101 protein-coding genes, 3 rRNA genes and 2 pseudogenes (2 of these 106 only partly in view) are annotated in these 111,918 nt (G+C 73.5%); 40 read left to right on the top strand and 66 right to left on the bottom strand.

What is annotated here, in order from left to right; genetic code table 11:
- On the top strand, window positions 1-600 hold the end of the coding sequence (locus NRO40_RS17080; RefSeq protein WP_058944272.1) for a DUF5667 domain-containing protein. It extends 606 nt beyond the left edge of the window; the window shows 600 of its 1,206 coding nt (coding positions 607-1,206); its start codon lies beyond the left edge, outside the window; it ends in the stop codon at window positions 598-600.
- A gap of 107 nt (window positions 601-707) precedes the next feature.
- On the opposite strand, the gene NRO40_RS17075 is transcribed toward NRO40_RS17080, so the two are convergent.
- The 11 genes from NRO40_RS17075 to NRO40_RS17025 form a co-directional block, all read right to left on the bottom strand.
- Window positions 708-1,724, bottom strand: a complete 1,017-nt coding sequence (locus NRO40_RS17075) for a lysophospholipid acyltransferase family protein (RefSeq protein WP_257375441.1) — start codon at window positions 1,722-1,724, stop codon at window positions 708-710.
- A gap of 205 nt (window positions 1,725-1,929) precedes the next feature.
- Window positions 1,930-2,988: an NAD-dependent epimerase/dehydratase family protein gene (locus NRO40_RS17070; RefSeq protein ID WP_058944275.1), complete on the bottom strand. Its 1,059-nt coding sequence runs from the start codon at window positions 2,986-2,988 to the stop codon at window positions 1,930-1,932.
- A 183-nt stretch (window positions 2,989-3,171) separates the two neighbouring features.
- The gene (locus NRO40_RS17065) at window positions 3,172-3,270 is read right to left on the bottom strand and encodes a 30S ribosomal protein bS22 (protein WP_003948845.1); all 99 of its coding nucleotides are present in this window, start codon (window positions 3,268-3,270) and stop codon (window positions 3,172-3,174) included.
- Window positions 3,271-3,411: 141 nt separating this feature from the next.
- Entirely contained in the window at window positions 3,412-3,624 is a 213-nt protein-coding gene (locus NRO40_RS17060) for a helix-turn-helix domain-containing protein (protein WP_058944276.1), read from the bottom strand.
- A 127-nt stretch (window positions 3,625-3,751) separates the two neighbouring features.
- Window positions 3,752-4,567 carry a phosphatase gene (locus tag NRO40_RS17055; RefSeq protein ID WP_058944277.1) on the bottom strand — a complete coding sequence of 272 codons (816 nt, stop codon included), beginning with the start codon at window positions 4,565-4,567 and terminating at the stop codon, window positions 3,752-3,754.
- 110 nt (window positions 4,568-4,677) lie between these two features.
- Entirely contained in the window at window positions 4,678-5,856 is a 1,179-nt protein-coding gene (locus tag NRO40_RS17050; protein WP_079047366.1) for an acetoin utilization protein AcuC, read from the bottom strand.
- Window positions 5,825-7,081, bottom strand: coding sequence for an MFS transporter (locus NRO40_RS17045; RefSeq protein ID WP_058944279.1), 1,257 nt, complete (start codon window positions 7,079-7,081; stop codon window positions 5,825-5,827). Before NRO40_RS17045 ends, NRO40_RS17050 begins: the two co-directional genes overlap by 32 nt.
- Window positions 7,082-7,124: 43 nt before the next feature.
- On the bottom strand, window positions 7,125-7,769 hold the full coding sequence (locus NRO40_RS17040) for an HAD family hydrolase (RefSeq protein WP_058944280.1): 645 nt from the start codon (window positions 7,767-7,769) through the stop codon (window positions 7,125-7,127).
- A 69-nt stretch (window positions 7,770-7,838) separates the two neighbouring features.
- Window positions 7,839-7,955, bottom strand: a 5S ribosomal RNA gene (gene rrf / locus NRO40_RS17035).
- An 83-nt stretch (window positions 7,956-8,038) separates the two neighbouring features.
- A 23S ribosomal RNA gene (locus tag NRO40_RS17030) occupies window positions 8,039-11,159 on the bottom strand.
- Window positions 11,160-11,458: 299 nt separating this feature from the next.
- Window positions 11,459-12,985: ribosomal RNA gene (locus NRO40_RS17025) — 16S ribosomal RNA — on the bottom strand.
- Together the 16S, 23S and 5S rRNA genes form the textbook arrangement of a ribosomal RNA operon.
- 827 nt (window positions 12,986-13,812) lie before the next feature.
- Here NRO40_RS17025 and trpS point away from each other — a divergent pair.
- Window positions 13,813-14,814 (top strand): tryptophan--tRNA ligase, encoded by a 1,002-nt coding sequence (gene trpS, locus NRO40_RS17020; protein WP_058942864.1) that lies wholly within the window; start codon window positions 13,813-13,815, stop codon window positions 14,812-14,814.
- A gap of 72 nt (window positions 14,815-14,886) precedes the next feature.
- On the opposite strand, the gene proC is transcribed toward trpS, so the two are convergent.
- The 3 genes from proC to NRO40_RS17005 form a co-directional block, all read right to left on the bottom strand.
- Window positions 14,887-15,696 (bottom strand): pyrroline-5-carboxylate reductase, encoded by an 810-nt coding sequence (gene proC / locus NRO40_RS17015; RefSeq protein ID WP_058942863.1) that lies wholly within the window; start codon window positions 15,694-15,696, stop codon window positions 14,887-14,889.
- Between the two features lie 141 nt (window positions 15,697-15,837).
- A complete protein-coding gene (locus NRO40_RS17010; protein WP_058942862.1) occupies window positions 15,838-16,350 on the bottom strand; it encodes a hypothetical protein in 513 nt (170 codons plus the stop codon).
- Between the two features lie 193 nt (window positions 16,351-16,543).
- Window positions 16,544-16,807 (bottom strand): peptidase, encoded by a 264-nt coding sequence (locus NRO40_RS17005; RefSeq protein WP_058942861.1) that lies wholly within the window; start codon window positions 16,805-16,807, stop codon window positions 16,544-16,546.
- Window positions 16,808-16,983: 176 nt separating this feature from the next.
- Between NRO40_RS17005 and NRO40_RS17000 the strand changes: the two genes are divergently transcribed.
- Window positions 16,984-19,332, top strand: coding sequence for a serine/threonine-protein kinase (locus NRO40_RS17000; RefSeq protein WP_058942870.1), 2,349 nt, complete (start codon window positions 16,984-16,986; stop codon window positions 19,330-19,332).
- A gap of 426 nt (window positions 19,333-19,758) precedes the next feature.
- Here the strand turns inward: NRO40_RS17000 and ilvD are convergent, their stop codons facing one another.
- The 3 genes from ilvD to NRO40_RS16985 all read right to left on the bottom strand — a co-directional run bounded on the left by ilvD (window position 19,759) and on the right by NRO40_RS16985 (window position 23,740).
- A complete protein-coding gene (gene ilvD / locus NRO40_RS16995; protein ID WP_058942860.1) occupies window positions 19,759-21,612 on the bottom strand; it encodes a dihydroxy-acid dehydratase in 1,854 nt (617 codons plus the stop codon).
- Window positions 21,613-21,935: 323 nt separating this feature from the next.
- Window positions 21,936-22,742 carry a sugar phosphate isomerase/epimerase family protein gene (locus NRO40_RS16990; protein WP_058942869.1) on the bottom strand — a complete coding sequence of 269 codons (807 nt, stop codon included), beginning with the start codon at window positions 22,740-22,742 and terminating at the stop codon, window positions 21,936-21,938.
- Between the two features lie 68 nt (window positions 22,743-22,810).
- The gene (locus tag NRO40_RS16985; RefSeq protein ID WP_058942859.1) at window positions 22,811-23,740 is read right to left on the bottom strand and encodes a Ppx/GppA phosphatase family protein; all 930 of its coding nucleotides are present in this window, start codon (window positions 23,738-23,740) and stop codon (window positions 22,811-22,813) included.
- A gap of 49 nt (window positions 23,741-23,789) precedes the next feature.
- Between NRO40_RS16985 and NRO40_RS16980 the strand changes: the two genes are divergently transcribed.
- On the top strand, window positions 23,790-24,704 hold the full coding sequence (locus tag NRO40_RS16980) for a hypothetical protein (protein WP_058942858.1): 915 nt from the start codon (window positions 23,790-23,792) through the stop codon (window positions 24,702-24,704).
- Window positions 24,705-24,741: 37 nt separating this feature from the next.
- On the opposite strand, the gene NRO40_RS16975 is transcribed toward NRO40_RS16980, so the two are convergent.
- The gene (locus tag NRO40_RS16975; RefSeq protein ID WP_058942857.1) at window positions 24,742-26,481 is read right to left on the bottom strand and encodes a BACON domain-containing protein; all 1,740 of its coding nucleotides are present in this window, start codon (window positions 26,479-26,481) and stop codon (window positions 24,742-24,744) included.
- 191 nt (window positions 26,482-26,672) lie between these two features.
- Between NRO40_RS16975 and radA the strand changes: the two genes are divergently transcribed.
- Together radA and disA are read left to right on the top strand one after the other, a co-directional pair.
- Entirely contained in the window at window positions 26,673-28,091 is a 1,419-nt protein-coding gene (radA, locus tag NRO40_RS16970; RefSeq protein WP_058942856.1) for a DNA repair protein RadA, read from the top strand.
- 351 nt (window positions 28,092-28,442) lie between these two features.
- On the top strand, window positions 28,443-29,564 hold the full coding sequence (gene disA / locus NRO40_RS16965) for a DNA integrity scanning diadenylate cyclase DisA (protein ID WP_058942855.1): 1,122 nt from the start codon (window positions 28,443-28,445) through the stop codon (window positions 29,562-29,564).
- Window positions 29,565-29,607: 43 nt separating this feature from the next.
- Here disA and NRO40_RS16960 read toward each other — a convergent pair whose 3' ends face one another.
- Complete coding sequence (locus tag NRO40_RS16960; RefSeq protein WP_079047157.1) at window positions 29,608-30,474, bottom strand: hypothetical protein; 867 nt, start codon at window positions 30,472-30,474, stop codon at window positions 29,608-29,610.
- Window positions 30,475-30,643: 169 nt separating this feature from the next.
- On the opposite strand from NRO40_RS16960, the gene NRO40_RS16955 reads away from it, so the two are divergent.
- The 6 genes from NRO40_RS16955 (at window position 30,644) to cseC (ending at window position 36,708) form a co-directional block, all read left to right on the top strand.
- Window positions 30,644-31,429, top strand: coding sequence for a phosphatase PAP2 family protein (locus NRO40_RS16955; protein WP_079047156.1), 786 nt, complete (start codon window positions 30,644-30,646; stop codon window positions 31,427-31,429).
- Between the two features lie 352 nt (window positions 31,430-31,781).
- The gene (locus NRO40_RS16950) at window positions 31,782-32,696 is read left to right on the top strand and encodes an HhH-GPD family protein (RefSeq protein ID WP_058942853.1); all 915 of its coding nucleotides are present in this window, start codon (window positions 31,782-31,784) and stop codon (window positions 32,694-32,696) included.
- A 358-nt stretch (window positions 32,697-33,054) separates the two neighbouring features.
- Window positions 33,055-33,636 (top strand): SigE family RNA polymerase sigma factor, encoded by a 582-nt coding sequence (locus tag NRO40_RS16945; RefSeq protein WP_058942852.1) that lies wholly within the window; start codon window positions 33,055-33,057, stop codon window positions 33,634-33,636.
- Between the two features lie 74 nt (window positions 33,637-33,710).
- Complete coding sequence (locus NRO40_RS16940) at window positions 33,711-34,442, top strand: hypothetical protein (RefSeq protein ID WP_058942868.1); 732 nt, start codon at window positions 33,711-33,713, stop codon at window positions 34,440-34,442.
- Between the two features lie 19 nt (window positions 34,443-34,461).
- Window positions 34,462-35,166: a two-component system response regulator CseB gene (gene cseB, locus NRO40_RS16935; protein ID WP_058942851.1), complete on the top strand. Its 705-nt coding sequence runs from the start codon at window positions 34,462-34,464 to the stop codon at window positions 35,164-35,166.
- Window positions 35,167-35,385: 219 nt separating this feature from the next.
- Window positions 35,386-36,708, top strand: a complete 1,323-nt coding sequence (gene cseC / locus NRO40_RS16930) for a two-component system sensor histidine kinase CseC (protein ID WP_257375440.1) — start codon at window positions 35,386-35,388, stop codon at window positions 36,706-36,708.
- 136 nt (window positions 36,709-36,844) lie between these two features.
- Here cseC and NRO40_RS16925 read toward each other — a convergent pair whose 3' ends face one another.
- Window positions 36,845-37,588 (bottom strand): M23 family metallopeptidase, encoded by a 744-nt coding sequence (locus tag NRO40_RS16925; RefSeq protein WP_058942850.1) that lies wholly within the window; start codon window positions 37,586-37,588, stop codon window positions 36,845-36,847.
- 452 nt (window positions 37,589-38,040) lie between these two features.
- Between NRO40_RS16925 and dacB (NRO40_RS16920) the strand changes: the two genes are divergently transcribed.
- On the top strand, window positions 38,041-39,657 hold the full coding sequence (gene dacB / locus NRO40_RS16920) for a D-alanyl-D-alanine carboxypeptidase/D-alanyl-D-alanine endopeptidase (protein ID WP_232791110.1): 1,617 nt from the start codon (window positions 38,041-38,043) through the stop codon (window positions 39,655-39,657).
- A gap of 185 nt (window positions 39,658-39,842) precedes the next feature.
- Here the strand turns inward: dacB (NRO40_RS16920) and NRO40_RS16915 are convergent, their stop codons facing one another.
- Complete coding sequence (locus NRO40_RS16915; RefSeq protein WP_058942848.1) at window positions 39,843-42,368, bottom strand: ATP-dependent Clp protease ATP-binding subunit; 2,526 nt, start codon at window positions 42,366-42,368, stop codon at window positions 39,843-39,845.
- Window positions 42,369-42,797: 429 nt separating this feature from the next.
- On the opposite strand from NRO40_RS16915, the pseudogene NRO40_RS16910 reads away from it, so the two are divergent.
- Window positions 42,798-43,351: pseudogene (locus NRO40_RS16910) on the top strand (SCO3374 family protein); the annotation flags it as partial.
- 97 nt (window positions 43,352-43,448) lie between these two features.
- Here NRO40_RS16910 and NRO40_RS16905 read toward each other — a convergent pair.
- The 10 genes and pseudogenes from NRO40_RS16905 to NRO40_RS16860 form a co-directional block, all read right to left on the bottom strand.
- Window positions 43,449-43,784, bottom strand: coding sequence for a histone-like nucleoid-structuring protein Lsr2 (locus NRO40_RS16905; protein ID WP_058942847.1), 336 nt, complete (start codon window positions 43,782-43,784; stop codon window positions 43,449-43,451).
- 143 nt (window positions 43,785-43,927) lie between these two features.
- Window positions 43,928-44,500 (bottom strand): amino-acid N-acetyltransferase, encoded by a 573-nt coding sequence (locus NRO40_RS16900; RefSeq protein WP_058942846.1) that lies wholly within the window; start codon window positions 44,498-44,500, stop codon window positions 43,928-43,930.
- A gap of 578 nt (window positions 44,501-45,078) precedes the next feature.
- Window positions 45,079-45,525 (bottom strand): annotated as a pseudogene (locus NRO40_RS16895) (BlaI/MecI/CopY family transcriptional regulator); the annotation flags it as partial.
- Between the two features lie 118 nt (window positions 45,526-45,643).
- Window positions 45,644-45,832 (bottom strand): hypothetical protein, encoded by a 189-nt coding sequence (locus tag NRO40_RS16890; RefSeq protein WP_058942845.1) that lies wholly within the window; start codon window positions 45,830-45,832, stop codon window positions 45,644-45,646.
- Window positions 45,833-45,846: 14 nt separating this feature from the next.
- Window positions 45,847-46,479 (bottom strand): hypothetical protein, encoded by a 633-nt coding sequence (locus NRO40_RS16885; RefSeq protein WP_058942844.1) that lies wholly within the window; start codon window positions 46,477-46,479, stop codon window positions 45,847-45,849.
- A 207-nt stretch (window positions 46,480-46,686) separates the two neighbouring features.
- A complete protein-coding gene (locus NRO40_RS16880) occupies window positions 46,687-47,493 on the bottom strand; it encodes a type III pantothenate kinase (RefSeq protein WP_058942843.1) in 807 nt (268 codons plus the stop codon).
- A 3-nt stretch (window positions 47,494-47,496) separates the two neighbouring features.
- Window positions 47,497-48,537, bottom strand: a complete 1,041-nt coding sequence (gene nadC / locus NRO40_RS16875) for a carboxylating nicotinate-nucleotide diphosphorylase (RefSeq protein ID WP_058942842.1) — start codon at window positions 48,535-48,537, stop codon at window positions 47,497-47,499.
- Window positions 48,534-50,414: an L-aspartate oxidase gene (locus NRO40_RS16870; protein ID WP_079047153.1), complete on the bottom strand. Its 1,881-nt coding sequence runs from the start codon at window positions 50,412-50,414 to the stop codon at window positions 48,534-48,536. The genes nadC and NRO40_RS16870 overlap by 4 nt, the downstream gene beginning before the upstream one ends.
- Window positions 50,411-51,382 (bottom strand): pantoate--beta-alanine ligase, encoded by a 972-nt coding sequence (panC, locus tag NRO40_RS16865; protein ID WP_058942867.1) that lies wholly within the window; start codon window positions 51,380-51,382, stop codon window positions 50,411-50,413. The genes NRO40_RS16870 and panC overlap by 4 nt, the downstream gene beginning before the upstream one ends.
- A gap of 455 nt (window positions 51,383-51,837) precedes the next feature.
- The gene (locus NRO40_RS16860) at window positions 51,838-52,785 is read right to left on the bottom strand and encodes a Rossmann-like and DUF2520 domain-containing protein (RefSeq protein WP_058942841.1); all 948 of its coding nucleotides are present in this window, start codon (window positions 52,783-52,785) and stop codon (window positions 51,838-51,840) included.
- A 157-nt stretch (window positions 52,786-52,942) separates the two neighbouring features.
- Here NRO40_RS16860 and NRO40_RS16855 point away from each other — a divergent pair, with 157 nt between their 5' ends.
- A complete protein-coding gene (locus NRO40_RS16855; RefSeq protein WP_058942840.1) occupies window positions 52,943-54,160 on the top strand; it encodes a threonine aldolase family protein in 1,218 nt (405 codons plus the stop codon).
- A gap of 274 nt (window positions 54,161-54,434) precedes the next feature.
- Complete coding sequence (locus NRO40_RS16850) at window positions 54,435-55,535, top strand: DUF5937 family protein (protein ID WP_058942839.1); 1,101 nt, start codon at window positions 54,435-54,437, stop codon at window positions 55,533-55,535.
- A gap of 67 nt (window positions 55,536-55,602) precedes the next feature.
- Here the strand turns inward: NRO40_RS16850 and NRO40_RS16845 are convergent, their stop codons facing one another.
- From NRO40_RS16845 to NRO40_RS16835, 3 genes are all read right to left on the bottom strand, one after another.
- Window positions 55,603-56,208: an AAA family ATPase gene (locus NRO40_RS16845; protein WP_058942838.1), complete on the bottom strand. Its 606-nt coding sequence runs from the start codon at window positions 56,206-56,208 to the stop codon at window positions 55,603-55,605.
- A complete protein-coding gene (locus NRO40_RS16840) occupies window positions 56,208-56,888 on the bottom strand; it encodes a response regulator (protein ID WP_058942837.1) in 681 nt (226 codons plus the stop codon). Before NRO40_RS16840 ends, NRO40_RS16845 begins: the two co-directional genes overlap by 1 nt.
- Before the next feature lie 147 nt (window positions 56,889-57,035).
- Window positions 57,036-58,232: a sensor histidine kinase gene (locus NRO40_RS16835; RefSeq protein ID WP_058942836.1), complete on the bottom strand. Its 1,197-nt coding sequence runs from the start codon at window positions 58,230-58,232 to the stop codon at window positions 57,036-57,038.
- Window positions 58,233-58,326: 94 nt separating this feature from the next.
- Here NRO40_RS16835 and NRO40_RS16830 point away from each other — a divergent pair, with 94 nt between their 5' ends.
- Together NRO40_RS16830 and NRO40_RS16825 are read left to right on the top strand one after the other, a co-directional pair.
- Window positions 58,327-59,595 carry an SAM-dependent methyltransferase gene (locus tag NRO40_RS16830; protein WP_232791108.1) on the top strand — a complete coding sequence of 423 codons (1,269 nt, stop codon included), beginning with the start codon at window positions 58,327-58,329 and terminating at the stop codon, window positions 59,593-59,595.
- Window positions 59,592-60,752, top strand: coding sequence for an NADH-quinone oxidoreductase subunit D (locus NRO40_RS16825; protein WP_058942835.1), 1,161 nt, complete (start codon window positions 59,592-59,594; stop codon window positions 60,750-60,752). Before NRO40_RS16830 ends, NRO40_RS16825 begins: the two co-directional genes overlap by 4 nt.
- A 125-nt stretch (window positions 60,753-60,877) precedes the next feature.
- Here the strand turns inward: NRO40_RS16825 and NRO40_RS16820 are convergent, their stop codons facing one another.
- From NRO40_RS16820 to NRO40_RS16805, 4 genes are all read right to left on the bottom strand, one after another.
- Entirely contained in the window at window positions 60,878-62,044 is a 1,167-nt protein-coding gene (locus tag NRO40_RS16820; protein WP_198549365.1) for a hypothetical protein, read from the bottom strand.
- A 118-nt stretch (window positions 62,045-62,162) separates the two neighbouring features.
- Entirely contained in the window at window positions 62,163-63,098 is a 936-nt protein-coding gene (locus NRO40_RS16815; RefSeq protein ID WP_058942865.1) for an ABC transporter substrate-binding protein, read from the bottom strand.
- Window positions 63,099-63,152: 54 nt separating this feature from the next.
- Entirely contained in the window at window positions 63,153-63,830 is a 678-nt protein-coding gene (locus NRO40_RS16810; RefSeq protein ID WP_058942834.1) for an ABC transporter permease, read from the bottom strand.
- A gap of 3 nt (window positions 63,831-63,833) precedes the next feature.
- Window positions 63,834-64,619 carry an ABC transporter permease gene (locus tag NRO40_RS16805; protein WP_079047151.1) on the bottom strand — a complete coding sequence of 262 codons (786 nt, stop codon included), beginning with the start codon at window positions 64,617-64,619 and terminating at the stop codon, window positions 63,834-63,836.
- A gap of 186 nt (window positions 64,620-64,805) precedes the next feature.
- Between NRO40_RS16805 and NRO40_RS16800 the strand changes: the two genes are divergently transcribed.
- Window positions 64,806-65,918, top strand: a complete 1,113-nt coding sequence (locus tag NRO40_RS16800; protein ID WP_058942833.1) for an ABC transporter ATP-binding protein — start codon at window positions 64,806-64,808, stop codon at window positions 65,916-65,918.
- A gap of 33 nt (window positions 65,919-65,951) precedes the next feature.
- On the opposite strand, the gene NRO40_RS16795 is transcribed toward NRO40_RS16800, so the two are convergent.
- Window positions 65,952-67,064 (bottom strand): alpha/beta hydrolase, encoded by a 1,113-nt coding sequence (locus tag NRO40_RS16795; RefSeq protein WP_058942832.1) that lies wholly within the window; start codon window positions 67,062-67,064, stop codon window positions 65,952-65,954.
- 168 nt (window positions 67,065-67,232) lie between these two features.
- Here NRO40_RS16795 and NRO40_RS16790 point away from each other — a divergent pair, with 168 nt between their 5' ends.
- The 6 genes from NRO40_RS16790 (at window position 67,233) to NRO40_RS16765 (ending at window position 72,482) form a co-directional block, all read left to right on the top strand.
- Window positions 67,233-69,071, top strand: a complete 1,839-nt coding sequence (locus NRO40_RS16790) for a phosphatidylglycerol lysyltransferase domain-containing protein (RefSeq protein ID WP_058942831.1) — start codon at window positions 67,233-67,235, stop codon at window positions 69,069-69,071.
- Between the two features lie 341 nt (window positions 69,072-69,412).
- Window positions 69,413-70,276 carry a dihydropteroate synthase gene (gene folP / locus NRO40_RS16785; RefSeq protein WP_058942830.1) on the top strand — a complete coding sequence of 288 codons (864 nt, stop codon included), beginning with the start codon at window positions 69,413-69,415 and terminating at the stop codon, window positions 70,274-70,276.
- Window positions 70,277-70,338: 62 nt separating this feature from the next.
- Window positions 70,339-70,737, top strand: a complete 399-nt coding sequence (locus NRO40_RS16780; RefSeq protein ID WP_232791111.1) for a nuclear transport factor 2 family protein — start codon at window positions 70,339-70,341, stop codon at window positions 70,735-70,737.
- A gap of 154 nt (window positions 70,738-70,891) precedes the next feature.
- The gene (gene folB / locus NRO40_RS16775; RefSeq protein ID WP_058942828.1) at window positions 70,892-71,251 is read left to right on the top strand and encodes a dihydroneopterin aldolase; all 360 of its coding nucleotides are present in this window, start codon (window positions 70,892-70,894) and stop codon (window positions 71,249-71,251) included.
- Window positions 71,248-71,847, top strand: coding sequence for a 2-amino-4-hydroxy-6-hydroxymethyldihydropteridine diphosphokinase (gene folK, locus NRO40_RS16770; RefSeq protein ID WP_058942827.1), 600 nt, complete (start codon window positions 71,248-71,250; stop codon window positions 71,845-71,847). The genes folB and folK overlap by 4 nt, the downstream gene beginning before the upstream one ends.
- Window positions 71,848-71,996: 149 nt before the next feature.
- Window positions 71,997-72,482 carry a DUF3180 domain-containing protein gene (locus NRO40_RS16765; protein WP_058942826.1) on the top strand — a complete coding sequence of 162 codons (486 nt, stop codon included), beginning with the start codon at window positions 71,997-71,999 and terminating at the stop codon, window positions 72,480-72,482.
- Between the two features lie 87 nt (window positions 72,483-72,569).
- Here the strand turns inward: NRO40_RS16765 and folE are convergent, their stop codons facing one another.
- The 6 genes from folE to dacB (NRO40_RS16735) form a co-directional block, all read right to left on the bottom strand.
- The gene (folE, locus tag NRO40_RS16760) at window positions 72,570-73,175 is read right to left on the bottom strand and encodes a GTP cyclohydrolase I FolE (RefSeq protein ID WP_058942825.1); all 606 of its coding nucleotides are present in this window, start codon (window positions 73,173-73,175) and stop codon (window positions 72,570-72,572) included.
- Between the two features lie 125 nt (window positions 73,176-73,300).
- Window positions 73,301-75,322: an ATP-dependent zinc metalloprotease FtsH gene (gene ftsH / locus NRO40_RS16755; RefSeq protein WP_257375439.1), complete on the bottom strand. Its 2,022-nt coding sequence runs from the start codon at window positions 75,320-75,322 to the stop codon at window positions 73,301-73,303.
- 211 nt (window positions 75,323-75,533) lie between these two features.
- Entirely contained in the window at window positions 75,534-76,073 is a 540-nt protein-coding gene (gene hpt, locus NRO40_RS16750; protein WP_058945511.1) for a hypoxanthine phosphoribosyltransferase, read from the bottom strand.
- A gap of 95 nt (window positions 76,074-76,168) precedes the next feature.
- Window positions 76,169-77,215, bottom strand: a complete 1,047-nt coding sequence (gene tilS / locus NRO40_RS16745) for a tRNA lysidine(34) synthetase TilS (protein WP_058945508.1) — start codon at window positions 77,213-77,215, stop codon at window positions 76,169-76,171.
- 207 nt (window positions 77,216-77,422) lie between these two features.
- Entirely contained in the window at window positions 77,423-78,559 is a 1,137-nt protein-coding gene (locus tag NRO40_RS16740) for a zinc-dependent metalloprotease (RefSeq protein ID WP_058945509.1), read from the bottom strand.
- A gap of 783 nt (window positions 78,560-79,342) precedes the next feature.
- On the bottom strand, window positions 79,343-80,818 hold the full coding sequence (gene dacB, locus NRO40_RS16735) for a D-alanyl-D-alanine carboxypeptidase/D-alanyl-D-alanine endopeptidase (RefSeq protein ID WP_058940913.1): 1,476 nt from the start codon (window positions 80,816-80,818) through the stop codon (window positions 79,343-79,345).
- A gap of 135 nt (window positions 80,819-80,953) precedes the next feature.
- On the opposite strand from dacB (NRO40_RS16735), the gene NRO40_RS16730 reads away from it, so the two are divergent.
- Together NRO40_RS16730 and NRO40_RS16725 are read left to right on the top strand one after the other, a co-directional pair.
- Window positions 80,954-81,448 (top strand): inorganic diphosphatase, encoded by a 495-nt coding sequence (locus tag NRO40_RS16730; RefSeq protein WP_058940912.1) that lies wholly within the window; start codon window positions 80,954-80,956, stop codon window positions 81,446-81,448.
- A gap of 244 nt (window positions 81,449-81,692) precedes the next feature.
- Complete coding sequence (locus tag NRO40_RS16725; protein WP_058940911.1) at window positions 81,693-83,342, top strand: threonine/serine exporter family protein; 1,650 nt, start codon at window positions 81,693-81,695, stop codon at window positions 83,340-83,342.
- A 159-nt stretch (window positions 83,343-83,501) separates the two neighbouring features.
- Here the strand turns inward: NRO40_RS16725 and NRO40_RS16720 are convergent, their stop codons facing one another.
- Window positions 83,502-84,206 (bottom strand): VTT domain-containing protein, encoded by a 705-nt coding sequence (locus tag NRO40_RS16720; protein WP_058940910.1) that lies wholly within the window; start codon window positions 84,204-84,206, stop codon window positions 83,502-83,504.
- A gap of 130 nt (window positions 84,207-84,336) precedes the next feature.
- Here NRO40_RS16720 and NRO40_RS16715 point away from each other — a divergent pair, with 130 nt between their 5' ends.
- Window positions 84,337-84,702: a YbjQ family protein gene (locus NRO40_RS16715; RefSeq protein WP_058940909.1), complete on the top strand. Its 366-nt coding sequence runs from the start codon at window positions 84,337-84,339 to the stop codon at window positions 84,700-84,702.
- A 283-nt stretch (window positions 84,703-84,985) separates the two neighbouring features.
- Here the strand turns inward: NRO40_RS16715 and NRO40_RS16710 are convergent, their stop codons facing one another.
- From NRO40_RS16710 to NRO40_RS16690, 5 genes are all read right to left on the bottom strand, one after another.
- Complete coding sequence (locus tag NRO40_RS16710; protein WP_058940908.1) at window positions 84,986-85,744, bottom strand: MerR family transcriptional regulator; 759 nt, start codon at window positions 85,742-85,744, stop codon at window positions 84,986-84,988.
- A gap of 106 nt (window positions 85,745-85,850) precedes the next feature.
- Window positions 85,851-86,492: a PadR family transcriptional regulator gene (locus tag NRO40_RS16705; protein ID WP_058940907.1), complete on the bottom strand. Its 642-nt coding sequence runs from the start codon at window positions 86,490-86,492 to the stop codon at window positions 85,851-85,853.
- Window positions 86,493-86,574: 82 nt separating this feature from the next.
- Window positions 86,575-87,126 carry a DinB family protein gene (locus NRO40_RS16700; RefSeq protein WP_058940906.1) on the bottom strand — a complete coding sequence of 184 codons (552 nt, stop codon included), beginning with the start codon at window positions 87,124-87,126 and terminating at the stop codon, window positions 86,575-86,577.
- A gap of 196 nt (window positions 87,127-87,322) precedes the next feature.
- A complete protein-coding gene (locus tag NRO40_RS16695; RefSeq protein WP_058940905.1) occupies window positions 87,323-88,780 on the bottom strand; it encodes an aldehyde dehydrogenase family protein in 1,458 nt (485 codons plus the stop codon).
- 78 nt (window positions 88,781-88,858) lie between these two features.
- Window positions 88,859-89,740 carry a helix-turn-helix domain-containing protein gene (locus NRO40_RS16690; protein ID WP_058940904.1) on the bottom strand — a complete coding sequence of 294 codons (882 nt, stop codon included), beginning with the start codon at window positions 89,738-89,740 and terminating at the stop codon, window positions 88,859-88,861.
- A 289-nt stretch (window positions 89,741-90,029) separates the two neighbouring features.
- Between NRO40_RS16690 and NRO40_RS16685 the strand changes: the two genes are divergently transcribed.
- The gene (locus NRO40_RS16685) at window positions 90,030-90,530 is read left to right on the top strand and encodes an ATP-binding protein (RefSeq protein WP_058940903.1); all 501 of its coding nucleotides are present in this window, start codon (window positions 90,030-90,032) and stop codon (window positions 90,528-90,530) included.
- 133 nt (window positions 90,531-90,663) lie between these two features.
- Here NRO40_RS16685 and NRO40_RS16680 read toward each other — a convergent pair whose 3' ends face one another.
- The 5 genes from NRO40_RS16680 to rpmG all read right to left on the bottom strand — a co-directional run bounded on the left by NRO40_RS16680 (window position 90,664) and on the right by rpmG (window position 93,101).
- Window positions 90,664-90,912, bottom strand: a complete 249-nt coding sequence (locus tag NRO40_RS16680; protein WP_058940902.1) for a DUF397 domain-containing protein — start codon at window positions 90,910-90,912, stop codon at window positions 90,664-90,666.
- A 379-nt stretch (window positions 90,913-91,291) separates the two neighbouring features.
- The gene (gene rpsR / locus NRO40_RS16675; RefSeq protein WP_058940901.1) at window positions 91,292-91,537 is read right to left on the bottom strand and encodes a 30S ribosomal protein S18; all 246 of its coding nucleotides are present in this window, start codon (window positions 91,535-91,537) and stop codon (window positions 91,292-91,294) included.
- A gap of 3 nt (window positions 91,538-91,540) precedes the next feature.
- Window positions 91,541-92,668 (bottom strand): CobW family GTP-binding protein, encoded by a 1,128-nt coding sequence (locus NRO40_RS16670; RefSeq protein ID WP_058940900.1) that lies wholly within the window; start codon window positions 92,666-92,668, stop codon window positions 91,541-91,543.
- The gene (locus tag NRO40_RS16665) at window positions 92,668-92,931 is read right to left on the bottom strand and encodes a type B 50S ribosomal protein L31 (protein WP_058940899.1); all 264 of its coding nucleotides are present in this window, start codon (window positions 92,929-92,931) and stop codon (window positions 92,668-92,670) included. Before NRO40_RS16665 ends, NRO40_RS16670 begins: the two co-directional genes overlap by 1 nt.
- A 5-nt stretch (window positions 92,932-92,936) precedes the next feature.
- The gene (gene rpmG, locus NRO40_RS16660; protein ID WP_009192555.1) at window positions 92,937-93,101 is read right to left on the bottom strand and encodes a 50S ribosomal protein L33; all 165 of its coding nucleotides are present in this window, start codon (window positions 93,099-93,101) and stop codon (window positions 92,937-92,939) included.
- A 63-nt stretch (window positions 93,102-93,164) separates the two neighbouring features.
- Between rpmG and rpmB the strand changes: the two genes are divergently transcribed.
- Genes rpmB through NRO40_RS16645 form a run of 3 tightly spaced genes read left to right on the top strand, consistent with a single transcriptional unit; the run spans window position 93,165 to window position 94,253 of the window.
- Window positions 93,165-93,401, top strand: coding sequence for a 50S ribosomal protein L28 (gene rpmB, locus NRO40_RS16655; RefSeq protein ID WP_058940898.1), 237 nt, complete (start codon window positions 93,165-93,167; stop codon window positions 93,399-93,401).
- Window positions 93,401-93,706, top strand: coding sequence for a 30S ribosomal protein S14 (gene rpsN, locus NRO40_RS16650; protein ID WP_058940897.1), 306 nt, complete (start codon window positions 93,401-93,403; stop codon window positions 93,704-93,706). The genes rpmB and rpsN overlap by 1 nt, the downstream gene beginning before the upstream one ends.
- 25 nt (window positions 93,707-93,731) lie before the next feature.
- Window positions 93,732-94,253 (top strand): hypothetical protein, encoded by a 522-nt coding sequence (locus NRO40_RS16645; protein WP_232790972.1) that lies wholly within the window; start codon window positions 93,732-93,734, stop codon window positions 94,251-94,253.
- A gap of 249 nt (window positions 94,254-94,502) precedes the next feature.
- Here NRO40_RS16645 and NRO40_RS16640 read toward each other — a convergent pair whose 3' ends face one another.
- Both NRO40_RS16640 and NRO40_RS16635 read right to left on the bottom strand, forming a co-directional pair.
- The gene (locus NRO40_RS16640) at window positions 94,503-95,627 is read right to left on the bottom strand and encodes a DUF2786 domain-containing protein (RefSeq protein WP_058940895.1); all 1,125 of its coding nucleotides are present in this window, start codon (window positions 95,625-95,627) and stop codon (window positions 94,503-94,505) included.
- Window positions 95,624-96,091 (bottom strand): winged helix-turn-helix transcriptional regulator, encoded by a 468-nt coding sequence (locus NRO40_RS16635; protein ID WP_079046853.1) that lies wholly within the window; start codon window positions 96,089-96,091, stop codon window positions 95,624-95,626. The genes NRO40_RS16640 and NRO40_RS16635 overlap by 4 nt, the downstream gene beginning before the upstream one ends.
- An 82-nt stretch (window positions 96,092-96,173) precedes the next feature.
- Between NRO40_RS16635 and NRO40_RS16630 the strand changes: the two genes are divergently transcribed.
- Both NRO40_RS16630 and NRO40_RS16625 read left to right on the top strand, forming a co-directional pair.
- On the top strand, window positions 96,174-97,004 hold the full coding sequence (locus tag NRO40_RS16630) for an NAD(P)H-binding protein (RefSeq protein WP_058940894.1): 831 nt from the start codon (window positions 96,174-96,176) through the stop codon (window positions 97,002-97,004).
- A 73-nt stretch (window positions 97,005-97,077) separates the two neighbouring features.
- Window positions 97,078-97,638 carry a sugar O-acetyltransferase gene (locus tag NRO40_RS16625; protein ID WP_058940893.1) on the top strand — a complete coding sequence of 187 codons (561 nt, stop codon included), beginning with the start codon at window positions 97,078-97,080 and terminating at the stop codon, window positions 97,636-97,638.
- A gap of 227 nt (window positions 97,639-97,865) precedes the next feature.
- On the opposite strand, the gene NRO40_RS16620 is transcribed toward NRO40_RS16625, so the two are convergent.
- On the bottom strand, window positions 97,866-98,780 hold the full coding sequence (locus NRO40_RS16620) for an NADP-dependent oxidoreductase (RefSeq protein ID WP_058940925.1): 915 nt from the start codon (window positions 98,778-98,780) through the stop codon (window positions 97,866-97,868).
- 160 nt (window positions 98,781-98,940) lie between these two features.
- Between NRO40_RS16620 and NRO40_RS16615 the strand changes: the two genes are divergently transcribed.
- Both NRO40_RS16615 and NRO40_RS16610 read left to right on the top strand, forming a co-directional pair.
- Complete coding sequence (locus NRO40_RS16615) at window positions 98,941-100,197, top strand: helix-turn-helix transcriptional regulator (protein ID WP_058940892.1); 1,257 nt, start codon at window positions 98,941-98,943, stop codon at window positions 100,195-100,197.
- A 261-nt stretch (window positions 100,198-100,458) separates the two neighbouring features.
- A complete protein-coding gene (locus tag NRO40_RS16610; protein WP_058940891.1) occupies window positions 100,459-102,126 on the top strand; it encodes a bifunctional 3'-5' exonuclease/DNA polymerase in 1,668 nt (555 codons plus the stop codon).
- A gap of 614 nt (window positions 102,127-102,740) precedes the next feature.
- Here the strand turns inward: NRO40_RS16610 and NRO40_RS16605 are convergent.
- The 4 genes from NRO40_RS16605 to NRO40_RS16590 form a co-directional block, all read right to left on the bottom strand.
- The gene (locus tag NRO40_RS16605; RefSeq protein ID WP_058940890.1) at window positions 102,741-104,054 is read right to left on the bottom strand and encodes a hypothetical protein; all 1,314 of its coding nucleotides are present in this window, start codon (window positions 104,052-104,054) and stop codon (window positions 102,741-102,743) included.
- Window positions 104,055-104,109: 55 nt separating this feature from the next.
- Complete coding sequence (locus NRO40_RS16600; RefSeq protein WP_058940889.1) at window positions 104,110-104,643, bottom strand: SigE family RNA polymerase sigma factor; 534 nt, start codon at window positions 104,641-104,643, stop codon at window positions 104,110-104,112.
- A 187-nt stretch (window positions 104,644-104,830) separates the two neighbouring features.
- Entirely contained in the window at window positions 104,831-105,220 is a 390-nt protein-coding gene (locus tag NRO40_RS16595; protein WP_058940888.1) for a rodlin, read from the bottom strand.
- A 154-nt stretch (window positions 105,221-105,374) separates the two neighbouring features.
- A complete protein-coding gene (locus tag NRO40_RS16590) occupies window positions 105,375-105,764 on the bottom strand; it encodes a rodlin (RefSeq protein ID WP_058940887.1) in 390 nt (129 codons plus the stop codon).
- Between the two features lie 207 nt (window positions 105,765-105,971).
- On the opposite strand from NRO40_RS16590, the gene NRO40_RS16585 reads away from it, so the two are divergent.
- The 3 genes from NRO40_RS16585 to NRO40_RS16575 all read left to right on the top strand — a co-directional run bounded on the left by NRO40_RS16585 (window position 105,972) and on the right by NRO40_RS16575 (window position 107,471).
- Window positions 105,972-106,352 (top strand): DUF6479 family protein, encoded by a 381-nt coding sequence (locus tag NRO40_RS16585; RefSeq protein WP_058940886.1) that lies wholly within the window; start codon window positions 105,972-105,974, stop codon window positions 106,350-106,352.
- A gap of 435 nt (window positions 106,353-106,787) precedes the next feature.
- A complete protein-coding gene (locus NRO40_RS16580; protein ID WP_058940885.1) occupies window positions 106,788-107,009 on the top strand; it encodes a hypothetical protein in 222 nt (73 codons plus the stop codon).
- 228 nt (window positions 107,010-107,237) lie between these two features.
- Window positions 107,238-107,471 carry a chaplin gene (locus NRO40_RS16575; RefSeq protein WP_058940884.1) on the top strand — a complete coding sequence of 78 codons (234 nt, stop codon included), beginning with the start codon at window positions 107,238-107,240 and terminating at the stop codon, window positions 107,469-107,471.
- A gap of 78 nt (window positions 107,472-107,549) precedes the next feature.
- On the opposite strand, the gene NRO40_RS16570 is transcribed toward NRO40_RS16575, so the two are convergent.
- The gene (locus NRO40_RS16570; protein WP_198549271.1) at window positions 107,550-108,845 is read right to left on the bottom strand and encodes an FAD-dependent oxidoreductase; all 1,296 of its coding nucleotides are present in this window, start codon (window positions 108,843-108,845) and stop codon (window positions 107,550-107,552) included.
- 17 nt (window positions 108,846-108,862) lie between these two features.
- Window positions 108,863-110,254 (bottom strand): carboxylate--amine ligase, encoded by a 1,392-nt coding sequence (locus tag NRO40_RS16565; RefSeq protein WP_058940883.1) that lies wholly within the window; start codon window positions 110,252-110,254, stop codon window positions 108,863-108,865.
- Window positions 110,255-110,434: 180 nt separating this feature from the next.
- Between NRO40_RS16565 and NRO40_RS16560 the strand changes: the two genes are divergently transcribed.
- On the top strand, window positions 110,435-111,841 hold the full coding sequence (locus NRO40_RS16560) for a glycoside hydrolase family 26 protein (RefSeq protein ID WP_107115015.1): 1,407 nt from the start codon (window positions 110,435-110,437) through the stop codon (window positions 111,839-111,841).
- On the opposite strand, the gene NRO40_RS16555 is transcribed toward NRO40_RS16560, so the two are convergent.
- A protein-coding gene (locus NRO40_RS16555) for a GNAT family N-acetyltransferase (protein ID WP_058940882.1) crosses the window boundary here: on the bottom strand, window positions 111,804-111,918 show its 3' portion. The gene runs 1,145 nt beyond the window's last position; 115 of the gene's 1,260 nt are visible here — the last part of the coding sequence; the start codon falls outside the window, past its right edge — the gene reads right to left on this strand; the stop codon is at window positions 111,804-111,806. The two genes, NRO40_RS16560 and NRO40_RS16555, sit on opposite strands and share 38 nt — an antisense overlap.

The raw sequence follows: 111,918 nt of genomic DNA, 5'->3' as shown, positions 1-111,918 counted from the left end.
GAGATCCGCCGCGTGCTCACCGGCATGCAGCACGACGTCTCCGAGGGGCACCGACTGCTCCGCCTCGCCTACGAGCGGGACGGCCGCATCGGCCCGATGGCGACGCTCGACTCGTTCGCCCGCAACCACCGCGGCACGTGGAACGGGCTGCGCGACAAGCTGCCGCCCCAGCTGACCGACGTCCGCGACCAGGTGACGTCCGTGTTCGACGCCATAGACGAACAGGTCGGCCCGCTCCAGGCGCGGCTGCCCAGCGCCCCGGAGAAGGGCGGCGGCCGAGGCTCCGCCAAGCCGGGGACGCCGGAGGGTTCGACGGGTCCCGCCCCGTCCCGCCAGTCGCCGTCCGACCCGCACGCGCAGCCGTCCGGCGGCGACACCGCGGACAGCCCGGGACCGTCCGACTCCGGCCCCTCCGCGGACCAGGGCCTCATCGGCGGCGACACCGGCGGCCTCCTCGACCCGGACGGCCCGGCGACATCGGCACCGCCCAGCCAGGGCGGCACACCGGAGGCGCCCGTCCCCGCACCCGACGTCACCCTGCCGCCGATCCTGCCCGGCATCCTCCCGGGCCTCGGCATCGACCAGGACGACGCCCGCTAGCGCGGCGTTCCCACCCCTCGGCCATACGACGGGCGCCGCTCCCCACGGAGCGGCGCCCGTCGCAGCGCGTCCGGGGCGGGGCGGGGCGGGTCCAAAGCCGGGGCCGGTCAGAAGAAGACCGACCGCCTGCGCACCAGCAGTTTGTACAGCGCGTGCTGGATCTGCTCCCGCACCTGGTCCGTCAGGTTGAACATCAGCATCGGGTCCTCCGCCGCCTCCGGCGCGTACCCGTCGGTCGGGATGGGCTCGCCGAACTGGATCGTCCACTTCGTCGGCAGCGGCAGCGCGCCCAGCGGCCCCAGCCACGGGAAGGTCGGCGTGAGCGGGAAGTACGGGAAGCCCAGCAGGCGCGCCAGCGTCTTGGCGTTGCCGACCATCGGGTAGATCTCCTCGGCGCCGACGATCGCGCAGGGGACGATCGGCGCGCCCGCGCGCAGCGCCGTCGACACGAAGCCGCCGCGCCCGAACCGCTGGAGCTTGTACCGCTCGCTGAACGGCTTGCCGATGCCCTTGAAGCCCTCCGGCATCACCCCGACGACCTCGCCCCGCCGGAGCAGCCGCTCGGCGTCCTCCGCGCACGCCAGCGTGTGCCCGGCCTTGCGGGCCAGCTCGCTGACGACCGGCAGCATGAACACCAGGTCCGCGGCGAGGAGCCGCAGGTGCCGGTCGGCCGGGTGGTGGTCGTGGACGGCGACCTGCATCATCAACCCGTCCAGCGGGAGCGTGCCCGAGTGGTTCGCCACGACCAGGGCGCCGCCCTCGGCCGGGATGTTCTCGACGCCGAGCACCTCCACCCGGAAGTACTTCTCGTACAGGGGCCGCAGCAGCGACATGAGCACCTGGTCGGTGAGCTCCTCGTCGTACCCGAACTCGTCGACCTCGTACTCGCCGGTGAGGCGGCGCCGCAGGAAGGCCAGGCCGCCCGCGACGCGCCGCTCCCACGTGCCGTCGGCGGGCCGTTCGGCCGGCGGCGGCGCGGGGTCGGCGGCAGCCGGCGCCGGCGGGCCCGGCAGCGGGGTCACCCGCGCCGCGGCGCCACCGGCCGCCGACCGCCTGCGGGCCGCGCGCGGCGCACCGCCGCGCGGCCGGTCCTCGTCGAAGGGGATGACCTTGGCGTCCGCCATCGTTAGCCCGCGCTCCTTGTCCCGTCCGTCCCGGCTGTTGCTCGTGCCCCGGTCGGCGCTTCCGCCCTGGCGGTCGCGCCCGTCACGCCTGCTGCTCGCGTTCCGGCTGTCGTGCCCGCGCGGGCCGGCGTCGCACGGGCCGGCGTCGTGCGGGCCCTTGCCGTGCGGGCCGGCGTCGCCACGGGAACCCGCCCGCGCCGCGCCGTCACGACCGCTTCGCCGTCCACTGGGCGACGCCGTCACCGAGTCGGGCGGCCAGACCGTCGACCGCCGCCGTGATGGCGGCGGGGGGCAGGATGCCCGGGCCCCGGTGGCGGACGAAGTCCGCGAAGGTCTCCGCCGTGGTGTACGTGGGCGTGAAGCCCAGGGTCTCGCGCATCTGCGTCGTGCTGACCACCCGGCCGTGCGTCAGCAGCCGGACCTGCTCGGGCGAGAAGTCGCTCAGGCCGACGGCCCGCAGCGCCGTGCCCACCCAGGTGACGGCCGGCGGCAGTACGGGCACGGTCGGCCGGCCGAGCCGCCTCGCGCACTGAGAGAGCGTCAGCACGCCGTCGCCCGCGACGTTGAAGGTGCCGCTGTTGAGCGTGGCCCGGCGCGGCTCCGACGAGGCGATCCGCAGCACGTCCAGTACGTCGTCCTCGTGGACGAACTGGAGGCGCGGGTCGTACCCGAGGACGGTCGGCAGCACGGGAAGCGAGAAGTACTCGGCGAGCGGGGAGTCGGCCCCGGGGCCGAGGATGTTCGCGAAGCGCAGCACGCACACGGCGACGTCGGGGCGGCGCCGGGCGAAGCCCCGTACGTACCCCTCGACCTCGGCGACGTCCTTCGCGAAGCCGCCGCCCGGCAGCGACTTGGGCGGCGTCGTCTCGGTGAAGACGGCGGGGTCGCGCGGGGCGGAGCCGTAGACGCCGGTGCTGGAGCGGACGACGAGCCGGCTGACCGTGGGGCACTTCTGGCAGGCGCCGAGCAGCTGCATCGTGCCGATGACGTTGGTCTCCTTGACCGCGGTCCGGCCGCCGCCGCCCAGCGGGGTCGCCGACACGTCCATGTGGACGACCGTGTCCACCGTGTGCTCGGCGAGGAGGCGCCCGAAGACGGGCTGCCGGATGTCCGCGCGGACGAAGAGGGCGCCGCCGAGCGAATGGGCGGGGGCGACGGCGTCCACCCCGATGACGCGGTCGACGTCGGGATCGCGGGTGACGCGCCGTACGAAACGGCCGGCGAGCGGCCGGGCCACCCCGGTGACGAGCACGACCCTGCCCAAGATCAGCGCCTCCCGTTCGGTCCCGAGCGTGTGGCTGCCACCGTAGCGGGTGGCTGTCGCGCTGTGACGACCATCGACGCGGAAACGTCCGGAACCGAGAGCCGCCGGGACCGCCCCGGACATGACCGCGGCCCTCCCACCGTCACCGGTGGGAGGGCCGCGAGGCGCACGTGAAGCCGCCGCTTACTTCTTGTTACGACGCTGCACACGGGTGCGCTTCAGAAGCTTGCGGTGCTTCTTCTTCGCCATCCGCTTGCGCCGCTTCTTGATAACAGAGCCCACGACTACCCTCGCTCACTTCTCGGAACACCCCCGCATGAGCGGGGATCTCGGTGCGGGGCGTCTGGGCCCACACGACCTACGTCGGCCTAGCCTACCCGTCGAAGCGCCGAGGTCGTAATCCGAGGGGGACGGGACTCCGCACTATGCGGTCTCCACCCCCACGAAGGACTCGCGGAGGTACTCGTGCACCGCCTGCTCCGGCACCCGGAAGGACCTCCCCACCCGGATGGCCGGCAAATGACCGCTGTGCACCAACCGGTACACGGTCATCTTCGATACGCGCATCACCGAGGCAACTTCTGCCACGGTCAGGAACTTGACCTCGTTGAGAGGTGTCTCGCCAGCAGCAACCATGACCCACCTGTACCTTCCGCACATGACGCCACCGGCTTCCCCTCCGGTGACTCTTCGTCGCTGTGCGCTCACTCCCCAGACTAGGGGCGGTTGATACGGGTGGGGAAGAGGAGCAGCCATCCGCCGCCTACTGTGACAGACACGCCCGATTGAGTACATAGCGAGTGAGCGGGCGGTAGTAATCGGACCGCACGCCGTCGTCGAGCGGCACGGTCACGGCGACCCGCCCCTCGGCCTCCGCGACGAACGGCGCGGGGTCGTCCGCGTCGGCCAGCCCGATGGCCTCGATGCCCAGCTGACCTGCCCCGCAGACCCATCCGTGGTCCCCCACGACCAGCTCCGGGAGAGGCCCGTCACCCTCGGTCGCGGCCCCCAGCGCGACCCGTACGGGCAGCGGCGAGTGGGTGTGTGCGCCCGGCTCACAACCGGCGCCCGCGACCTGCGGTTCCCGCACCAGCGCGACTCCCCGTACGTAGTCGAGGTTGTACGTGCGTAGGCCCAATCGGGTCGTTATGTCGACACATCTCCCCTGCGCGGGGGTGAGAACGAGACATCCTGCCGACGACATGGCGTCTGCCAACATGGCGTAGAACGGCAGGAGTCGGTGGGGGTGGCCGGTGCCGAAGAGGACGGGGGCGCCGCGCGCGGCCGCGGCGGCGAGCCGTTCGGCGAAGGCGTCCAGGGCGCGCAGGGTGCGGTCGGGGTCGATGACGTCGGCGCCGGTGCGGTGCCGGGGGTCGGGGGACACGCCGCACTTCTCCGCCATGAGCCGCAGCAGGGCCGTCTCGTCCCAGGGCCGGTCGGGGTCGAGCCCCAGGGTGGCCCGTGGGTCGCCGGCGGCGAACAGCCGGTAGTTGCGCAGGCTCCGTTCGCGGAGGGTGGCCACGGGGCCGGCCAGCCCGGCCGCCAGCAGGTGCGCGCGCAGCGCCGCGGTCGTCAGCACCCCGTCGATGCTGCCGCACCGGACGGCACCGCGCGCCGGAATCCCCGGGGCTGCGCACGGTCGGCGTAACGCCGGCGGGCTTCCGGCGGAGTGCCGGTGGGCGGGGCCGGTCAGACGAGGAGCCCGCGCAGCGGGAAGGCGGCCCGGCGGGTGGCGAGGACGGCTTGGTCGAGCCGGTCCTCCGGGTCGTAGCCGTCCTCCCAGGCCCGCCAGGTGACGGGCCACCGGCCGTCGGTCATCCGCCGTGGGGCGGGCTGCCGGGTCCGCGCGTACACGAGGTCGCGCCAGGACGGCGGGACGTGCGTCGCGGGGGGCACGTCCGCTCCGGCGACGATGGCGACGAGGTGCGTCCAGGACCGCGGTACGACGTCGACGACCGCGTATCCACCACCGCCGAGCGCGACCCAGCGGCCGTTCTCGACGTGCTCGTCGGCGAGCCCGCGGCACGCCAACTGCACGGCCCGCTGGGCGTCGAGGGAGACGGCGAGGTGGGCGAGCGGGTCCTCGAAGTGGGTGTCGGCGCCGTGCTGGGTGACGAGGACCTGGGGCCGGAACTCGGCGAGCAGCTCGGGGACGACGGCGTGGAAGGCGCGCAGCCAGCCGGCGTCGCCGGTGCCGGCGGGCAGGGCGACGTTGACGGCGGTTCCCTCGGCGGGGCCCTGGGCGCCGGTCTCCTCGGGCCAACCGGTGCCGGGGAAGAGCGTGCGGGGGTGTTCGTGGAGGGAGATGGTGAGGACGCGGGGGTCGTCCCAGAACGCGGTCTGCACGCCGTCGCCGTGGTGGACGTCGACGTCGAGGTAGGCGACGCGTTCGGCCCCGAGTTCCAGGAGCCGGGCGATGGCGAGGGACGCGTCGTTGTAGACGCAGAAGCCGGCGGCGGCGCCGGGCATGGCGTGGTGGAGGCCGCCGGTGAAGTTGACGGCCCGGGTGGCGGTGCCGCGCCACACCGCCTCGGCGGCGCCGACGGAGAGCCCGGCGATCAGCGCGGACGCCTCGTGCATCCCGGCGAACGCCGGGTCGTCGAGCGTGCCGAGCCCGTAGTCCTGGTCGGCGTGGGTGGGGTCGGCGGACGCGGCGCGGACGGCGGCCACGTAGTCCTCGCGGTGGACGAGCCGCAGCGTCGAGTCCCCCGCGGGCTTGGCCGACACCACGTCGACGGACCGGTCGAGCCCGAAGGCCCGCACCAACTCCATGGTCAGCGCGAGCCGTACCGGGTCCATCGGGTGGCTGGGCCCGAAGTCGTACCCGGTTACTGCGTCATCCCACATCAACAGTGCGCGGCCGCTCATGACCGCCACCGTATCGGTCTGGTTGTCCCGTGAACGACCGGGCGTGCGCGAGGGTGAGGAGGACGAGGACGAGCGGTACGGCCATGGCGCCCCGGTGGCTCCACGCCGCGCCGAGCGCGCCGACGAGGGGCGCCCCGACGAGGTGGCCGAGGTAGGTGAAGACGTTGAGCCGGGCGACGGCGGCGTCGGTGGCGCCGGGGCCGCGGTCCTCGGCTGCCCGCCCCGCGGCGGCGAAGGTCTGCGGGACGAGGACGCTCAGGCCGAGGCCGAGCACGGTGAACCCGGCGAGTCCGGTGAGGGGCCCGGGGGCCGCGGCGACGACCGCGAACCCGCCGGCGGCGAGGAGCGCGCCACCCCGTACGACGGCCGGCGCCCCGAACCGCCGTACGGTCCGGTCGCCGACGGCCCGTCCGACGAGGGTGGTGGCCGCGTAGGCGTTGTACGGGAGGGTCGCGAGCGCCTCGGAGCCGCCGAGGACGTCCCGGAGGTAGGTGGCGCTCCAGTTGGAGACGGTGGCGTCGCCGATGTAGGCGACGGCCATGACGACGCACAGCGGCGCGAGCGTCCTCCCGCCCGCCACCGGGGCGGCGGGCGGGCGTCGGGCGGCCGTGGTGGCGGCCCTGGGGGTCTCGTGGGGCGTGTGCGGGACCGTGGCGCCGTCGGTGCAGCGGCGGCCCGTGAGGAGGAGCGCGGGCAGCAGGACGAGCACGACGGGGGCGTAGGAGGCGCCGAGGGGCAGTCCGGCCCGTACGGCGGCCCAGGCGAGGGTGGCTCCGACGATCCCGCCGAGGCTGTACGCGGCGTGGAAACCGAGCATGATGCTTTGACCGTGGGCCTGTTGGAGGCTGACGCCGAGCATGTTCATGGAGGCGTCGAGTGCGCCGACGGCCAGGCCGAAGGCGCCGAGGGCGACGGCGAGGTGCCAGGGGTGGTGTCCGGCGGCGACGGCCAGGAGGGCGAGCAGGACCAGCGGCTGGCTGCACCGCAGGACGGTGCGGGCGGGGACGCGGGTGACGAGCGTCCCTGCGGTGAGGCTGCCGACGCCGGCGAGGAGGGGCACGGCGGCGAGGAGGGCGGGGAGGACGGTGTCGGAAATGCCGTAGCGGCTCTGGACGGCGGGGACGCGGGTGACGAGCAGGGCGAAGGTGATGCCCTGGGCGAGGAAGGTGAAGGCCAGCGCCCTCCGCCCGCGCCGCAGTCCCGCCTCGGTCGCCGCATCGGTCATGGCCGGAAAGGGTACGTCGGGGGTCAGGCCGTGGACAGGCCTGTCACAGGACGAGGTCGGGCAGCTGGGCCATGTCGCCGAAGTACCCGGTCGCGCCGGGGAGTCGGGCGGCGGCGCTCATGCCGGTGTACGCGTACACGTCCATGCCGGCGGCGTTGGCGGCCTGCACGCCGAGGGGGCTGTCCTCGATGACGACGCAGCGCTCGGGGGCGACGCCCATGCGCCGGGCGGCGTGGAGGAAGAGGTCGGGGGCGGGTTTGCCGCGGCCGACGTCCTGGGCGCTGAAGACGGCGTCGGGGGCGAACCAGAGGTCGAGGCCGGTCCTGCGGTGGCCGACGCGGATGCGTTCGTGACTGCCGGAGGAGGCGACGCAGTAGGGGACCCCGGCGGCGGCGATCCTGCCGAGGGTGTCGGTGACGCCGGTGACGGCGGTGAGGTCCCGCTCGAAGGCGGCGAAGACGCGGGTGTGGAAGGTCCGGTCGAAGTCGTCGGGCAGCTGCTGCCCGGTCCGTTCGAGGACGGTGTCGTGGACGCGGTGCATGGCCCCGCCCATGTAGTCCCGCAGGGACTCCTCGTACGTGGTGGGGTGTCCGAGTTCGGTCAGATAGCCGGCCAGGATGGCGTTGGAGATGGGCTCGCTGTCCACGAGGACGCCGTCGTTGTCGAATATGACCAGGTCGTAGCGCATGGAATCACCCTAGACGCAAAAAAGCCCCGGCCCCGAGGAACGGATTCCTCGGGGCCGGGGCCACAATTTGTTCGGCGGTGTCCTACTCTCCCACAGGGTCCCCCCTGCAGTACCATCGGCGCTGAAAGGCTTAGCTTCCGGGTTCGAAATGTAACCGGGCGTTTCCCTAACGCTATGACCACCGAAACACTATGAAGATATCGACCTACAACCAACCGGCAGATTGGGAGTTCGTTACTTCAGAACTAACACAGTGGACGCGAGCAACTGAGGACAAGCCCTCGGCCTATTAGTACCGGTCAACTCCACCCATTACTGGGCTTCCATATCCGGCCTATCAACCCAGTCGTCTACTGGGAGCCTTACCCTCTCAAGGAGGTGGGAATACTCATCTCGAAGCAGGCTTCCCGCTTAGATGCTTTCAGCGGTTATCCCTCCCGAACGTAGCCAACCAGCCATGCCCTTGGCAGGACAACTGGCACACCAGAGGTTCGTCCGTCCCGGTCCTCTCGTACTAGGGACAGCCCTTCTCAATATTCCTACGCGCACAGCGGATAGGGACCGAACTGTCTCACGACGTTCTAAACCCAGCTCGCGTACCGCTTTAATGGGCGAACAGCCCAACCCTTGGGACCGACTCCAGCCCCAGGATGCGACGAGCCGACATCGAGGTGCCAAACCATCCCGTCGATATGGACTCTTGGGGAAGATCAGCCTGTTATCCCCGGGGTACCTTTTATCCGTTGAGCGACGGCGCTTCCACAAGCCACCGCCGGATCACTAGTCCCGACTTTCGTCCCTGCTCGACCCGTCGGTCTCACAGTCAAGCTCCCTTGTGCACTTACACTCAACACCTGATTGCCAACCAGGCTGAGGGAACCTTTGGGCGCCTCCGTTACCCTTTAGGAGGCAACCGCCCCAGTTAAACTACCCATCAGACACTGTCCCTGATCCGGATCACGGACCCAGGTTAGACATCCAGCACGACCAGAGTGGTATTTCAACGGCGACTCCACCTGAACTGGCGTCCAAGCTTCACAGTCTCCCACCTATCCTACACAAGCCGAACCGAACACCAATATCAAACTGTAGTAAAGGTCCCGGGGTCTTTCCGTCCTGCTGCGCGAAACGAGCATCTTTACTCGTAGTGCAATTTCACCGGGCCTATGGTTGAGACAGTCGAGAAGTCGTTACGCCATTCGTGCAGGTCGGAACTTACCCGACAAGGAATTTCGCTACCTTAGGATGGTTATAGTTACCACCGCCGTTTACTGGCGCTTAAGTTCTCAGCTTCGCCCCACCGAAATGGAGCTAACCGGTCCCCTTAACGTTCCAGCACCGGGCAGGCGTCAGTCCGTATACATCGCCTTACGGCTTCGCACGGACCTGTGTTTTTAGTAAACAGTCGCTTCTCGCTGGTCTCTGCGGCCACCCCCAGCTCGAGCAGCACGTGCTCTCACCAGTGATGGCCCCCCTTCTCCCGAAGTTACGGGGGCATTTTGCCGAGTTCCTTAACCATAGTTCACCCGAACGCCTCGGTATTCTCTACCTGACCACCTGAGTCGGTTTAGGGTACGGGCCGCCATGAAACTCGCTAGAGGCTTTTCTCGACAGCATAGGATCATCCACTTCACCACAATCGGCTCGGCATCAGGTCTCAGCCTCAATGTGTGACGGATTTGCCTATCACACGGCCTACACCCTTACCCCGGGACAACCACCGCCCGGGCTGGACTACCTTCCTGCGTCACCCCATCGCTTACCTACTACAGGTCTGGTCCGTCGGCTCCACCACTCCCCTTTGCCCGAAGGCTCCAGGGCGGCTTCACGGACTTAGCATCGCCTGGTTCGATATTGGGCGTTTCAAAGCGGGTACCGGAATATCAACCGGTTGTCCATCGACTACGCCTGTCGGCCTCGCCTTAGGTCCCGACTTACCCTGGGCAGATCAGCTTGACCCAGGAACCCTTAGTCAATCGGCGCACACGTTTCTCACGTGTGTATCGCTACTCATGCCTGCATTCTCACTCGTGAACCGTCCACAACTCGCTTCCGCGGCTGCTTCACCCGGCACACGACGCTCCCCTACCCATCACAGTCCCCGTTGGGGGTATGTACTGCAATGACACGACTTCGGCGGTACGCTTGAGCCCCGCTACATTGTCGGCGCGGAATCACTTGACCAGTGAGCTATTACGCACTCTTTCAAGGGTGGCTGCTTCTAAGCCAACCTCCTGGTTGTCTCTGCGACTCCACATCCTTTCCCACTTAGCGTACGCTTAGGGGCCTTAGTCGATGCTCTGGGCTGTTTCCCTCTCGACCATGGAGCTTATCCCCCACAGTCTCACTGCCGCGCTCTCACTTACCGGCATTCGGAGTTTGGCTAAGGTCAGTAACCCGGTAGGGCCCATCGCCTATCCAGTGCTCTACCTCCGGCAAGAAACACACGACGCTGCACCTAAATGCATTTCGGGGAGAACCAGCTATCACGGAGTTTGATTGGCCTTTCACCCCTAACCACAGGTCATCCCCCAGGTTTTCAACCCTGGTGGGTTCGGTCCTCCACGAAGTCTTACCTCCGCTTCAACCTGCCCATGGCTAGATCACTCCGCTTCGGGTCTTGAGCGCGCTACTGAATCGCCCTGTTCGGACTCGCTTTCGCTACGGCTTCCCCACACGGGTTAACCTCGCAACACACCGCAAACTCGCAGGCTCATTCTTCAAAAGGCACGCAGTCACGAGATACAAGCAAGCTTGCATCCGACGCTCCCACGGCTTGTAGGCACACGGTTTCAGGTACTATTTCACTCCGCTCCCGCGGTACTTTTCACCATTCCCTCACGGTACTATCCGCTATCGGTCACCAGGGAATATTTAGGCTTAACGGGTGGTCCCGCCAGATTCACACGGGATTTCTCGGGCCCCGTGCTACTTGGGTGTCTCTCAAACGAGCCGCATGAATTTCAGCTACGGGGTCTTACCCTCTACGCCGGACCTTTCGCATGTCCTTCGCCTATCCATACGGTTTCTGACTCGTCTCACAGCCGGCAGACTGTGAAAGAGAGATCCCACAACCCCGCATGCGCAACCCCTGCCGGGTATCACACGCATACGGTTTGGCCTCATCCGGTTTCGCTCGCCACTACTCCCGGAATCACGGTTGTTTTCTCTTCCTGAGGGTACTGAGATGTTTCACTTCCCCTCGTTCCCTCCACACTGCCTATGTGTTCAGCAGCGGGTGACAGCCCATGACGACTGCCGGGTTTCCCCATTCGGAAACCCCCGGATCAAAGCCTGGTTGACGGCTCCCCGGGGACTATCGTGGCCTCCCACGTCCTTCATCGGTTCCTGGTGCCAAGGCATCCACCGTGCGCCCTTAAAAACTTGGCCACAGATGCTCGCGTCCACTGTGCAGTTCTCAAGCAACGACCAGCCACCCATCACCCGAACCCTTAGGTCCGGTTCACTGGGGCCGGCATCGCAGAAGGGCGAGCAACGCTCGCACCCTCAGACACCCAACAGCGTGCCCGACACGACCAGCTCAAGTTCACGTTCCACGCCGAAGCAGTACTGGTGACTCTCACTCATCGTGCCGAATAATCAACGTTCCACCCTTGAGCAACCAGCATCGGACGTACGCCGATGTACTGGCCTCTGACCAGCCGAAACTGGTGAGAAGTGCTCCTTAGAAAGGAGGTGATCCAGCCGCACCTTCCGGTACGGCTACCTTGTTACGACTTCGTCCCAATCGCCAGTCCCACCTTCGACAGCTCCCTCCCACAAGGGGTTGGGCCACCGGCTTCGGGTGTTACCGACTTTCGTGACGTGACGGGCGGTGTGTACAAGGCCCGGGAACGTATTCACCGCAGCAATGCTGATCTGCGATTACTAGCAACTCCGACTTCATGGGGTCGAGTTGCAGACCCCAATCCGAACTGAGACCGGCTTTTGAGATTCGCTCCGCCTCACGGCTTCGCAGCTCTTTGTACCGGCCATTGTAGCACGTGTGCAGCCCAAGACATAAGGGGCATGATGACTTGACGTCGTCCCCACCTTCCTCCGAGTTGACCCCGGCAGTCTCCTGTGAGTCCCCATCACCCCGAAGGGCATGCTGGCAACACAGAACAAGGGTTGCGCTCGTTGCGGGACTTAACCCAACATCTCACGACACGAGCTGACGACAGCCATGCACCACCTGTATACCGACCACAAGGGGCACCTATCTCTAGATGTTTCCGGTATATGTCAAGCCTTGGTAAGGTTCTTCGCGTTGCGTCGAATTAAGCCACATGCTCCGCTGCTTGTGCGGGCCCCCGTCAATTCCTTTGAGTTTTAGCCTTGCGGCCGTACTCCCCAGGCGGGGAACTTAATGCGTTAGCTGCGGCACCGACGACGTGGAATGTCGCCAACACCTAGTTCCCAACGTTTACGGCGTGGACTACCAGGGTATCTAATCCTGTTCGCTCCCCACGCTTTCGCTCCTCAGCGTCAGTAATGGCCCAGAGATCCGCCTTCGCCACCGGTGTTCCTCCTGATATCTGCGCATTTCACCGCTACACCAGGAATTCCGATCTCCCCTACCACACTCTAGCCTGCCCGTATCGAATGCAGACCCGGGGTTAAGCCCCGGGCTTTCACATCCGACGTGACAAGCCGCCTACGAGCTCTTTACGCCCAATAATTCCGGACAACGCTTGCGCCCTACGTATTACCGCGGCTGCTGGCACGTAGTTAGCCGGCGCTTCTTCTGCAGGTACCGTCACTTTCGCTTCTTCCCTGCTGAAAGAGGTTTACAACCCGAAGGCCGTCATCCCTCACGCGGCGTCGCTGCATCAGGCTTTCGCCCATTGTGCAATATTCCCCACTGCTGCCTCCCGTAGGAGTCTGGGCCGTGTCTCAGTCCCAGTGTGGCCGGTCGCCCTCTCAGGCCGGCTACCCGTCGTCGCCTTGGTGGGCCATTACCCCACCAACAAGCTGATAGGCCGCGGGCTCATCCTTCACCGCCGGAGCTTTCCACCACCATCAGATGCCTGAAGTGGTCGTATCCGGTATTAGACCCCGTTTCCAGGGCTTGTCCCAGAGTGAAGGGCAGATTGCCCACGTGTTACTCACCCGTTCGCCACTAATCCCCCACCGAAGTGGGTTCATCGTTCGACTTGCATGTGTTAAGCACGCCGCCAGCGTTCGTCCTGAGCCAGGATCAAACTCTCCGTGAATGCTTACCCGTGATCGGGTCGACACTCGCGTTGAGCGGAACCGGGGGGAGGAATAGTCCCCCGCGGTTCACAGCATCCTCGCTGTGTTTTCTACAAAGGAACCTCATCTCCGTGATGGAGACGGGGTATCAACTAATCTGGCGTTGATTTTTGGCACGCTGTTGAGTTCTCAAGGAACGGACGCTTCCTTTGTACTCACCCTCTCGGGCTTTCCTCCGGGCGCTTCCCTTCGGTCTTTCGTGTTTCCAGTCTAGCAGATCCGATTTCTCGTTTCCGCCACCCGCTGGAGCGGGCTGCCGGGCCGTTCTCCGCTTTCGCGTTTCCCTTTCCGGCGGTTCCGACTCTATCAGATCCTTTCGGGCCTGATTCCCAGTCAGAGGGGGTTGTCTTTCCGGCCCTTCGGCCGTTCCGACGTCGTGAACACTAGCGAATCCCCGGCCCCGACGCTAATCGGGTCCCGCTCTTTCGAACGCGGATTCTGCATTTCGCAAAAGCGCACGCCTGGCGGCGCGACGGAATGTCGCTCGCTGGAGGTGGGTCTTGCGGAATGGCCGTCCGGGGACCGACCTGGGTCGGCGCTCACGTCGGACAACTCGGAGAACACTACGCAGCACACAAACCACTGTCAACCCTGGTCCCTGGCCCGTACGCTCGGGGCATGACAGCGTGTGCGCGCACCCTCCAGTGGTGGGCCGCCTGAGGGCGGCCGCGCTGACACGCATGCAGACAGACGGCCGCCGCCTCCGGCGGCCGTTCGTGTTTCCCCTCCCCGTGAGGGCCGGCCGTCGGGGCGGTGGTCGGCCAGGAGTGAGAGGGAGAGGACGAACGTGACACGGGTCTTCAGTGGTGTGAAGCCGACCGGCCACCTGACGCTGGGCAACTACCTCGGGGCGGTACGGCGCTGGGTCCGGGAGGACCAGTACCGGGCGGACGCGCTCTTCTCGGTGGTCGACCTGCACGCCTTGACCGTCGAGCACGAGCCCGCGCGCGTGCGGCGGCTCAGCCGGCAGGCGGCGACGCTGCTGCTCGCGGCGGGGCTCGACCCGAAGCGGAGCACGCTCTTCGTGCAGAGCCACGTCGACGAGCACGCCCGGCTGTCGTACCTGTTGGAGTGCACGGCCACCGACGGCGAGATGCGGCGCATGATCCAGTACCGCGAGAAGGCGGCGCGCGAACGCGGCAGGGGCGGCAGTGTGCGGCTGTCGCTGCTGACGTACCCGGTGCTGATGGCGGCGGACATCCTGGCGTACGCGACGGACGAGGTGCCGGTGGGCGACGACCAGGCGCAGCACGTCGAGCTGACGCGGGACCTCGCGGTGCGGTTCAACCAGCGGTACGGGCACACCTTCACCGTGCCGCGCGCGACCCGTCCGGCGGTGGCGGCACGGGTCATGGACCTGCAGGACCCGACGGCGAAGATGGGCAAGTCCGAGGGCGGCGGGCCGGGTGTCGTCCATCTGCTCGACGAACCGGACGCGGTGCGCCGCAAGGTCATGCGGGCCGTCACCGACAGCGGCCGGGACGTCGTCCACGATCCGGCGGGGCGGCCGGGGCTCGCCAATCTGCTGGAGGTGCTCGCCGCGTGCACCGGCGGGGGCGACCCGGCGGAGCTGGCGGCGGGGTACTCCTCGTACGGGGCGGTGAAGCGGGACGTCGCCGAGGCCGTGGTGGAGCTGCTGCGGCCGGTGCGGGAGCGGCACGCGGAGCTGGTGGCCGACCCGTCGTACGTGGACGGGGTGCTGCGGGAGGGCGCGGCGCGGGCCCGGGCGGTCGCGCGGCCCGTCGTGGACCGGGCCTACCGGGCCGTGGGACTGCTGCCGCCCGTCTGACGGAACCCGGGGGCGCGACCGGGTGGGGGCGGGGCCGTGTGTCCCCGTGTCCCCGCCCGGTGCCGGCGGGCGTCAGCCGTTGCCGGAGGCCAGCTCGCGGCTGCGGTCGCGGGCGGCCTCCAGGGCGGCGATGAGGGCGGCGCGTACGCCGTGGTTCTCCAGCTCGCGGATGGCGCTGATGGTGGTGCCGGCCGGGGAGGTGACGGCCTCGCGGAGTTTGACGGGGTGCTCGCCGCTGTCGCGGAGCATCACGGCGGCGCCGATGGCGGCCTGGACGATGAGGTCGTGGGCCTGGGCGCGGGGGAGCCCGAGGAGGATGCCGGCGTCGGTCATCGCCTCGACGAGGAAGTAGAAGTAGGCGGGGCCGGAGCCGGACAGGGCGGTCGCGGCGTCCTGCTGCGACTCGGGGACGCGGAGGGTCTTGCCGACGCCGCCGAAGATCTCCTCGGTGTGGCTGAGGTGTCCGGCGGTGGCGTGGCTGCCGGCGGAGATGACCGACATCCCCTCGTCGACCAGGACGGGGGTGTTCGGCATGACGCGGACGACCGGGGTGCCGGCGGCGAGGCGCTCCTCGATGAACGCGGTGGTGATGCCGGCGGCGGCGCTGATGACGAGGCGGTCGGGGGTGACGTGGTGGGCGAGCTCGTCCAGCAGCCGACCCATGTCCTGCGGCTTGACGGCGAGGATGAGGGTGTCGGCGCGCTTGGCGGCGTCGGCGTTGGAGACGGCCTCGACGCCGTAGCGGGTGCGGAGCTCCTCGGCGCGCTCGGGACGGCGGGCGGTGACGAGGAGGTGGGCGGCGGGCCAGCCCGCCCGGATCATGCCGCTGAGGAGCGCCTCGCCGATCTTTCCGGTGCCGAGGACCGCGACTGTCTGGGTCATTGCTCTGCTCACCTCGCCGTGGGGTACGTGCCTGACGTCATCCTCGCACCGGCGCGGGGGGTGGCGGCGTGGCCGTCCGAAGGGCGGTACGGGTGGGGCGGGGGGTGACGGGCGGCGGAGCGCTCGGCCGGGACGGGGGTGTCAGGGGCGGCGGCGCTTGGTGCGGGCGCGGGCCGCCGGGTTGCCGGCCCGGGTGCCGCGGCGCTTCTCGTACCGGGCGCGGGCCGTCTCGTACTCGCCGCGCAGGAGCCTCTCGCCGGGTGCCTCGACGAGGCAGCGCAGGCCGTACGCGACGAGGGTGCCGACGAAGCCGATCGCCTTGAGGCTGCGCAAGGCCTCCTCGCGGGCCGGGTCGGCGGGGCGCCGGGTGAAGCCCGCCCAGGTGCGCTGGAAGGCGATGGCGGTGCAGACGGCGAACATGGCGACGACCAGGCCGTTCGCGAGGCCGCCCACGCGCGCGATGGCCAGCCCCTCGTAGGCGAAGCGGAGGAGGAAGGCGCCCGCGACGGCCGCGGCGAGGGCGCCGACGGCGAGGCCGGCGCGCCGCGGCCCGTACCCGCCGTCGTGGTCGACCCAGGTCGTGCCGAAGAAGCGGAGGGGCTCGGGCCGCGGGCCGCCGGGTGTGCTCGGGGTGTCGGTGGGGTCGTCGCTCACGGGGCGATTATCCCCCGCGCGCGCCGGGCGCCTCCGGCCCGGTCGGCGCGGCCCGGTGGGCGGGGGCTCGCCCCGCGGGCGGGCTCGCCGCCGCGGCCGCCGGGCGTGACCGCCGGCGGGCGGGGGCCCGGCCGCGGCGGGCGGGGGTTCGCTGCCGGGGGCGGATGGTCGGCCGCGGCGGCGGGTGGGGTGCTCAGCCGCAGCGGACGGCGACGTAGCCGTCGCTGCCGGTCCGCACGTAGGCGTCGGCGACGTACTGGCCGTTGCCGATGTTGTCCCAGATGCCGGAGGTGCCGTACGGGCCGGTGACGCGGGTGCCCGGCGTCTGGCAGTTGATCGGGACACTGACGCCCTCGGGCAGCATCTTCACGATGCCGTACTGCGTGCCCGGTCCGCTGCGGACGTTGAGCCGGACCCCCGGTGCCACCGGATAGCGCTTGACGGAGTGGTTCTCCATGCCGAAATCCCCCCTGGCAGACGCCCGCGGGACGCGGGGCGTGACTGTGGACGGGAGGCTAACAAGCCCCACCGCCACCGCACGCATCATCGACTAGGCTCCGTGCGTCGCGCCGTGCGCCGGTCGTGCGCCGGTCGCGCGCCGCGCGTCCGAGCGAGCACACACGGGGGTGGATGATGCCGCCGCTGCGCAGCTCCGGTCCCGTACCGGAAGCGGAGCATCCGGAGTACGCCGGCAGGTACCGGCTCGGGGAGTGGCTGGGGTCCGGGGGCATGGGGGTCGTCCGGCTGGCGGCCTCGGACTCCGGGCTGCGCCTCGCGGTGAAGGTCGTGCACCGTGAACACGCGGCGGATCCCGAGTTCAGGGCGCGGTTCCGGCAGGAGGTCAGTGCCGCGCGGCGGGTGAGCGGCGCCTTCACGGCGCCCGTGGTGGACGCCGATCCGCAGGCGGCGCGGCCGTGGATGGCCACCTTGTACATCGACGGACCGACGCTCTCGGAGCGGGTCAAGCGGAACGGGCCGTTGGACGCGGAGGAGCTGCGCAGGCTCGGGGCGGGCCTGGCGGAGGCCCTGCGCGACATCCACCGGGCGGGGGTCGTCCACCGCGATCTGAAGCCGAGCAACGTGCTCCTCGCGGCGGACGGGCCGAAGGTCATCGACTTCGGGATCTCGCGGCCCACCGACAGCGACGTGCGCACCGAGACGGGGAAGCTCATCGGCACGCCGCCGTTCATGGCACCGGAGCAGTTCCAGCGGCCCCGGGACGTCGGGCCGGCGGCGGACGTCTTCGCGATGGGCGCGGTGCTGGTGCACGCGGCGACCGGGCGGGGGCCCTTCGACTCGAACAGCCCGTACGTGGTGGCGTACCAGGTCGTGCACAACGAACCGGATCTGGCGGGCGTGCCGCGCGAGTTGGCTCCGCTGCTGGTGCGCTGCCTGGCGAAGGACCCCGCCGAACGGCCCACGCCGGAGGAGGTGATGGGCGCGCTGCGGGTACCGGGCGGCGGCGCGCCCGTGACCGGTGGCGACGGGGCCGGGGCCGGGTCCGGTGGAGCGCCGGGGTCGCGATCGGGGTCGGGGCCGGAGGTCGGCCGGGGCGGGTCCGTGGCGGGCGGCGGGGGCTCCCCGGCGGGACGGGATGCGCGGGTGCCGGCGCAGCGCGGGCCGGTGGACGACGCGGCCGTGGCGGAGGAGGCCGGCCGGGCGGCCCGTGCGGAGGCGGACCGCCGGGGCGCGGCCTCCAGCGGCCGGGAGGGCGCGCGCGGGGACACCGTGCCGTGGGGGCGGCGCCGTCTGGTGTGGGGCGCCGCCGCGGTGGCGCTCGCGGCGGCCGTCGCCGGTGCGGTCCTCGCCGTGCCGGGCTTCGGCGAGCGGGGCGGCACGCGTGACGGCGGGCCCGCCGTCGTCGCGGCGGGTTTCCGGCCCTGGGCGGTACCGCTGGGTACGGCGGGCGGGGGCGCGCGGCCGCCGGTGTGCGCCGCCGCGCGGGATGCGCTGTATTGCGCCGCGCCCGGGGTGAAGGCCGCCCGACTGGCCGTGGCCGACGGGGCGCGCGCCTGGTCGGTGCCCGCCGCCGGTGCCGCCGCGCCCGGGCAGGGCGCCGCCGTGGTGTCCGTCGGCGGGCTGGTGCTCGTGGTGGGTACGGGCGCGGAGGCCGGTGCCCGGCTGGAGGCGCTGGACCCCGCGACCGGCGCCGGCCGGTGGCAGGCCGCGCTCGGCACGTACGCCCAGGTCGTACCTGGTGGCGACACGGTGCTGGCCGTCCACCCCGACGGGCAGGTGCGGGCGCTGGACGCCGGGACGGGCGCCGAGCGGTGGACGGGGCGTCCGGCGGCGCGCGGGGCGCAGTGGGTGGGCGGTCCGGACGGGCCGCTGTTCGCCGCGGAGGTCGCGGCCGACGGGGCGACCACGCTCGTCACCGCCGTCGACCCCGCCGACGGCCGTGTGCTGTGGCGGGAGCGGGTGCGGGGTTCGCTGACGCCCGTACAGGCGACGGGCCGGGGGCTGGTGCTGCTCTCCGCCGACGCGGATCTGTACACCGACGCGGTGGTACGCCTGACCGTCGCCGCGTCCACGGACGCCGGTTCCGGTGCCAGGACGGGTGCGGGTACCGGCTCCGACGGCCGGGCGGCGCGGCGGGTGGTGACGCGGGTGGCCCTCGGCGGCCCCGTCGACCAGGCGCAGGCCGTGGCGGAGGGCGACACCGTGTACGTCGTCGGCTCGGGCGGGTCCCTCACGGCGGTCGACCTGGCCGCCGGGCGCGAGCGGTGGCGGCTGGGGACGGAAGCGGCCCGGGTGTCGCGGCCGGTCGTGGCGGACGGACGCGTCCTGCTGATGGCCGGGGACGGACGGCTGCTGGCCGTGGACGCCGCACGGGGCGTGCTGGTGGGGCAGACCGCGCCGCGGATGGCGGGTGGGGGGCGGACGTTCGTGCCCTTACTGCCCGCGCCGGTGGTGGTCGACGGGAAGGTGTTCGCGGGGGCTCCGGACGGGGTGGTGTTCGCGGTCGACCCGGCCGGGTGGTGAGCGCCCCGCGCCCCCGCCGCCCCGGTACGCCCGCGTCCCGTCCGGCCGGAGACGTCCACCGGCGGACGCACACGCCACGGCCCCACACCGCTCGCCCCGCTCCCGGCCGCCCGCCTCGCACCGGCACGCCCGCCGCGCCGGATACGCGCAAGCCACGCGCCCGCCCCGCCGGATACGCGCAAGCCACGCGCCCGACGCCCCACGCCCGCGGGAAGCGTGCCCACCCGAACGGCCCCGGGCGGACCCGCCCCGACCCGGGAGCCACCCGCCCCGGCCGCCCCGACCCGGAGCCACCCCGGGAGCGACCGTCCCGCCTCGCCACCCCGGGAGCGACCGTCCCGCCTCGCCACCCCGGGAAACACTGCGGCCGCCGCCCGCCGGAAGGGGCGGGACGGCGGCCGGGGCCGGGCGGCGCGGGGAGCCGCGTCAGCCGAGCTTGTTCACGTCCCGGACCGCGCCGCGGTCGGCGCTGGTGGCCATCGCCGCGTACGCGCGCAGCGCCGCGGACACCTTGCGGGTGCGGTCCCTCGGCGCGTACACCCCGCCCAGCGCCTCGCGGCGGACGGCGAGGGTCGCGTCGTCGACCAGGAGCTCGATCGCGCGGCTCGGGATGTCGATGCGGATGCGGTCGCCGTCCTCGACGAGGGCGATCGTGCCGCCGGACGCCGCCTCGGGTGAGGCGTGGCCGATGGACAGGCCGGACGTACCGCCGGAGAACCGGCCGTCGGTGATCAGCGCGCACGTCTTGCCGAGGCCGCGGCCCTTGAGGAACGACGTCGGGTACAGCATCTCCTGCATCCCGGGACCGCCCTTGGGGCCCTCGTAGCGGATGACGACGACGTCGCCGTCGCGGACGCGCTTGTTGAGGATCTTCTCGACGGCCTCCTCCTGCGACTCGCAGACGACCGCCGGGCCCTCGAAGGTCCAGATCGACTCGTCGACGCCGGCCGTCTTCACGACGCAGCCGTCCACCGCGAGGTTGCCCCGCAGGACCGCGAGGCCGCCGTCCTGGGAGTAGGCGTGCTCCGCGGAGCGGATGCAGCCGTTCTCCGCGTCGTCGTCCAGGGTCTCCCACCGCTCCGACTGGGAGAACGCCTCCGCCGAGCGGCGGCAGCCGGGCGCCGCGTGCCACATCTCGACCGCCTCGGCGGACGGGGAGCCGCCGCGGACGTCCCACGTCTTGAGCCAGTCCGCGAGGGAGGGGCTGTGGACGGAGTGGACGTCCTCGTTCAGCAGGCCGGCCCGGTGCAGCTCGCCCAGCAGGGCGGGGATGCCACCCGCGCGGTGCACGTCCTCCATGTAGTACGTGCGGTCCTTGGCGACGTTCGGCGCGACCTTCGCCAGGCACGGCACGCGGCGCGAGACGGCGTCGATCTCCTCCAGCCCGAAGGGGACGCCCGCCTCCTCGGCGGCGGCCAGCAGGTGCAGGATCGTGTTGGTGGAGCCGCCCATGGCGATGTCCAGCGCCATCGCGTTCTCGAAGGCGGCGAAGGTGGCGACGTTGCGCGGCAGGACGGAGGCGTCGTCCTGCTCGTAGTAGCGCTTCGTCAGCTCGACGACCGTGCGGCCCGCGTTCTCGTACAGGGCGCGGCGGGCCGTGTGCGTGGCGAGGACCGAGCCGTTGCCGGGGAGGGACAGGCCGATCGCCTCGGTCAGGCAGTTCATCGAGTTGGCGGTGAACATACCGGAACACGAGCCGCAGGTCGGGCAGGCGTTCTCCTCGATGCGGAGGATGTCCTCGTCCGAGATCCGGTCGTTCACGGCGTCGGAGATCGCGTCGACCAGGTCGAGCGTGCGGACCGTGCCGTCGACCAGCGTGGCCCGGCCCGACTCCATGGGGCCGCCGGAGACGAAGACCGTGGGGATGTTCAGGCGCAGGGCCGCCATCAGCATGCCCGGGGTGATCTTGTCGCAGTTGGAGATGCAGATCAGCGCGTCGGCGCAGTGCGCCTCGACCATGTACTCGACGGAGTCGGCGATCAGGTCGCGGGAGGGCAGCGAGTACAGCATGCCGCCGTGGCCCATCGCGATGCCGTCGTCGACGGCGATGGTGTTGAACTCGCGCGGGATCGCCCCGGCCGCCTTGATCGCGTCGCTGACGATCCGGCCGACGGGCTGGAGGTGGGTGTGGCCGGGGACGAACTCCGTGAAGGAGTTGGCGACCGCGACGATGGGCTTGCGGCCGATGTCCTCGCCCGGTACACCGGAGGCGCGCATCAGGGCGCGGGCGCCCGCCATGTTGCGGCCGTGGGTGACTGTGCGGGACCTCAGTTCGGGCATCGTCGCTCGCTCCTCGTCGATGAGATCTGGCTCCTTCGAGCGTACGCCGCCACTCCAAGATCTGGACAGCCCGTCCGCATACCGGGACGCGAGGGTCGCCTGTCGGTCACTTCCGCCCCGGCACCGCCGGCCCGTCCCGGACCCCGGGCGGGGCCGTGGTGGGTTGCCCCCGCAGGGGTCGGCGGCGACAGCGGGTCCACTTCCGCGGTACCCGAGGCCGCCGACCCCGAGGAGGTGACCCGCCGCGGCCCCGCCCCCACCCACCGGCCTCGGGGCCCGCAGCGAGGAGAGCGGGCAGGACCGACGGGGTCGCGGTGCGCCGGTCAGGGGAGGCGGGCCGCCGACGCCAGGTGCAGCCGGGTGAAGGCCAGCGCCTCGGCGAGGTCGGCCTCGCGTTCGGCGGCGGACATCGCGCGCCGGGTGTTGACCTCGATCACGACGTGCCCGTCGAAGCGGGTGCGGGCCAGGTGCTCCAGCAGCTCGGCGCACGGCTGCGTACCGCGCCCCGGCACGAGGTGCTCGTCCTTCGCGGAGCCCCGCCCGTCGGCGAGGTGGACGTGCCCGAGCCGGTCGCCCATGCGGGAGACCATCGCCATCGCGTCGGTGCGGGCGGTCGCGGTGTGGGAGAGGTCGACGGTGTAGTGGCGGTAGTCGTCCTTCGTGACGTCCCACTCGGGCGCGTAGGCGAGCATCTCGCGGTCGCGGTAGCGCCAGGGGTACATGTTCTCGACGGCGAAGCGGACGTCCGTCTCGTTCGCCATCCGCCAGATCCCCTCGACGAAGTCGCGGGAGTACTGCCGCTGCCAGCGGAAGGGCGGGTGGACGACGACCGTCGACGCGCCGAGCTCCTCCGCCGCCGCCCTGGCGCGCTGGAGCTTGACCCACGGGTCGGTCGACCAGACCCGCTGGGTGATCAGCAGGCAGGGGGCGTGCACGGCGAGGACGGGCACCTGGTGGTAGTCGGAGAGCCGGCGCAGCGCCTGGAGGTCCTGGCTGACGGGGTCCGTCCACACCATGACCTCGACGCCGTCGTACCCGAGGCGGGCGGCCACCTCGAAGGCCGTGGCCGTCGACTCCGGGTAGACCGACGCCGTCGACAGGGCCACCTTCGCCGGGGGCGGGTACACCACCGCCCGCTCCGCCTGCTGCGCCACGTCTGCCAGATCTCCCACGAAGGACAGCGTACGGTCCCCTCCCGTCACCCGGGGAGGTGGTCGAGGCGGCGCAGGATGACGCCCTCGCGCAGCGCCCAGGGGCAGATCTCCAGTTCGTCGACCCCGAACAGGTCCATCGCGGCCTCCGCCACCAGCGCCCCCGCCAGCAGCTGGGCGGCCCGGCCCTCGGAGACGCCGGGCAGGCCGCGGCGCTGCTCGGTGGTCATGGAGGCGAGCTTCGGCACCCACGTCTCCAGTGACGTACGGCTCAGCACCCGCTGCACCTGCAGCCCCTCACCGGAACCCGCGGCACCGGCGATCCGGGCGAGCTGCTTGAACGTCTTGGACGTGGCGACGACGTGGTCCGGCCTGCCGAGGCGGGCGAACTCGCCGACCGTCCGGGCTATCCGCGCCCGCACGTGCCGGCGCAGCGCCTTCACGTCGGCCGGGTCCGGCGGGTCGCCGGGCAGCCAGCCGGCGGTGAGCCGCCCGGCGCCGAGCGGGAGCGAGACCGCCGCGTCGGGCTCCTCGTCCATCCCGTACGCGATCTCCAGCGAGCCGCCGCCGATGTCGAGGAGCAGCAGCGTGCCGGCGGACCAGCCGAACCAGCGGCGGGCGGCGAGGAAGGTGAGCCGCGCCTCCTCCTCGCCGGTGAGGACCTGGAGCGTGACGCCGGTCTCCTCGTGCACGCGCGCGAGGACGGCGTCGGCGTTGGACGCGTCGCGGATAGCGGAGGTCGCGAAGGGGAGGACCGCCTCGCACCCCTTCTCCTCGGCGGTGTGCACGGCGTCCCCGACGACCGCGACGAGCCGGTCGATGCCGCGGGCGCCGATCGCACCGTCCGGGTCGAGCAGTTCGGCGAGGCGCAGCTCGACCTTGTGCGAGTGCGCGGGGCGCGGCCGGGCGCCCGGGTGGGCGTCCATCACCAGCAGGTGCACCGTGTTCGAACCGACGTCGAGGACTCCGAGTCTCATGCCCGAACGCTACTGCTCCCCCGTCCCGCCCTGCGCCTACGCTGGAGGGGTGCCAAAGACGAAGAAGGTCAAGCGGGGCGAAACCGGACCCGGCAAGAAGCGAGACGCCCGCGGGGCCGCCGCGGCGGACGTCCCGTACGAGGACGAGAAGGGCCTGGACTTCCCGCGCGCGTGGGTGGAGTTCCCCGACCCGGCGGACGAGGACCAGGTGTTCCGCTGCGACCTGACGTGGCTGACGTCGCGCTGGACGTGCGTCTTCGGCAGCGGCTGCCAGGGCATCCGGGAGGGCCGGGCCGACGACGGGTGCTGCACGCTGGGCGCCCACTTCTCGGACGAGGACGACGAGCGGCGGGTCGCGGAGCACGTGGGGCGGCTGACGCCGGAGCTGTGGCAGTTCCACGACGTGGGCACGCAGTCGGGCTGGGTGCAGCTCGACGAGGACGGCGAGCGACAGACGCGGCGCTGGAAGGGCTCGTGCGTCTTCCAGAACCGCCCCGGTTTCCCGGGCGGCACCGGGTGCGCGCTGCACATCCTGGCGCTGCGGGAGGGACGCGAGCCGCTGGAGACGAAGCCGGACGTGTGCTGGCAGCTGCCGGTGCGGCGCACGTACGACTGGATCGAGCGCCCGGACGACACGAAGGTGCTCCAGGTCTCGATCGGCGAGTACGACCGCCGGGGCTGGGGCCCGGGCGGACACGACCTGCACTGGTGGTGCACGTCGGCCACGTCGGCGCACGGCGCGGGCGATCCGGTGTACGTGACGTACCGGCCGGAGTTGACGGAGCTGATGGGCAAGGCGGCGTACGACGTGCTGGTGGAGCTGTGCGAGGCGCGGCTGGCGTCCGCGCTGCCGCTGGTGGCGCCGCACCCGGCGGACCCCGTGCCGGCGCGGACCCCGGTGCCGGGCACGAACCCGGCGGGCCCGGGGCCCGTGGACCTGCCGTACCCGGTGCCGCGGGCGTGAGGAGCGGTTCGGCTCCGGCTCCGGCTCCGGCTCCGGCCTAGCCGGTGGGCTCCCCGCCCGGGGAGGGGGCGTCCGGGTCGTCGGAGGCCGGGGGCGGGGGCTCCGACGCGGGCGGCGGGTCCGAGGACGGGGGCGGCTGCGTCGACGGGGGCGGCTGCGTCGACGGGGGCGGCTGTGTCGCCGGCGGCTCGGTCGTCGACGGGGGCGGGCCGCCGGGCGGCGTGGACGGCTGCGTCGGCCGGGACGCCGGCGGCGCCGGGGGGCGCGGTTTCGCGGTGTGGGACGGCGGGCGTTTCGGCCCGTGCCCGTCGATGCCGACGACGGCGCCCGAGGGGTTGACGCCGACGCGCGCGCTCCAGGGCCCCTGCGGTTCGCGGGCGCGGTCGACGGAGACGAACACCCGCTCCGAGCGGCCCGGCTCCAGCGTGCCCGAGGTACGGCTGGCGTACAGCCAGGGCGCGTCGCTCCACAGGGACCACGCGACGGGGCCGCCGCCGGACGCGGTGAGGGTGAGCATCGTCGTGTCGCCGTACGGCTGCGCGGCGACCGTGACGCGGCCGGGGCCGTGCCCGCCCCGGGCCGACGGGGACGCGGCCGTACCGGGGCTGATGACCTCCACGGAGACGTCCGGCGCCTGGCTCGGGGTACGGAAGCGGGGGTCCGCGGCGCCGGTGCGGGCGTTGCCGGTGTTCTCGTAGTGGCGGTTGCCCGCGGGCTGGGCACCGGCCCCGTCGGCGGCGGTGACCGCCGGGTCGTCGCGTCCGTCACCGATCGGCATGTCCCCGCGGTAGGCGGCCCACAGGGCGAGGACGGGCGCCGCGATGACGGTGGCGACGACCGTGGTGGTCACCGCGCGGGCGCGCATCCGGTCGCGGCGTGCCGCGTGGTCCTTGGGGTCGAGGGGGAAACCGTCCCGCCCGAAGCGGGGGCCGGCGGAGCGGGTGCGCCGGACGTGCAGCATCGCCGCGCACGCCGCAGCGCGCGGCGCCGGTACGAGGGGGAGCGTCGCGGGCGTGACCGTGGAGCCGGGCCACGGGCCCGCGGCCTCGGCCCGCTCGGCGGCGCGGCGGCACAGCGGGCAGTCGTCGACGTGCCGCACCAGCTCGCGGCGGAGGGCCGCCGACAGCAGCACCTGGTGGTCGCCGGTGAGCCGGGCCACCGCCGAGCACGTGCCCGTCTCGACCACGGCGAGCGCGGCGCGGGTCCGCTCGACCTCGCAGGCCGCGGCGGACAGCAGCTCGCGGGCGGCCTGCGGGGCCATGCCGAGCACGGCGGCCACCTCCGGTGCGCCCAGCCGGTGGCGTACCGCGAGCTCCAGCGCCTCCCGTTGCTCCGGCGAGGTCCCGGCGGCCTCGGGCCAGGCGAGCGTGGCCAGCTCGCGGCGGCGCCGCTCGGCGGTCTCCTCGGACACGCGCGGCGCCTCCTCCGCGCCGGGCCGCCGACCGGAGTGGGCGCCCTGGCGCCCGCGCCGCTGCTCGCCGAGCTCGCGCAGGCAGGCCCAGCGGGCGAGGGCGTACAGCCAGGCGCGGCGGCGCGGCTCCTCCGCGGGCCCGCGCCCGTGCTGGCGCTCGGCGACGGCCAGCACCTCGCCGAGCACGGACGTCGCCGTGTCGTGGTCGCACAGGACGGACAGGCAGTAGGTGAACAGACCGTCGACGTACGGCTCGTACCGCGCGGGCGGGCGCTGGGTGAGCGTCCCGGGACGGCTCCGGGGCGCACGGCGCTCCACCCGGTGTGCGCCGGTGGTGTACGTGGGGGGCTCCAGCCTGCTGCTCATCACCCGGCGACCGTAGGCGGCCCCAGGCACACTCTCCGTGCCCCTCCGGCTCTTTTAAGCCTTACGGGTGAACGTATCCCTCGAAAGGGGACAGTGGGATTTGCCAATGGCGCGTGACCCCCCTAACGCGGCCGTCCTGCACGACGCCGGTGCGGGCGGGCTTGTCAGTGGCGGCCGCTACGGTGTGGCGCATGGCTGCCCGTACGAAATCCACCAAGGACCGGCCGTCCTACCGCTGCACCGAGTGCGGATGGACGACGGCCAAATGGCTCGGCCGCTGCCCCGAGTGCCAGGCGTGGGGGACGGTGGAGGAGTACGGCGCGCCCGCCGTGCGCACGACGGCGGCCGGGCGGGTGTCGACGGCCGCGCTGCCCATCGGGCAGGTCGACGGCCGGCAGGCCGAGGCGCGCGGGACCGGGGTCGACGAGCTGGACCGGGTGCTCGGCGGGGGGCTGGTGCCGGGCGCGGTGGTGCTGCTCGCGGGCGAGCCCGGCGTCGGCAAGTCGACGCTGTTGCTGGACGTGGCCGCGAAGGCAGCGAGCGCCGAGCACCCGACCCTCTACGTGACGGGTGAGGAGTCGGCGAGCCAGGTGCGGCTGCGGGCCGACCGGATCGGGGCCGTCCACGACCACCTGTACCTGGCCGCCGAGACGGACCTGTCGGCGGTGCTGGGACACCTGGACGCGGTGAAGCCGTCCCTGTTGGTGCTGGACTCGGTGCAGACGGTGGCGTCGCCGGAGATCGACGGGGCGCCGGGCGGCATGGCGCAGGTGCGGGAGGTCGCCGGGGCGCTGATCCGGGCGTCCAAGGAGCGGGGCATGGCGACCCTGCTGGTCGGGCACGTCACGAAGGACGGCGCCATCGCGGGGCCCCGGCTGCTGGAGCACCTCGTGGACGTGGTGCTGCAGTTCGAGGGCGACCGGCACGCACGGCTGCGGCTGGTGCGGGGCGTGAAGAACCGCTACGGGGCGACGGACGAGGTGGGCTGCTTCGAGCTGCACGACGAGGGCATCACGGGTCTCGCCGACCCCAGCGGGCTGTTTCTCACGCGCCGCGCCGAGCCCGTGCCCGGCACGTGCCTGACGGTGACGCTGGAGGGGCGGCGTCCGCTCGTCGCCGAGGTGCAGGCGCTGACGGTCGACTCCCAGATCCCCTCGCCCCGGCGGACGACGTCCGGTCTGGAGACCTCCCGGGTGTCGATGATGCTGGCGGTGCTGGAGCAGCGGGGGCGGATCAGCGCGCTGGGCAAGCGGGACATCTACAGCGCGACGGTCGGCGGCGTGCGACTGTCCGAGCCCGCCGCGGACCTCGCCATCGCGCTGGCGCTGGCGTCGGCGGCCAGCGACACGCCGCTGCCGAAGAACCTCGTGGCGATCGGCGAGGTCGGCCTCGCCGGAGAGGTGCGGCGGGTGACGGGCGTGCAGCGACGGCTCGCCGAGGCCCACCGGCTCGGCTTCACGCACGCCCTCGTCCCGTCCGACCCGGGGAAGGTGCCCGCGGGGATGCGGGTGGTGGAGGTGGCGGACATGGGTGAGGCGCTGAGCGTCCTGCCCCGCCGCCGCCGCGCCACCGCCCCGGCCCCGGCCCCGGGCGCGACCGAGGCCGGCTGAGGCCGGGCGGCGGGGGCGCGGGCGCTACCCGGCGGAGCCGGGGCGCGGGCCGCGGGGGCTCGGGGCCGACCGGCGGGCGCGGCCGGCGGAGGCCGGCCGGCGGGGGCGAGCGAGGCGGGGGCGGCGCTCCGCTCGTCGCGGGCGGGTCACCGCGACGGGACGCGGGCGGGTCACCGCGACGGGACGCGGGTGGGTCACCGCGACGGGACGCAGGGCATCATCGAGGGTGGTGGGGCCCGGGGTCCGGGGGGCCCTCCGTCCCGGGCGGATGCACGGCCGCAGCCCTCGGCCCGGTGGGGGTCGCTAGACTTTGGCCTGGTCTCGCCCACCCGTACGAGCCGGAGGAGTGCAGTGGCAGCCAACGACCGGGGGACACCCGGAAAGTCGGGCGGAGGCTCCGGCAACGAAGCGCTCATGCGCGCGTCGCTCAGCGCGGTCGCCCCCGGCACGGCGTTGAGGGACGGTCTGGAGCGCATCCTCCGCGGCAACACGGGCGGTCTGATCGTCCTCGGCATGGACAAGACCGTCGAGTCGATGTGCACCGGCGGCTTCGTGCTGGACGTGGAGTTCACCGCGACCCGCCTGCGCGAGCTGTGCAAGCTCGACGGCGCGCTCATCCTCGACAAGGACAGCACCAAGATCCTGCGCGCGGGCGTCCAGCTGGTGCCCGACGCGTCGATCCACACCGAGGAGACCGGCACCCGGCACCGCACCGCGGACCGGGTGTCGAAGCAGTGCGGGTTCCCCGTGATCTCCGTGTCGCAGTCGATGCGGCTGATCGCCCTGTACGTCGACGGCGAGCGGCGCGTCCTGGAGGAGTCCGCGGCGATCCTGTCGCGCGCCAACCAGGCCCTCGCCACGCTGGAGCGGTACAAGCTGCGCCTGGACGAGGTCGCCGGCACGCTCTCCGCGCTGGAGATCGAGGACCTGGTGACCGTCCGTGACGTGACCGCCGTGGCGCAGCGGCTGGAGATGGTCCGCCGGATCGCCACCGAGATCGCCGAGTACGTGGTCGAGCTCGGCACCGACGGCCGCCTCCTCGCCCTCCAGCTGGACGAGCTGATCGCGGGCGTCGAGCCCGAGCGGGAGCTCGTCGTGCGGGACTACGTCCCCGAGCCGACCGCGAAGCGGTCGCGTACCGTCGCGGAGGCGCTCACCGAGCTGGACGCGCTGTCCCACGCCGAGCTGCTGGAGCTGCCCACCGTGGCCCGCGCGCTCGGCTACAGCGGGTCGCCGGAGACCCTCGACTCGGCCGTGTCGCCGCGCGGCTACCGGCTCCTCGCGAAGGTGCCGCGCCTGCCCGGGGCGATCATCGAGCGGCTGGTGGAGCACTTCGGCGGACTGCAGAAGCTGCTCGCCGCGAGCGTCGACGACCTCCAGACCGTCGACGGCGTCGGCGAGGCGCGCGCCCGCAGCGTGCGGGAGGGCCTGTCGCGGCTGGCCGAGTCGTCGATCCTGGAGCGGTACGTCTGACCCGCCCGTCGAGCGGTGCGTCCGACCCGCCCGTCGCCGTCCGTCAGTCCTTCGCCAGCGTGATGGAGGAGCGCAGCACGCCCTTCACGCCCGGCACGGTCGCCTCCGCGAGGTAGGTGCCGGGGCCCGCGACCCGGGTGGAGGGGGTGCCGCAGCCGGGCGCGCTGTGGCGGCGGTCCCACTCGACGGTGTACGTGGCGGTGCCGCCCGCGGGGACGGAGACGTAGGCGCGGCCGTCGCCCCGGAGGCAGTCGTCGGACGACCAGACCTCCTCGTCCTTCTCGTCGCTGATGGTCAGGACGGCCGTCGCCGGGCCCAGGTCGGTCTTGCAGCCGGTCGCCGTCGTGTTGCGCGCGGTCAGCCGGAAGCGGGGCTCCTCGCCGGGGGCGTACGACACCTTGGTGCTGCTGAGGGTGAGCTGGAGCGAGCCCGGGACGCAGTGGGGCAGCGGGGAGTCGGCGGGGACCAGCTGGGCCGAGCCCGTGGCACCGCCCTGGCCGCCGCCGGCGCCGCCCGCGGCCGCGCCGCCACCGGAACCCGCGCCGCCGGTACCCGTACCGCCCGGACCGCCCGCACCGGAGGCCGTACCGCCGGGACCGCCCGCGCCCGCCGCGCCACCGGAACCGGCCGTACCGCCGGTTCCGCCCGTGCCGCCGGAACCGCCCGTGTCGTCGCGGCCGCCCGGCGCGGCGCTGATGGCCGGGCCCGACGGTGAGGGCCCCGGTGTGATCGACGGGGCGGGCGAAGCGCCGTTGGCACCGTCGCCGCCCTTGCCGCCGTCGCCGTCACCGGAGCTGACGAACCAGGCGACGAGCAGCGCGAGCAGCGCGACCACGCCCGCGAGGACCGCCCTCCGCCGCCAGTAGATGGAGGAGGGAAGCGGCCCGACCGGATTGCGCAGAGATCCCACGCGAAAACTGTACGAGAGATCGACGCCAACTCCCGCCCCACCCGCCGCTCCTGCGCCAAATTCTGCCGATGATCACACATCCTTGGGGTCGTTGGCGGCGATCGGCGGCGATCCGCCGGAGGGAAGGCGCCGAACGAGCGGTTCCGGCGGCCGGGTACCGTCGCTCCTCATGAGTCAGGACCTCTATCGCTCCGTCACCGACTTCGCCCAGGACACCCCGCACTGGGTGCAGGTCTTCTTCGAGATCGGCACCGACGCCGGACTGCTGGTCTTCGGTGCGCTGTTCGTCGTCGCCTGGTGGCGGGTGCGCCCCGCCGACCCGCGGGCCGTGGCGGTCGCCGCGCTCGCCCCGGTCGCCACCGCCTTCGGCTACGTCGTCAGCGAGACCCTCAAGTCGCTGGTGGACGAGGAGAGGCCGTGCCGGGCGGTGGTGGGCGCCGTCGCGTCGATCGCCGAGTGTCCCCCGTACGGGGACTGGTCGTTCCCGAGCAACCACTCCGCCATCGCCGGCGCCTCCGCGATGGCGCTCGCGCTGGCGTGGCGCCGGATCGCGTGGCTGACGGCGCCACTGGCCGTGCTGATGGCGTTCTCCCGGGTCTTCGTGGGCGTGCACTACCCGCACGACGTGGCGGCGGGTCTCGTCGTGGGCGCGCTGGCCGTGGTCCTGTTCGTCCGGGTGCTGACCGGCCCGACCGGGCGACTGGTGGGGACGATGCGGACGAGCGGTTCGTCGGCGGCGCGGTGGCTCGCGGGCCCCGGCCCCGACGCCCGGGCGGGCGCGGTGACGGCGGGCGCCGAGCGGTCGGGTACCGCCCACGGCGGGCCGGGCGGCGCCCTCCACGGCGGACCCGGCAGCGGCTTCCACGGCGACGCCCACGGTGACGCCCGGCCGGTGGTGCCCCGGCAGCGCGGACGACGGGGACGGCGCGAGGCTGCGCACCGGCGCGTCTCCTGAGGCGTACCGGGTGCGTGGGGGTCCGGAGGCGCGCTGCATGTGCGGTCGCCCGGACTTCGCCGAGGCGCGCCGGGTGTCCCGAGGCGCGCCGGGCGGGCCGACCACCCCGACTTCGCCGAGGCGCGCCGGGCGAAACCGGCCGCCCCGACTTCGCCGAGGCGCGCCGGGTGTCCGGGCCGTCCCGGTCCCCTGTGGCGCACCGGCGTGTCCCCTGCGGCGCCCGGGGCCTTCGGGGTGTCCGGGGCCGCACCGGCACCCGGCGATCTCCCGGGGCGTCCGGCGGCGCCGCGTCCGGGCCGTGGTCCGGGGTAACGCGGGAAACGACGGCGGGACGTGTCAGGATCGTCGTGCCATGACTGCGATCGAGACTCCCGAAGCGGCCCCCGCCCCCTCACCGGACCGACTCCACACCCCCGTCCTCGCGTGGTTCGACCAGCACGCCCGCGACCTGCCCTGGCGTCGCCCCGAAGCGGGCGCGTGGGGGGTGATGGTCAGCGAGTTCATGCTCCAGCAGACCCCGGTCAGCCGGGTCCTGCCGGTGTACGAGCAGTGGCTGGCGCGCTGGCCCCGCCCGGCCGCCCTGGCGGCCGAGGCGCCCGGCGAGGCCGTCCGCGCCTGGGGGCGCCTCGGCTACCCGCGCCGGGCCCTGCGGCTGCACGGCGCGGCCGTCGCCATAACGGAACGGCACGGCGGCGACGTGCCGAGCGACCACGCGCAGCTGCTCGCCCTGCCCGGCATCGGGGAGTACACGGCGGCGGCGGTCGCCTCGTTCGCGTACGGGCAGCGCCACGCCGTCCTGGACACCAACGTCCGGCGCGTCATCGCCCGCGCCGTGACGGGCGTCCAGTACCCGCCGAACGCCACGACCGCCGCCGAGCGCCGCCTCGCGCGTGCCCTGCTCCCGGACGACGAGGCCCGCGCGGCCCGCTGGGCGGCGGCTTCGATGGAGCTCGGCGCCCTGGTGTGCACGGCCCGCAACGAGGACTGCGGACGCTGCCCGATCGCCCGCGAGTGCGCCTGGCGGCTCGCCGGGAAGCCCGCCCACGAGGGACCGGCGCGCCGCGGCCAGACGTACGCCGGTACCGACCGGCAGGTGCGCGGCAAGCTCCTCGCGGTGCTGCGCGAGGCGCACGGCCCCGTCCCGCAGGCCGCGCTGGACGCGGTCTGGCATGAGCCCGTGCAGCGGGCCCGCGCCCTGGACGGCCTGGTCGCGGACGGCCTCGTCGAGCCCCTCGACGGCGGACGCTACCGCCTCCCGTCGGCCTGACGGCCCGCGGCCCGGCCGGGGGTCCTCCCCGCCCGGGCCCCCGGGCCCCGCTCCCCGCCCCAGCGGCCCCCGTGCCGCCTCCCGGCGGCCCCGTCCTGCCCTCCCGGCCGCCCCGAGCCCGTAGCCGCTCGGGGCCGCCGTGGCCGTACCGCTGTGCGTCCCCGTCCTCACACACCGCTGTCACACCACCGCTGTTACACAACCGATGGACAGCCGTGCGCCCGCCGCAGGGTGGATCGGACAGTGCCGTGACAAGCGCTCCGTAACTTCTCGTGGTGTCAGCGCGGGGAAGCCGGCCGGAATGGCCGGCGGCGCTGCGGACCACGGCTTGTTCACGGGGAAACGGAGGCGGTTCGGGATGTCGCACGGCGAGGTGCTCGAATTCGAGGAGTACGTCCGCACACGGCAGGACGCCCTGCTGCGCAGCGCCCGGCGACTGGTGCCCGACCCGGTCGACGCCCAGGACCTGCTGCAGACCGCGCTGGCCCGTACGTACGGCCGCTGGGACGGCATAGCCGACAAGTCCCTCGCCGACGCCTACCTGCGCCGCGTCATGATCAACACGCGGACCGAGTGGTGGCGCGCCCGCAAGCTGGAGGAGGTGCCCACCGAGCAGCTCCCCGACGCGTCCGTCGACGACGCGACCGAGCAGCACGCGGACCGGGCCCTGCTCATGGACGTGCTGAAGGTGCTGGCGCCCAAGCAGCGCAGCGTCGTCGTCCTGCGGCACTGGGAGCAGATGAGCACCGAGGAGACCGCCGCCGCGCTCGGCATGTCGACCGGTACGGTGAAGAGCACACTGCACCGCGCGCTCGCCCGGCTCCGCCAGGAGCTGGAGAACCGGGACATCGACGCCCGCGCCCTCGACCGGCGCGCCCGGAGCGGGGTGCGCGGCGACGGGCGGGGTCAGGGACGGGAGCAGGAGCGGTGCGCGGCCTGAGCGGTAGACGCGGGAACGGCGGCACGGCACGGGCCGCCGCCCCCGGCGCGGCGGCCCCGGCGACGGCCGGGGCCGTGAGCGGAGCCGGAACGGCGGCCGGGGCGGGAGCGGGCACGGCAGCCGGGACGGCGGCCGGGGCCGGCAAGGGGACGGCGGCCGGGAGCGGACGGGCGGCGGGGACGGCGGCGATGGCCGGCCTCGCCGCCGTCGGTCTGCTCGGGCTCCTCGCCACCGGCTGCTCCACCGGGGGCACCGGCACCCGCGACGAGGGCGCGGCCCCCACGGAGCAGGGCGGACCCTCGGGCGCCGCGGCCCCCTCCCCCTCGGCCTCCTCGCCCTTCGAGCGGGTCGACGCGGTCGAGCTGCTGAAGAACGACCCGAAGGTCAGCGACCGGGTGAAGAAGGACCTGCGCCCCTGCGGTCCGGACGCGTACCCGGTCGACACCTCGTACGGAAACCTCACCGGAACCACCGCGGCCGACGTCGTCGTCAACGTACTGACGTGCGGCGACGCCGTCGGCGTAGGAACGTATGTGTACCGGAAGCGGGAGCAGAAGTTCGAGAACGTGTTCGCGCTGGAGGAGCCCGCCGTCTACTCGGCGATCGACCGGGGCGACCTCGTCGTGACCAAGCAGGTGTACGCGAAGGGCGACCCGATCGCGTATCCGTCCGGCGAGGAGGTGATCACCTACCGGTGGTCGTCGGACAGGTTCACGGAGCACTACGTGGTGCGCAACGAGTACAGCAAGGCCGTCGAGGGCGGGGACATCAGCGGTCCCGCGCCGACCGGCCCGGGTGAGGACTGAGGGCGCGGGAGGACGGGGTATGGCGGAGACGCGTGTGCTGTTCGTCGAGGACGACGACGTGATCCGGGAGGCCACGCAGCTGGCCCTGGAGCGGGACGGGTTCGCCGTGACGGCGATGCCCGACGGACTGTCCGGGCTGGAGTCGTTCCGCGCGCGGCGGCCGGACATCGCGCTGCTGGACGTGATGCTCCCCGGGATGGACGGCGTCAGCCTGTGCCGCCGCATCCGCGACGAGTCGACGGTGCCGGTCATCATGCTGTCGGCGCGCGCCGACTCGATCGACGTGGTGCTGGGCCTGGAGGCGGGCGCGGACGACTACGTCACCAAGCCGTTCGACGGCGCGGTGCTGGTGGCCCGGATCCGGGCCGTGCTGCGGCGCTTCGGCCACGCCGGCGGTGCCGCCGGCGACGGCGGCGACCGGGGCGGGCCGGGCGAGCGCGGTCTGCTGCTCTTCGGCGACCTGGAGGTCGACACGGAGGGCATGGAGGTCCGCAAGGGCGGCGCGCCGGTCGCGCTGACGCCCACGGAGATGCGACTGCTGCTGGAGTTCTCCTCCGCGCCGGGCACGGTCCTGTCGCGCGACAAGCTGCTGGAACGCGTCTGGGACTACGGCTGGGGCGGCGACACCCGCGTCGTGGACGTCCATGTGCAGCGGCTGCGCACGAAGATCGGCCAGGACCGGATCGAGACGGTCCGCGGCTTCGGGTACAAGCTCCGGGCGTAGCCCCGCCGCGCCGGGCCCCGCGCCCGCACGGCACGGCTCCGCCGCGTACCGCCGCCCCCGTGGCGCGCGGACGCACCGCCCGGGGACGCGTCCGCCGGTCCGTACCGCTCCTCCCCGTCCCACTCCGTACCGCTCCGCTCCAGACCGCTCCATTTCCGTACCGCTCCGCTCCGCACCTCCCCGCTCCGCACCTCCCCGCACAGAACAGGACGACGTCCGATGAAGCAGCCCGCACTGCGGACCGGTGTCCGATGGAAGATCTCCATCGCGATCGCCGCCGTGGGCGCCCTCATCACGGTCGCGCTGAGCCTGGTCGTCCACAACGCCGCCCGCGTGTCGATGCTCGACAACGCCCGCGAGGTCCAGATGGAGCGGCTGCTGTTCGCGCAGCGCGTGTACGAGGCGTCGAAGCCGAAGGAGCCGAGGTTCGGCACCAAGCTGAACGACCCCAACCTGCCGCGCGAGCTGAAACGGCTCGTGGACCGCAGGCACCGCGGCACGTACGTGCAGGAGCACGCGAGCGGCGCGCCCGACGTGTGGGCGGCCGTACCACTCGGCAACGGCGACGTGCTGTCGCTGCACACCCCGTTCGCGGACCGCAGCGCGACCGTCATGAAGCGGCTCGACGAGGCGCTCGTCGTCGGCTCGGTCTCCGTGGTGTTCGTCGGCTCGGCGCTCGGTGTGCTGATCGGCGGCCAGCTGTCCCGCCGGCTGCGCAAGGCGGCGACCGCGGCGGGGAAGGTCGCCCAGGGGAACACGGACGTGCGGGTGCGCGACGCGATCGGTGGGGTCGTCCGGGACGAGACGGACGAGCTGGCGCGGGCGGTGGACGCCCTGACGGACGCCCTGCACGAGCGGATCGAGGCGGAGCGCCGGGTGACCGCGGACATCGCGCACGAGTTGCGCACGCCCGTGACGGGGCTGCTGACGGCGGCTGAGCTGCTGCCGCCCGGACGCCCGACGGAGCTGGTCAGGGACCGGGCGCGGGCGATGCGGACGCTGGTCGAGGACGTCCTGGAGGTGGCCCGGCTGGACAGCGCGTCGGAGCGGGCCGAACTCCAGGAGATCACCCTCGGCGAGTTCGTCAGCCGGCGGGTGCGGGTGGTGAACCCGGACGCCGTGGTGCGGGTGGTGCACGAGTCGTGGGTGAACACCGACCCGCGCCGCCTGGAGCGCATCCTCGGGAACCTGCTGAGCAACGCCGCCAAATACGGCAGGCCGCCGGTGGAGGTCACCGTCGAGGGGCGGGTGGTGCGGGTGCGCGACCACGGGCCGGGCTTCCCGGAGGCGCTGCTGCGCGAGGGGCCGAGCCGTTTCCGCACCGGCGCGAGCGACCGGGCGGGCGCCGGTCACGGTCTGGGCCTGACGATCGCGGCGGGTCAGGCGCGGGTCCTGGGCGCCCGGCTCACCTTCCGCAACGCGGCGCCGGAAGGCACCGCCCCGGGCGCGGGGGGCGCCATCGCGGTGCTGTGGCTGCCGGAGCACGCCCCCACCAACACGGGGAGCTTCCCCATGATGCAGTTCCCGCCGGACGGGACCTGAGCCGCCGCCCGGCCGGACGCCGGGAGGCGCCGCCCGTCAGGCGACGCCTCCCGTCAGGTGACCGTGCGGATCACGTGACCGCGCGGATCACGTGACGCGTGGACCTACGACCGCGTGGATCGGATGACCGCGTGCGTCAGATGACGACGCCCTCGGCGCGCAGGAACTTCGCCGGGTTCACGGAGGAGCCGTAGTCGGCGGTCGTACGGATCTCGAAGTGCAGGTGCGGGCCGGAGGAGTTGCCGGTGTTGCCGGAGCGGGCGATCTGCTGGCCGGTCTTCACCTTGGCACCGACGTGCACCTTGATCTTCGACAGGTGCGCGTACTGCGAGTAGGTGCCGTTCGCGTGCTTGATCACGATGGCGTTGCCGTACGCGGGACCGTCGCCGCCGCCGTTGGGGCCGGCCTTCACGACCACGCCCGAGTGGGTGGCCTTGACGGGGGTGCCGACGGGGACGGCGAAGTCCTGGCCGGAGTGCTTGTTCGTCCACATGGCGCCGCCCTGCGCGTAGCCGGCCGTGAGCTTGTAACCGCTGACCGGCTTGACCCAGTCGACTGCCTTGGCGGCGGCGGCCTTCTTCGCCGCGGCCTTCTTGGCGGCCGCGGCCTTGGCGACGGCGGCCTTCTTCGCGGCCGCGGCCTTCGCCTGGGCGGCCTGCGCCTTCGCGGCCTGCGCGGCCTTCGCGACGGCGGCCTGGTGGGCGGCCTGGGCCTGGGCGGACGCCTGGGCCGCGACGGCGGTGGCGGTGTCCAGGGCGAACGGGGCCCGCGCCTCGGCCGCGACGGCCGACGCACCGGCACCGAACACCATCGTGGCTCCCATGCCGGCGGCGACGAGGGCGACGGCGGCGTTACGGGCGGGGTGCTTGGCGTGCGACATCGAGGGGAACCTCCGGGGCGGGGACAAGGACCGACCCGGTGCGAGCGGCGCACCGGGCCTTCGGTCATCCTTGGTACCGGCTTCTCCCGGCATGTCCCAAACGCCCGTTCTACGACGTCCGGTCGTAGCGGACGCGGTGTGACGCGCACACTTGACGCGAAGGGCGGGGTCGCACCCGACGCAGGAAAATGCGGACAAAAGGGTCAGACACCCCTCATGTCCAAGGCCGGACCCCCGCCCCACCCCACCCGGCGGCCACACCGACCCCGCCCTCCCCCGCCGCTCCGCGCCGCGACCCCCGCCGGGAGACCGCATGGCAAGATCACTTCGGCCGCCGGATCACTATTCCCCCTAGTACGTCCGGTTTGCCCTGTGCGCATCGTCACGGGGAACCGGCTCCGCCTACTTCCTGAGGGGCCGTGGCTCCGGGATCCTCAGGTCGCATGAGACCCGTGACGCGCACCACGAAGACGCGCAAGTCCCTCGCCGCCCGGGGCACCGCCCTCGGCCTGGCCGCGCTCCTCACCTGGACCGTGCAGGGCCTGGCGGGAGAGCCGGCGGACGCCGGGCCGTCCGACACCGGGCTGAAGGGCGCCATCGACCGGATCCTCACCGACCCCCGCCTCGACGGGGCCGCCGCGGGCGTCGTCGTCGCCGACGCCGCCACCGGCGCCACGCTGTACCAGCGCGACGGCGGGGACCGCCTCATGCCGGCCTCCACCACCAAGATCCCCACCTCCGCGGCGGCGATGGCGGTCCTCGGCCCCGACCACCGGTTCACCACGGAGGTACTGGCCACCGGCCGCAGCCACCGCGGGACGCTCCACGGCGACCTGTACCTGCGCGGCACCGGCGACCCGACCACCCTCGCCGCCGACTACGACCGGCTCGCCGCGCGGGTCGCCGCCGCGGGCGTCCGGCGCGTCACCGGGCGCCTCGTCGCGGACGACACCCGCTTCGACACCCACCGGCTGGGCCGCTCGTGGGCCGCGGACGACGAGTCGTCGTACTACTCCGCGCAGATCTCCCCGCTGACCCTCGCCCCGGACACGGACTACGACTCCGGCACCCTCATCGTCGAGGCGGCCGCCGCGGCCACCGCCGGACGGCGCCCGGCGGTCACCCTGACACCGCGCACCGACTACGTGCGCGTCGACAACCGCGCCACGACCGTCGCCGCCGGCCGCCCCGACACGCTCGCCATCACCCGCGCCCACGGCACGAACACCCTCGTGATCACCGGCGAGATCCCCGTCGGGGCCTCCCCGACCAAGGAGTGGATCACCGTCGACGAGCCGACCGGGTACGCCACGGCGGTCTTCGCCGACGCGCTCGCCGCCCACGGCGTACGCGTCGACGGCCCCGTCCGGCTGGGCCTGCCCACCCCGGCCGCGGCCCGGTCCCTGGCGGCGCACCGGTCGATGCCGCTGCGGGAGCTGCTGCTGCCCTTCATGAAGCTGTCGAACAACATGCACGCCGAGGCCCTCACCAAGGCCATGGGGTACGAGGTCTCCGGCAGCGGCAGCTGGGAGGCGGGCCTCGCCGCCATCGACGCGTACCTGGGGAAGGAGGGCGTCGACACCGGGCGGCTGCGCCAGGTGGACGGCTCCGGTCTGTCGCGGATGAACCTCTTCCCCGCCGCCCAGCTGACGCGGCTCCTCCTCGCCGTGCAGGACGCCCCGTGGTTCGCCGACTGGTACGCCTCCCTGCCGGTGGCCTGCGCGCAGGACCGGGCCGTCGGCGGGACCCTGCGCGGCCGCATGTGCGGCACCCCGGCGGCGCTGAACGCCCGCGCCAAGACCGGCACCCTGACCGGCGCCTCGGCCCTCGCGGGGTACGTCACGGACGCCGCCGGACGCCGTCTGGTGTACAGCGTCGTGCTGAACAACCACCTGGCGTCGTCGGTGAAGAGCGTCGAGGACGCCGTGGTCGTCACGCTGGCCTCCTCCGACACGGCCGCGGGGACGATCCGGGCCGCCCGCGCCGACGACGCGGGGGCACGGCGGCAGGCCGACCCGGCGACGACCGGCCTGGAGTGCGCCTGGCGGAAGCCGCACGCCCTCTGCTGACCGCCAGTCCCCCGGAGGGCCCGGGGCCGGAGGCCGCCGGCACCGGGGGGCCGCCGGAGCCGCGGGCCGGAGGGCCTGCGGGCACGAAAAGGGGCTGCCCCCTCGGACTGGAGGTCCAGTCCGAGGGGGCAGCCCTCTCACCGCTCGGCGCGACGGGTCACGCCCCGGGTGTCACACGTCCGGTGTCACGCGTCCTTGGAGAGGTTCGGGCCCGGTCCGCCGGCCGCCTCGATCGGCGGAGCGTCCGGCAGCGCCGACTTCTCCTCACCGCGGAAGGTGAACTTCTTCTCCTCACCCTCGCCCTCGGTGTCCACGACCACGATGTGACCGGGGCGCAGCTCGCCGAAGAGGATCTTCTCCGACAGGATGTCCTCGATCTCGCGCTGGATCGTCCGGCGCAGCGGACGGGCGCCCAGCACGGGGTCGTAGCCCTTCTTCGCCAGGAGGATCTTCGCGTCACCGCTGAGCTCGAGGCCCATGTCGCGGTCCTTCAGACGCTCGTCCACCTTGTCGATCATCAGGTCGACGATCTGGATGATGTCTTCCTGGCTGAGCTGGTGGAAGACCACGGTGTCGTCGACGCGGTTCAGGAACTCGGGGCGGAAGTGCTGCTTCAGCTCCTCGTTGACCTTCGCCTTCATCCGGTCGTACCCGGTCTTGACGTCACCCTGGGCGGCGAAGCCCAGGTTGAAGCCCTTGGAGATGTCCCGCGTCCCGAGGTTGGTCGTCATGATGATGACCGTGTTCTTGAAGTCCACGACCCGGCCCTGGGAGTCGGTCAGGCGACCGTCCTCCAGGATCTGGAGCAGGGAGTTGAAGATGTCGGGGTGGGCCTTCTCGACCTCGTCGAACAGGACGACGGAGAACGGCTTGCGGCGCACCTTCTCGGTGAGCTGACCGCCCTCCTCGTACCCGACGTATCCGGGCGGGGAGCCGAAGAGCCGCGAGACGGTGTGCTTCTCGCTGAACTCCGACATGTCGAGGGAGATCATCGCGTCCTCGTCGCCGAAGAGGAACTCGGCGAGCGTCTTGGACAGCTCGGTCTTACCGACACCGGACGGGCCGGCGAAGATGAACGAGCCACCGGGGCGCTTCGGGTCCTTGAGGCCGGCCCGCGTACGGCGGATGGCCTGCGACAGGGCCTTGATGGCGTCCTTCTGGCCGATGACGCGCTTGTGGAGCTCGTCCTCCATGCGGAGCAGACGGGAGGACTCCTCCTCCGTCAGCTTGAAGACCGGGATGCCGGTGGCCGTCGCGAGGACCTCGGCGATCAGCTCGCCGTCGACCTCGGCGACGACGTCCATGTCGCCGGCCTTCCACTCCTTCTCCCGCTTGGCCTTCGCGGCCAGGAGCTGCTTCTCCTTGTCGCGGAGGGACGCGGCCTTCTCGAAGTCCTGCGCGTCGATCGCGGACTCCTTGTCCCGGCGGACGGAGGCGATCTTCTCGTCGAACTCGCGGAGGTCCGGCGGCGCGGTCATCCGGCGGATGCGCATCCGGGAACCGGCCTCGTCGATCAGGTCGATCGCCTTGTCCGGCAGGAAGCGGTCCGAGATGTACCGGTCGGCCAGGGTGGCGGCCTGGACGAGTGCCTCGTCCGTGATGGAGACGCGGTGGTGCGCCTCGTACCGGTCGCGCAGACCCTTGAGGATCTCGATGGTGTGCGGCAGCGACGGCTCCGCGACCTGGATGGGCTGGAAGCGGCGCTCCAGCGCGGCGTCCTTCTCCAGGTACTTGCGGTACTCGTCGAGCGTGGTGGCGCCGATGGTCTGGAGCTCACCGCGGGCCAGCATCGGCTTGAGGATGCTCGCGGCGTCGATCGCGCCCTCGGCGGCGCCCGCACCCACCAGGGTGTGGAGCTCGTCGATGAACAGGATGATGTCGCCGCGGGTGCGGATCTCCTTGAGGACCTTCTTCAGGCGCTCCTCGAAGTCACCGCGGTAGCGGGAGCCGGCGACGAGCGCGCCGAGGTCCAGCGTGTAGAGGTGCTTGTCCTTGAGGGTCTCGGGCACCTCGCCCTTGACGATGGCCTGCGCCAGGCCCTCGACGACCGCCGTCTTGCCGACGCCGGGCTCGCCGATGAGGACCGGGTTGTTCTTGGTCCGGCGGGACAGCACCTGCATGACCCGCTCGATCTCCTTCTCGCGCCCGATGACCGGGTCGAGCTTGGATTCGCGGGCGGCCTGCGTGAGGTTGCGGCCGAACTGGTCGAGGACCAGGGAGGTCGAGGGCGTGCCCTCGGCGGGACCGCCGGCGGTGGCCGCCTCCTTGCCCCCGGAGTAACCGGAGAGCAGCTGGATGACCTGCTGCCGCACCCGGTTGAGATCGGCGCCCAGCTTCACGAGGACCTGGGCGGCGACGCCCTCGCCCTCGCGGATCAGGCCGAGCAGGATGTGCTCGGTGCCGATGTAGTTGTGGCCGAGCTGGAGGGCCTCGCGGAGCGACAGCTCCAGGACCTTCTTGGCACGGGGCGTGAAGGGGATGTGACCGGACGGGGCCTGCTGGCCCTGGCCGATGATCTCCTCCACCTGCTGGCGGACCGCCTCGAGCGAAATCCCGAGGCTCTCCAGGGCCTTAGCGGCGACACCCTCACCCTCGTGGATCAGGCCCAGGAGGATGTGCTCGGTGCCGATGTAGTTGTGGTTGAGCATCCGGGCTTCTTCCTGAGCCAGGACGACAACCCGCCGCGCGCGGTCGGTGAACCTCTCGAACATCGTTAATCGCTCCTCAGAGCGGTCAGGCAGTAAGGGGTCGGTCCCCTCCCTGTCCTTCCGCAGCTTAGTCCCGCAAGCGGGGACCGCTCATTCCAACTGCCGACACCCGTCGATGGCCTCCTGACCCGAACGCCGACAAATGCTCCAACCCGATGGTGCGAGACGATGTTCCCGCAGGCCAGGCAGATACCCGCACCGGCTGTACGCCGATGGCGAACGTGAGACGTCCGCGCCCGCGTGTCGCCCCTCCCCACAAGGGATGTCTTACCCGGAACCACCGGCGGTCCATGCGGCGCACCCCCTCCGCCTCAGCTACGGGCGAACACCCTTGCACCGTCGAGTGCGCCCGCACGCCCCCCATTCGATCACGTACAGCAATGGCCTCCCACTGTGCGTAACCTCGACGGGAGGCCGGGAGTTCCCCCGGGCATGACGCCCACCGTCCCTCCCCCGCGCACACCGCTCGACGGACGTCCCGCGGACGGGGCGTGCGTCGCCCGCTGGTACGCGGACCGGCTGGGCTGGCCCGCGGTGGCGGGACCGCCGGCCGGGCTGCTCGCCGGGGTCCGCTTCGACGTCCTGGACCTGCCGGCCGCCGCGGGGCTCGCCGTGGTCCGGCGCGTGGACGGCGAGTGGCCCGTCGCCGTCGCCGGCGGGCGGGCGCGGATCCTGGTGGCGGCGGGGAGCGCGGAGGAGCTCCCCGGCCTCCTGGAGTGGCTGGAGTGGGGCGGTGTGGGCCTGGACCTGACCGCCTGGGGGGTGGGCGGCCGGATGGCCGCCCCGCTCCGCCGGGCTGGGAGGTGCCCGGTGCCGCCGGCTGGCTGCGGCCGCCCGTACCGGGGCGCGAGGTGGAGGCCACGCTCGCGGGGATCACGGGGGTCGCGGGGTTCTCGGCGTCCTCGGGCGGTTCCGGGCTCGTACGGCTCGTCGCGGTGGCCGCGGCGGAGTGTCACCGGGCCCGACTGCTGGCCGCCCGCGCCCGTGCCCGCGACGGGGCCCGTGCCGGCGACGGCGTCCGGGACGGAGCCCGCCCCGAGGGCCGGATCCAGGGCCGCGCCTCCGGCGCCGGTGCGCCCGGGGTCAGCGGTTGGCGTCCTCGTACGCCTGCTTGATCTCCGCCGGCACGCGACCGCGGTCGTTCACGTTGTAGCCGTTCTCCTTGGCCCAGGCGCGGATCTTCGCGGTGTCCTGGCTGCCGTTCGCCGCCGCGCGACCCTTGCCGCGGCCACCCGCGGTACGGCCACCGGTGCGCCGGCCGCTCTTGGTGTACGGCTCGAGCAGGGTGCGGAGCTTGTCCGCGTTGGCGGTGGTGAGGTCGATCTCGTAGGTCTTGCCGTCCAGAGCGAACGTCACCGTCTCGTCCGCCTCGCCGCCGTCGAGGTCGTCGACAAGAAGGACCTGAACCTTCTGTGCCACCGGATTTCCTTTCATCGAAAATGCAGTACGCGGAAAGGAAACCGCTTTTCTCTGGAAAACACAAACCCTAGGCACAGGTTCAGAACCGCGAGAACGCGGGAAACATACGCGATTCGGACATAGGGATCGCCCTGCGGGCAGGGTCACAGGTGCAGAAGCATGCGACTGTTGCCCAAGGTGTTCGGCTTCACCCGTTCGAGACCGAGGAACTCGGCGACACCCTCGTCATAGGAACGCAGCAGCTCGCTGTAGACATCTCCGTCCACAGGCGTCTCGCCGATCTCGACGAACCCGTGCTTCGCGAAGAAGTCCACTTCGAAGGTGAGGCAGAATACCCGGCGCACCCCGAGCCAGCGGGCGGTGTGCAGCAACTTGTCCAGCACCTGATGGCCGACGCCCGCTCCCCTGAAGTCGGGGTCCACGGCGAGAGTGCGCACTTCGGCGAGATCTTCCCACATCACGTGGAGTGCGCCGCAACCCACGACCGTAGCGTCTTCGTCGCGTTCCGCTACCCAGAACTCCTGGATGTCCTCGTAAAGCGTCACGGTCGCTTTGTCGAGGAGGATGCCGCGCGTGACGAAGGGGTCGACGAGCCGGCGGACCGCGGCGACGTCCGCGGTCCTCGCCCGGCGGACGGTGACGGCTTTCGCGCGGGCATTCCCGGAGGGGTCCGGGGAGGGCGGGGTCGGGGCGGACGCGGATGACGTGGAGGACATGCCTGCGAACGCTATCGCTCCGCGCCGGGTGGCCGGTGGGCACCCTGGCCCCGTCGGGCGCCGTCGGCGTCGGGACGACCGCCGGAGTCGGGCCCTCCCCCGGACCGGGCGTCCGCCGGACCGGGCGGCGCGGCGGCGTCGGGGGGCGGGGGCGCGTCGGGGGCCGGAGCCGCGGCGGGGGGCGTGGCCGGTGCGGGCGGCGTGACCGGTGCCGGGGCCGGGGCCGGGGCGGGGGGCGTGGCTGGTGCGGGGGGCGGAGTCGAGCCGGGTGTGGCCGCCACGGCGCCGCGCGGTGGGGTGCCGTCCCCGTCCGGGCCCACTTCCCCGCGCCGCTCCGGGGCGTCCGCTACGGAGGAGGGTGTTCCGGCGTCGGTGGGGGCGTTTTCCGTGGGTGACGGCGGTCCGGACGGTGGTGGTCCGGCGTACCGGTTCGTGGATTCCGCCGCATCCGGAGCGGTGGCGGTGACCGGTCCCGTCGGTGGCGGTGACGACTCGTCGCCGGGTGCGTGGTTCGTGTGCGGGGGCGTACGTGCGGGGATGTCCGGACCAATGCCTTCCGCCGACGCATTCGGCGGTTCTCCGCGCTCCGGCCCGGCGGCATTTCCCGCTGTTTCGCGTTCGGGGCGGGCGGGGCCTTCCGGTACTTCGCCCGGTCCTTCCGGGGTGTCGCGCTGGACGATCCGGATCGCGTCGTTCAGCGCTTCCCGCTGCTCGGACGACATCATGCCGAAGAAGGCGACGAGCGCTGCCGCGGGGTTGTCGCTCTGGGACCACGCTTCGTTCATCAGTGCGGCCGAGTAGGCCGCGCGCGTGGAGACCGCCGTATATCGATAGGCCCGGCCGACGACTTCCCTGCGCACCCAGCCCTTCTGGTGGAGATTGTCCAGCACGGTCATGACCGTGGTGTAGGCGATGGACCGTTCCCGCTGGAGATCCTCCAGGACTTCCCGGACGGTGACAGGACGGTTCCATTGCCAGACGCGCGTCATGACGGCGTCTTCCAGCTCTCCCAAGGGACGGGGCACACCGCCACCATAGTGGGATTACCCGGAAGGAACAGCTATTGACGTGACAAAAAGGACGTACGACGCGAAACGCGTCGTACGTCCTCGAAGGAGGCCCTCCGGGAGGGCCGTCAGGAGGTCAGGCCTTGCCCGGCTCCGCCGAACCGTCGGCCTGGCGCACCGACTCGGCGCGCGCAAACGCCGCCTCGACGGCCGCGTCCTCCTTGGTCTTGTTCGGGCCGCCCTGGCTCTTGACGATCGTCACCACGACCGCGGTGAAGAAGACGGCCATCACCACGGGCGGAAGGAGCGCGGATACGTAGTCCATGGCATCCAGACTAGCTACCCCGCGACCCGTTTCTCCGACGGGGGCGGGGCGGGGCGCCGGCGCGGCGGGAAGACCTCGGACGGCTTGGGTACGGGGCGCTCGGCCGGGGTGGGGGACGACGGCTTGGGCGGCTGCGGCTTCCTCGGCTCGCCCTCCTCCTCGCTGCGGCCGCCCGGCAGGACGAAGAGCCGCGCCCGCGGGCCGGCGGGGGCGGGGATGGTCGCCGCCGTGGTCGCCGCCGGGCGTGGGCGGGCCGACCGGGTGCGCGCAGAGCGCCCGGCGGGGGCCTCGCAGCGGGCGAGCAGCGCCGCCGCGGCGGGCGTGGCGCGCAGGCCGCGCAGGGCGGCGAGGTCCTCGGCGCGGGGGACGTACCCGGCGGCCAGGGCCTCCCGGAGCAGCTCCAGGTAGCCGGCGGCGGCACCGGGGAGGGAGGCGCGGTAGCGGGCCAGGTCGGCCAGGACGAAGGCCCTCAGCCGGTCCCCCTCGCGGGCCGCCTCCTCCACGGCTGCGGAGAGGCGCAGACAGTCCCGGACGTCCTGGCCGTCGAGCGGAGTCGGGTGCAGGGCGTGTCCCAGGGCGCGTCGCAGCACACGCAGCTCGTCTGCGCTGAACGCCAGGCCGCCTCGTGATCCGTATGGCGTGGGCATGTACTGACAATACGTGCTTATCGGACAAAGTTCGTGCAGGGGGCGCCGGGCGCGTTGCCGGGTGCCTGGCCGGGTACGGCCGCGCCCGGCCGCCGTGTGGCGGCCGGGCGGGGTGGGGCGTACGGCGACCGGGCCCGCACGTCGTGGACTGCCGGCGGGCGGGGCTCCGTGCCGGCGCGGCGTACGGCCGCCGGGCGGTACGGCGGGCTACAGGCGGGAGACGTTCCGCTCGTACACCAGGCGCAGGCCGATCAGGGTCAGCCACGGCTCGTGCTCGTCGATCAGCTTCGCCTCGCCGAGCACCATCGGCGCCAGGCCGCCCGTGGCGATGACGGTGACGTCGGAGGGGTCGCCGTCCGGGCCGACCAGCTCCTGCCGCATGCGGGCGACGACGCCGTCGACCTGGCCCGCGAAGCCGTAGATGATGCCCGACTGCATCGCCTCGACGGTGTTCTTGCCGATGACGCCGCGCGGCCGCGTCACCTCGATCTTGCGCAGCTGCGCGCCGCGGACGCCCAGCGCCTCGACGGAGATCTCGATGCCGGGCGCGATCACCCCGCCCACGTACTCGCCGCGCGCGCTCACCGCGTCGAACGTCGTCGCCGTGCCGAAGTCGACGACGATCGCCGGGCCGCCGTACAGCTCGACCGCCGCCGCCGAGTTGATGATCCGGTCGGCGCCGACCTCCTTGGGGTTGTCCGTGAGGACGGGGACGCCCGTCTTGATGCCGGGCTCGACGAGGACCGCCGGGACGTCGCCGTAGTAGCGCCTGGTCACCTCGCGCAGCTCGTGCAGGACGGACGGGACCGTCGAGCAGATCGCGATGCCCCCGATGCCGTCGCCCAGTTCGTCGCCGAGCAGTGGGTGCGTGCCCATCAGCCCCTGGAGCACCACGGCGAGCTCGTCGGCGGTGCGGCGCGCGTCCGTGGAGATCCGCCAGTGCTCGACGATCTCCTCGCCGTCGAAGAGGCCGAGGACGGTGTGGGTGTTGCCGACGTCGATGGTGAGCAGCATCGGTCAGCCCCGGGCCTCTCGCAGGTCCAGGCCGATGTCGAGGATCGGCGACGAGTGGGTGAGGGCGCCCACCGCGAGGTAGTCGACGCCGGTCGCGGCGTACGCGGCGGCGTTCTCCAGGGTGAGCCGGCCCGACGACTCCAGGACGGCGCGGCCCGCGACCAGCGCGACGGCCTCCTCCGTCTCCAACGGCGTGAAGTTGTCCAGGAGGATCAGGTCGGCGCCCGCGTCCAGGACCTCGCGGACCTGGTGCAGCGTGTCGACCTCGACCTCGATCGGCACGTCGGGGAACTGCTCCCGCACGGCCTTGAACGCCTCGGCCACGCCGCCCGCCGCCACCACGTGGTTGTCCTTCACCAGCGCGGCGTCCGACAGGGACATGCGGTGGTTGACGCCGCCGCCGCAGCGCACGGCGTACTTCTCCAGGGCACGCAGGCCCGGCGTGGTCTTGCGGGTGTCGCGGACCTCCGCCTTGTAACCCTCCAGCGCGTCCGCCCACGCGCGCGTGGCGGTGGCGATGCCGGAGAGGCGGCACATGATGTTGAGGGCGCTGCGCTCACCGGTCAGCAGGTCGCGCGTGCGGGCGGTGACGGACAGCAGCTTCTGGCCCGCCTCGACCCGGTCGCCGTCGGCGACGTGCCGCTCCACCTCGAACTCGGCTGTGCACACGATGGACAGCACCGCCTCCGCGACGTGGATGCCGGCGACCGTACCGGCCTCGCGCGCGGTGAAGTCCGCCGTGGCGACCGCGTCCTCGGGCACGGTCGCGACCGTCGTCACGTCCACACCGCCGTCCAGGTCCTCCTCCACCGCGCGATACGCGACGTCCTCGACGAGCACGGGGTCGAGGCCCGCCTGGGCGAGGAGCGCGGCGAGCGCCGGGTCGAGCCCGCACTCGTACACCTCGTCGTCGCCCTCCGGGCCGGCCGCGCAGCCGCAGCCGTCGCCGCAGCCGCCTCCTGCCGCCTCCTGGGCCGACGCGGGCGCGCCGATCTGGATCAGGGGTACGTCCACGGGCTGCGGGCGTTCTTCGGGCGTGCTCATGCTTGCGGCTCCCTGCGGGCGGCGGCCTTGTCGGCGGGGTCGGGGGTGGAGGGCGTCGTGGTCCCGGTCGTGGCCGGGCCGGGGGTTCCCGGTGTGGCCGGGCCGGGGGCTTCGGGCGTCCGGGCGCCGGGGGTGGTCGGGGGGAGTTCCTGGGTGTCGGTCGTACGGACGTCCAGGCTCCGGTCCGGGCCGAGGCGGACGACGAGGTGACGGCGCCAGGCCGTGTCGTCGCGGTCCGGGTGGTCCTCGCGCCAGTGGCAGCCGCGCGTCTCCTCGCGGCGGCGGGCGGCGGCGACCAGGACGCGGGCGACGCACAGGAGGTTGGTGGTCTCCCAGGACTCCACGCCGGGCTCAGCCGTCTTGTCCGCGCCGGTGCTCGTGCCGTCGGTAAGGGTGGTGCCGGTGGTGCCGGTGGTCGTGCCGCCGACGCCGGTCGCGGCCGTCGGTCCGCCGGCGGCCTCGGCGTACACGGCGTCCAGCTGCTCGGCCGCCTCGGCGAGGCTGGCGGCGGAACGCAGCACTCCGGCGCCGTGCGTCATGACGTGCTGGACACGGGCGCGGGCGGAGGGGTCGAGGAGCGGCAGGACGCGCGGGGCCGGGTGCGGGACCGGAGTGCCCGCCCGCGACGTCCCGGCCGCGGCGGCGATCTCGTCGGCGATGCGCTCCGCGAAGACCAGGCCCTCCAGGAGGGAGTTCGAGGCGAGCCGGTTGGCGCCGTGGACGCCGGTGCAGGCGACCTCCCCGCACGCGTACAGGCCCGGCACGGTGGTGCGGCCGCGCAGGTCGGTGCGGACGCCGCCGGAGGCGTAGTGGGCGGCCGGGGCGACCGGGATGGGCTCGGTGACCGGGTCGAAGCCGTGCGCGCGGCAGGCGGCGAGGATGGTCGGGAAGCGCGACTCCCACATCGGGGCGCCGAAGTGGCGGGCGTCCAGGTACATGTGCCAGGCGCCCTGCTCGCGCATCCGCCGCATGATGCCCTTCGCGACGATGTCGCGCGGGGCCAGCTCGGCCAGCTCGTGCTGCCCGACCATGAACCGCACGCCGTCCGCGTCGACCAGGTGGGCGCCCTCGCCCCGTACCGCCTCGGAGACCAGCGGCTGCTGGCCCTCCGCCTCACGGCCGAGGAACAGGACGGTCGGGTGGAACTGGACGAACTCCAGGTCGCTGACCTCCGCGCCGGCCCGCAGCGCGAGCGCGACGCCGTCGCCGGTGGAGACGGCCGGGTTGGTGGTGGCGGAGAAGACCTGGCCCATGCCGCCGGTCGCGAGGACGACGGCCGGGGCGTGGACGGCGCCGACGCCGTCGTGCTGGCCCTCGCCCATGACGTGCAGGGTGACGCCGGCCGTCCGGCCGTCGGCGTCGGTGAGCAGGTCCAGGACCAGGGCGTTCTCGATGGTGCGCACGGCGCGCTCGCGGACCGCGTCGACCAGGGCGCGGGAGATCTCGGCGCCCGTCGCGTCCCCGCCCGCGTGGGCGATGCGGCGGCGGTGGTGGCCCCCCTCACGGGTCAGCTCGATGGTGCCGGCGGGATCCGTGTCGAACCGGGCGCCGGTCGCGATCAGGCGGCGCACGGCGTCGGGGCCCTCGGTGACCAGGGTGCGCACCGCGACCTCGTCGCAGAGCCCGGCGCCCGCGACGAGGGTGTCGTCCATGTGCTGGCCGGGGGTGTCCCCGTCACCGAGCGCGGCGGCGATGCCGCCCTGCGCCCACCGGGTGGAGCCGTCGTCGAGCCGGGCCTTGGTGACGACGACCGTGCGGAGCCCGGCGGCCGTGCAGCGGAGGGCGGCGGTCAGGCCGGCGACGCCGGAGCCGACGACGACCACGTCGGCGTCGATGGCCCAGCCGGGCGCCGGAGCCTGCAGTCGTATGCCGGTCATGCGGGAGCTCCGAGGGTCAGGGGCAGGTTGTCGATCAGCCGGGTCGTACCGACCTTGGCGGCGACCAGGAGGACGGCCTCGCCCGTGTGGTCGTCGGGGACCTCGGTGAAGTCGGCCGGGTCCACCAGGGCGAGGTAGTCGAGGGCGAGGGGCGGCTCGGCCTTGGCCGCCTCCTCCAGTACGGCGCCGGCCGCGGCGCGCACGGCGTCGGCGCCGCCCCCCGTGGCGTGCGCCGCCTGGGCGACGGCGTGCGTGTCGGCCGCGGCGCGGGACTCGCCGATCCTGGACAGCGCGTCGGCCCGGCTCTGCGACGCGGGCAGTGAGGCGGCGCGGGCGACCAGCGCCTGCTGGGCGGCGAGCCGGTCGCGCGCGGCGAACAGGGCGGCGGACAGGGCGAGCGCGGTGCGGCGGTCGCGAGGTGACAGGTAGCGGTTGCGGCTGGACAGCGCCAGTCCGTCGGCCTCGCGGACCGTCGGCACGCCGACGATCTCGACGCGGAAGTCGAGGTCCCGGACCATGCGGCGGATCAGGGCCAGCTGCTGGGCGTCCTTCTGCCCGAAGAACGCCACGTCGGGGCGGGTGAGGTGGAGCAGCTTGGCCACGACGGTCAGCATGCCGTCGAAGTGCCCGGGGCGTGAGGCGCCTTCCAGCCGCTGTCCCATGGGCCCCGCCGTGATGCGGACGTGCGGCTCGCCGCCGGGGTACACCTCGTCGACGGAGGGGGCGAACACCGCGTCCGCGCCCGCCTCCTCGGCGATCCGGACGTCGGCGTCGAGGGTCCGGGGGTAGCGGTCGAGGTCCTCGCCGGCGCCGAACTGCAGCGGGTTGACGAAGACGGTCACCACGACGAAGCCGGTGGGGCCGACGTGCTCGCGCGCCGTCCGCACCAGCGTGGCGTGCCCCTCGTGCAGGGCGCCCATCGTCATGACGACCGCGACGCGGGGGGTGGGGAGGTGGGTGGCCTGGATGGCCCGGGCGGCCGGGTCCGCAGGGCCGTGGGTGCCCGCCGGGGGCGGGGGCGGGGCCGGGGCGTGGGTGGCCGCCGGGGCGGGGGTGGCCGCCGGGGCGGGGGTGGCCGCCTGGCTGTGGGTGACCGCCGGGGGCGGGGCCGGGGCGTGCGTGGCTGCCGGGGCCGGGGCTTGGGTGGCTGCCGGGGCCGGGGGGTGCGTAGCTGCCCGGGCCGCAGGGCTCCCTGTGGCCGCCGGCGCCGGGGTGGCGTTCGCGGTCGCGGCGGGGGTGGCCGCCGGAGTGCCGGTCGCGGCGGGAGTGCGCGGTGCCCGCGGGTCCGGGGCGGGACGGGCCGTGGGGGTCAGGGCGCCGTCACGGAGCCGGTCCAGCGCCTCGCGGGTGTGGACGAGCGCGACGCCCGGGCGCGCGACGCCCGGCGCACCGCCGGGCGCCCGGGTGGCGGGGGTCGTCGGGCTCATCGGTCGTCGTCTCCTTCCGGGCCCCCGCTGTCGGGGTGTCCCTCGGTGGCCGGGCCCGTGGCGAGGACGCCGAGCAGGTCCTCGGCGAGCTCGGGCTTGAGCAGACCGTGCGCCAGGGCGCGGTCCGCGGTGGTGCGGGCCATGGCGAGGTAGCCGTCGACCGTGGCCGGCGCGTGCTTGCGCAGCTCCGCCACGTGCGCGGCGACCGTACCGGCGTCACCGCGCGCGACCGGGCCGGTCAGGGCGGCGTCGCCGGACCGCAGCGCGTTGTCCAGGGCGGCGCCGAGCAGTGGGCCCAGCATCCGGTCCGGTGCCGTGACGCCGGCCTGGCGGAGCAGCTCCATCGACTGGGCCACCAGGGTGACCAGGTGGTTCGCCCCCAGGGCCAGGGCCGCGTGGTACAGCGGGCGCGCCGCCTCGGCGATCCACTCGGGCTCGCCGCCCATCTCGATGACCAGCGCCTCCGCGGCCAGACGCAGCTCCTCGGGGGCGGTGACCCCGAAGGAGCAGCCGGCGAGCCGCTGCACGTCCACGCTGGTGCCGGTGAACGTCATGGCGGGGTGCAGGGCGAGCGGCAGCGCGCCGGCCCGCCGGGCCGGGTCGAGCACGCCGACGCCGTACCGGCCGGAGGTGTGGACGAGGAGCTGCCCGGGTCGTACGGCGCCGGTCTCCGCCAGGCCCTGCACCAGGCCGGGGAGGGCGTCGTCGGGGACCGTGAGCAGCACCAGGTCGGCCCGCTCCATCACCTGCGCGGGCGGGACGACGGGCACGCCGGGGAGCAGCTCGGCGGCACGGCGCAGCGACGCGTCGGACACGCCGGAGACGGCGACCGGGCGGTGTCCGGCGAGCTGCAGGGACGCGGCGAGGGCGGGCCCGACCCGGCCCGCGCCCACGACGCCCACGGCGAGTCGGGCGGGGCGGGGTTCCGCTGCTGATGGGTTCACGTGGCGACGGCCTTCCGTTCCAGTCCGCGGGGGGTACCGGACGATTTCTCGTCATGCTACGCCAGCGTTTCCCTGCCGCTTCCGCACTGTCCACAGGCCACAGCACCCGGTCCGATAATCGCGGGCGCTTGTGGATGACGCACCGGATGATCGGCGCATGGCTGATGTGATGACGGACGACGGCGAGAGCACGGAGCGGCGGAAGTCAGGAGGGGAGGAGGAGGGGCAGGAGCAGCGGCAACGACGGATCGCCGCGTGGCGAAGGGCCGATCGGGTGCTGGCCAGGGGGTCGTCGGAGGCGACGCCGGCGGAGTGGCTCCGGGTGCTGGCCGACGAGGGGCCCTCGGTGTACGACCTGGACGGAGCCGTCGATCTGTACGGGGACGGGGTGGTCGAGCATCTGGAGCGGCGGGTGGCGGAGCTGCTCGGGTTCCCGGCGGCGGCGTTCTTCCCCACCGGGACGATGGCGCAGCAGGTGGCGCTGCGGTGCTGGGCGGCGCGGACGGGCAACCCGGTCGTGGCCCTGCACCCGCTGGCCCATCCGGAGGTGCACGAGCGAGGCGCGCTGGCAGCGGTCAGCGGGCTGCGGACGGTGCACCCGACGCGGGAGGGGCGGTTGCCGACGGCGGACGAGGTGCGCGGGGTGGAGGAGCCGTTCGGGACGTTGATGGTGGAGCTGCCGTTGCGGGACGCCGGGTTCGTCCTGCCGACCTGGGACGAGTTGGAGGAGGTGGTGGAGGCGGCACGGGAGCGGGACGCCCTCGTGCACTTCGACGGGGCCCGCCTGTGGGAGACCACGGTGCACTTCGGGCGGGGGCTGCCGGAGATCGCGGAGCTGGCGGACAGCGTCTACGTGTCGTTCTACAAGTCGCTGGGCGGTCTGTCCGGTGCGGCGCTGGTGGGGCCGGAGTCGTTCGTGGAGGAGGCGCGGGCGTGGCGCCACCGCTACGGAGGCAGCGTCTTCCAGCAGCATCCGGCGGCACTGGCCGCCCTGCTGGGCCTGGCGCGGGAGCTGCCGAGGCTGCCGTCGTACGTGGCGCACGCGGCGGTCGTCGCGGCGGGCCTGCGCAAGGGGTTCGAGGTGGCGGCCGTGCCGTGGTCCCGGGTGCACCCGGAAGTGCCGCACACGCACGAGTTCCAGGTGTGGCTGCCCCACGCGCCCGAGGTACTGACGGAGGCCGCCGTGCGGCAGGCGGAGGAGACGGGGCGGGTGCTGTTCCGCCGCTGGTTCGCGGGGAGCGCGGCCGGCCCGCCCGGTGTCGCGGTGACCGAGGTGACGGTCGCGGCACCGGGGCTGGAGTGGACGGCCGACGAGGTGGGAGAGGCGGTGGTGGACTTCATGGGGTACGTGCGTCAGGTGGAGCGGGAGGACTGAGCGGAAGGCGGTGCGGTGGGCTCGGGCCGGTCGGGGGCCACGGCCCGCGCCCACCGGCGCCGGAGCGCGCGGAAGGAAGGAGCGGGACGGCCACCGGGTGGAGGCGGGTGCGGCGTGCCGTGTTGGGCGGCGCGATAGGTGTCGAGGAGGTACTGCTGCGTCACGTTCATGCGTCCAGGCTGGAGTGGCACGCACAGGGGTCGCGCGTCGATTGACGAGGGTCGTCAAGTGGCCGCCACTGCCCCGCGGCACCCCGCACCATGGGGGCGTGAGCGTGACCATTGACATCACCGGCCTGCCGTCCGAGCGCATCGCCTTCGAGCTTTCGCCGCTCGCCGAACTCGGCGTCGCCCTGCACGCCCTGGCCGAGCCGGCGCACCACCCCGGCCTGCACGGCTGGGCCACGGCGACCTCGGCGGGGTTGAAGCCCGACCTCGCCGACCGGCTCCACGAGGCGAACTTCCTGTGGACGGCGACCATGTCCGACGTGTTCCTGCCGTACTCAGGAGTGCGCGGCGGGGACGGACGGCCGGGGACGACGCTCGCGGAGGAGCTCGACCTGCTCGACCGGCTGGACGAGGAGCGGTTCGTCAGGGCGGCGCTGGAGTTCACCTGCTCCACGTCGTACACCTCCGGGGATCCGGTACGGCCTGCCCGCGTCCTGGAGCTGGCCGCCAACCGGGGCCCTCGGCAGTTGGACTTCACCCGCCGGCTGCTGGACGACCCGAGTGGTGTCCGCGCGTGGTTGCGCCGGCTGTTCGAGGACTGCGACGAGGCGTTCTTCGCCGACACGTGGCGGCGGATCGGTCCGGGGCTCGTGGCCGACGCGCGGGAGAAGGGCGAGCTCCTGCGCCGCAGGGGCCTGTCGGAGGCGCTGCGCGCGGTGTCCCCGGCGATCGCCCTGGAGGAGGACGGGGCGCGGCGCCGGATCCAGGTGGACAAGCTGGCGCACGGCCGGACGACGGCCGTGGACCCGGAGGTCGGGCCGGGCGTGACGTTCGTGCCGACCAGCTTCGGCTGGCCGCATCTGCTGGTGCTGCACGCGCCGGGTTGGCGGCCCGTCGTGCAGTACCCGGTCGGGGCGCCCGCCATGTCGGGGCCCGCGTCGGTGGAGCTGCTCCAGCGGCGGATGGAGGCGCTGGCGCACCCCTTGCGGATGCGGCTGTGCCGGCAGCTGGCGCGCGGTTCGTACACGACGAGCGAGCTGGCCGACACGTACGGGATCACGCCGCCGGAGGTGTCCCGCCACCTGTCGGTGCTGAAGAAGGCGGAGCTGGTGGCGGTCCGCCGGAGGGGGCGGTACGTGCTGCACCAACTGGACGTGGCGGCCGTCGCCCGGATCGGCAGCGACTTCCTGGAGGCGGTGCTGCGGTAGGGGGTGGGGTCGGGGGTGGGGGTGGACGGACCGGGGTGGGGGGAGGAGGGGGAGGGGGCCGGGGCGGTCAGTCGAAGCGGATGTGGCGCAGGCCGACGCGGAGGCGGTGCAGCCGGTGGCGGAGTGGGCCGTAGGTGTCGGGGAGCAGTCGTACGCCCGCCGAGGCGGCGATCTCCTGCGCGACCTGAGGGACGGTCATGCGGTCGGTGTGGAGGTGTCGGGCGAACTCGGGACGGGCGAGGCGTTCCAGGCAGTGGTCGAGCTTGGCCACGGCGAAGCTCTCCCTCTTCAGGCCGCGTCCCAGTCCGCGTTCGGTCAGCCGCCGCAGGACCGTTTCCCGCCGGGCGAGGAGGGCGAAGTGGTGCACGTCGTGGCCGTCGGCGCGGAGCCGTCCGACGATCTCGGCGAAGTACTCCGGTTCGACCAGGGTCATCGGTGCGATGACGGGGCCGCCGTCGTGGCGGCACAGGACCAGGTCCAGTACCTCGTGCACGCCGTGCCTCCAGGCGGTCAGGTCCTGGAAGTCGCCGCGCAGCGGGCGGGGCGTCATGCGGTGCAGGCCGAACCCGACCTCCTCCGGGTCGCACACGACGCTGCCCGGCAGGCGGCGGTGCAGTTCGTGGGCGGTCTGGGTCTTGCCGCCGCCGAAGGGCCCGTTGATCCACAGCAGCATCAGGGGAGCGTCCCGCCGCCCGCGCGGACCAGTCCGGTCTCGTAGGCGAGGACCACGACCTGGACACGGTCGCGGAGCTCCAGCTTGGTGAGGATGCGGCCCACGTGGGTCTTCACGGTGGCCTCGGAGAGGACGAGGCGGGCGGCGATCTCGCCGTTCGACAGGCCCTGGGCGACTAGGAGCATGACCTCGCGCTCGCGGTCGGTGAGCCGTTCCAGGCCCTTGTGCTCCGGCCGTGAGGTGCCGCTGCTGGGCAGCATCGGGGAGAACCGGTCCAGGAGCCGCCGGGTCGTGGAGGGGGCGACGACCGCGTCGCCGCTGTGGACGGCGCGGATCGCGGCGAGGAGGTCGCCGGGGGGCACGTCCTTCAGCATGAACCCGCTGGCGCCGGCCTTCAGCCCGGAGAAGGCGTACTCGTCCAGGTCGAAGGTGGTGAGGATGAGGACCCGGGGGGCGCCGGGTTCGGAGCAGATGCGGCGGGTGGCCTCCACGCCGTCGAGCTTCGGCATGCGGACGTCCATGAGCACGACGTCGACCGCCGTCGACCGCAGCACCTGCAGGGCCTCGACGCCGTCACCCGCCTCGGCCACGACCTCCATGTCCGGCTGCGCGGCCAGCACCATGCGGAAACCGGTGCGCAGCAGCACCTGGTCGTCCACGAGCATCAGTCGGATCGTCATTCTGCGGGTCCTCTTCCTGAGGGCGGGATGTGGTGGCGGGGGTACGGGGGTGGTCGGAGGGGGCGGTCCGTGGACGAGACGCGGTCGGGGCCCGTGGACGAAGAGCCCTGGTCGGGGTCCCGTGGCCCGTGGCCGGGCCCGTGGGGGCTAGTGGGCGGGTTTCAGGGGGAGCAGGGCGCTGATGCGGAAGCCGCCGCCCGGTCGGGGCCCGGCGTCGAGCGTGCCGCCCACCATGCCGACCCGCTCCCGCATGCCGATGAGGCCGTGGCCCCGGCCGTCGGCACCGCCGTCCACGTACATCTCCTGCGCGGCGCCCCGCCCGTCGTCCTCGACGAGCAGGCCGAGCCCGTCGTCGAAGTACGTCAGCCGCACGCTCGCCCCGACGTCCGGTCCGCCGTGCTTGCGGGTGTTGGTCAGCGCCTCCTGGACGATGCGGTACGCGGTGAGCTCGACGCCGCTGGGGAGCCGGCGCGGGGTGCCCTCGACCTTGAAGTCGACCGGCAGGCCGGCGGTGCGGACCTGTTCGACCAGGTCCTCGATCTGCTGGACGTCGGGCTGCGGCACGTACTCCCCCGCCTCCTCCGGCTCCCCCGTGCGGAGGATGCCGAGCAGTCGGCGCATCTCCGCCAGGGCCTGCCTGCCGGTGGACGAGATGGTCTCCAGCGCCTGCCGCGCCAGGTCGGGCGAGGTGTCGAGCACGTACGCGGCGCCGTCGGCCTGGACGACCATGACGGAGACGTTGTGCGCGACGACGTCGTGGAGCTCCCGGGCGATCCGGGCGCGCTCGGCGGCGACGGCCACCTTGGACTGGGCCTCCCGCTCCCGCTCCAGCCGGGCCGCGCGCTCCTCCAGCTGGGCGAGGTAGGCGCGGCGGGTGCGCATGGAGTCGCCGAGCACCCAGGCCAGCACGAAGGGCACGGACATCACGACGGTGAAGAAGATCTGCCCGGCGACGGAGACGTTCTCCACGGGCCAGCGCACCTGGGAGATGGAGGCGGCGCACGCCCCGCCGACGAGTGCCAGGCGGGACGCCCAGCGGGGCCCGTCGTGGGCGGCGACGCTGTAGATGATGACGAGCATCGCGAAGTCCGCCGGGTTCGGCGGGAAGTCCAGCAGCAGCTGGACGACACCGAGGAGGACCGCCAGGAGCAGCATCTTCTCGGGCGCGCGGCGGCGCAGCGCGACGACCAGCCCGAAGGTGGCCACGACGAGCGCGCCGATCACGTCGTCGGGCCCTTCCGGGACCTGGGCCACCCACAGCAGGGAGAACCCGAAGAGCATCACCGCCCAGAAGCTGTCGACGCCCGTCGGGTGCCTGCGGAGGAAGTCGTAGAGGCGCTGCACGTAGCAAGCGTAGGGAAACGGGATAGGTGCATGGGTCAACCGGGAGTGCGATCCGGTGCGAAGGCTCCTACTCCCCAAGGTGGACACTGGGCCCGTGACGGACGAGACCGCTGAGCGCACTGGTGTGACCTGGGACGACCACTCCTGGCGTGGCTGGCGGGAGGCGACGGAGGCCGCGCTGTACGGGCCGGGCGGCTTCTACCTCCGTCCCGAGGGGCCCGCCGGCCACTTCCGCACCTCCGTGCACGCCTCGCCGCTGTACGCCGCAGCCGTCGCCCGCCTCCTGACGGAGGTCGCGGCGGAGCTGGGGGACGAGGTCGCGTTCGTCGACGTGGGCGCGGGGCGGGGCGAGCTGGTGACGGCTGTGCTGGCGGCGCTGCCGCCCGGGCTCCGTGTCCGCGCGTACGCGGTCGAGAAGGCCCCCCGCCCGGCCGGGCTGGACCCGCGCGTGGAGTGGGTGGCGCGGCCGCCCGCCGGGGTGCGGGGACTGCTCTTCGCGAACGAGTGGCTGGACAACGTCCCGGTCGACGTCGCCCAGGTGGATGACGACGGCACGCCCCGGTACGTGGAGGTGCGGCGGGACGGCGCCGAGCGGCTCGGCGCGCCGGTGGCCGGGGCGGACGCGGCGTGGCTCGATCGTTGGTGGCCGGTGCGGGAGCCGGGTGGGCGTGCCGAGATCGGCCGCCCCCGCGACGAGGCGTGGGCGCGCGCGGCGGGCAGCCTGGCGGCCGGGCTGGCGGTCGCCGTGGACTACGCGCACACGGTGGCGACCCGTCCGCCGTTCGGCACGCTGACCGGGTTCCGCGAGGGCCGGGAGGTGCCGCCGGTACCGGACGGTTCGTGCGACATCACGGCACACGTCGCCGTGGACGCCTGCGCGGCGGCGGCCGCGCCGCACCGCACCGGCACGGGCCCCGCCGGCTCGGGCCCCACCGACGCCCACGCATCGGCCCACGCCCACGCCCACGCCACAGACGCGTACGGCCGCCGCGAGCACCCCACCGGCTCGGGCCCCACCGGCTGCGGCCCCACCGACGCACCCGCCACCCCTGGCGCGTACACCTCCCCCGACACCCACGCCACCCCGGCCACGTGCCTCACCCCGGACCACCCGCCCGGCGCGCGTGCCGCTTCCGTGCTGCCCGCCGGGCCCGTCGTGCTGCTCCCCCAGCGCGAGGCGCTGCACCGCCTCGGGGTGTCCGGCGAGCGACCCCCGCTGGCGCTCGCCTCCCGCGACCCGGCCGCGTACGTCCGCGCCCTCGCCACGGCGGGCGAGGCCGCGGAGCTGACGGCGCGCGGCGGGCTCGGCGGGTTCACCTGGCTCCTCCAACGGGCGCCCGCCGAGGGATACTGTCCGGCATGACGGAGACCACCCAGCACAGGGAGACCACGGTCGGCATCGGCGGTGCCGCGGAGAGCACCGACATGGTGCTCAACATCGGCCCCCAGCACCCCTCCACGCACGGTGTGCTCCGCCTCCGCCTGGTCCTCGACGGTGAGCTGATCCGGCAGGCCGAACCGGTGATCGGCTACATGCACCGCGGCGCCGAGAAGCTCTTCGAGGCCCGCGACTACCGCCAGATCATCATGCTGGCGAACCGGCACGACTGGCTGTCGGCCTTCGCCAACGAGCTGGGCGTCGTGATGGCCGTCGAGCGGATGCTCGGCATGGAGGTCCCCGAGCGGGCGGTGTGGACGCGCACGCTCCTCGCCGAGCTGAACCGGGTCCTCAACCACCTGATGTTCCTCGGCTCGTACCCCTTGGAGCTGGGCGGCATCACGCCGATCTTCCACGCCTTCCGTGAGCGGGAGGACCTCCAGCACGTCATGGAGGAGGTCTCCGGCGGCCGGATCCACTACATGTTCAACCGGGTCGGCGGGTTGAAGGAGGACCTGCCCGCGGGCTGGCTCGGCCGTGCCCGCCAGGCGGTGGCCGCCATCCGCTCCCGCATGGACGTGTACGACCGGCTGGTCCTCGGCAACGAGATCTTCCGGGGCCGTACCCGCGGTGTGGGCGTGTTGTCCGCGCAGGCCGTGCACGCGTACGGGGTGAGCGGGCCGATCGCCCGCGCCTCCGGGGTCGACTTCGACCTGCGGCGGGACGAGCCGTACCTGGCGTACGGGGAGCTGCAGGACGCGCTGAAGGTCGTCACCCGGCAGGAGGGTGACTGCCTGGCCCGGTTCGAGTGCCTGCTGGAGCAGACGCACAACGCGCTGGAGCTGGCCGACGCCTGCCTGGACCGGCTCGCGGAGCTGCCGCCGGGGCCCATCAACCAGCGCCTGCCGAAGGTCCTCAAGGCCCCCGAGGGCCACACGTACGCCTGGACGGAGAACCCCCTCGGCATCAACGGCTACTACCTGGTCTCCAAGGGCGAGAAGACCCCGTACCGGCTGAAGCTGCGCTCCGCCTCGTACAACAACATCCAGGTGCTGGCGGAGCTGCTGCCGGGGACGCTCGTCGCCGACATGGTGGCGATCCTCGGCTCGTTCTTCTTCGTCGTCGGCGACATCGACAAGTAGTCGCGAACGGCGCACGGCGGCGGCCGGGAGGAATCCTCCCGGCCGCCGCCGTGTCGTCCGTGCCCCGGGGGCGCCGCCTGACGGCGCTGACACCGCCTGACGGCGCCTCACGCGATCGGTGACGCCTACGAGCTGACGGCGTCCCGCAGCTCGACCACGTCCAGCTGCTCGGTCTCGTCGTGGGCGGTCAGGTCGATGACCTGGCCGACGGCCTGCTCCGAGTCGCGCCGTCCGTCCGGCCGCTCGGCGGCGAGGGCCTCCGCGCCGACCACGTCCGCCAGGTCCTCCTGCTGGACGGCGGCCTCCAGCGCGGCCGAGGGCCCGCCGGTACCGCCCTGTCCCGTACCACCCTGCCCGGTACCGGCCGCTCCGCTACCGGCCTGCCCGGTACCGGCCGCTCCCGTACCACCGGCCTGTCCCCCGGCGCCCTTCTGGGTACCGAAGAAATCGAAGCCGCCCTCCAGCCGGGAGGCCGGGCGGCGCTGGGCGGCGTACGGGACGATGGCGGCCGCGGCGGACACGGGGCGCGTCGCCACCGCGGTCCGTCCGGGGGTGCCTGCGGCGGGGCGCAGCGCGGCCTCGGCGATCCGGCGGGCCTCCTGCGCGGCGGCGTTGCGCGTCAGCCGGCGCAGGGCCTGGGCGGCGCGCAGGTAGTCGGCCCCGGTCGGCGCGGAGGACCAACCGGTGGGCGGCGCCGAGGCCGCCAGGGACTCCGGGGACGCCAGGGACTCCGGGGACCCGGACGCGGTGGACGCCGGGGACCCGGACGCGGTGGACGCGGCCACCGGCCCCTGCGGACCGGACCCGCCGGCGTCCGGGGTGCCCGGGGTGTCCGCCGCGGTTCCCAGGGCGAGCCGGCGGCGGCCCTCCAGGGCGCTGGCCCGCTCGGTCTCGGCGGTGGCGTACCGGCGGAGCAGCCCGGCGTGTTCGTTGCGCAGGCCCGCGAGTTCGACCCGCTTGGCGCGCAGCTTCGCGTCGAGCTTCGCGCGCAGGACGCGCGATTCCTCCAGGTCCGCCTCCAGCTCGGCTATGCGCTCCTCTGTCTTCCACTGGTCGCTCGCGCGGGCGCGGGTCAGCTCGGCGACGCGGCGGCCCGCCGTACGGTCCCAGGCCCGCATGAGGACCGCGCCCGTGACGGCGGCGGCCGCCGTGGCCGCGACGAGCAGGCGCAGCGCCAGCGGATCGGCCAGGAGCCAGGCACCCGACGCGCAGAGGACGGACGCTCCGGCCACCGCGGAGGGCGGCAGAAGCCGGTGCAGGGGCGGGGAATGGCGGTGGCGTCCACGTGGCATGGCCTGAAATTTACCGTGCGTAGGCGTCGTTCGGGGTGTCGGCCCGGCAATGTTTCGCCGACGTGCCGCGGGCCGGGCCGACCGTCCGACTCGTGCGTACTCGGGAAGGCGTTCGCCGTTACCGGCGAAGCAACCCCTTCTCCCCCAGGTACTCCTTGGCGACGTCCACCGGTTTTGCGCGCTCGGCGTCGACCTTGCGGTTCAACTCGACCAGGTCGGCGGTGGTCAGCGTTTTGGTGATCTTGCCCAGTGCGGCGGCGATCTCCGGTGATCCGGCGTCCCGCGCATTGACGACGGGCAGGACGTTGTCGGCGTTCTGGAGCTTCTTGTCGTCCTCCAGGATCACCAGGCCGAAGGCGTCGAGCGTGGCGTCCGTCGTGGTGGTGAGGACCAGCTGGTCGACCCCGTCCTTCACCGCCTGCTTGGCCTGCGGGGTGCCCACGCCCTTGGGGTCGACGCCCGTCACGTCGATCCCGTACCGGGATTCGAGCCCGGGTGCGCAGAACGGCCGTACGGTGCACTCGTCACCCGCCGCGATCTTCACCTTCACCTTCGACCGGCCGAGGTCGGAAAGTGTCCGCAGCTTGTTCCGCGCGGCGAATTCGCGGCTGACGGCGAAAGCGTTCTGATCGACCGCGCGGCCGGCCGGGAGGACCTTCAGTCCGCGCGGCTCGGCGAGCTTCTTCAGTGCGGCGACGGTGGCCGTGACATCGCTGGAGGCGACCGGCTTCTCCTGTGGCGCCTTCGGGCCGTTCACCTTCGCGTTGAGGAATTCCGCAAGCGTAGCCGCGTATTCCGGTACGACGTCGATCTCGCCCTTCTCCAAGGACGGCTGGTACAACTCGCGGTTCTCCACCGTCCTGATGGACGTGCGGTATCCGGCGTCGGCGAGGACCTGCGCGTACAGCTCCGCGAGGATCTGCGACTCGGTGAACCCGGCCGAGCCGACGACGACCGTGCCGCCGCCCGCCGCGCCGGAGGGCTCACCGGACCCCGCCGCACCGCCGCGCTCCTCCAGGCTGCTGCCGCCGCAGGCGGCCAGCCCCACGGTCATACCGAGCACGCCCAGGGCCGCCCCGGCCACGCGGATGGTTCTGCTCTTCACGATTCAGGTCTCCGTCCGTTTCCGTCCATGGCCCGCGAGCGCCCTGCCCGCCGCCGCCAGTACGCCCTCGACGAGCAGGGCGAGGGCGCCGACGAGCAGCGCCCCTGCGAACACCTGCGCGGTGTCGTACGTGTGGAAACCCGCGGTGATGATCCGCCCGAGGCCGCCCTCGCCCGCCATCGCGGCGAGCGTGGCCGTGGCGATCACCTGGACGGCGGCCAGCCGCAGGCCCGTCATCACCAGGGGGAGGGCCAGGGGCAGCTCGACCGTGCGGAAGAGCTGACCACCCGACATGCCCATGCCACGAGCGGCCTCGACCACCGACCGGTCCACCTCCCGCATCCCCAGATAGGTGTTGGTGAGCAGTGGCGGCACGGCGAAGAGCACCAGCGCGACGATCGTCGGTACGCCGCCCTGCCTGCCGAGGGGGGTCAGCGTCAACAGCACCAGCACCGCGAGCGTGGGGACCGCCCGGCCGACGTTGGAGACGTTCACCGCGAGCGCGCCGCCCTTGCCGACGTGCCCGAGCCAGAAGGCGGCCGGCAGGGCGATCAGGCAGGAGAGGACCAGGCTGACCCCGCTGAACCACAGGTGCTCCCCCAGCCGGTGCCAGACTCCCGCCTCGCCCTGCCAGTTCGCCCCCGTCGCCAGCCACGTCCAGGCGTCGGCCACCACACCCATCGCTCAGCCCGCCTTCCCCACGGAATCACGCGCCGCGGCACCCCGCCGCGCCCGGGAGCCAGATGACGTGAGGCCAGGTGACGCGGAGCCAGGTGACGTGGACCGCCGCGGCGCGGAGCCCCGCGCGCGGGCCGCCCGCGTCCACGGCGTCAGCAGCCGCTGGAGCGCCAGCAGCAGCGCGTCCGCGGTGACCGCCAGCAGGACGCAGAGCACCGAGGCGGTCAGCACCTGGGCCTTGAAGAAGCTCTTCAGTCCGCTGGTGATCAGCGTGCCCAGACCGCCGTAGTCCACCAGCGCGCCCACGGTCGTCAGGGCGACCGTCGACACCGTCGCCATCCGTACGCCCGCCAGCACGGCGGGCAGCGCGAGCGGCAGCTCGACCTCCCACAGCAGCCGCCCCGGCCCGTACCCCATGCCGCGGGCCGCCTCACGCGTCTCCTCGGGCACCGCCGCCAGGCCGGCCAGGATGTTCCGCACGAGGATCGTCAGCGAGTACAGCACCAGACCGGTCACGACCAACGCCGCGGACAGCCCGAAGAGCGGGAGCAGCAGGGAGAACATCGCCAGGGACGGGACCGCGTACAGCACGGTCGTCAACCCGAGCACGGGCCCCGCGAAGGCGGGCCGGGCGCGCACCAGCAGCGCCAGCGGGAAGGCGACGGCGAGCCCGACGAGCACCGAGACGACCGTGATCCACACGTGCTGGACGGTCGCGTCCGTGAGCTCCTGGGCACGGGAGCTCACGTACTCCGGGCAGATCCACGCGTTCGCCGCGAGACATCCGCTCATCACTCCCCCACCTCCCCGCCTCGATGTGGTGTTCGACCGCAAACGACCCTAACCCGCACCACCGACAATCACCGGGGAACCCGCCAAGAGGGCACCATGGGCCTCTGCGTCACCACACGCCACACAGCCCCGCACGTCGCGGAACCGGCGTGTGACAGGGTCGGTACGTCACGAGGGGGAGCAGCAGTGATCCGGTTCGAGCACGTCACCAAGCGGTACCCGGACGGCACCACGGCCGTCGACGACCTGTCGTTCGAGGTGGCCGAGGGCGAGTCGGTCACCCTCGTCGGCCCGTCGGGCTGCGGCAAGACGACCACGATGAAGATGGTGAACCGGCTGGTCGAGCCCACCTCCGGACGGATCCTCGTCGACGGCCGGGACGTCGCCACGACCGACCCGGTGGTCCTGCGGCGCGGCATCGGCTACGTCATCCAGCAGGTCGGCCTCTTCCCCCACCGCACGGTCCTGGAGAACACCGCGACCGTGCCGCGCCTCCTCGGCACCGGCCGCGCCGCGGCCCGCGCCCGCGCCGCGGAACTGCTCGACCTGGTCGGCCTCGACCCGCGCGCCTTCGGCGACCGGTACCCGGACCAGCTCTCCGGTGGCCAGCGCCAGCGCGTGGGCGTGGCGCGGGCGCTGGCGGCCGACCCGCCCGTCCTGCTGATGGACGAGCCGTTCGGCGCGGTCGACCCGGTCGTGCGGGAGCGCCTGCAGACGGAGTTCCTCAAGCTCCAGTCCCAGGTGCGCAAGACGGTCCTGTTCGTCACCCACGACCTGGAGGAGGCCGTACGGCTCGGCGACCGCATGGCCGTCTACGGACACGGGCGGATCGAGCAGTTCGACACGCCGGCCACGGTCCTCGGCGCCCCGGCCACCCCGTACGTCGCGGACTTCGTCGGCGCCGACCGGGCCCTGCGGCGGCTCGCGGTCACGCCGGTGGAGGAGGGCCACCTGGACCACCCGCCGGTCGTCCGGCTCGACGACCCCCTCCCGCGCGCGGGGGAGGGCCGTTCCGTGGTCCTGGACGCCGACGGCCGGCCGTACGGCTGGCTCCCCGCCACCCCGGAGAAGGCCCCCGAGGGCGGCCCGGCCACGGTGCGCGAGCGGACGCGGCCCATGGACGCGCGCGTGCCGCTCGGCGGCTCCCTCAAGGAGGCGTTCTCGGCGATGCTCCGGTACGACGCGGGCTGGGTCGCCGTCGTGGATCCGGCCGACGGCGGGCGCTACGCGGGGGTGCTCACCCCGGACCGGCTCCACGAGGCCCTGCGCCGCTCGGTGGACGGCACGGCACCCCGCTGAACCGCACCCGCGCCCATCCCCTCCCGAGCCCGCTCAGACCGCGCTGAGACGCCCGCTCATCCACACCAGGGCGGGCGGTATCTCACGGTTCCACGTACCGAAGTTGTGGCCGCCGCTGTCGAGCGTGATCGACGACACGCGCGCGGGGGCCTTCACCTTGGCGATGAAGTCCCGCGTCCCCCGCAGGTTCCCCTCGCCCTGCCGTGACGTCGTCACGAGGAACGACGACGCCCCCTGCCGGACGTTGTCCAGGCTCCACAGCAGGTCGGCCCGGTTGCGCAGCTTCGCGTCCCCGCGGAAGAGGTCGCCGGTCGTGACGTCCTCGGCCGCCTTGTAGTACGCGGACAGCCCGGCGCCCGCCGCGAACCGGTCCGGGTGGTGCAGGGCGATCTTCAGCGCGCAGTAGCCGCCGGTCGAGTTGCCGATGAAGCCCCAGTTGCGCGGCTTCGCGCCGACCCGGTACGTCTTCGAGATCGCCTCCGGCAGGTCCCGCGCGAAGAACGTCTCCGTCCGCGGCCCTCCCGGCACGTCCACGCACTCGGTGTCCCGCGGCGGCGCGACCGTCGGCCGCAGCATCACCAGGATCATCGGCTGCATCTTCCCCGCCTTGGCCTGGTCGTACGCGGTGCGCGGGTAGCGCAGTCCCTTGAGGAGGTTCTCCGCGGTGCCCGGGTAGCCGGTCAGCACGACGGCGGCCGGGAAGGTGCGGCGGGCGTGGGCGGGCTGGAAGTACTCCGGCGGCAGGTACACATAGGCCGGGCTCTCGATGCCCGAGCGCGGCCCCTCCACGACGACCTTCTGTATCTGACCGCCCGTCGCCGGATGGTGGCCGCCCGGCACGTCCATGCCGCGCTTCTCGACGACCCGGACGTCCCGGCTGCCCGCCGAGTGGTCGACGACCACGCCCATCTCCTGCTCCTGGCCCAGCAGGTCCGCCCAGGAGCCGTAGAACAGGAAGTAGTTGTTCGCGGCCAGCCCCACCGCAGCGAAGAGCGACAGCTGGGTCACCAGGAGCAGGCCCACCCTGCCGAGCACCGCCTTCGGGTCCCGCCGCGCGAGCCGCGGCCACAGCCGGACCGTCAGGGCGAACAGCACCACGGCCACGAGGACGGCGAGCGCCAGGACTTTGTTACTGGTGAGACCCATGCGTCGTCCAAGCCTTCTTCTTCAGTCGAGCGGTCGAGATTTTCCGGGCCGTGAGTGAACCCCCCAGCCGGGCACGCCGTCCTAGAAGGCGCACATAGTCCGGTTGTCCGGCGCCGAGAAGCTCGGGCCGAAGGGACACGTCGATCTCTCGCGGAGCCACGGGAAGCCATGTCTGTGACGGTAGATGGGGATAAGTCGGGATCGGTTCCGGCTCGGGTACGCCGAGTCCTGCGCGGACCGCGTGCCGAGAAGGTGCCCTCGCTCGTCGGCGCGGCGTGCACCTTCATCGGCCTGATCGACATCGCCGCCGGGGTCTTCCCCCGCTTCCGGGCGAGCCGGTTCCACGACGTCGTGGAGGTGCTGCCCGGCACGCTGGGACCGCTGTCCGCGGCGCTGGCGCTGAGCGTCGGCGTACTCCTGCTGCTCCTCGCCCACGGACTCAAGCGCCACAAGCGGCGGGCCTGGCGGGCCGCGGTCGTCCTGCTCCCCGCGGGCGCCGTGGCGCAGTTCCTCTACCGCCACTCCGTCGTCGGCGTGCTGCTCTCCCTGGCGCTGCTGGCCCTGCTGCTGCGCCACCGCAAGGAGTTCGCCGCGCTGCCCGACCCGCGCAGCCGCTGGCGCGCCCTCGCCAACTTCGTCCTGATGGGCGCCGGCTCGATCGGCCTCGGCCTGGTCATCGTCAGCGCCCACCCGGGCAAGGTGATCGGTGACCCCGGCCTGAGCGACCGCCTCGAACACGTCCTGCTGGGCCTGTTCGGCGTCGAGGGGCCCGTCGCCTACGGCGGCAGCGTGTCGTGGACCGTCGGCTACTCGCTCGGCGCCCTCGGCCTGCTCACCGCCGTCACCACCATCTACCTCGCCTTCCGGCCCGAGCACCCGGTCGCCCGGCTCACCGAGGACGACGAGGCCCAACTGCGCGAGCTGCTCGCCCGGCACGGCGGACGCGACTCGCTCGGCCACTTCGCCCTCCGCCGCGACAAGGCGGTCGTCTTCTCGCCCAGCGGCAAGGCCGCCGTCACCTACCGCGTCGTCTCCGGCGTGATGCTCGCCAGCGGCGACCCGATCGGTGACGTCGAGGCGTGGCCCGGCGCGATCGAGCGGTTCATGGACGAGGCCAAGGCCCACTCCTGGACCCCCGCCGTCATGGGCTGCTCCGAGACCGGCGGCCAGGTCTGGACCCGCGAGACGGGCCTGGACGCCCTGGAGCTCGGCGACGAGGCGGTGGTGGACGTCCCGGATTTCTCCCTCTCCGGGCGCGCCATGCGGAACGTCCGCCAGATGGTCAAGCGCATCGAGCGCAACGGTTACGAGACGCGGGTCCGGCGAGTCCGTGACCTCTCCGCCGGCGAGCTGGAGCGCATCCGCCTGGCCGCGGCGGCCTGGCGCGGTACGGACACCGAGCGGGGCTTCTCCATGGCCCTCGGCCGCATCGGGGATCCGGGCGACGGCGACGCCGTCATCGCCACCGCCCACAAGGCCGACGAGACCACCGACGCCTCCCCCTACGGCGATCTGAAGGCGATCATCCACTTCGTGCCGTGGGGTCGGGACGGGATGTCGCTGGAGCTCATGCGGCGTGACCGCGCCGCCGACCCCGGCATGAACGAGCTGCTGATCGTCGCCGCCCTGCAGGCGGCCCCGCAGCTCGGCGTCGCACGGGTCTCCCTGAACTTCGCGATGTTCCGCTCCGCCCTCGCCCGCGGCGAGAAGCTGGGCGCGGGCCCGGTGCTGCGCCTCTGGCGCGGCCTGCTGGTCTTCCTGTCGCGCTGGTTCCAGATCGAGTCGCTGTACAAGTTCAACGCGAAGTTCCAGCCCCGCTGGGAGCCGCGCTTCGTCGTGTACCGCAGCAGCCGCGACCTGCCCCGCATCGGCTTCGCCGCCATGCAGGCCGAGGGCTTCGTGAACCTGGCACCGCCCCGCCTGTTCCGCCGCGCCGCGACCCGTACGGCCCGGCCCTGCGCCCACATCACGCCCACCACCGGCGAACAGGGCATGCGCGCGGCCTGACGGGCCGCCGCGGTCGCGGACGGCCGGGAGGGGTCGTACAGGGTCGCCCCCGCAGGGGGTCGGCGGGGGCGGGCCGGTGCCTTCACCGGGACCCGGGCCCGCCGACCCCGAGGAGGTGACCCTGTACGACCCCGACCCACCCCCACCGGCCCCCGGGACCCCCACCACCACGACGGCCCGGACCCCGCTGCCGCCACTCACCGGACCCCGGACCCCGCTGCCCCCGCCCCACAGGCCCCCGGGACCCCCGACACCGCCACCACCACGACGGGCCGGCACCAGCACGGCCCCGGACCGTGCTGCCCCGACCCCACCGGGACGACACCCCCTAGGCTGGGTGCATGAGTACGTTGCGCGGACGGGGCACGGTCCAGGGCCTGCCGGAGTGGGACCGCTGTGCGGTCATGGGCGTGGTGAACGTGACGCCCGACTCCTTCTCCGACGGCGGGCGCTGGTTCGACACCACCGCCGCCGTCAAGCACGGCCTGGACCTGGTCGCCCAGGGCGCCGACCTGGTGGACGTCGGCGGCGAGTCGACCCGCCCCGGCGCCACCCGCGTCGACGAGGACGAGGAGCTGCGGCGGGTCGTCCCGGTCGTGCGGGGCCTGGCCTCCGAGGGGGTCACCGTCTCCGTGGACACCATGCGCGCCTCGGTCGCCCACGCGGCCGTCGAGGCCGGCGCCGCCCTGGTCAACGACGTCAGCGGCGGCCAGGCCGACCCCGGCATGATCCCGGCGGTGGCCGCCGCGGGGGTGCCGTTCGTGGTGATGCACTGGCGCGGTTTCAGCGACACGATGAACAGCCTCGCCGTGTACGACGACGTCGTCGCCGAGGTCGTCGCCGAGATCCACGCGCGCGTGGAGGCCGTCGTGGCGGGCGGTATCGCCCCCGAACGGCTCATCGTCGACCCGGGGCTCGGTTTCGCCAAGCAGGCGGAGCACGACCTGGCCCTCGTCGCGCACCTGCGCGACCTGCGCGCCCTCGGCCGGCCCCTCCTCGTCGCCGCCTCCCGCAAGCGGTTCCTCGGCCGGGTGCTGGCCGGCGACGGGCACGCCCCGCCGCCCGCCCGCGAGCGGGACGCCGCCACGGCCGCGGTCTCCGCGATCGCGGCGCACGAGGGCGCCTGGGCCGTCCGGGTCCACGAGGTGCGGGCGACGGCGGACGCGGTCCGCGTGGCCCGCGCCGTCGAGGGCGCCGCCTCGTGAGCGGCGGCGCGCGCACCGACACCGAGGCCGTCGAGCAGGCCAACACCGCCTTCTACGAGGCGATGGAGCGGGGCGACTTCGAGGCGATCGCCGACCTGTGGCTCGACGAGCGGCACGGCGACGTCTCGTGCGTCCACCCCGGCTGGCCGGTGCTGACCGGGCGGGGCGAGGTGCTGCGCTCGTACGCCCTGATCATGGCGAACACCGAGTACATCCAGTTCTTCCTGACCGACGTGAAGGTCTCCGTCGTCGCCGACACGGCGCTGGTGACGTGTACGGAGAACATCCTCAGCGGCGGCCCCGCCGAGGACGGCGCAGAGCTGGGCCCGCTGGTGGGGCAGCTCGTCGTGGCCACGAACGTCTTCCGCCGCACCGCGGACGGCTGGAAGGTCTGGTCCCACCACGGTTCGCCCGTCCTCGCGGAATCCGACGACGAGGAGGACGACGAGGGCGCGGTGTGAGCCCTGTCGAGTGGGTAGGCGAGCGGGTGGGAACGCCGCCGGCGGGGCCGTGCGCGGACCGTGTCGGTGCCCGCGGGTAGATTCGTGGGGTGGCAACCGGACCGCCGCACCCGGCCGGCTGCCCGCCAGACCTACGACAGCAGGAGTGATTCGCGTGGATCGTGTCGCGTTGCGCGGCCTCAAGGCCCGCGGGCACCACGGCGTCTTCCCCCGGGAGCGGGAGGAGGGCCAGACGTTCATCGTGGACCTCGTCCTGAGCCTCGACACCCGCCCCGCCGCCGCGGACGACGACCTGGCCAAGACCGTCCACTACGGCATCGTCGCGGAAGAGGTCGTCGACGTGGTGCAGGGCGAGCCGGTCGACCTGATCGAGACGCTGGCCGAGCGCATCGCCCAGCAGTGCCTGAAGCACCAGGGGGTCCAGGAGGTCGAGGTGTGCGTGCACAAGCCGGACGCCCCGATCACCGTGCCCTTCGACGACGTGACCATCACCATCACCCGGAGCCGCGTATGAACCGCACGCCCAGCGACCCGACGGTACAGCCGGTGCCCGCCTCCGTGACGGAGCAGGTCGACGCGGCCGACACCACGCTGACCAACCCGAGGCAGGCCGTGCTGTCCCTCGGGGGCAACCTCGGCAACCGACTGGAGAACCTCCAGGGAGCCGTGGACGCCCTGGAGGACACGCCAGGCGTTCGGGTGAAGGCCGTGTCCCAGGTCTACGAGACGGAGCCCTGGGGCGTCGAGCCGGACTCGCAGCCCCGCTACCTCAACGCGGTCGTCGTCGTGAAGACGACGCTGCCGCCAGCGTCCCTCCTGGAGCGGGCGCAGGCCGTGGAGGAGGCCTTCGACCGGGTCCGCACGCAGCGGTGGGGCGCCCGGACCATCGACGTCGACATCGTGGCGTACGCGGACGAGCTCTCCGACGACCCGACGCTCACCCTGCCGCACCCGCGCGCCCGTGAGCGGGCCTTCGTGCTCCGCCCGTGGCTGGACGTCGACCCGGACGCCCAGCTCCCCGGCGCGGGCCCGGTCGCCGAGCTCCTGGCGGGCCTCGGGCAGGAGGGCGTGGCCGTCCGGGACGACCTGGAACTCCGCCTGCCCGAGTGAGCGTTGTCCCCGGGGGACGCCCGGCCGACCGGGCGGAATCCCCCGCGAGACAGCACGCACGACAGGCACGACGAACACAGCACGCACCACACGCAGCACACGCACAGCAGTCACGACACGCACGGCACTGACACAGGCGAAGGACACCGGTGAAGCAACTGCGGGTCAAGGTACTGGCCGGACTCTTCGTGGTGGCCGGAGTCCTGTCCTGGGGCGGCGCCCGGCTGTGGGACGCGCTCGGCACGCTGCCGAGCGTCCCGCTGGCCGCGCCGATCGTGCTCGGGGCCATCGCGGCCGTCCTCGCGGCGACCGCGCTGTCCCTGCGGGCCCGGCTGAAGGCCCAGCGGGAGCGGCGCCCGGGCGCCAAGGGCGTCGAGCCGCTCATGGCGGCCCGCGCGGTCGTCTTCGGCCAGTCGAGCGCGCTGGTCACCGCGGTCGTCAGCGGCATGTACGGCGGGGTGGGCGTCTTCCTGCTCGGCTCGCTGGACGTGCCGGCCCGCCGCGACCAGGCCATCTACGCCGGTTCCGCGGTGGTGGCCGGGATCGCGGTGATAGTGGCGGCGCTCTTCCTGGAGCGCGTCTGCCGGCTCCCCGAGGACGACGACCCGGCGACCCCCACCGCCACCCCCGCGTGACGCACGGCCGGCGCCGAAGCGCCGGCCGTGACCGTGGGGGCGGACCGTCGAGGACGGGCCGTGGAAGGCGGGCCGTGGAAGGCGGGGTCAGCGCGCCATTATGAGGCTCATCGCCTCGGCCCGCGTCGACCCGTCCCGCAGCTGCCCGCGCACCGCGGACGTCGTGGTCTTCGCGCCCGGCTTGCGGATGCCGCGCACCGACATGCACATGTGCTCGGCCTCGATCACCACGATCGCGCCGCGCGCCTCCAGGATCCGCATCAGCGAGTCGGCGATCTGCGTCGTCAGCCGCTCCTGGACCTGCGGGCGGCGCGCGTACACCTCGACCAGGCGGGCCAGCTTCGACAGGCCGGTGATCTTGCCGCTCTCGGCGGGGATGTAGCCGACGTGCGCCACGCCGTGGAACGGCAGCAGGTGGTGCTCGCACAGGCTGACGATCTCGATGTCCTTCACCAGGACCATCTCGTCGTGACCGAGGTCGAACGTCGTCGTGAGCACGTCCTCGGGCTCCTGCCAGAGGCCGCTGAGGATCTCCCGGTAAGCGCGGGCGACCCGGGCGGGGGTCTCGCGCAGCCCCTCGCGGTCCGGGTCCTCGCCGACCGCGATGAGGAGTTCGCGTACGGCGCTCTCCGCGCGCTTCGCGTCGAACACGCCGATCGCGCTCTCGCCGTCCAGCGTCACCGGGTCGGTCATGGGTGCCTCGTTCCGTCTTGCCTGGAATACGCGAATACCGCGCCTGGAGTACGCGAATGCCGCGCCCTCACAGGCTAAAACCTGGTGGGCGCGGCATCCATTCCGGGTCCGGGGCGGGGCCCCCGTCAGGACTCGGGGCGCTCCTCGGCGGCCGGCTCGGCCGCCTTGGTGGTCTCCACGGTCGTGGTGGTCACCGCGGGGGCTGAGCCGTTGGTCAGCGCCAGCTCCTTCGGTGAGAGCACCGGCGGCCGCGTCGAGGGCGTACGCCGCGAGGAGCCGGTCCAGGCCGGGCGCGGCGGGCGCTTGACGATCGGCGCGAAGACCTCGGCGATCTCCTCCTTGCCGAGCGTCTCCCGCTCCAGCAGCTGGAGGACGAGGTTGTCGAGGACGTCGCGGTTCTCGACGAGGATCTCCCACGCCTCGTTGTGCGCCGTCTCGATGAGCTTCTTGACCTCCTCGTCGACCAGCGCGGCGACCTCCTCGGAGTAGTCGCGCTGGTGCGCCATCTCGCGGCCGAGGAACGGCTCGGTGTTGTCACCACCGAACTTGATCGCGCCGAGGCGCTCGGTCATGCCGTACTGCGTGACCATCGCGCGGGCCGTGGCCGTGGCCTTCTCGATGTCGTTCGCGGCGCCGGTGGTCGGGTCGTGGAAGACCAGTTCCTCGGCGGCGCGCCCGCCCAGCATGTAGGCGAGCTGGTCGAGCATCTCGTTGCGCGTGGTCGAGTACTTGTCCTCGTCCGGCAGGACCATCGTGTAACCGAGGGCCCGGCCGCGGGACAGGATGGTGATCTTGTGGACGGGGTCGGAGTTCGGGGAGGCCGCGGCGACGAGGGCGTGACCGGCCTCGTGGTACGCGGTGATCTTCTTCTCCTTGTCCGACATGATGCGGGTCCGCTTCTGCGGGCCCGCGACCACGCGGTCGATCGCCTCGTCCAGCATGTGGTTGTCGATGAGCTTCTTGTTGCTGCGCGCGGTGAGGAGCGCGGCTTCGTTCAGCACGTTCGACAGGTCGGCACCGGTGAAGCCGGGCGTGCGGCGGGCGACGGCGGCGAGGTCGACGTCGGGCGCGACCGGCTTGCCCTTCTGGTGGACCTTGAGGATCTCCAGACGGCCCTGCATGTCCGGCCGGTCGACCGCGATCTGGCGGTCGAAGCGGCCCGGGCGCAGCAGCGCCGGGTCGAGGATGTCCGGCCGGTTGGTGGCGGCGATCAGGATGACGCCGCCCTTCACGTCGAAGCCGTCCATCTCGACGAGGAGCTGGTTGAGGGTCTGCTCGCGCTCGTCGTGGCCACCGCCGAGGCCCGCGCCGCGGTGTCGGCCGACGGCGTCGATCTCGTCGACGAAGACGATCGCCGGGGCGTTCGCCTTGGCCTGCTCGAAGAGGTCGCGGACGCGCGAGGCGCCGACACCGACGAACATCTCGACGAAGTCGGAACCGGAGATCGAGTAGAACGGCACGCCCGCCTCACCCGCGACGGCGCGGGCGAGCAGCGTCTTGCCGGTGCCGGGCGGGCCGTACAGCAGCACGCCCTTGGGGATCTTGGCGCCGACGGCCTGGAACTTCGCGGGCTCCTGGAGGAACTCCTTGATCTCGTGGAGCTCCTCGACGGCCTCGTCCGAGCCGGCGACGTCGGCGAACGTCGTCTTGGGGGTGTCCTTGGTGATCAGCTTGGCCTTGGACTTCCCGAAGTTCATGACGCGGGAGCCGCCGCCCTGCATCTGGTTCATCAGGAAGAGGAAGACCAGGACGATCAGGACGAAGGGCAGCAGCGAGAGCAGCACGGAGACGAAGGCGCTCTGCTTCGTCGGCGAGATCGTGTAGCCGTCCTTGATCTCGTCGGCCTCGTACTTCTGCTGCAGCGTCGCGGCGAGGTCGGAACCCTGGGTCCCGATGTAGCTCGCCTGGATCTTGTCGCTGCCGTCGATCTTCTGGCCGTCCTTGAGGTCGACCTTGATCATTTGTTCGTCGCCGGTGGTCAGCTTGACCTGGTCGACCTGGTTCTTGGTGATCGCCTGAACGACCTTGCCGGTGTCCACCGTCTTGTAGCCGCCCGACGAGCCGACGACCTGCATCAACACGACCACGGCGAGGACGGCCAGCACGATCCACATGACCGGCCCACGGAAGTATCGCTTCACGTCCATCCATACGGAGCGATGACGCCCCGTCCCTCCTGCCCGTAGGTAAATGCTGCTGTGAGAGTGTGAGACTACGTGCTGGCTTCTGGGTCAGCACGGGTGCGGGAAAAAAGCTGTTCTTCGGACGGTACCCCAGCTTCGTGGCCCGTGGCCGCCTTCCCTTCCTCCAACGGCGGGAAGGCGGCCGGGGTTCCCGGGCCGCGGCGGCCCCGGCCGTTCAGCCCCCGTAGACGTGCGGGGCGAGCGTGCCGACGAACGGGAGGTTGCGGTACTTCTCCGCGTAGTCCAGCCCGTAGCCGACGACGAACTCGTTGGGGATGTCGAAGCCGATCCACCGTACGTCGATCGCCACCTTGGCGGCGTCCGGCTTGCGCAGCAGGGTGCAGACCTCCAGGGAGGCCGGCTCGCGCGAGCCGAGGTTGGACAGCAGCCAGGACAGGGTCAGTCCGGAGTCGATGATGTCCTCGACGATCAGGACGTGCTTGCCCTTGATGTCGGTGTCCAGGTCCTTGAGGATCCGGACGACGCCCGAGGACTGGGTGCCCGCCCCGTAGGAGGAGACGGCCATCCAGTCCATGGTGACAGGGGTGGACAGGGCGCGTGCCAGGTCCGCCATCACCATCACGGCGCCCTTGAGGACGCCGACGATGAGCAGGTCCTTGCCCGCGTACTCCTCGTCGATCTTCGCCGCCAGCTCGGCCAGCTTGGCGTCGATCTCTTCCTTGGTGATGAGTACCGACTTGAGGTCGGCACCCATGTCGTTCTGGTTCACCCGGGTCACTTTCGTTGCAGCCTGCGTCAGCCTGGATCGGCCTGGTCGGCCTCCTGGCCGACTCCTCGGCCCGTTTTCGGTCAGCCTTGCCGGATGACCAGTCTGCCACCCTGCCGCCGGGCGACGACGCGGCCGGGCAGATTGATGACGCCCTGACCCCGCCAGCCGGTGATGAGCCGGTCCAGTTCCTCGACGTGCCGGGCGAAGAGGGAGCCCGCCGGGGCGCCTTCGGCGATGGCGGCGCGGCGCAGGACGCGGCGGCGGACGGCGGGGGGCAGGGCGTACAGCTTGGCGCACTCCAGGAGCCCGGCGTCGTCGCGGACGGTGGCGTCGACCTCGGCGGCCCAGGTGTCCAGGGCGTCGGCGTCGTCCCGGCAGAGCTGCGCGGTACGGGCGAGGGCCTCCACGACGCCCTTGCCGAGCGACTTCTCCAGGGCGGGCAGGCCCTCGTGGCGCAGCCGGGACCGGGTGTAGGCCGGGTCGGCGTTCATCGGGTCGTCCCAGACCGGCAGCGACTGGACCAGGCAGGCCTTGCGGGCGGTCTGGCGGTCCAGCTGGAGGAAGGGGCGGCGGTAGCGGCCGGCGGAACCGGAGACGGCGGCCATGCCGGACAGGGACCGGATGCCGGAACCCCGGGCGAGGCCGAGGAGGACCGTCTCCGCCTGGTCGTCGCGGGTGTGGCCGAGCAGGACGGCGGCGGCGCCGAGCCGTTCGGCGGCCTCGTCCAGTGCGGCGTACCGGGCGTCCCGGGCGGCCGCCTCGGGGCCGCCGGCGCGGCCGACGGTGACGGCGACGGCCTCGACCGGGTCCAACCGCAGCGCGGTGAGCCGGGAGGCGACCTCGGCGGCGCGGAGGTCGGAGCCGGTCTGGAGGCCGTGGTCGATGGTGATGCCGCCGGCGCGGACGGCCAGCTTGGGCGCCTCGAAGGCGAGGGCGGAGGCGAGCGCCATGGAGTCGGCGCCGCCGGAGCAGGCGACCAGGACGAGCGGGGGCCCGTCGGCGCGGGTTCGCGCGGGGCCGCCCGCCGGGGGGGAGTCGGCGGTGTCGCGGGAGAGCTCGTTGAGTACGTCGTGGAGTACGCGGCGAACCGCCAGGCGTATCGCCGCGACCGCAGGATGGGGACCCATGTCCGGTGTCCTTCGTGTTTGGGGGTGCCTCGGTCGGAGTCTTAACGGTCGGAACGGGGGGTTCGGTCACTCGAGTCGTCACTCAGAGTGCGTCGATGGTGACAGAACACGGCCGATACCCGAGCATCGCACGCCTATCCCAGCCCCACGGTCCCTCGGATGGGTGAAAGGAGCGACGTTCGTCCGCCGACGGCCGGATCCGGGTTCTCACTCCCCCTTGCGATGCACCCGCGCGACCCAGTCCGCCGGTTTGGCGATCTCCGCCTTGGTGGGGAGGGTGTTCGGGGAGGTCCACACGCGGTTGAAACCGTCCATGCCGACCTCGTCGACGACGGCGCGGACGAACCGCTCGCCGTCGCGGTACTGGCGGAGCTTGGCGTCCAGCCCGAGGAGCTTGCGCAGCGCCTGGTCCAGGCGGGAGGCCCCGCGGGCACGACGCTGCTGGAACTTCTCACGGATCTCGGCGACCGACGGGACGACCTGCGGTCCGACACCGTCCATCACGTAGTCGGCGTGGCCTTCGAGGAGCGACATGACGGCCGTCAGACGGCCGAGGATCTCGCGCTGCTCGGGACTCTGGACGAGCTCGACCAGCGAGCGGCCGCCCTCGTCCTCGTCGCCCTCGGGCCGGGCTCCGGTGAAGGCCTGGGCGGCCTCGCGGAGCCGTTCCAGCACGGTCATGGGGTCGACCTCGGTGGCGCTGAGGAACGACTGGATCTCACCGCGGAGGTGGTCACGCAGCCAGGGCACCGCGGTGAACTGGGTGCGGTGGGTCTCCTCGTGGAGGCTCACCCAGAGGCGGAAGTCGTGCGGGTCCACGCCCAGCTCCCGCTCGACGTGGACGATGTTCGGCGCGACGAGGAGCAGCCGGCCGCCGCCGTTCTCGCCGGCGGGGAACTCACGGGTGGCGGGGGCGAAGGTCTCGTACTGGCCGAGGACGCGGGAGGCGAGGAACGACAGGAGCATGCCCAGCTCCACACCGGTCACCTTGCCGCCGACCGCGCCGAGGACGGCGCCCCCGGGGGTCGCGGAGCGGCGCTCCGACATCTTCGCCAGGAGGGGGCCGAGGAGTTCGCGGAAGCCGGCGACGTTGGCCCGGACCCAGCCCGCCCGGTCGACGACGAGCACGGGGGTGTCCTCGGGCTCGTGGCCCTCGGGGATCATGCGGGTGAACCCGCGGACGTGCTCCTCGGACGCCTTGGCGTGCCGCCGCAGCTCGGCGACGACCTCCCGGGCCTCCTCGCGGCTCACCTCGGGTCCGGGCCGCGCCAATCGTGTCGCGGTCGCCACCGCGAGGTTCCAGTCGACCATCCCAGCAGAAGCAGCACCACCGATGCTCGTCATGCGTCAACCGTACGTGGTCCGCGCGGTGAGGGAGAGGCCGCGGACGCCTCGGGTGCACCGCGCATCCCTGCCGTGTGCCCGGTCCCCGCCCCGGCCAGGGGGCCGGGGCGCGACCCTCCGGTCGGGGGACGACAGGCGCTGGGGTGACGGGGGTGGTGGGCGGCGGGGCGATGGGGGCGGGGGACATCGGCGTGACGGGTGCCGAGGTGACGGGCGCGGGGGCCGCAGGCCCCGGGATGACGGGCGCGGCGGACGCCGGAGCGACAGGCGCCGGGGCCGGGGCGGCGGTGGGACGGGCCCCGGCGAGGGCGCCGGGTGGGGGTGAAGGGCGCGGGGGCGACGGGCGCCGGGGTGACGGGGGCGGAGGCGGCGGGCGTCGGCGTGACGGGCGCCGGGGGCTGACGGGCGCCGGGAGCGAGGGCGGCGGACGCCGACGTGACGCACTCCGGCGTGACGGGCATCGAAGGGACAGGCACCGGGAGGGCGGGCGGCGGGCGTCGGCGTGACGGGCGCCGGGGGGTGACGGGCGCCGGGAGCGAGGGCGGCGGACGCCGACGTGACGCACTCCGGGGTGACGGGGCGGAGGCGGCGGCGACGGCGCCAGGTGGGGGCGCCGGGGTGACGGGAGCGGGGCGACGGGGCGCCGGCGTGACGGGCATCGAAGGGACAGGCACCGGGAGGGCGGGCGGCGGGCGCCGACGTGACGGGCGCTGGCGTGACGGGCGCGGGGGCCGGGGCGGCGGTGATCAGCCGCGGCGACGGCGCCGGGCCGGGCGGCGGTGGTCAGGGACGCGGCGAGGGCGTCGGGGTGACGGGCGCGACGGGGGCCGGGGCGGCGGTGGTCAGGGCCGTGGCGAGGGCGTCGAGGGCCGGCTGGGCCTCGTACGGCGACGGCGTGCGCGCGGCGAGGAAGGCGAAGGCGAGGAGGCGGCCGTCGCCGGTCACGGCGGTGCCGGCGAGGGCGTTGACGCCGGTCAGGGTGCCCGTCTTGGCGCGGACGAGACCCGCACCGGGCGAGCCGGCGGCGTAGCGGCCCTCCAGGGTGCCGGTGAAGCCGCCGACCGGGAGGCCGGTGAGGACGGGGCGCAGGGCGGGGCGCGCGGGGTCGGCGGCCCGGGTGAGGAGGGTGGTGAGGAGGCGGGCGGAGAGGCGGTTGCGGCGGTCGAGGCCGCTGCCGTCCGCGAGGGCCGTCCCCTCCGTCGGGACGTCGAGGCGGTGCAGCTGGGCGCGGACGGCGCGGGCGGCGCCGTCGAAGCTCGCGGGATGGCGGGTGGCCCGCGCGGTGGCGCGGGCAAGGGCCTCGGCCAGGTCGTTGTCGCTGGCGGTCAGGGTGCGCTCGACGAGGGCCGGGAGCGGGGCCGACCGGGTCGTGGCGACCGGCTTCGCCGTCCGGGGCGCGCGGCCGGGGGCGGGCGGCCCCTGGACCCGTACGCCCTGCTCGGCCAGCAGGTCGGCGAAGAGCCGGGCCGTGCGGCCCGCCGGGTCCTGCGCGCGCGGCGCGGGGCCGGACGTCGAGCCGTCGAGGCGGGCGGCGTCCGTCATGAGGGCGGTGACCGGGGCGAGGTTGTCGTTGACGCCGATGGGGTGGCGGACCGGGCCCTGGTAGAGCGAGGTGTCGTAGGTCAGGGCGGGGGCGGCCGGCGCCTTCCGGGCGCGGAGCGCCTTCGCCGTACCGACCGCCAGGTCCCGGAGGCGGCGCGCGTCGAGAGTGGGGTCACCGCCGCCGACCAGCGTGACCACCCGGCTGTCGGGCGTGGCCACCACCGTGGTGGTCAGGCGGTGGTCGGGTCCGAGGGCGGAGAGGGCGGCGGCCGCCGTGGCGATCTTGACGGTCGACGCGGGGACCATGGGCGCCGCCCCTCCCCGGTCGTACAGCCGGCGCCCGGTCGCCACGTCGACCACGGTGGCGGCGGGCGCGGTGCCGAGGCCCGGCGCGCGGAGCAGCGGATCGAGGATCCCGGCCAGGGCGGGTGGCGCGGTCCCGGCGCCGTGGGGCGCCGCGAGGGGGGCGAGCACGGCCGGCGCGCTGGGCGCGGGGGCGGGGACCGTCCCGGGGCGGGTGGCGGCGGGGCCGTGCCCGGAGCCGGGGCCCGCGCCGTGATGTGCGCCACCTGTGGCGGCGGGGGCGGACGCGCGGAGGCGTTCGGCCGTACGCTGGCCCCCGTCCCAGGGGCCGGCGAGACCCGCCGCCGTGGCGGCCAGGGCCAGACCGGCGGCCGCGGAGCCCGCGGCCAGCCGCAGAACGTTCCGTTCCGGCACGGCTGACCAGCCCCTTTCGCGAGCACTCGGTTGCGTGAGGGACACTTAACCACTGAGCTGGGCCACGAGCACGGCACCCCGGTGATCACGGCGGTCCAGTGACCCGACATTGTGTTGATCTTGGAGGAGCCACCCGTGGAGTTCGACGTCTGCATCGAGATCCCGAAGGGTTCGCGGAACAAGTACGAGGTGGACCACGAGACCGGTCGCATCCGTCTCGACCGCCACCTGTTCACCTCGACCGTCTACCCGGCGGACTACGGGTTCGTCGAGGGCACCCTGGGTGAGGACGGCGACCCGCTGGACGCCCTGGTCATCCTGGACGAGCCGACCTTCCCCGGCGTGCTGGTCAAGTGCCGCGCGATCGGCATGTTCCGCATGACCGACGAGGCCGGCGGCGACGACAAGCTGCTGTGCGTCCCGGCGTCCGACCCGCGCATGGAGCACCTGCGCGACATCCACCACGTGTCGGAGTTCGACCGCCTGGAGATCCAGCACTTCTTCGAGGTCTACAAGGACCTGGAGCCCGGCAAGTCCGTCGAGGGCGCCGACTGGGTCGGCCGTGCCGAGGCCGAGGCCGAGATCGAGGCCTCGATCAAGCGCCTGGAGGCGCAGGGCGGCGCCCACTGAGGCAGCCCCCGCACCATCCGCTGACGGGCGGCGCGACCCCTGGGAACCGGGGGACGCGCCGCCCGTCGCGGCGTGTACGGCCCCGCTCCCCCGCGCCGCGTCCGGCACCGGCCACGGCCCGCGGTGTGGGGACGCCGCTGACGTGCTCATACTGGGCGCACGGCGCAGGACACGGGTATCCCGCGAGTCATCCGGGGCAGGTGCGTCCCGGGAGGCGCAGCGGACGGGAGTGAGGGCAAGGGCAGTGGCGGAGCCGCACGGTCCGGAGGACGACCGCAAACCGCAGTCGGACGAGGCGCGCAGTGCCTTTGCCCCGCCTGCCGGGGTGGAACCGCCGGTGCCGCTGGAGGATGACCACCCGAGCTCCGAGTTCGCCGTGCCCGACTGGCTGACGACCGGGAACGCGGACGAGCCCGAGGGGTCGGCCTTCAGGCCGCCGTCGGCGTTCGACGCGCGCATGGCCCATCCGGCGTACACACCGGCGCCCGGCTCCCCCACGGTCCGGCTGTCGAAGGACGCGCCCTGGCAGGACCGCATGCGGACCATGCTGCGGATGCCGGTGAGCGAGCGGCCCCCGGCGGAGGCGGCGCAGCGGCACGAGGAGGGCGCCGGCCCGGCCGTGCCGCGCGTGCTGGACCTGACGCTGCGCATCGGCGAGCTGCTGCTCGCGGGCGGCGAGGGCGCCGAGGACGTCGAGGCGGCGATGTACGCGATCTGCCGCGCGTACGGCCTGGACCGCTGCGAGCCGACCGTCACCTTCACCCTGCTGTCGGTCACGTACCAGCCGTCGCTGGTGGACCACCCGGTGACGGCGAGCCGGATCGTGCGGCGGCGCGGTACGGACTACACGCGGCTGACGGCCGTCTACCAGCTGGTCACCGACATCTCCACGGAGGGCGTCGACGTCACGCTGGAGGAGGCGTACCGGCGGCTGGCGCTGATCCGCCGCAACCGGCACCCGTACCCCGGCTGGGCGCTCACCCTCGCGGCGGGCGGGCTCGCCGGGGCGGCCTCGGTGCTGCTGGGCGGTGGCGTCGCCGTCTTCCTGATCGCGGCCGCCGGGGCGATGCTGGGCGACCGGCTGGCGTGGCTGGCGGCGGGGCGCGGGCTGCCGGAGTTCTACCAGTTCGCGGTGGCCGCCGTGCCGCCCGCGGCGCTGGGCGTGACGGTGAGCCTGCTGCACGCGGGACTGCGGCCGTCCGCGGTGATCACGGGTGGGCTGTTCGCGCTGATCCCGGGAAGAGCGCTGGTCGCGGCGGTGCAGGACGGTCTGACCGGCTTCTACATCACGGCGTCGGCGCGTCTGCTGGAGGTCGTGTACTTCTTCGTCGCGATCGTGGTGGGCGTGCTGACCACGCTGTACGTGGGCGTGCAGCTGGGCGCGAAGCTCAGCCCGGAGGGCACGGTGGTGCCCGTGGAGCGGCCCGTGGTCTCGATCATCGCGGCGATGGCCCTGTCGATGACCTTCGCGATCCTGCTCCAGCAGCAACGTTCCACCGTGCTGCTGGCGATGCTGAACGGAGCGGTCGCGTGGGTGGTCTTCGGCGCCGTCGCGGTCACCGCCGAGGGCTCGGCGGTCCTGGCGACGTCGCTGGCGGCGGGGCTGGTGGGACTGTTCGGGCAGCTGATGGCGCGGTACGAGCGGACGACGTCGCTGCTGTACGTCACGGCGGCGATCGGCCCGCTGCTGCCCGGCTCCGCGATGTACTACGGGGTGCTGAACATCGCGCAGAACAACATCGACGCCGGTTTCGCCTCGCTGGCGCGCGCGGCGGCCCTGGCGCTGGCCATCGCGATCGGCGTGAACCTGGGTGGCGAGCTGGCGCGGATGTTCCTGCGGGCCCCGGGCTCGGCGGCCTCCCGCCGCGCGGCCAAGCGGACGAGGGGCTTTTGACGGCGCACCCCGCCCGGGACGCCGGCGCCGGCTCGCGCGGGCGGGGCGTGGGGCGGGGTGCGGGCGGTGCGGTGGTGTGCGCTGGCGGGGCGGCGCCGATGTGGTGCGCGGTGCGGTGGTGCGCGGTGCGGGCCGGGGGTGGGCCCGCACCGGGGCGGGTCAGCGCCGGGCGTGGCGACCGCGCTGCGCGGGGGCCGCGGCGGCGTCGGCCGGTACCGCACCGGCCGCCAGGGACTCGGCCGCGGCCTTCTTCGCCTGGGAGCGGCCCCGCACGACCTCGATGATGATCGGGACGACCGACAGCACCACGATCAGGATGAGGATCGCTTCGATGTTCGCCTTGATGAACCCGATCTGCCCGAGGAAGTACCCGGCCACGGTGACACCGGCGCCCCACATCACGGCGCCGACGACGTTGTACGCGATGAACGTGCGGTACTTCATCCGGCCGGCGCCCGCGACGATCGGCGCGAACGTCCGGATGATGGGCACGAAACGCGCCAGGACGATCGCCTTCGGGCCGTACTTCTCGACGAACTCGTGCGCCTTGTCCAGGTTCTCCTTCTTGAAGACCTTGGAGTTGGGGCGGCTGAAGAGCTTCGGTCCGAAGAACCGGCCGATGGCGTAGCCCACCTGGTCGCCGGTGATGGCGGCGGCGACGATCAGCGTGCAGACGAGCCACAGCGGCTGCTGGATGTAGCTGCCCTCGGCGACCAGCAGGCCGGCCGTGAAGAGCAGGGAGTCGCCCGGGAGGAAGGCGAAGAGACCGGACTCGGCGAAGACGATGATCAGAATGCCGGGCAGGCCGTACTCGGAGATCAGGTAGTCCGGGCTGAGCCACTCCGGGCCTAGCGCAAGGGTCATCACGGGTTCCGGGCTCCTGGGTCGTTGGGCGGGGGACGGCTGCCCAAAAGTATCAACGGTCCCGGCGTGGTGGCGGTTCCACGGGCCGGCTCCGCGTGCGCGGTGGTCGATCCGCCCCGAAGCTGTCGCTATGAGTATCGACGATTACGGCGGTGGGCAGACCGCGCAGTCCGACGTGCTGGTCGTCACGACCAACGACGTCCCCGGTCACCGGGTCCAGCAGGTCATCGGGGAGGTCTTCGGGCTGACGGTACGGTCCCGGCACCTGGGGACCCAGGTCGGCGCCGGGCTGAAGTCCATGGTCGGCGGGGAGCTGAAGGGCCTGACCAAGACGTTGGTCGAGACGCGGAACCAGGCGATGGAACGGCTCGTGGAGCAGGCCCGCGCGCGGGGCGCCAACGCCGTCCTCGCGTTCCGCTTCGACGTGACGGAGGCGGCGGGCGCGGGGGCGGAGGTCTGCGCGTACGGCACGGCGGTCGTCCTCACGCGCGCGTAGCGGGCCAGATGCGGGGTGCGGGCCGGCCCGCGCCCGGTGTCCGCCTCCGGCCCACCGGCCCGCACCCGACCCGCGTCCGCCCCACCGGCCGCACCAGGCCCGCCGGCCACACCAGGCCACCGGTCTGCCCTCAGCCGGGCGCACAAGCGCACGTCCGGTCGGCTCCGCAAGCCCGCCCGGGCGGGAACGGCGCCAACCGGACGACCGGATCCGCGCGCCCCGCGTCACGGCCCGTGCCGGACCACACGCGCCCGGCCGTACCCGTCACGCGTGGCCGTGTCCGTCACGCGTGGCGGGCGGCGTTGGCGTGGATGGCGTCGCGCAGGTGCGCGGCCATCCCCGGCGCGACGGCCTCGTAGAACGACGTGAAGCGCGGGTCGGCGACGTACATGTCGCCGAGGCACCGGTGCATCTCGTGCGGGCACTCGTAGTACCAGCGGCAGATCTGCCGGCGGTGCTCCTCCGCGAGGTCCATCGCCCGCTCGTCGGTCGGCTCCCCGCCGTCCCGGAGAAGGGCGGCGTAGCGCGCGCCCCACTCCTTCGTCTCGTCCTGCATGCGCTGCCAGTCCGCCTTGGTGTAGCGGGCGGTGCGGCGCCGGGACTCGCGGTAGGCCTCGGTGTCGCCCCACCGCTGCTCGGTCTCCTCCTCGTACTGGTCGGGGTCGTGGTCCCCGAACACCTCGAACTTCTCCTCGGGGGTGAGGTTGATGCCCATCCGTCTGGCCTCCATGGCGTGTTCGACGGCCTCGGCCATCTTCTGCAGATCGGCGATCCGGCTGGTCAGCAGGGAGTGCTGGCGCCGCAGGTGTTCCCGCGGGTCGGCCTCCGGATCGTCGAGCAGGGCCGTGACCTGGTCGAGCGGGAAGCCGAGCTCCCGGTAGAACAGGATCTGCTGCAGCCGGTCGAGGTCATCGTCCTCGTAGCGCCGGTGCCCGGCGCGGCTGCGGCCGCTCGGGCAGAGCAGCCCGATCTCGTCGTAGTGGTGCAGGGTCCGCACCGTGACCCCGGCGAAACCGGCGACCTGTCCCACGGAGTAGCTCATCGCCCACCGCTCCTTCCTCGGTACGCCCACCAGCCTGGGACCTCACGCGGCGTGAGGTGCAAGCCCTTTGCCCAAAGCGGCCGCCTCGGTGGTCCGCCGGAGGGTGTCAGCCCTGGTCGCCGGGGTGCGGGGTGCCCGTCGCGTACGGGTTCTCCTCGTCGTCGGCGAGGACGCCGACGAAGGGCCGGCCCTCGCCGGCGAAGGTGTACGCGCCGCCCTCGATCCGGGCGATGAGGCCGCGCGTCCAGGCGGCGCCCGCGTCGGCCTGGTGGAGCCACAGGTGCATGATCTCGCCGATGTGGCCCAGCTGCTCGGCGCCACCGTCGGGCGTGTAGTACCCGGTGACGGCGGCCCGCCACTGCTCCAGCCCCTCGACCCGCCGGCGGAGCAGGTCGACGGCCTCGCCGCGGGACAGGTCGACGAGGAAGCCGAGGGCGGCGGTGAGGCTGTCGGGCTTCTGGTCATGGGCGGTGAGCGCCTCGCGGAGCAGCGCGAAGTACTCCCGCGTGCCCTCGTCGGTGATCTCGTACTCGGTGCGGGGCGGGCCGCCGGCCGTGCTGGGGGCGGTCTCGTGGGCGCGCAGCAGTCCCTGCTTCGCCATCTGCTTCAGCGCGTGGTAGATCGACCCGGGCTTGGCGTTGGACCACTCGTGGGCGCCCCAGTACTCCAGGTCGTTGCGTACCTGGTAGCCGTGCGCGCGCCCGTGCTGGCGCACCGCGCCGAGCACCAGCAGCCGGATCGCCGACATCCGCTCCCTGCCCTTCGTCGTCCCCTGACGTCAATTTTGACTAGGGTACGGGCAGGGGGCGGCGGTCACGACGGGACCCGCGCTAGGCGTCCCGGCCCTGTCCGGACTCGCGGGCGATGAGCTCGAAGGACGTCATGCCGTCCAGGGACTCGCGGACGATGTCGGCGTGGCCGGCGTGCCGGCCGAACTCCTGCACCAGGTGCAGCCCGAGCCAGCGGACGGAGACCCGCCCGTCCCTGGGGAACCACGGCGCTTCGGGCAGCGGGAAGGTCTCGTCCAGGCTCGGCACGGAGCGGACGAACTCCTCCAGCTCCTTGACCACGCCGTCCCAGAAGGCGAGCACCTCGGGGACCGACTCCTCGTCGGTGAGCCGGAAGGCGTCGCCCCAGGTCTCCTGGGTGCGGGCCCGCTCGTTGGGTCGCTGCTGGGCGAGCCGGAGCCAGTTGAGCTCCACCTCCGCGCAGTGCTTGAGGAGACCGGCGAGGGAGAGCTCGCTCGCCGAGGGGCGGCTCGTGGCCTGCTCCTCGGTCAGCCCCAGCACCGACCGGCGCAGGGCGGCGCGCTGCGCCTCGATGAAGGTGAGCAGCGCACCGCGCTCGTCGCCGTGCGCCTCGGCGGGGACAAAAGCAACCATGACGGAGGTCCGCCTTTCTTCGGGACGTGCCCTGGACTGACACCCCGTACGGTACGGACGACCGCGGTCGGATCCTGTCCCAAATGGGCCGGGACGGTGGTACGGATCGCGCGGAATCGGCGGGCCGGCGGAGCCGCCCGCCGGACGGGGCGGAACGTGGGCGGGAGGTGAGGGGGACGGGGGCGTGACGTGCCCGTCAGAACGGGAAGCCGCTGCGCCCGTGCTGTACGGAGATCCACTTGTGGGTGGTGAACGCCTCCACGGTCGCCTCGCCGTTGAGCCGTCCGAGGCCGGAGTGCTTCTCGCCGCCGAAGGGGACGATCGGCTCGTCGTGGATGATGCCGTCGTTGACGTGCATCATCCCGGTGTGGACGCGCCGGGACAGGCGCACGCCGCGCTCCACGTCGCGCGTGTGGACGCCGCCGCTCAGCCCGTACGGGGTGTCGTTGGCGATGCGGACGGCCTCGTCCTCCCCGTCGAAGGGGATGAGGAGGGCGACCGGGCCGAAGATCTCCTGGGTGAGCACCGGGGCGTCGGCCGGGATGTCGGTGAGGACGGTCGGCGGGACGATGTTGCCCTCGGTGGTGCCACGCACCAGGGCGGTGGCACCGGCGGCGATGGTCTGCTCGACGGCGGTGGTCACCGCCTCGGCCTGCGAGGAGTTGATCAGCGGGCCGATGTGCGTCCCGGGCTCGGACGGGTCGCCGGTGCGCAGGGTGCGCACCTTGGCGACGAACTTCTCCGTGAACTCCTCCAGGACCGCCCGGTCGACGAGGACGCGGTTGGCGGCCATGCACGCCTGGCCCTGGTGGACGAAGCGACTGAAGACGGCCGCGTCGACGGCGTAGTCGACGTCCGCGTCGTCGAGGACGATCAGCGCGCTGTTGCCGCCCAGTTCGAGCACGGCCCGCTTGAAGTTGGCCGCGCAGACGGTGGCGACGTGCCGGCCCACGCGGTCGGAGCCGGTGAAGGAGATGACCTTGGGGACCGGGTGCTCCAGGAGCGCGTCGCCGATCTCGGCGATGTCGGTGATGACGACGTTGAGGACGCCGGGCGGAAGCCCGGCGTCCTCGAAGACCTTGGCCAGCATGGTGCCGCCGAGTATGGGGGTGTTCTGGTGCGGCTTGAGCACCACCGCGTTGCCGAGGGCCAGTGCGGGGGCGACCGACTTCAGCGACAGCAGGAAGGGGAAGTTGAAGGGGCTGATGACGCCGACGACGCCGACGGGCAGTCGGTAGACGCGGTTCTCCTTGCCGTCGATCGGGGACGGCAGGATGCGCCCCTCGGGACGGAGGGCGAGGTGGATCGCCTCGCGCATGAACTCCCGGGCGAGGTGGAGCTCGAAGGCCGCCTTGCCGCGCGTCCCGCCGAGTTCGGCGATGATCGCCTCGATCAGCTCCTCCTCGCGGTCCTCGATGATCCGCAGGGCCCGCTCGAAGACGCCGCGCCGCGTGTACGGGTTGGTGTCGCCCCAGGCCACCTGCGCCCTCTCGGCGGCGCGGTACGCCTGGTCGACCTCGGCGACGGTGGCGACGGTTATGGAGGCGAGCTTCTCCTCGTTGTACGGGTTGAAGTCGATGATGTCCCACGAGCCGCCACCGGCCCGCCACTCACCGTCGATGTACTGCAGGGCCAGATCTGTGAAGTAGGACATGCCATCCCTTCCGAAGGCCGTGTGGCCCCACAGGGCCGCTACAGGGCGCTTGTGACGGGACGTCATCCTACGGGCGAACTAGATGAGTTGGAGTAGCCCCCTGAGCAGATCCCGACTCTCCTCGGGGCCGGGGCTGTCCGCGTGGAGCCGCTCCATGGCCCGCTCGTACTGCCCGACCTCCTCACGCTTGTCGATGTACAGCGCGCCCGTCATCTGCTCCAGGTAGACGATGTCGGAGAGGTCCGACTCGGGGAACCGCAGCATGGTGAAGGCACCGCTCTCGCCGGCGTGGCCACCGAAGCTGAAGGGCATGACCTGGAGCGTGATGTTGGGGCGCTCGGACATCTCGATCAGGTGCTTCAGCTGGTCGCGCATGACGGAGCGGTCGCCGTAGGGACGGCGCAGCGCGGCCTCGTCGAGAACGGCGTGAAATCGCGGCGCGCGCTCCGAGACGAGGACCTTCTGCCGCTCCAGGCGCAGGGCTACGCGGCGGTCGATCTCGGCTTCCGGCGCGCCGCGCAGGCCGCGGGCGACGACCGCGTGCGCGTACGCCTCGGTCTGGAGCAGCCCGTGGATGAACTGCACCTCGTAGATGCGGATGAGCGACGCGGCGCCTTCGAGACCGATGTACGTCTGGAACCACCCGGGCAGCACGTCGCCGTAACTGTGCCACCAGCCGGCGAGGTTGGCCTCGCGCACCAGCCCCAGGAGCGCCGCGCGCTCCGTCTCGTCGGTGACGCCGTAGAGCGTGAGGAGGTCCTCCACGTCCCTCGCCTTGAAGCTCACCCTGCCCAACTCCAGCCGGCTGATCTTGGATTCCGACGCCCTGATCGAGTAGCCGGCGGCCTCTCGGGTGATGCCGCGCGACTCGCGCAGCCTCCTCAGCTGTGAGCCCAGCAGGATGCGTCGCACCACGGAACCGCCGGATTCTGTCGCGGTCACGTCTCCAACCCTCCCCATCGCTGATGTGTCCGACGGAGCACCCCCGAGCCCCGAAGAAGCGGATTCTGCCACCAAAACGCTTCACCCCGTACTCGAACGATTACAGATTGGCGAACGGTTCGGCCACGGCCGTTCAAACGACCCGGGGAAGATATGACCAAGAACCATCACGGGGCCGGACAGGTCGGGCACGTGCACGTGCATCTGCCCTTGCATCACACCCTCCCTTTCGGAACCATGGGCCTCGCGCACCTGCGTAGTCGTTCGTGTTGTAGCACCACAGCCGCGAATCCGGGGAGTGCCTCGCATGGGGACGAATGGATCGACCATGCTCGAGCCGTTGAGGCAGGGGCTTCCACCGATCGACGCCGCGTCCGTGTCGAGTTCCGCCTCCTGCGCCCTGCCCGCGCGATACGAAGCGGTACGCGGGGCGCGGCAGTTCACCCACACCACCCTGTCGCAGTGGAACCTGGGCGACCGGTTCGACGACGTCGCGCTCGTCGTCTCGGAGCTCGTCACGAACGCCCTGCGGCACGCGCTGCCCGCCGACACCCCGCGCGAGCACCCGCTCGACCCGCCCGTCCGACTGCACCTGATGCGCTGGGCGGGACGACTGGTCTGCGCGGTGCGCGACCCCAGCCCGGACACGCCCGCGACCCGGTCGTCGGGCGAGGACTTCTCGGCGGAGTCGGGCCGCGGGCTGTTCCTGGTCGAGTCGTTCAGCGACAGCTGGGGATGGCACCCCCTGGCGGGGGCGCTGCACGGGAAGGTCGTCTGGGCGCTGTTCCGCCTCACGGACGGGGCGTGAGGGAACGGCACCCGGGATGGACGTCGGCCGAGGCCACGGGGGACTCGTCGCCGATGGGAAGGGGCTCCGCTCGGCGGGGCCCCTTCGTCCGTTCCCTCCGTGCCGTCCGTGCCGCGTGCGGGCGTCCCGCTCCTCAGCCACCGACGAGGTGGTCGAATTCCCCGTCCTTCACGCCGAGCAGCAGCGCCTCGATCTCCGCCGGCGTGTAGACCAGGGCCGGACCGTCGGGGTGACGGGAGTTGCGCACCGCCACATTTCCGCCGGGCAGTTTGGCGAATTCCACACAGGAACCCTGCGAGTTGCTGTGGCGGCTCTTCTGCCAGACGACCCCGTGAAGCTCTGTGGCCGCCATGCCGTTGTACACGTTCAACACGTGGTGCACAGGACGCTCCCCGAGTCACATGAGTTACATGAGTGAGTGATGTTGCAGGTGTCAACTATCCGGATCATAGCTGCGTTCAGCTCACGGATGCATGAGCAGATGCACGTGCACCAGGGGTGTTCCTCCGACTACGGAGACGTGAGAACGGCCTCCCGGGCTCCCTTCCGTTCGTAGGGATACGGAAAAGGAGGTTCTTCCCGTGCCCAGGGCACGGGAAGAACCTCCTTTTCGCCGTCCACCGGCGCGCGGCGGCACCCGACCGGCGCAGGGCGGGCGGCTTCCGGCGGGCGCGCCACGCCGGCGGCGACGGCTTCAGCGGGTTACGGCCTCAGCGGGATGACGGCTTCAGCGGGCGGACGGTCTCAGCGAGGTGACGGCCTCAGCGGGCGGACGAGGAGTACGGCAGCAGCGCCATCTCCCGGGCGTTCTTGATCGCGCGGGCCAGCTGCCGCTGCTGCTGCGCCGACACGCGCGTCACCCGCCGGCTGCGGATCTTGCCGCGGTCGGAGATGAACTTCCGCAGCAGGTCGGTGTCCTTGTAGTCGATGTAGGTGATGCCGTCGCGCTCCAGGGGATTGGGGCGGGACTTCGCGGGCTTGCGGTCGGCCGGGCGGCGGGGCGGCATGGGTCAGACCTCCAGGAGGGTGTCGAAGCCGGACGGGAGCCGCTGCCAGGCCGCGCGGCCCGCGGCGTACTCCGCGTCGGTGAGCAGGCAGGAGTCGAGGAGCTCGGCGAGCCCCTCGCGGTCGAGGCCGGGCGAGGTGAAGACCAGGTGCTGGCACCGGTCCCCGTGCTCGGGGTCCCAGTCCAGCGCCGCCGCGGCCCGGCGCACGGGCGGGACCATCTCCCAGGCGGCGTCCGGCAGCGAGGCCAGCCACGGCCCGGAGGGCTCGACGCACAGGGCGCCGCCCGCCGCGTCCCAGGCGAGCAGGGTGTCGGGCCGGTCGGCGAGCCAGAACCTGCCGCGGCTGCGGGCGGCGGCGCAGCAGAGGTCCTCCAGCGCCGCGTACAGCCGCTCCGGGTGGAACGGCCGGCGGCGGCGCCAGACGTACGTGGTGACCCCGTGCGCGTCCGCGTCCTGCGGCAGCAGGGCGCACGCCGGGTGCTGGGCGGCCGCGGCCGCCTCGACGTCGAAGCCCGCCAGCGCGGCGGCGGCCAGGTCACCGTCCGGCAGCGGCACCCGCAGCGCGGTCGGGTGGAGCTGGGCGAGCAGCGCGCGGTCCTCGTCGTCGGCCTCGGGGCCGTCGACGACGGCGAGCACGGGCGCGTACTCCAGCTGGCGCGCCCACGTGTCCGCGACCGTGCGCCGGTCGGTGGGCGCCGCCGCCAGCCCGGCGTCGGCCAGGTCGTCGCCGTTGCCCAGGCAGGGCAGCAGCAGCGCCGTGTCGACGGCCGTGATCACCGAGCCGACCGTCAGTCCGGCCGCCGTGATGACCTCGGCCATCGCCTTGGGCTCGACCGAGTCCCACAGCTCGACCACCGCGAGCCGCGTCAGCCCGGCGTCCGCCAGCCGCTCCAGCTCGGGCACCAGGTCCTCGCGCAGGGCGCAGCACGCGCAGTCGTCGACCAGCGGCGTCTCGTCCGTCGACAGGACCCCGGTCGCGTCGCGGACGGTACGGACGACCGTGCCCTTCTCGGCGGCGGCCGTCAGGTCGTGGTGGAGCGCCACACTGCCGGGCACGGTGGCGAGCAGCCGCTCGACCGCGGCGGTGCGGGCGTCGGCGTGCAGTCCGCCGACGAGGGCGACGGAGAGCATCAGCGCGCCTCGCGCCGGGCCTGGGAGCCGTACCGCTGCCGGAACTTCTCCACGCGCCCCGCGGTGTCCAGGACGCGCGCCTGGCCGGTGTAGAAGGGGTGGCTCGCGGAGGAGATCTCGACGTCGATGACGGGGTAGGTGTTGCCGTCCTCCCACTCGACCGTCTTGTCACCGGTGGCGGTGGACCGGGTGAGGAAGGCGAAGCCGCCCGCCTTGTCACGGAAGACGACGGGCTCGTACGGGGGGTGGATGCCGGGCTTCACGGTGCTCAGCGCTCCTCTCGGAAGTCGACGTGCCGGCCGACGACCGGGTCGTACTTGCGCAGGGTCAGGCGGTCGGGGTCGTTGCGGCGGTTCTTGCGGGTCACGTAGGTGTAGCCGGTCCCGGCGGTGGACCGGAGCTTGATGACCGGGCGGAGTTCGTTGCGGGCCATGGGGGTAGAGTAGATGGAAATGGTTTCCATTACCAAGAAGGCTCCGAGAGAGGTAGGTCACCCTTGTCCGCCCACTGCCAGCTGACCGGCGCCCAGCCGGGCTTCGGCAACCGCATCTCCCACTCGCACCGGCGTACGTCCCGGCGCTTCGACCCCAACATCCAGCGCAAGCGCTACTGGCTGCCGAGCGAGGGCCGGTACGTGCGGCTGACCCTGTCCGCCCGGGCCGTCAAGACCATCGACACCATCGGGATCGAGGCCGCCGTCGCCCGCATCCGCGCCCGCGGGGTGAAGGTCTGATGGCGAAGAAGAGCAAGATCGCGCGCAACGAGCGGCGCAAGGCCGTCGTGGAGCGGTACGCGGCCCGCCGTGCCGAGCTGAAGGAGGTCATCCGGCGGCCCGGCACCCCGGAGGCCGAGCGGCTCGCCGCCCAGGCGGAACTGCGCCGCCAGCCGCGCGACGCCAGCGCGACCCGCGTCCGCAACCGGGACGGCGTGGACGGCCGTCCCCGCGGCCACCTGCGGAAGTTCGGCCTGTCACGGGTGCGCCTCCGGGAACAGGCGCACGCCGGATTCCTGCCCGGTGTGCGCAAGGCTTCCTGGTAGGGGCGGCTGGTAGCTTGGCGCGGTCTTGCCAACTGACATGGGGGAGTTGATCGTGCACAAGCTCGTACGGAACGGCGCGGCGGCCGCGACGGCGCTGGCCGCGGCCCTGGCGCTGACGGCCTGCGGCTCGGGCGACGGGGACGGCGGCAAGGACGGGGGCGCCTCCGCCGCGCCGTCCGCCGCGGCCCCGACGGGCGCGGACGCGCAGGGCGTGTCCCTCGCCGCCGCGGAGGGCGCGTGGGTGGGCGCCACCGACGGCAAGCCCGTCACGCTGACGGTGAGCAAGGGCGGCCAGGCCGTCGTCATCAGCGAGGCCCACGTCTGCCAGGGCACCGCCAAGGAGGGGGCCGCGCTGACGCTCACCCTCACCTGCAAGGACGGCGACACCACCCGCACGTCGGGGACCGTACGGTCCGCCGACGGCACGCAGCTGGTCGTCGCGTGGGACTCCGGCCGCACGGACACCCTGAGCAAGCCGGCCGCGGGCGTCCTGCCCTCCGGCCTCCCGTCCATCCCGCCGCTGCCGTCCCTCCCGCCGCAGCCGTAACGGGCGGCCGGACGGCCGTCGCGGACGAGTGACGGGCGCGCGGTCAGGGGCGGGCCGCGGCCGTCGCGGGCGCGGCCGTCGGCGGGGGCGGGCGGGCGCGGCTCGGCGGGGGCGGCTGTGCTGTGGCCGTCAGCGGCGATCGTGGCGATCAGCCGCGGTCGTCAACGGCCGTCACGCCCCCGCGGCCCTCGGGCCCCGCAGCCATCAGGCCCCCGCGGCCGGGGCGGCGTACCCGTGCCGCGCGGTCCGTCAGGGTGCCGCGCGGCCCGTGTCGGCCCGGTCCGCCGCGGCGGTCCCGTGGTCCCAGCCGGCCCGGTCCGTGGCCCCGCGGACCCGGGTCGTCGTCGTCTCGGGGAACATGCGGTCCGCCCGGGCCGTGACCGCCACGTCGCGGGCCGCCAGGACCGGCAGCAGGGTCGGTTCCGCGGCCGTGACCCGGCGCGAGGTGGAGGCGAGCCGGTCGCCGAGCCGGTGCGCGTACGCCAGCAGGAACGACTGGCGGAACGTCTTCGTACGCTTGCGGCCACCCGTCCGCTGTTCCGCCTCCGCCTTCACCATCGCCCCCGTCCCCTGCACGAGCAGCGAGGTGTACAGCAGCTCCACCGACTCCAGGTCGGGTTCGAAGCCGACGACGGTCGAGAAGCCGAACGCCTCGTTCCACACCGCCCGGCAGCGGTTCGCCGACGCGACCGCGTCGAGCAGGATCGCCTTGGCCGTCTCGTACGGCGCGTCGACGCCGATCCGGATCGCGGCCGGCTCGTCGCCGGTGTGGGTACGGGCCGCGAGGGACGCCTCGTCGAGACTGTGGCGGGCCATCAGCTCCTGCGCCTTCGCGGTGAACGCCTCCGCCTCCTCCGGATAGGCGGTCGCCTCCGCCTTGGCCAGCAGGGCCCGGATCCGGGCCGGCATGCGCGCCTCGCCCGCCACCGGCGCCGTCAGCGGGGCACTACCGGGCGGCGGGGCGACCGGTTCGAGGGCGGGGAGCCGGACGAGCAGGCGGTACAGCTCCAGCACCGCCGTCGCGTACGAGAACCGGTCGGCCCGCCACGGCTCCGCCTCCAGCGCGGCCAGCTGCTCCCGCCACCTCGGCGGCAGGTGCGCGTACCCGGCCGACTCCGCGCGGACGAGCCCGCCGGCCAGCCGCACGTGGTGCGCCTCCAGCTCCCGGCGGACCACGCGTTCCACGTCGGCGGGCTGCCAGCCGCGCGCCCAGGCCCGGCGCAGCAGCTCCTCCCCGCGCCGCGCCAACTCGGCGTCGGCGCCGGGGTCGGCGGCGAGGAGGGACGCGGAGGTGTCGAGGGCGGCGGTGTCCTCGGCGTACAGGACGGCGGCGAGGGCCCGCTCGACGGTCGACCCCGCGGTCCCGGGCGTCACGGTCGCCGCCGTTCGTCGTACGCGCGGCGGGCGTCGGCGATGGTCCCGCGGTGGGCGAGCGACCAGTCCACCAGCGCCCTGACCAGCCCCGTCAGGTCGCGTCCGGTGGCGGTCAGCTCGTACTCGACCTGTGGCGGCACGGTCGGGTACACCGTCCGCGTGACCAGGCCGTCCCGCTCCAGGCGGCGCAGCGTCAGGGTGAGCATGCGCTGCGAGATCCCCGGGACGAGCCGCTGGAGCTCGGAGAAGCGCCGCACGCCCCCGGAGAGCTCGACGACGACGTGCACGGTCCACTTGTCGCCGAGCCGGTCCTGCACGTCGCGTACCCCGCAGTCCTCCGCACAGCTCAACTCGGCGGACTCCGCGGACGCCGCGGACGCCGCGGACGCCGCGGACGCCGTGGACGCCGTGGAATCGGCGGGCTCGGGGCCGCCGCCGGTTACCTCCGTGTGCCCCACGGACATGAAAGTGCCTCCTTACGCACGCGCCGCCACCACACCCACCATGGTCGCAGCGCACACGACCACGGAAACGGGGGGCATTCCCATGCTGTTGATCACCGGTGTCTCGGGCGGCCTCGGCGGGCTGGTCGCCGGGCACGCGGCGGGCCGCGCGGACGTCCTGCTCGGCACCCGCTCGCCCGAGGACCGCCCCGGCGCACGCCCGGGCGCGCGCCGGGTGGACTTCGACGACCCGGCGTCGCTGCGGGACGCGTTCGCGGGCGTACGGACCCTGCTGCTCGTCTCGGCGGGGTACGGCGAGGACGACGTCGTCACCGCCCGCCACGGCGCCGCGATCGACGCCGCCGAGCGGGCCGGCGTGCGCCACGTCGTCTACACCAGCCTCTCCGGCGACGGCGACCACCTGCCGTACGCCCTCCCCCACCGCTGGACCGAACGGCGGCTGCGGGCGTCGCCCCTGGCGTGGACGGTGCTCCGCAACGGCCTGTACGCCGAGCTGCTCGCCCTGCTCGCCGCGCCGGACGCCGACGGGCGGATCACGGCGCCCCTCGGCGACGGCGCCGTGGCGGCGGTGGCGCGGGCGGACCTCGCCGAGGCGGCGTTCCGCGTGGCCGACGCCCCGAAGGCGCACGCGGGCCGGGTGTACGAGCTGGTCGGCGAGGTGCCGCTCGGCGGGGCCGACCTGGCGGCGGCCGTGTCGGGGACGTACGAGCCGGGCGGCCCCCTCGCCACCGCCCGCGCCGGGATCGCCGCCTCGGGGGCCGCGCCGTTCCAGGTGCCGATGCTGACGGGTACGTACTCGGCGATCGCCCACGGCTTCCTGGACGGCTCCGGGGTGGCCGGGGGCCATCTGCGCCGCCTGCTCGGCCGCGCACCGCGCCCGGCCCTGGACGTGTACGCCCGCGCGGTGGGGTAGGCCTCCCCCGGCGGCGGGCGGCGGGCGACGGGCGGCGGGTGGCGGGTGGCGGGTGGCACGGAGGGGGCGGACGGTGGGCGAGAACAAGCGGAGGATGGTGGCCGGGGAGTGGTTCCTGCCCGACGACCCGGAGCTGGCCGCGGACACCGAGCGGCGGGTCGCCCTGTGCGCCGCCTACAACGCCGTGCCGCCGCCGTCCGCGGCGGAACGGACGCGGATCCTCGGCGAGCTGCTCGGCTCGGTCGGCGAGGGCGTGCGGATCCGGCCGCCCTTCCACTGCGACTTCGGGTACCACGTCACCATCGGGCCGCGGACGTTCGTCAACGTCAACGCCGTCTTCCTGGACTGCGCGCCCGTCACCGTCGGGGCCGACGTCCAGATCGGCCCGAACGTGCAGTTGCTGACGCCCACCCACGAGCTGGACACCGAGCGACGGCGGGCCGGCTGGGAGCGGGCCGAGCCGATCACCGTCGGCGACAACGTCTGGCTGGGCGGGGGTGTCATCGTCTGCCCGGGCGTGACGATCGGCGCCGACACGGTGGTCGGCGCCGGGTCGGTCGTCGTACGGGACCTGCCGGCCGGGGTGCTCGCGGTCGGCAACCCTGCCCGAGTGGTCCGCCGCCTCACGACGTGACGCCCCCGGAGGCCCGGCACCGGCCGACGACGGGATGCCTCCGGAGGCCCGGCGTCGACTCAGGGCGTGACGCCCCGGAAGCCCGGCACCGGCCGACGACGGGGTGCCTCGGGACACGGCACCGGCTCACCGGGGGACGCCCGCCCCTGGGCGCGGCGCCCGCGCACGTGACACCCCTCCAGGGGTGACCCGCTCACGGAGACGCCCCACCCGGGCACGGCGCCCCCTCAGGGCGTGATCACCAGCTTGCCCCGGGCGTGCCCGGCCTCGCTGGTCTCCTGGGCCCGGGCCGCGTCCGCCAGCGGGAACGTCCCGGCGACCGGCAGGACGAGCCGGCCCTCCGCGGCGAGGCGGGCGTGTTCGGCGGTCCAGGCACGGACCTGCTCGGGCGGCGTGCCGCCCGCCGAGAACGGCACGCCGTGCTCGGCGGCGTCGGTCGCGGCGATGGTGACGACCCGGTCGGCGGTGCCGCCGCGCAGTTCGACGGAGACGGGGAGCGTGCCGTGTCCGGCCGCGTCGAACACGGCGTCGACGCCCTGCGGGGCCGCCGCCCGTACGCGGTCGGCGAGCCCCTCCCCGTACGCGACGGGCACGGCGCCGAGCCCGCGCAGCAGCTCGTGGTTGGCGGGCGACGCGGTGCCGACCACCCGCGCGCCGAGCGCCACGGCCAGCTGGACGGCGACCCGTCCGACGGCGCCGGCCGCGCCGTGCAGCAGCAGCGTCTCGCCGTCGCGCAGCCCCAGTTCGGCGAGGACGCGCCGGGCGGTCTCGCCCGCCACGGGGAGCGCGGCCGCCTCCGCGAAGGGGAGTCCGGCGGGCTTGGCGACGACGTCCCCGGCGATGGCGTACTCGGCGTAGGCGCCGGTCCGGGTCCAGCCCATCACCTCGTCGCCCACCGCGAAGCCGTCGGCCCCCTCGCCCAGGGCGTCGACGTCGCCGGCGAACTCCAACCCCGGCACGGCGGGGAAGGTCGTCGGGTAGAACTGCTCCACCCAGCCCCGGCGCCGCTTGTGGTCGAGCGGGTTGACGCCGGCCGCGACGACCCTGACGCGTATCTCCCCGGGTCCCGGATCCGGCCGGGGCACCCGACCGAGCGACAGCACGTCCGGCCCCCCGAACTCGGTGTACACGATGGCCCGCATGTCGTTGTCGTCGGTCATGTCGTCTCCCCCTGGAGCGTCGTCGGTGTGTCGGTGGCCCCACCCTCCCGCCGGCCGCCGCCCGCCAGGGCCCGCCGGACGGCCAGTGACACCTGGCCGGAAGGACAGCCCCACAGGGGCGGACACCCCCTAGGCTCGGGCCATGGAACTGACCGGAACCGGGGCCGTGTCCGCGTTGACCGCCGCGTACGACATCGTCCGCCAGCCGCTCGGGCGGATCCTGCCGCGGCTGTCCGCGGTCCTGGCGGAGCTGGTGCCGCACCGGGCCGCCGCCGAGCTGTCCACGCACTGCGCGCACTCACCGCACAAGACCCACGGCGACCTGGGCCCGCGCGTCACCGACGCGGACCTGGCGCCCCTGCTGGCCTCGGGCGTCCCCGGCCTGCCCTGGCAGGGCACGCTGACCCTGGACGGGGCCGAGTGGCCCGTCCTCGCCGTCACCAGCCACGCGACACCGAGGGGCGCGGTCCTGCTGCTCGTACGCCATGAGGCGACTGTGCTCGGCGACGACGTGCTCGCCGTGGTGCAGGGGCTGTGGGACCTGGTGACCTGCCACTTCGATCGGTTCGCCACCGAGGCGGTGCCGGGGTCGCTGGCCCGTTCCCGCGCCGCCGCGGCGGCGCGGGAACGGGTGATGGCGGAGCTGGGCGAGGCGCACTCCGCGACGCTGACCGGCATCCTCGGCGTGCTGCGCGGCCGGGGCCTCGACGACGCCGCCGCGCGCGCCGCCGCGACCGACCTGGCCGTGGACGGGCTGGTGGAGCTGCGGGCGCGGGCGCAACGGGACCGGGAGATCGCGGAGGAGCCGGCGGACCGGGCGTTCGACCGGCTCACCGGGGAGCTGCGCCCGCTGGCGCGGCACACACCGGTCCGCCTGGAGTTCGGCGCACCCGACTCGACGCGGTCGCTCGCCGCCGACGTGGCGCACACCGCGCGCGCGGTGGTGCGGGCGGTGCTGCTGACGGTCCTGGAGCAGGCACCACTGGGCCGCGTGCACGTGGGCTGGCAGCTGACGGCGGACGAACTGCGGGCCTCGGTGCGCGACGACGGGCCGGGCACGCTGACGGAGTGCGCGCTGACCCCCGCGCGTGTGGTGGAGCGGTTGGAGGTGCTCCAGGGGCGGCTCGACGTGGACGCCGTCCCCGGCTGGGGGACCACGGTCACGGCGTCGATCCCGCTGCGGGCCGTCCGCGAACCGGCGTCCGACCCGCTGACGGTCCTCGGCGAGCGGGAACTGGAGGTGCTGACCCGCCTCGCGCGGGGGCTGCGCAACCGGTCCATCGCGCAGGAGCTGCACATCAGCGAGTCGACGGTGAAGTTCCACGTCGCGAACATCCTGACGAAGCTGGGCGTCGCCTCACGGGGGGAGGCGGCGGCCCTCTTCCACGCGGCGGCCTGACCCGCCCGGGACGACACGGCATCCGCCCGGCCGTCCTAGCGGCGACGCGCCCGGTGTCCGGACGCGGCACCCGCAGACGGACGGAGACTGGGCCAGGGACGCCCGGGCGAGCGCCCCGGCGGCGGCGTGACCGGCCCAGGCGGGCGGCGCGGCACGGTGACGTGACCCACCGGGCAGCGACGTGACCGGTACGGGGCGGTGACCGGGGGCAGGCGGCGCGGGGACGGGGGATTGTCAGCGCCGGGTGCGAGACTCGCACCCGTGAACGAGCGGTGGGCGCTGGACGCGGTCGAGGGCGGCGGGGCGAGGCTCGTCCCCCTCGACCGCGACGGCCTGCCCGCCGGCCCCGTCACCACCGAGCCGGACCTGGTGGCGGCGGTGCGGTCGCGGCCGGAGGTCGGCCGGTGGGTGTGGCGGTCCACGGCCGGCCTCTATCCGCGGCTCCTCGCGGCGGGCGTGCGCGTCGAGCGGTGCTACGACGTGGAGGCGGCCGAGCAGCTCCTGCTCGGCCACGAGGGGCAGCTTGGCGAACCGCGGTCGGCGGCGGCCGCCTGGGCGCGGCTGCACGACCGGCCGGTGCCGCCCGACCCGCCGGCGCGCGCCGCCGAGCCGGGCGCGCAGTCGTCGCTCTTCGACGCGGGCCCGACCGGACCGGAGCTGCCCTTCACGGCGCTGCTGGAGGTGTACGCGGACCAGGAGCGCAGACACGGCGCCGCCGAGCACCCGGACCGCATGCGGCTGCTGACCGCGGCCGAGTCCGCCGGCACCCTGGTGGCCGTCGAGATGCACCGTGCGGGTCTGCCCTGGCGGGCGGACGTCCACCGCGCGCTCCTGCGGGACCTGCTCGGCGAACGGTACGCGGGCGGCGGCGAGCCGCGCCGGCTGGCCGAGCTGGCGGAGGAGGTGTCGGAGGCGTTCGGCCGGCGGGTGCGGCCCGACCTGCCGGCGGACGTGGTCAGGGCCTTCGCCGAGGCGGGGATCCGCGTGCGGTCGACGCGCCGCTGGGAGTTGGCGAAGGTCGACCACCCGGCGGTCGAACCGCTCCTGGCGTACAAGAAGCTGTACCGGATCTGGACGGCGCACGGCTGGAGCTGGCTCCAGGACTGGGTGCGGGACGGCCGGTTCCGTCCGGAGTACGTGCCGGGCGGCACGGTCAGCGGCCGGTGGACGACGAACGGCGGCGGCGCCCTGCAGATCCCGAAGGTCATACGGCAGGCGGTCGTCGCCGACGAGGGGTGGCGGCTCGTCGTCGCGGACGCCGACCAGTTGGAGCCGCGGGTCCTGGCGGCGATCTCCCGCGACCCGGGCCTGATGGAAGTGGCGGGCCACGCCGACGACTTGTACACGCGCCTGTCCGACCGGGCGTTCCCGGCCGGTCGCGACCAGGCGAAGCTGGCGCTGCTCGGCGCGATCTACGGTCAGACGAGCGGCGACGGGCTGAAGAACCTCGCGGCGCTCAGGCGCCGCTATCCGCGCGCGGTGGCGTACGTCGACGACGCGGCGCGGGCGGGCGAGGAGGGCCGGCTGGTGCGCACCTGGCTGGGCCGGACGAGTCCGCGCGCCGGGGCGGAGGGCGAGGCGGAGGAGGCCGGCATCCCGCAGGAGGACGAGCGGGCGGCCGGCGGCACGGGCGCGGACGCCCGCGCCCGGGGCCGGTTCACCCGGAACTTCGTCGTGCAGGGCAGCGCCGCCGACTGGGCGCTGTTGATGCTCGCCGCGCTGCGCCGCGCCACCGCGGGGATGCGGGCGGAGCTGGTCTTCTTCCAGCACGACGAGGTGATCGTGCACTGTCCGGCCGAGGAGGCCGACGTGGTCGCGGGGGCGATCCGCGAGGCCGGCGACCTCGCCGGGCGGATCGCCTTCGGGGACACGCCGGTGCGGTTCCCCTTCACGACGGCGACGGTGGAGCGGTACTCGGACGCCAAGTGATCGCCCCCGCTCCTCCCCCACCCGGGCAGGAGCGGGGGCGGGGGTGGGCGGACGAGACCGGACATGGAGCGAGCCCCCTGCCCCCGAAGGCCCGCCGGGGCCCGCCCATGAGGCCGTGACTGGGCTGCGGGCCCCCACCCGTGCGGCGGGGGCGCCGGATCCACGGCCGGTCCCACGGGCCCCGCCGGCGATCATCCAGCGCGAGCCGGCCGGGCCCCGACCGGATGAACCGGGGCGGATCAGCCAGGCTCCCGACCGTGTGAACCCGAAGCGGTGCCGCCAAGGGCCCACGGCGGGCCCCCGGGGACACGCCCCCCGAGGCCCGGTGCAGGGTCCACCACAGCCGTCGTCGTCCGGGCCCAAACCACAGCCGTCGTCGGGCCCCAGGGCTGCGGCGGACGCGCGGGGACACGCCCCCGACGCCCGGGGCAGGGCCGCCGCAGCCGTCGTCCGGATCCCAGGGCCGGGCCCGCGGGGCCCCGAGCACGAGGGCCCCGACGCGAACCGGCCGAGGGGGGCCGACCGAGGCCCCGGCCCGGCCGGCCGGTCGGCGACCGGTCAGGACCGGCGCGACACCAACCCCCCGGCCCTCGGCTCGACCGCTGACCGGGTGGCTACTTCTGCAGCTCCAGCCACTTCGGGCTGGTGGCGAGGGCCTTCAGCTGCGCGGTCGACAGCGCGGGTTCGGGGCGGGTGGCCGCCTCGTGCTGGGCGCCGGCGTTGAACGCCGAGACGACGACGCGGTACCCGTCGGGCCGGAGCGTGTCGACGGTCCACATGACGACGCCCTCGCCGCCCTTCTCACCCGGCCGCTTCTGCACGGCGACCCTGGTGCCGTCCGGAAGGGTCTCGTAGGAGCCCGCCGGGAACAGCTCGCCCGCGACGTCGCCCATATCGGGCTGGGCGTTCACTTGGACGAGGCTGCGGCCCGCCCCGTCGTCGACGACCGCGTACGCGAACCCGTCGTCGCCCCCGTCGTCCCTGACGGTGAGCCCCTCGGGCAGCAGCGACAGCAGGGTGGGCCGTACGGCCGTCCCGTCGAAGGAACCGCCCGCGTCGGCCCCGGGGTCGGACGGGTCGGTGGAGGGCTCGGCCTCGACCGGCTTCGGGACGGCGCGCAGCACGGGCGCCCATGCCGGGTGGGTGACGATCCGCTTCAGCTGAGCGGGGGTGAACGGCGGGTCCACGCGCGTGACGGCGGCGTCCTTCTGCGCGGGCGCGTTCCACGTGCCGAGGTCGGTGACGAGCCCGTCCGGGTGGAGCACGGTGGCGCGCCAGTTCTTCGTCTCCTGGCGCCGGTCGGGGTACTCGTACCCCTGGAAGACGACCAGGCGGGCGCCGCCCGGCAGTTCCTCGGCGGTGCAGGCGTCGTAGTCGACGAACGCCTTGTCGGGGCACTCGGAGAACCCCTGGTCGTCCGGGGCCGCCCGGAAGAAGCCGATGCCGACGGCGGCGAGGCCGCGGCCGTCGTCGTAGACGCCGGCCGCCATCGGGCCCATCTCGTCGGCGGTGCCCCGGGACTGGGCGTCCCGCAGCTCGCCGCCCGCGGGCAGGACCCGGCGGAAGGTCGCGAGGACGTCCGCGGCGGGGACCGCGCCGGTCGCGGCGGAAGGTTGCGGCACGACGGACGGCTTCGGGACCGTGGGTGACTTCGGCACCGTGGGCGGCGCGGCGACGGACGCGTCCGTGCCGCCCCGGTACCCGTCGAGCGCTCCCGTCGCGTACGCGCCGCCGGCTCCGACGAGCGCGAGCGTCAGCACGCTCCCGGCGACCGCGCCGGCGCGCCGGCGAGCCACCCGGCGGCGGCCGCGCCGCACCCCTCCGGCCACCAGGCCGTCTCCGCCGCCCGGCGCGAAGCCGTCGCCGGTGCGGCGCAGGACGACGGCGAGGTCGTCCTCGAACTGCGATGTGTGTTCTTCGTCGGGCATGTGAACCACCAACTCCGTCCAGGGGGTCTGCGTCCGGACGACGGACGGCGCGCGGTCAGGGTGCGGCGTACTCGGCGATGCCGCCGCCCAGCCGCTCGCGGAGCCGGGCGAGCGCGCGCACCGAGCGGGTGCGCACGGCGGCGGAGCTGACCCGCATGACCTGGGCGGTCTCCTCGATGCTGCGGTCCTCCCAGTAGCGCAGCACGACCACCGCCCGGTCCTTCGGCGCCAGCCCGGCCAGCGCGTCCAGCAGCGCGACCCGCAGCGCGGGGTCGTCCCCGGGCGGGGCGGCCCGCGCGGTGTCGGGCAGTTCGCCGAGCGGTCGCTCGGTGGCCGACCGGCGTCGCCGGTGACTCAGGAAGGCCCGCACCAGGACCGTCTGGGCGTACGCGGCGGGGTTGTCGATCCGCGCCGCCCGTCCGAGGAGGCCGGTCCGCCCCCACAGGGCGTACATCCGGCCCAGTGTCTCCTGCACCAGGTCCTCGGCGAGGTGGGTGTCGCCGCTGGTGAGCAGACAGGCCGAGCGGAAGAGGTGCCCGGACCGTCCGGTGGCGAACTCCAGGAACTCGTCCGTGCGGACCCCGTCCATGCCCTCCCCCTCGCACCGCTGTCGTCGTCCACCCCACTGACGCCGCGGCCCCCGGAGAATGTTTCACCTCCGGGGACGGCGGGGGGGCGGGGGCCGGGGGCGGCGGGGGCGGCACGCGCGTGGGCGGGCCCCACACCCGTGGATTCGGATGCGGGGCCCGCCCATGTGCTCACCGGCGGGGACGACCTCAGTCGACGGCCACGGAACCGTTCTCGGAGATGACGTTCTCCAGGATGTGCGACAGGGCGGCGTCGCCCTTGACCGCGGTGGAGTTCTCCACGCACTGCTGGTTCTGGGTGTCGTTGAGGATGTCCTGAACGCCCACGTTGACCAGGGCCACGATGTTCTGGACGTCGGCCTGGATCGGGATGCCGAAGCAGGGCTTGTTCAGGGTCCCCTGGATGAGGCCCACCTGCGGGCTCATGTAACCACCGGTGACGGTGTTGCCGTAGGTCTGCTTGGAGAAGTTGCCGTTCTGCGTGTCCACACCGTGGTCGCCCACGGCGGCGGCCATCGGCGCACCCGCACCCAGGACGGCCGCTGCGACACCGGCGCCAGCCAGAACCTTCTTGATCATGTCGATCCTTCTCTCGAAAGACCCGGCGTCCGGGTCGTCCAGCCGCACCCGCAGGTGGGGCACATGGTTGAAAAGTGGAGCAACGCCGCGGAGCGGCCACGAGGGGCCGGCCCGCACGTGCGCTTCATCCGCGCGGGCCGGTCGCTGCACGCCGTCAGTCGACGGAGGCGGAACCGTTCTCGGAGAGGACGTTCTCCAGGATGTGCGACAGGGCGCTGTCGCCCTTGACCGCGGTGGAGTTCTCCGCGCACTGCTGGTTCTGGGTGTCGTTGAGGATGTCCTGAACGCCCACGTTGACCGCGGCCACGATGTTCTGGACGTCGGCCTGGACCGGAAGACCCACGCACGGCTTGTTGAACGAGCCCTGGATGAGCCCGATCTGCGGGCTCATGTACCCACCGGTCGTGGTGTTGCCGTACGTCTGCGAGGCGAAGTTGCCGTTCTGGGTGTCAACGCCGTGGTCGCCGACGGCGGCGGCCATCGGCGCGCCCGCGCCGAGGACGGCCGCGGCGACGCCGGCCGTAGCCAGAGCCTTCTTGATCATTACGTGATCCTTCTCGTCGAGAGACCCGGTTCCGGGCCGCTCTGCCCAACAGCGCCGCGCTGTTTAGGTTGCGGGAGGTCACCCGAAGAGCTCAATCAACGAAAAAAGGCTCAGAATACTAATGACAATAGGCCGCGATCCGGTGGCTCTCAGGGGTGGCCGCGTACACACGTGTCTGGTTCGCCGAGGGCGGGGTACCCGCGATCCATGAACGCTTCCCTGACGCACGGCGCGGAATTGGCCGCGAAGGACCACATCGTGGGGATCGGCCCTCTGGTGGCGGGCATCCTCGTCGTCTGCTTCCTCATCGGCGCGTTCCTGCTGGGGCGCCGCATCATGCTGAGGGAGCCGGCGCCCCCGACCCCGGACGAGCAGCCGCACCGGCCTGCCGACGCCGGGCTGCCCGGTGAGGTGGAGGGCCACCGCAGGCCCGCCGAGGTGCCCCAGAGCGAGGACCGGCTGATGCCCTACGAGCTGGGGCGCAGCAACACCGAGCCGGACACGTCCCCGCAGTCGGAGAACGACCGCAAGTGGGGCGGCGCGTCCAGCGGCGGCTTCGGCAGCGGCGGCCCCACCACGGGTGGGTGACCCGCCCCGACCGCGCGGTTCCCGGACCCTTCCCCTCCGGCCCGGGAACCGCCCCTTCGCACCCAGCGCCCTTGAGCACCGGTGGCCCCCGCCCCCGGTGCTCACTCGTGTGCGGCCGGCCGGCGGTGGGGCGCACACGGAGCCCGCGTCCGCTCGCCGCCGGTACGCCCCCAGGGCACGGATCCCCCCGCCACCGGTGCGTGGCGTGAGCTGGACGTCGTGCCGGCCGCGCCCCTCGGTCGCACGGGCTGTGGGCCGCCGGCCGGGGGCGGTGCGGGCGGCGCACCGGTCGTCACCACCCGGCCGGACCCCGCCACCCGTCGTCCGGCCGCTCGGCGTCCCCGCGCCGCCGGTTCCCCGACATCCTCCGTGTCCACCGCACCGCTGTGACATGATGCGAGGGCCTCGCCACGCACGGTGAACGGAAGGGTGGGCATGGCTTCAGGCGCCGGGAAGTGGGAGCGGGTGCCGCTCGCTCCGCAGGCCGGGTACGGCCGCGCCGCCGCCCCGGCCGCCTCACCCCGCGGCGCCTCCGAGGCGGTCCCCGTCTTCGCGGCACTCGCCCGGGAGTGGCGGGCGCAGGGGCGGGCCGTCCCCGGCGCGCGGGACCCCGAGTGGGACGTCCTGGTGCGCCGCCCGGTCTGGCCCCGACGCTGATTCCGCCGCCGCGCGACGCCCGCGACACGTCCGCCGCACCCGGAGCAGCCCCGCACTCCCGCCCGGTGTCGGCCGATTGGCGTTCGAGTGATTCCGAACCGGCGACTGTTTGAGCGGTGTCTTTTCGGTTGCCTATTCGTTGTGGTATTTGCGGCGGCAGCCGGGCCTCCGGGCTCGTGGGTCACGAAATCCGTGGCAAGACTTCCGCTGTGGAAAGGAAGCCGATAAATGAAGGGCAAGAAGGCGGCTGTGGCCGTTGCCGGTCTGTGCATGGCGGTCGGTGCCGCCGCTCCGGCGGCCGCCGACGCGGAGGCCAACGGTGCCGCGGTGGGCTCCCCGGGCGTTCTCTCCGGCAACGTCGTCCAGATTCCGGTCCACGTGCCGATCAACATCTGCGGCAACACCGTGAACATCGTCGCCCTGCTGAACCCCGCTTTCGGCAACGTCTGCATCAACGACTGACCCGGCACGGCGCGGTGGAGGCCGGTCACGGAGGACGCTCCGTGACCGGCCTCCCCGGTGTCCGGGGGTACCGGCGCGTCAGCCCGGGGTCGCGACGGTGCCGCCCGCGTCACGGGACGCGCCCGCCGGGCCTGGGCGGGCGGCGGGCACCGCCGTCGGCCGCGGGCTCCGCAGCCGCCGCTCGACGCCGCGCACGAGCCGCTCCGCCGTGTACCCGGCGCCGTAGACGAAGCGCATCGCCGGGCCGTACGCGGGGGCGGTGACGAGTCCCGCCAGGAACAGGCCCGGGTACGACGCCTCGAAGCGGCCGCTCACCTCGGGGGCCCCGCCGGGGCCGACGGTCCGCAGCTCCTCCCGCACCTGTGGGCACAACGGATCGAGCCGGTCCAGCCGGGGCGCGAAGCCGGTCGCGGCGACGACGTGGTCGGTCTCCACCTCCGTCACGGGCGCGCCCGGCCCGGCGCCGGCGAGGGTGAGCAGCAGGCGACCGTCGCCGGCCGGGCGTGCGGCCACCACGGACCTGCCGAGCCGTACGTCGGGCACCGCCTCGAAGCGGTGCCGCAGCCACCAGGCGCCCGCCGGGCCGAGCGCGGTGGCGAAGAGCCGCTCGCGGGTCGGGCCGGGCAGCCGGCGGAAGGCGCCGGGGGTACGCGCGTACAGGAGGTTGCGCCAGCCGCAGCCGAGGCCGGTGTGGGGCGCCCGGGCGGCCTCCCAGGCGCCGCGGCGCAGCGACGGCGGCACGCTGTTCCAGACGAGCCGCGGGGAACGGGCCACCACGCGCGCGTGGGCGCCCGCCTCGGTGAGCAGCACGGCGGTCTCCAGGGCGGCCTGGCCGGCGCCCACGACGGTCACGTCACGGCCGGCGAACCGGGCGGGGTCGGGGAGGTCGCTGCTGTGTGTCACGTGGTGCGGGACGAACGGGCGGAGCGCGGCGGGCACGTCGAGGAACGGCGTGCCGCCCAGCGCGAGCGCCACCGTGTGGGTGCCGGTCTCCTGCCCGTCCTCGGTCGTGACGGTGAAGCCGCCGTGCGGGCGCGGCCGGACCGCCACCACGGTGCGCGGGTCCACGTCCGGCACGGCCCGTCGGGCGAACCACTCGCCGTACGCGGCGAAGAACCCGACCGGCAGGGGCACGCCGTGCTCGACCCGGACCCGGCGGGTCGCGGCGTAGGCGGCGAGGCCGTGGGCGCCGGCCGGGTCCGAGAGGTCGGACGCCCACGGCTCCGACTTCAGCAGCATGCCGGGCGGCATGGTGTGCCAGGAGCGCATCACCCGGCCGAAGACGCGCACGTCCAGGCCACGGGCCGCCGCATGGGCGGCCACCGAGAGGCCGTAAGGGCCGGCGCCCACGATCACCAGGTCGTCGTCGTGCATGGGTCCCACCACTTTCGTCATCGGGGGGAGGAGGGGGAGGGCGACAGGGGCCGGGGAGGGGTCGGGGGCCCCGGGGCCGCCCCGTGAGGGGTCGGGGAGGGGGCTGTCGCGGGCGTGGGGCGGGGCGCCGGGTCCGCGGGGTGGCGGGCGGCCCCGGCGCGCCAGGCGCGGCGCGGGGCGGACACGGCGCGGCGGGCCAGGTGGGCCGTCCAGCACCGGGCCATGGCGACGGCCGGTGCCGGGTCGTCCGCCGCGTACCAGGCCGTCTCCACGCCGCCTGACGGGCCGTACGCGCGCGGGCGGCGCCGCGGCGAGGCGAGGACGGAGAGGACCGCGTGGTTCTCCACGACGTACCTGCGGCCGTGGGCGCGGCCCAGGGCGGGGACCGGACGCCCCGTCAGGTCGAGGTGGAGGGCGCGGACGACGTCCGTGCCCCACGCGTCGGTGAAGAGCCGGAACTGCGCTCCGGGGCGCGGGTTGAAGTCCAGCAGGTGGTACCGGCCCGTCGCCGGGTCGCGACGGAAGTCGAGGTCCGCGATCCCCCGGTAGCCCAGGGCGGCCAGCAGGTCGCGGGCCAGGCGTTCGACGGCCGGGTTCGGCGCCCACTCCCCCACGGCCGTCAGGCCGGTGCCGTCGGGCCAGGAACGGACCTTCCGGCCGGTCGCCGCGACGACACAGGACCCGGCGCCGTCACGGTAGGCGTGGAAGAACCAGTCGCCGTCCCGGCTCGGCGGCAGGTACCGCTGGAGCAGCAGCGGGCTGCCGGCCTCCGCGGCGCGGGCGTACAGCTCACGCACCCGGCCCGGGGTGCGGGCCAGGACGGTGCTGCGCAGCCCGCGCCCTGCGGGCAGCAGCCAGGGGCGGCTCCACTTGGCGACGACCGGGCTCCCCAGAGCGGCGGCCATGGCGACCGCCTCGTCGGCGTCGGCGGGGGCGAGGGTGCGCGGGTGGGGGACGCCGAGACGCAGACAGGTGGCCGCCAGCAAGGCCTTGTCGGCGACGAGGGCGGGCGTGCCCGGCGGCTGGGCGGGGAGGAGGAACCGCCCGGCGGGGCCGCCCGGGCCGCCCGGTTCGCGCCGCAGCTCGTCCAGCGCGACGGCGGTCAGCTCGTCGAGGGCGAGGAGGACGGCGGGGGCCCCGGCGAGCGCGTCCGCGACGCGCACCAGGGCAGCGCGCACCTCCGCCGTGCCCCCGGCTCCGCCCGCGCTCCCGTCGCCGTCCGGCGGGCCGGGGTGGCAGCGCCGTACGTGGCGCGACCGGGCGACCGGGCCGGCCGGGCCGCCGGCGACCACGTGGACCGGGACGCCGACCCGGCCGAGGGAGCGGGCGGCGCCGAGCGTGCCGTGGTGGAAGGGGTTCCGGTCGAACCGCAGCAGCACGGCGGCGACGCTGGTGTCGAAGAGCGGCACGGGCTGTCCTCGTCTCGATGCCCCGACTGGGCGAGGGCTTCCACTGATGGCGTACGGAGGGGCGGGGGCCGGGTTCCCGGCCGGGCCGCCGCGCTTACGTTGGGTCCAGGTGACAGGTCGAACGAAGTGACAGGTCGGACGGCTGAGTGACGGAGTGCGGCGCCTGACGAAGGAGTGCGGATGACCGTCCGGAACGGAAAGACGACGAGCGCCTGGGTGGGCGCGTGCGCCGCCGCGCTGCTGCTCCCCGCGGCGGTGCTGCCCGCGCCGGCCCGCGCGGCGGAGGAACCCCCCGGGCCCGACCCGGTGACGACCGGGGAGACGGCGCTCGGCGCGTACCTCCACTACGGGACCGCGGGCGTGAGCCGCATGACGGAGTTGCAGCAGTGGCTGGGCGGTACCGAGCTGCGCGCCGGCCACACCTACCTGCCGGGCGACAGATGGTCCAACATCGCCGGCCGGCCGGGGTTCCTCGACGCCTGGGCCGAGTGGCGGCGGGCCCGGGAGGACCGGCTGTTCGTGCTCAACGTGCCGATGCTGGAGCGCAACGAGAGCCGGCTGCCGGACGCGGTCGTCGCGCGGCTGCTGCGGCACGGCGCGGAGGGCTGGTTCGACCACCACTTCCGGGCGCTCGCCGAGCGGCTCGTGGGGCTCGGCGTGCCGGACACCGTCATCGTCCTCGGCTGGGAGATGAACGGCTCCACGTACAGCCACCGGTGCGGGCCGGACCCGGACGCGTGGAAGAGGTACTGGAAACGCATCGTCACCGCCATGCGTGAGGTTCCCGGTCAGGAATTCCGATTCGACTTCGCGCCCAATCGGGGACGGGACGCCATTCCCTGGACCGCGTGTTATCCGGGCGACGACGTCGTGGACATCGTGGGAATGGACTCCTACGACCAGCCGCCGGGCCGGACCTTCGACGAGCAGGCGAACGAACCGTACGGGCTGCGGGACCACGTGGAATTCGCCGCGGCCCGCGGGAAGCCTATCTCCTATCCCGAGTGGGGGCTGTTCAGAAACGGCGACAATCCCGATTACATGCGGCGGATGCTCGCATGGATGCGGGAGCACAAACCGCTGTACCACTCCATCAGCGACTACTGCCCGCACGGCGTGTGGCAGTGCGCGGGGAACCCCGAGTCCTCGGCGGTGTTCCGCTCGGCGCTCTTCGGGCTGGAGCCGGTGCCGGCACGGCCGCCGGAGCCCGGGGAGCCGGAGCCTGGCGGACCGGGCGGGGCCGATGGGCCGGGCGGGGCCGATGGGCCGGAGGAGGTCGGCGGGCCCGGGGAGGTCGGCGGGGGGCCGCCGGTCGGGCCCGGGCGACCCGACGAGCCGGTCGGGCCGGTTGAGTCGGTGGAGTCGGTGGGGCCGGTCGGGCCTGCGGATCCCGTGGAGCCCGGTGGGCCGGCGGAGCCTGTCGAGTCCGATGAGCCCGGCGGGTCGGGCGGGTCAGGTGGGGCGGGCGCGGCGGGCCGGATCGAGGTGCCGGGGGAGCCGGGCCGAGCGGGCGAGGCGCGGTGCCCGGCGGGCGGGCTCCCCCGGTGGATCAGGAAGTGGTTCGACCCCGACCCGTGCGCCCCGTAGGGGCCGCCGCGGGCCCGCCGGTGAGGCGGTGCCGCAGGGCGCGCGCCCAAGCGTGGTCGCGCAGGCGGTCCGCCGCC

Source organism: Streptomyces changanensis (genome assembly GCF_024600715.1).
In the GTDB taxonomy this organism is placed as follows: domain Bacteria; phylum Actinomycetota; class Actinomycetes; order Streptomycetales; family Streptomycetaceae; genus Streptomyces; species Streptomyces changanensis.
This window is presented reverse-complemented; position numbering and strand designations above follow the sequence as displayed.

What these genes read in the sequence shown, in the direction of transcription:
- NRO40_RS17075 (WP_257375441.1), bottom strand. Translation starts at nt 1,724, where the DNA reads ATGGCGGACGCCAAGGTCATCCCCTTCGACGAGGACCGGCCGCGCGGC.
- NRO40_RS17060 (WP_058944276.1), bottom strand. Translation starts at nt 3,624, where the DNA reads ATGGTTGCTGCTGGCGAGACACCTCTCAACGAGGTCAAGTTCCTGACC.
- NRO40_RS17050 (WP_079047366.1), bottom strand. Translation starts at nt 5,856, where the DNA reads ATGAGCGGCCGCGCACTGTTGATGTGGGATGACGCAGTAACCGGGTAC.
- NRO40_RS17045 (WP_058944279.1), bottom strand. Translation starts at nt 7,081, where the DNA reads ATGACCGATGCGGCGACCGAGGCGGGACTGCGGCGCGGGCGGAGGGCG.
- NRO40_RS17040 (WP_058944280.1), bottom strand. Translation starts at nt 7,769, where the DNA reads ATGCGCTACGACCTGGTCATATTCGACAACGACGGCGTCCTCGTGGAC.
- proC (WP_058942863.1), bottom strand. Translation starts at nt 15,696, where the DNA reads ATGACCCAGACAGTCGCGGTCCTCGGCACCGGAAAGATCGGCGAGGCG.
- NRO40_RS17005 (WP_058942861.1), bottom strand. Translation starts at nt 16,807, where the DNA reads ATGGAGAACCACTCCGTCAAGCGCTATCCGGTGGCACCGGGGGTCCGG.
- NRO40_RS17000 (WP_058942870.1), top strand. Translation starts at nt 16,984, where the DNA reads ATGCCGCCGCTGCGCAGCTCCGGTCCCGTACCGGAAGCGGAGCATCCG.
- ilvD (WP_058942860.1), bottom strand. Translation starts at nt 21,612, where the DNA reads ATGCCCGAACTGAGGTCCCGCACAGTCACCCACGGCCGCAACATGGCG.
- NRO40_RS16985 (WP_058942859.1), bottom strand. Translation starts at nt 23,740, where the DNA reads ATGAGACTCGGAGTCCTCGACGTCGGTTCGAACACGGTGCACCTGCTG.
- NRO40_RS16975 (WP_058942857.1), bottom strand. Translation starts at nt 26,481, where the DNA reads ATGAGCAGCAGGCTGGAGCCCCCCACGTACACCACCGGCGCACACCGG.
- radA (WP_058942856.1), top strand. Translation starts at nt 26,673, where the DNA reads ATGGCTGCCCGTACGAAATCCACCAAGGACCGGCCGTCCTACCGCTGC.
- NRO40_RS16955 (WP_079047156.1), top strand. Translation starts at nt 30,644, where the DNA reads ATGAGTCAGGACCTCTATCGCTCCGTCACCGACTTCGCCCAGGACACC.
- NRO40_RS16950 (WP_058942853.1), top strand. Translation starts at nt 31,782, where the DNA reads ATGACTGCGATCGAGACTCCCGAAGCGGCCCCCGCCCCCTCACCGGAC.
- NRO40_RS16945 (WP_058942852.1), top strand. Translation starts at nt 33,055, where the DNA reads ATGTCGCACGGCGAGGTGCTCGAATTCGAGGAGTACGTCCGCACACGG.
- cseB (WP_058942851.1), top strand. Translation starts at nt 34,462, where the DNA reads ATGGCGGAGACGCGTGTGCTGTTCGTCGAGGACGACGACGTGATCCGG.
- cseC (WP_257375440.1), top strand. Translation starts at nt 35,386, where the DNA reads ATGAAGCAGCCCGCACTGCGGACCGGTGTCCGATGGAAGATCTCCATC.
- NRO40_RS16925 (WP_058942850.1), bottom strand. Translation starts at nt 37,588, where the DNA reads ATGTCGCACGCCAAGCACCCCGCCCGTAACGCCGCCGTCGCCCTCGTC.
- NRO40_RS16915 (WP_058942848.1), bottom strand. Translation starts at nt 42,368, where the DNA reads ATGTTCGAGAGGTTCACCGACCGCGCGCGGCGGGTTGTCGTCCTGGCT.
- NRO40_RS16900 (WP_058942846.1), bottom strand. Translation starts at nt 44,500, where the DNA reads ATGTCCTCCACGTCATCCGCGTCCGCCCCGACCCCGCCCTCCCCGGAC.
- NRO40_RS16890 (WP_058942845.1), bottom strand. Translation starts at nt 45,832, where the DNA reads ATGGACTACGTATCCGCGCTCCTTCCGCCCGTGGTGATGGCCGTCTTC.
- NRO40_RS16885 (WP_058942844.1), bottom strand. Translation starts at nt 46,479, where the DNA reads ATGCCCACGCCATACGGATCACGAGGCGGCCTGGCGTTCAGCGCAGAC.
- NRO40_RS16880 (WP_058942843.1), bottom strand. Translation starts at nt 47,493, where the DNA reads ATGCTGCTCACCATCGACGTCGGCAACACCCACACCGTCCTCGGCCTC.
- nadC (WP_058942842.1), bottom strand. Translation starts at nt 48,537, where the DNA reads ATGAGCACGCCCGAAGAACGCCCGCAGCCCGTGGACGTACCCCTGATC.
- NRO40_RS16870 (WP_079047153.1), bottom strand. Translation starts at nt 50,414, where the DNA reads ATGACCGGCATACGACTGCAGGCTCCGGCGCCCGGCTGGGCCATCGAC.
- NRO40_RS16855 (WP_058942840.1), top strand. Translation starts at nt 52,943, where the DNA reads ATGGCTGATGTGATGACGGACGACGGCGAGAGCACGGAGCGGCGGAAG.
- NRO40_RS16845 (WP_058942838.1), bottom strand. Translation starts at nt 56,208, where the DNA reads ATGCTGCTGTGGATCAACGGGCCCTTCGGCGGCGGCAAGACCCAGACC.
- NRO40_RS16840 (WP_058942837.1), bottom strand. Translation starts at nt 56,888, where the DNA reads ATGACGATCCGACTGATGCTCGTGGACGACCAGGTGCTGCTGCGCACC.
- NRO40_RS16825 (WP_058942835.1), top strand. Translation starts at nt 59,592, where the DNA reads ATGACGGAGACCACCCAGCACAGGGAGACCACGGTCGGCATCGGCGGT.
- NRO40_RS16820 (WP_198549365.1), bottom strand. Translation starts at nt 62,044, where the DNA reads ATGCCACGTGGACGCCACCGCCATTCCCCGCCCCTGCACCGGCTTCTG.
- NRO40_RS16815 (WP_058942865.1), bottom strand. Translation starts at nt 63,098, where the DNA reads ATGACCGTGGGGCTGGCCGCCTGCGGCGGCAGCAGCCTGGAGGAGCGC.
- NRO40_RS16810 (WP_058942834.1), bottom strand. Translation starts at nt 63,830, where the DNA reads ATGGGTGTGGTGGCCGACGCCTGGACGTGGCTGGCGACGGGGGCGAAC.
- NRO40_RS16805 (WP_079047151.1), bottom strand. Translation starts at nt 64,619, where the DNA reads ATGAGCGGATGTCTCGCGGCGAACGCGTGGATCTGCCCGGAGTACGTG.
- NRO40_RS16795 (WP_058942832.1), bottom strand. Translation starts at nt 67,064, where the DNA reads ATGGGTCTCACCAGTAACAAAGTCCTGGCGCTCGCCGTCCTCGTGGCC.
- NRO40_RS16790 (WP_058942831.1), top strand. Translation starts at nt 67,233, where the DNA reads ATGTCTGTGACGGTAGATGGGGATAAGTCGGGATCGGTTCCGGCTCGG.
- folP (WP_058942830.1), top strand. Translation starts at nt 69,413, where the DNA reads ATGAGTACGTTGCGCGGACGGGGCACGGTCCAGGGCCTGCCGGAGTGG.
- NRO40_RS16780 (WP_232791111.1), top strand. Translation starts at nt 70,339, where the DNA reads ATGGAGCGGGGCGACTTCGAGGCGATCGCCGACCTGTGGCTCGACGAG.
- folK (WP_058942827.1), top strand. Translation starts at nt 71,248, where the DNA reads ATGAACCGCACGCCCAGCGACCCGACGGTACAGCCGGTGCCCGCCTCC.
- folE (WP_058942825.1), bottom strand. Translation starts at nt 73,175, where the DNA reads ATGACCGACCCGGTGACGCTGGACGGCGAGAGCGCGATCGGCGTGTTC.
- ftsH (WP_257375439.1), bottom strand. Translation starts at nt 75,322, where the DNA reads ATGGACGTGAAGCGATACTTCCGTGGGCCGGTCATGTGGATCGTGCTG.
- hpt (WP_058945511.1), bottom strand. Translation starts at nt 76,073, where the DNA reads ATGGGTGCCGACCTCAAGTCGGTACTCATCACCAAGGAAGAGATCGAC.
- tilS (WP_058945508.1), bottom strand. Translation starts at nt 77,215, where the DNA reads ATGGGTCCCCATCCTGCGGTCGCGGCGATACGCCTGGCGGTTCGCCGC.
- NRO40_RS16740 (WP_058945509.1), bottom strand. Translation starts at nt 78,559, where the DNA reads ATGACGAGCATCGGTGGTGCTGCTTCTGCTGGGATGGTCGACTGGAAC.
- NRO40_RS16720 (WP_058940910.1), bottom strand. Translation starts at nt 84,206, where the DNA reads ATGACCCTTGCGCTAGGCCCGGAGTGGCTCAGCCCGGACTACCTGATC.
- NRO40_RS16715 (WP_058940909.1), top strand. Translation starts at nt 84,337, where the DNA reads ATGAGTATCGACGATTACGGCGGTGGGCAGACCGCGCAGTCCGACGTG.
- NRO40_RS16710 (WP_058940908.1), bottom strand. Translation starts at nt 85,744, where the DNA reads ATGAGCTACTCCGTGGGACAGGTCGCCGGTTTCGCCGGGGTCACGGTG.
- NRO40_RS16705 (WP_058940907.1), bottom strand. Translation starts at nt 86,492, where the DNA reads ATGTCGGCGATCCGGCTGCTGGTGCTCGGCGCGGTGCGCCAGCACGGG.
- NRO40_RS16700 (WP_058940906.1), bottom strand. Translation starts at nt 87,126, where the DNA reads ATGGTTGCTTTTGTCCCCGCCGAGGCGCACGGCGACGAGCGCGGTGCG.
- NRO40_RS16695 (WP_058940905.1), bottom strand. Translation starts at nt 88,780, where the DNA reads ATGTCCTACTTCACAGATCTGGCCCTGCAGTACATCGACGGTGAGTGG.
- NRO40_RS16690 (WP_058940904.1), bottom strand. Translation starts at nt 89,740, where the DNA reads ATGGGGAGGGTTGGAGACGTGACCGCGACAGAATCCGGCGGTTCCGTG.
- NRO40_RS16685 (WP_058940903.1), top strand. Translation starts at nt 90,030, where the DNA reads ATGGGGACGAATGGATCGACCATGCTCGAGCCGTTGAGGCAGGGGCTT.
- rpsR (WP_058940901.1), bottom strand. Translation starts at nt 91,537, where the DNA reads ATGCCGCCCCGCCGCCCGGCCGACCGCAAGCCCGCGAAGTCCCGCCCC.
- NRO40_RS16670 (WP_058940900.1), bottom strand. Translation starts at nt 92,668, where the DNA reads ATGCTCTCCGTCGCCCTCGTCGGCGGACTGCACGCCGACGCCCGCACC.
- rpmG (WP_009192555.1), bottom strand. Translation starts at nt 93,101, where the DNA reads ATGGCCCGCAACGAACTCCGCCCGGTCATCAAGCTCCGGTCCACCGCC.
- rpsN (WP_058940897.1), top strand. Translation starts at nt 93,401, where the DNA reads ATGGCGAAGAAGAGCAAGATCGCGCGCAACGAGCGGCGCAAGGCCGTC.
- NRO40_RS16635 (WP_079046853.1), bottom strand. Translation starts at nt 96,091, where the DNA reads ATGTCCGTGGGGCACACGGAGGTAACCGGCGGCGGCCCCGAGCCCGCC.
- NRO40_RS16630 (WP_058940894.1), top strand. Translation starts at nt 96,174, where the DNA reads ATGCTGTTGATCACCGGTGTCTCGGGCGGCCTCGGCGGGCTGGTCGCC.
- NRO40_RS16620 (WP_058940925.1), bottom strand. Translation starts at nt 98,780, where the DNA reads ATGCGGGCCATCGTGTACACCGAGTTCGGGGGGCCGGACGTGCTGTCG.
- NRO40_RS16615 (WP_058940892.1), top strand. Translation starts at nt 98,941, where the DNA reads ATGGAACTGACCGGAACCGGGGCCGTGTCCGCGTTGACCGCCGCGTAC.
- NRO40_RS16605 (WP_058940890.1), bottom strand. Translation starts at nt 104,054, where the DNA reads ATGCCCGACGAAGAACACACATCGCAGTTCGAGGACGACCTCGCCGTC.
- NRO40_RS16600 (WP_058940889.1), bottom strand. Translation starts at nt 104,643, where the DNA reads ATGGACGGGGTCCGCACGGACGAGTTCCTGGAGTTCGCCACCGGACGG.
- NRO40_RS16595 (WP_058940888.1), bottom strand. Translation starts at nt 105,220, where the DNA reads ATGATCAAGAAGGTTCTGGCTGGCGCCGGTGTCGCAGCGGCCGTCCTG.
- NRO40_RS16590 (WP_058940887.1), bottom strand. Translation starts at nt 105,764, where the DNA reads ATGATCAAGAAGGCTCTGGCTACGGCCGGCGTCGCCGCGGCCGTCCTC.
- NRO40_RS16585 (WP_058940886.1), top strand. Translation starts at nt 105,972, where the DNA reads ATGAACGCTTCCCTGACGCACGGCGCGGAATTGGCCGCGAAGGACCAC.
- NRO40_RS16580 (WP_058940885.1), top strand. Translation starts at nt 106,788, where the DNA reads ATGGCTTCAGGCGCCGGGAAGTGGGAGCGGGTGCCGCTCGCTCCGCAG.
- NRO40_RS16575 (WP_058940884.1), top strand. Translation starts at nt 107,238, where the DNA reads ATGAAGGGCAAGAAGGCGGCTGTGGCCGTTGCCGGTCTGTGCATGGCG.
- NRO40_RS16570 (WP_198549271.1), bottom strand. Translation starts at nt 108,845, where the DNA reads ATGCACGACGACGACCTGGTGATCGTGGGCGCCGGCCCTTACGGCCTC.
- NRO40_RS16560 (WP_107115015.1), top strand. Translation starts at nt 110,435, where the DNA reads ATGACCGTCCGGAACGGAAAGACGACGAGCGCCTGGGTGGGCGCGTGC.